General features: G+C 62.8%; 101 protein-coding genes and 1 pseudogene. 50 read left to right on the top strand and 52 right to left on the bottom strand.

Annotation, left to right across the window (positions count from 1 at the left end):
* Both AC54AF_RS13490 and AC54AF_RS13485 read right to left on the bottom strand, forming a co-directional pair.
* The coding region (locus tag AC54AF_RS13490) for a beta/gamma-crystallin (protein WP_496636938.1) at positions 1 to 387 on the bottom strand (387 nt) is incomplete at its 3' end.
* 180 nt (positions 388 to 567) lie between these two features.
* Positions 568 to 1,233 carry a beta/gamma-crystallin gene (locus tag AC54AF_RS13485; RefSeq protein WP_496636937.1) on the bottom strand — a complete coding sequence of 222 codons (666 nt, stop codon included), beginning with the start codon at positions 1,231 to 1,233 and terminating at the stop codon, positions 568 to 570.
* 200 nt (positions 1,234 to 1,433) lie between these two features.
* Here AC54AF_RS13485 and AC54AF_RS13480 point away from each other — a divergent pair, with 200 nt between their 5' ends.
* On the top strand, positions 1,434 to 2,828 hold the full coding sequence (locus AC54AF_RS13480; RefSeq protein WP_496636936.1) for an MATE family efflux transporter: 1,395 nt from the start codon (positions 1,434 to 1,436) through the stop codon (positions 2,826 to 2,828).
* A 216-nt stretch (positions 2,829 to 3,044) separates the two neighbouring features.
* Positions 3,045 to 5,255 (top strand): S9 family peptidase, encoded by a 2,211-nt coding sequence (locus AC54AF_RS13475; RefSeq protein ID WP_496636935.1) that lies wholly within the window; start codon positions 3,045 to 3,047, stop codon positions 5,253 to 5,255.
* A gap of 73 nt (positions 5,256 to 5,328) precedes the next feature.
* Here the strand turns inward: AC54AF_RS13475 and AC54AF_RS13470 are convergent, their stop codons facing one another.
* The 3 genes from AC54AF_RS13470 to AC54AF_RS13460 all read right to left on the bottom strand — a co-directional run bounded on the left by AC54AF_RS13470 (position 5,329) and on the right by AC54AF_RS13460 (position 8,468).
* Positions 5,329 to 5,514 carry a CsbD family protein gene (locus tag AC54AF_RS13470; RefSeq protein ID WP_131689109.1) on the bottom strand — a complete coding sequence of 62 codons (186 nt, stop codon included), beginning with the start codon at positions 5,512 to 5,514 and terminating at the stop codon, positions 5,329 to 5,331.
* Positions 5,515 to 5,678: 164 nt separating this feature from the next.
* Positions 5,679 to 6,329 (bottom strand): class I SAM-dependent methyltransferase, encoded by a 651-nt coding sequence (locus AC54AF_RS13465; protein ID WP_496636934.1) that lies wholly within the window; start codon positions 6,327 to 6,329, stop codon positions 5,679 to 5,681.
* A gap of 69 nt (positions 6,330 to 6,398) precedes the next feature.
* Positions 6,399 to 8,468: a M13 family metallopeptidase gene (locus AC54AF_RS13460; RefSeq protein WP_496636933.1), complete on the bottom strand. Its 2,070-nt coding sequence runs from the start codon at positions 8,466 to 8,468 to the stop codon at positions 6,399 to 6,401.
* A gap of 208 nt (positions 8,469 to 8,676) precedes the next feature.
* Here AC54AF_RS13460 and AC54AF_RS13455 point away from each other — a divergent pair, with 208 nt between their 5' ends.
* Positions 8,677 to 8,973 (top strand): flagellar protein FliT, encoded by a 297-nt coding sequence (locus tag AC54AF_RS13455; protein ID WP_131689111.1) that lies wholly within the window; start codon positions 8,677 to 8,679, stop codon positions 8,971 to 8,973.
* A gap of 419 nt (positions 8,974 to 9,392) precedes the next feature.
* On the opposite strand, the gene AC54AF_RS13450 is transcribed toward AC54AF_RS13455, so the two are convergent.
* Positions 9,393 to 10,511: a type IV pilus assembly protein FimV gene (locus AC54AF_RS13450; RefSeq protein ID WP_496636932.1), complete on the bottom strand. Its 1,119-nt coding sequence runs from the start codon at positions 10,509 to 10,511 to the stop codon at positions 9,393 to 9,395.
* A 172-nt stretch (positions 10,512 to 10,683) separates the two neighbouring features.
* On the opposite strand from AC54AF_RS13450, the gene fumC reads away from it, so the two are divergent.
* From fumC to AC54AF_RS13435, 3 genes are all read left to right on the top strand, one after another.
* Positions 10,684 to 12,078, top strand: coding sequence for a class II fumarate hydratase (fumC, locus tag AC54AF_RS13445; RefSeq protein WP_496636931.1), 1,395 nt, complete (start codon positions 10,684 to 10,686; stop codon positions 12,076 to 12,078).
* Between the two features lie 96 nt (positions 12,079 to 12,174).
* Positions 12,175 to 12,396, top strand: coding sequence for an RNA-binding S4 domain-containing protein (locus tag AC54AF_RS13440; protein WP_071079051.1), 222 nt, complete (start codon positions 12,175 to 12,177; stop codon positions 12,394 to 12,396).
* A 120-nt stretch (positions 12,397 to 12,516) separates the two neighbouring features.
* Positions 12,517 to 12,801, top strand: a complete 285-nt coding sequence (locus tag AC54AF_RS13435) for a hypothetical protein (RefSeq protein ID WP_131690125.1) — start codon at positions 12,517 to 12,519, stop codon at positions 12,799 to 12,801.
* A gap of 4 nt (positions 12,802 to 12,805) precedes the next feature.
* Here the strand turns inward: AC54AF_RS13435 and bufB are convergent, their stop codons facing one another.
* The 8 genes from bufB to AC54AF_RS13395 all read right to left on the bottom strand — a co-directional run bounded on the left by bufB (position 12,806) and on the right by AC54AF_RS13395 (position 20,332).
* On the bottom strand, positions 12,806 to 14,428 hold the full coding sequence (gene bufB, locus AC54AF_RS13430; protein WP_496636930.1) for an MNIO family bufferin maturase: 1,623 nt from the start codon (positions 14,426 to 14,428) through the stop codon (positions 12,806 to 12,808).
* 16 nt (positions 14,429 to 14,444) lie between these two features.
* On the bottom strand, positions 14,445 to 14,747 hold the full coding sequence (locus AC54AF_RS13425) for a BufA1 family periplasmic bufferin-type metallophore (protein ID WP_496636929.1): 303 nt from the start codon (positions 14,745 to 14,747) through the stop codon (positions 14,445 to 14,447).
* Positions 14,748 to 14,991: 244 nt separating this feature from the next.
* A complete protein-coding gene (locus AC54AF_RS13420; RefSeq protein WP_131690122.1) occupies positions 14,992 to 15,192 on the bottom strand; it encodes a YjfB family protein in 201 nt (66 codons plus the stop codon).
* A 57-nt stretch (positions 15,193 to 15,249) separates the two neighbouring features.
* Positions 15,250 to 15,774, bottom strand: a complete 525-nt coding sequence (gene mobB / locus AC54AF_RS13415) for a molybdopterin-guanine dinucleotide biosynthesis protein B (RefSeq protein WP_131690121.1) — start codon at positions 15,772 to 15,774, stop codon at positions 15,250 to 15,252.
* Positions 15,775 to 15,839: 65 nt separating this feature from the next.
* Positions 15,840 to 17,303 (bottom strand): alkaline phosphatase family protein, encoded by a 1,464-nt coding sequence (locus AC54AF_RS13410; protein ID WP_496636928.1) that lies wholly within the window; start codon positions 17,301 to 17,303, stop codon positions 15,840 to 15,842.
* A gap of 130 nt (positions 17,304 to 17,433) precedes the next feature.
* Positions 17,434 to 18,114 (bottom strand): general secretion pathway protein GspB, encoded by a 681-nt coding sequence (locus AC54AF_RS13405; RefSeq protein ID WP_496636927.1) that lies wholly within the window; start codon positions 18,112 to 18,114, stop codon positions 17,434 to 17,436.
* A gap of 1 nt (position 18,115) precedes the next feature.
* On the bottom strand, positions 18,116 to 19,756 hold the full coding sequence (locus AC54AF_RS13400) for an ExeA family protein (protein WP_496636926.1): 1,641 nt from the start codon (positions 19,754 to 19,756) through the stop codon (positions 18,116 to 18,118).
* Between the two features lie 51 nt (positions 19,757 to 19,807).
* Positions 19,808 to 20,332 carry a hypothetical protein gene (locus tag AC54AF_RS13395; protein ID WP_496636925.1) on the bottom strand — a complete coding sequence of 175 codons (525 nt, stop codon included), beginning with the start codon at positions 20,330 to 20,332 and terminating at the stop codon, positions 19,808 to 19,810.
* A 415-nt stretch (positions 20,333 to 20,747) separates the two neighbouring features.
* Between AC54AF_RS13395 and AC54AF_RS13390 the strand changes: the two genes are divergently transcribed.
* Complete coding sequence (locus tag AC54AF_RS13390; protein WP_496636924.1) at positions 20,748 to 21,020, top strand: hypothetical protein; 273 nt, start codon at positions 20,748 to 20,750, stop codon at positions 21,018 to 21,020.
* A 51-nt stretch (positions 21,021 to 21,071) separates the two neighbouring features.
* Here the strand turns inward: AC54AF_RS13390 and AC54AF_RS13385 are convergent, their stop codons facing one another.
* On the bottom strand, positions 21,072 to 21,359 hold the full coding sequence (locus AC54AF_RS13385; RefSeq protein ID WP_131688362.1) for a hypothetical protein: 288 nt from the start codon (positions 21,357 to 21,359) through the stop codon (positions 21,072 to 21,074).
* Between the two features lie 348 nt (positions 21,360 to 21,707).
* Between AC54AF_RS13385 and AC54AF_RS13380 the strand changes: the two genes are divergently transcribed.
* The 11 genes from AC54AF_RS13380 (at position 21,708) to AC54AF_RS13330 (ending at position 33,801) form a co-directional block, all read left to right on the top strand.
* The gene (locus AC54AF_RS13380) at positions 21,708 to 22,580 is read left to right on the top strand and encodes a glucosamine kinase nucleotide-binding domain-containing protein (RefSeq protein WP_496636923.1); all 873 of its coding nucleotides are present in this window, start codon (positions 21,708 to 21,710) and stop codon (positions 22,578 to 22,580) included.
* 2 nt (positions 22,581 to 22,582) lie between these two features.
* Entirely contained in the window at positions 22,583 to 23,317 is a 735-nt protein-coding gene (locus tag AC54AF_RS13375; protein ID WP_131688364.1) for a UTRA domain-containing protein, read from the top strand.
* Positions 23,314 to 24,426, top strand: a complete 1,113-nt coding sequence (nagA, locus tag AC54AF_RS13370) for an N-acetylglucosamine-6-phosphate deacetylase (protein ID WP_496636922.1) — start codon at positions 23,314 to 23,316, stop codon at positions 24,424 to 24,426. Before AC54AF_RS13375 ends, nagA begins: the two co-directional genes overlap by 4 nt.
* Positions 24,416 to 25,429 (top strand): SIS domain-containing protein, encoded by a 1,014-nt coding sequence (locus tag AC54AF_RS13365; protein WP_496636921.1) that lies wholly within the window; start codon positions 24,416 to 24,418, stop codon positions 25,427 to 25,429. Before nagA ends, AC54AF_RS13365 begins: the two co-directional genes overlap by 11 nt.
* A 130-nt stretch (positions 25,430 to 25,559) precedes the next feature.
* Positions 25,560 to 26,819, top strand: a complete 1,260-nt coding sequence (locus AC54AF_RS13360) for an ABC transporter substrate-binding protein (protein WP_496636920.1) — start codon at positions 25,560 to 25,562, stop codon at positions 26,817 to 26,819.
* Between the two features lie 4 nt (positions 26,820 to 26,823).
* Positions 26,824 to 27,696, top strand: coding sequence for a carbohydrate ABC transporter permease (locus tag AC54AF_RS13355; protein ID WP_496636919.1), 873 nt, complete (start codon positions 26,824 to 26,826; stop codon positions 27,694 to 27,696).
* Positions 27,697 to 27,698: 2 nt separating this feature from the next.
* The gene (locus tag AC54AF_RS13350) at positions 27,699 to 28,535 is read left to right on the top strand and encodes a carbohydrate ABC transporter permease (protein ID WP_496636918.1); all 837 of its coding nucleotides are present in this window, start codon (positions 27,699 to 27,701) and stop codon (positions 28,533 to 28,535) included.
* Between the two features lie 26 nt (positions 28,536 to 28,561).
* Positions 28,562 to 29,890, top strand: a complete 1,329-nt coding sequence (locus tag AC54AF_RS13345; protein WP_496636940.1) for an MFS transporter — start codon at positions 28,562 to 28,564, stop codon at positions 29,888 to 29,890.
* A 14-nt stretch (positions 29,891 to 29,904) separates the two neighbouring features.
* Entirely contained in the window at positions 29,905 to 31,050 is a 1,146-nt protein-coding gene (locus AC54AF_RS13340) for an ABC transporter ATP-binding protein (protein ID WP_496636917.1), read from the top strand.
* A gap of 159 nt (positions 31,051 to 31,209) precedes the next feature.
* The gene (locus tag AC54AF_RS13335) at positions 31,210 to 32,517 is read left to right on the top strand and encodes a tetratricopeptide repeat protein (protein WP_496636916.1); all 1,308 of its coding nucleotides are present in this window, start codon (positions 31,210 to 31,212) and stop codon (positions 32,515 to 32,517) included.
* A gap of 81 nt (positions 32,518 to 32,598) precedes the next feature.
* Positions 32,599 to 33,801, top strand: coding sequence for a hypothetical protein (locus tag AC54AF_RS13330; protein ID WP_496636915.1), 1,203 nt, complete (start codon positions 32,599 to 32,601; stop codon positions 33,799 to 33,801).
* Between the two features lie 2 nt (positions 33,802 to 33,803).
* Here AC54AF_RS13330 and AC54AF_RS13325 read toward each other — a convergent pair whose 3' ends face one another.
* Complete coding sequence (locus tag AC54AF_RS13325; RefSeq protein ID WP_496636914.1) at positions 33,804 to 34,925, bottom strand: acyltransferase family protein; 1,122 nt, start codon at positions 34,923 to 34,925, stop codon at positions 33,804 to 33,806.
* Positions 34,926 to 35,112: 187 nt separating this feature from the next.
* Positions 35,113 to 37,797, bottom strand: coding sequence for a TonB-dependent receptor (locus tag AC54AF_RS13320; RefSeq protein WP_496636913.1), 2,685 nt, complete (start codon positions 37,795 to 37,797; stop codon positions 35,113 to 35,115).
* A gap of 387 nt (positions 37,798 to 38,184) precedes the next feature.
* On the opposite strand from AC54AF_RS13320, the gene AC54AF_RS13315 reads away from it, so the two are divergent.
* Positions 38,185 to 38,925, top strand: coding sequence for a GntR family transcriptional regulator (locus AC54AF_RS13315; protein ID WP_035825427.1), 741 nt, complete (start codon positions 38,185 to 38,187; stop codon positions 38,923 to 38,925).
* A 131-nt stretch (positions 38,926 to 39,056) separates the two neighbouring features.
* Here AC54AF_RS13315 and AC54AF_RS13310 read toward each other — a convergent pair whose 3' ends face one another.
* The 8 genes from AC54AF_RS13310 to rpsP all read right to left on the bottom strand — a co-directional run bounded on the left by AC54AF_RS13310 (position 39,057) and on the right by rpsP (position 44,085).
* Complete coding sequence (locus AC54AF_RS13310; protein WP_496636912.1) at positions 39,057 to 39,506, bottom strand: CBS domain-containing protein; 450 nt, start codon at positions 39,504 to 39,506, stop codon at positions 39,057 to 39,059.
* A gap of 83 nt (positions 39,507 to 39,589) precedes the next feature.
* Positions 39,590 to 39,925: a DUF3579 domain-containing protein gene (locus AC54AF_RS13305; protein ID WP_029496213.1), complete on the bottom strand. Its 336-nt coding sequence runs from the start codon at positions 39,923 to 39,925 to the stop codon at positions 39,590 to 39,592.
* 225 nt (positions 39,926 to 40,150) lie between these two features.
* On the bottom strand, positions 40,151 to 41,110 hold the full coding sequence (locus tag AC54AF_RS13300) for a CobD/CbiB family protein (RefSeq protein WP_496636911.1): 960 nt from the start codon (positions 41,108 to 41,110) through the stop codon (positions 40,151 to 40,153).
* A 97-nt stretch (positions 41,111 to 41,207) separates the two neighbouring features.
* Positions 41,208 to 41,867, bottom strand: a complete 660-nt coding sequence (locus AC54AF_RS13295) for a CoA pyrophosphatase (protein ID WP_496636910.1) — start codon at positions 41,865 to 41,867, stop codon at positions 41,208 to 41,210.
* An 80-nt stretch (positions 41,868 to 41,947) separates the two neighbouring features.
* Positions 41,948 to 42,331, bottom strand: coding sequence for a 50S ribosomal protein L19 (rplS, locus tag AC54AF_RS13290; protein WP_010395528.1), 384 nt, complete (start codon positions 42,329 to 42,331; stop codon positions 41,948 to 41,950).
* Between the two features lie 134 nt (positions 42,332 to 42,465).
* Positions 42,466 to 43,212: a tRNA (guanosine(37)-N1)-methyltransferase TrmD gene (gene trmD / locus AC54AF_RS13285; protein WP_496636909.1), complete on the bottom strand. Its 747-nt coding sequence runs from the start codon at positions 43,210 to 43,212 to the stop codon at positions 42,466 to 42,468.
* Positions 43,213 to 43,262: 50 nt separating this feature from the next.
* A complete protein-coding gene (rimM, locus tag AC54AF_RS13280) occupies positions 43,263 to 43,820 on the bottom strand; it encodes a ribosome maturation factor RimM (RefSeq protein WP_058051091.1) in 558 nt (185 codons plus the stop codon).
* A 13-nt stretch (positions 43,821 to 43,833) separates the two neighbouring features.
* A complete protein-coding gene (gene rpsP, locus AC54AF_RS13275) occupies positions 43,834 to 44,085 on the bottom strand; it encodes a 30S ribosomal protein S16 (RefSeq protein WP_010395524.1) in 252 nt (83 codons plus the stop codon).
* 277 nt (positions 44,086 to 44,362) lie between these two features.
* Between rpsP and AC54AF_RS13270 the strand changes: the two genes are divergently transcribed.
* Together AC54AF_RS13270 and AC54AF_RS13265 are read left to right on the top strand one after the other, a co-directional pair.
* Positions 44,363 to 44,797, top strand: a complete 435-nt coding sequence (locus AC54AF_RS13270; protein ID WP_496636908.1) for an NINE protein — start codon at positions 44,363 to 44,365, stop codon at positions 44,795 to 44,797.
* A gap of 136 nt (positions 44,798 to 44,933) precedes the next feature.
* Positions 44,934 to 45,560: a glycine zipper 2TM domain-containing protein gene (locus AC54AF_RS13265; RefSeq protein WP_131688380.1), complete on the top strand. Its 627-nt coding sequence runs from the start codon at positions 44,934 to 44,936 to the stop codon at positions 45,558 to 45,560.
* A gap of 86 nt (positions 45,561 to 45,646) precedes the next feature.
* Here the strand turns inward: AC54AF_RS13265 and AC54AF_RS13260 are convergent, their stop codons facing one another.
* The 6 genes from AC54AF_RS13260 to AC54AF_RS13235 form a co-directional block, all read right to left on the bottom strand.
* Positions 45,647 to 47,437 (bottom strand): acyl-CoA dehydrogenase, encoded by a 1,791-nt coding sequence (locus tag AC54AF_RS13260; protein WP_496636907.1) that lies wholly within the window; start codon positions 47,435 to 47,437, stop codon positions 45,647 to 45,649.
* Positions 47,438 to 47,529: 92 nt separating this feature from the next.
* Positions 47,530 to 48,462, bottom strand: a complete 933-nt coding sequence (locus AC54AF_RS13255) for an electron transfer flavoprotein subunit alpha/FixB family protein (RefSeq protein ID WP_496636906.1) — start codon at positions 48,460 to 48,462, stop codon at positions 47,530 to 47,532.
* 40 nt (positions 48,463 to 48,502) lie between these two features.
* On the bottom strand, positions 48,503 to 49,252 hold the full coding sequence (locus tag AC54AF_RS13250) for an electron transfer flavoprotein subunit beta/FixA family protein (protein ID WP_099379460.1): 750 nt from the start codon (positions 49,250 to 49,252) through the stop codon (positions 48,503 to 48,505).
* Between the two features lie 243 nt (positions 49,253 to 49,495).
* On the bottom strand, positions 49,496 to 49,723 hold the full coding sequence (locus AC54AF_RS13245; RefSeq protein ID WP_010395510.1) for a sulfurtransferase TusA family protein: 228 nt from the start codon (positions 49,721 to 49,723) through the stop codon (positions 49,496 to 49,498).
* 235 nt (positions 49,724 to 49,958) lie between these two features.
* Complete coding sequence (alaS, locus tag AC54AF_RS13240; protein WP_496636905.1) at positions 49,959 to 52,571, bottom strand: alanine--tRNA ligase; 2,613 nt, start codon at positions 52,569 to 52,571, stop codon at positions 49,959 to 49,961.
* Positions 52,572 to 52,690: 119 nt separating this feature from the next.
* On the bottom strand, positions 52,691 to 53,125 hold the full coding sequence (locus tag AC54AF_RS13235) for a Fur family transcriptional regulator (protein WP_496636904.1): 435 nt from the start codon (positions 53,123 to 53,125) through the stop codon (positions 52,691 to 52,693).
* A gap of 157 nt (positions 53,126 to 53,282) precedes the next feature.
* Here AC54AF_RS13235 and AC54AF_RS13230 point away from each other — a divergent pair, with 157 nt between their 5' ends.
* Entirely contained in the window at positions 53,283 to 55,340 is a 2,058-nt protein-coding gene (locus AC54AF_RS13230; RefSeq protein ID WP_496636903.1) for a TonB-dependent receptor domain-containing protein, read from the top strand.
* Between the two features lie 107 nt (positions 55,341 to 55,447).
* Here the strand turns inward: AC54AF_RS13230 and ugpQ are convergent, their stop codons facing one another.
* A complete protein-coding gene (gene ugpQ / locus AC54AF_RS13225; protein ID WP_496636902.1) occupies positions 55,448 to 56,191 on the bottom strand; it encodes a glycerophosphodiester phosphodiesterase in 744 nt (247 codons plus the stop codon).
* Between the two features lie 198 nt (positions 56,192 to 56,389).
* Between ugpQ and AC54AF_RS13220 the strand changes: the two genes are divergently transcribed.
* Both AC54AF_RS13220 and AC54AF_RS13215 read left to right on the top strand, forming a co-directional pair.
* Entirely contained in the window at positions 56,390 to 57,493 is a 1,104-nt protein-coding gene (locus AC54AF_RS13220; protein WP_496636901.1) for a sensor histidine kinase, read from the top strand.
* Positions 57,490 to 58,353, top strand: a complete 864-nt coding sequence (locus AC54AF_RS13215; protein WP_496636900.1) for a LytR/AlgR family response regulator transcription factor — start codon at positions 57,490 to 57,492, stop codon at positions 58,351 to 58,353. Before AC54AF_RS13220 ends, AC54AF_RS13215 begins: the two co-directional genes overlap by 4 nt.
* Positions 58,354 to 58,451: 98 nt before the next feature.
* Here the strand turns inward: AC54AF_RS13215 and AC54AF_RS13210 are convergent, their stop codons facing one another.
* Positions 58,452 to 58,778: a hypothetical protein gene (locus AC54AF_RS13210; RefSeq protein ID WP_496636899.1), complete on the bottom strand. Its 327-nt coding sequence runs from the start codon at positions 58,776 to 58,778 to the stop codon at positions 58,452 to 58,454.
* Between the two features lie 80 nt (positions 58,779 to 58,858).
* Positions 58,859 to 60,121 carry an MFS transporter gene (locus AC54AF_RS13205; RefSeq protein ID WP_496636898.1) on the bottom strand — a complete coding sequence of 421 codons (1,263 nt, stop codon included), beginning with the start codon at positions 60,119 to 60,121 and terminating at the stop codon, positions 58,859 to 58,861.
* A gap of 108 nt (positions 60,122 to 60,229) precedes the next feature.
* On the opposite strand from AC54AF_RS13205, the gene AC54AF_RS13200 reads away from it, so the two are divergent.
* Complete coding sequence (locus AC54AF_RS13200; protein ID WP_496636897.1) at positions 60,230 to 61,132, top strand: LysR family transcriptional regulator; 903 nt, start codon at positions 60,230 to 60,232, stop codon at positions 61,130 to 61,132.
* Positions 61,133 to 61,247: 115 nt separating this feature from the next.
* Here AC54AF_RS13200 and AC54AF_RS13195 read toward each other — a convergent pair whose 3' ends face one another.
* The 4 genes from AC54AF_RS13195 to AC54AF_RS13180 form a co-directional block, all read right to left on the bottom strand.
* Positions 61,248 to 62,120 (bottom strand): hypothetical protein, encoded by an 873-nt coding sequence (locus AC54AF_RS13195; protein WP_496636896.1) that lies wholly within the window; start codon positions 62,118 to 62,120, stop codon positions 61,248 to 61,250.
* Between the two features lie 19 nt (positions 62,121 to 62,139).
* Positions 62,140 to 62,940, bottom strand: coding sequence for a hypothetical protein (locus AC54AF_RS13190; RefSeq protein WP_332860696.1), 801 nt, complete (start codon positions 62,938 to 62,940; stop codon positions 62,140 to 62,142).
* Positions 62,930 to 63,442: a hypothetical protein gene (locus tag AC54AF_RS13185; RefSeq protein WP_101484147.1), complete on the bottom strand. Its 513-nt coding sequence runs from the start codon at positions 63,440 to 63,442 to the stop codon at positions 62,930 to 62,932. Before AC54AF_RS13185 ends, AC54AF_RS13190 begins: the two co-directional genes overlap by 11 nt.
* 105 nt (positions 63,443 to 63,547) lie before the next feature.
* The gene (locus AC54AF_RS13180) at positions 63,548 to 63,841 is read right to left on the bottom strand and encodes a DnaJ domain-containing protein (RefSeq protein WP_096234166.1); all 294 of its coding nucleotides are present in this window, start codon (positions 63,839 to 63,841) and stop codon (positions 63,548 to 63,550) included.
* A 162-nt stretch (positions 63,842 to 64,003) separates the two neighbouring features.
* Between AC54AF_RS13180 and AC54AF_RS13175 the strand changes: the two genes are divergently transcribed.
* From AC54AF_RS13175 to AC54AF_RS13165, 3 genes are all read left to right on the top strand, one after another.
* The gene (locus AC54AF_RS13175) at positions 64,004 to 65,770 is read left to right on the top strand and encodes a glutamine--tRNA ligase/YqeY domain fusion protein (RefSeq protein WP_496636895.1); all 1,767 of its coding nucleotides are present in this window, start codon (positions 64,004 to 64,006) and stop codon (positions 65,768 to 65,770) included.
* A 199-nt stretch (positions 65,771 to 65,969) separates the two neighbouring features.
* Positions 65,970 to 67,829, top strand: a complete 1,860-nt coding sequence (locus AC54AF_RS13170; protein WP_496636894.1) for a CHASE domain-containing protein — start codon at positions 65,970 to 65,972, stop codon at positions 67,827 to 67,829.
* Between the two features lie 190 nt (positions 67,830 to 68,019).
* Complete coding sequence (locus tag AC54AF_RS13165; protein WP_496636893.1) at positions 68,020 to 68,706, top strand: glycine-rich domain-containing protein; 687 nt, start codon at positions 68,020 to 68,022, stop codon at positions 68,704 to 68,706.
* Between the two features lie 87 nt (positions 68,707 to 68,793).
* On the opposite strand, the gene AC54AF_RS13160 is transcribed toward AC54AF_RS13165, so the two are convergent.
* The 3 genes from AC54AF_RS13160 to AC54AF_RS13150 form a co-directional block, all read right to left on the bottom strand.
* On the bottom strand, positions 68,794 to 69,033 hold the full coding sequence (locus AC54AF_RS13160; protein ID WP_029496207.1) for a hypothetical protein: 240 nt from the start codon (positions 69,031 to 69,033) through the stop codon (positions 68,794 to 68,796).
* 729 nt (positions 69,034 to 69,762) lie between these two features.
* Positions 69,763 to 70,023, bottom strand: coding sequence for a hypothetical protein (locus AC54AF_RS13155; protein WP_496636892.1), 261 nt, complete (start codon positions 70,021 to 70,023; stop codon positions 69,763 to 69,765).
* An 83-nt stretch (positions 70,024 to 70,106) separates the two neighbouring features.
* Positions 70,107 to 71,024: an SDR family oxidoreductase gene (locus AC54AF_RS13150; protein ID WP_496636891.1), complete on the bottom strand. Its 918-nt coding sequence runs from the start codon at positions 71,022 to 71,024 to the stop codon at positions 70,107 to 70,109.
* 12 nt (positions 71,025 to 71,036) lie between these two features.
* Here AC54AF_RS13150 and AC54AF_RS13145 point away from each other — a divergent pair, with 12 nt between their 5' ends.
* From AC54AF_RS13145 to AC54AF_RS13125, 5 genes are all read left to right on the top strand, one after another.
* The gene (locus AC54AF_RS13145; RefSeq protein WP_131688397.1) at positions 71,037 to 72,062 is read left to right on the top strand and encodes a 2Fe-2S iron-sulfur cluster-binding protein; all 1,026 of its coding nucleotides are present in this window, start codon (positions 71,037 to 71,039) and stop codon (positions 72,060 to 72,062) included.
* Between the two features lie 83 nt (positions 72,063 to 72,145).
* The gene (locus AC54AF_RS13140; protein WP_131688398.1) at positions 72,146 to 73,417 is read left to right on the top strand and encodes an MFS transporter; all 1,272 of its coding nucleotides are present in this window, start codon (positions 72,146 to 72,148) and stop codon (positions 73,415 to 73,417) included.
* A 38-nt stretch (positions 73,418 to 73,455) separates the two neighbouring features.
* Complete coding sequence (locus tag AC54AF_RS13135) at positions 73,456 to 74,121, top strand: DUF1345 domain-containing protein (RefSeq protein WP_496636890.1); 666 nt, start codon at positions 73,456 to 73,458, stop codon at positions 74,119 to 74,121.
* A 195-nt stretch (positions 74,122 to 74,316) separates the two neighbouring features.
* Positions 74,317 to 74,694, top strand: a complete 378-nt coding sequence (locus tag AC54AF_RS13130) for an HPF/RaiA family ribosome-associated protein (RefSeq protein ID WP_131688400.1) — start codon at positions 74,317 to 74,319, stop codon at positions 74,692 to 74,694.
* Positions 74,695 to 74,955: 261 nt separating this feature from the next.
* Positions 74,956 to 75,921, top strand: a complete 966-nt coding sequence (locus AC54AF_RS13125) for a GGDEF domain-containing protein (RefSeq protein ID WP_496636939.1) — start codon at positions 74,956 to 74,958, stop codon at positions 75,919 to 75,921.
* A gap of 1 nt (position 75,922) precedes the next feature.
* Here AC54AF_RS13125 and AC54AF_RS13120 read toward each other — a convergent pair whose 3' ends face one another.
* Positions 75,923 to 76,552 carry a DUF5610 domain-containing protein gene (locus tag AC54AF_RS13120; RefSeq protein ID WP_496636889.1) on the bottom strand — a complete coding sequence of 210 codons (630 nt, stop codon included), beginning with the start codon at positions 76,550 to 76,552 and terminating at the stop codon, positions 75,923 to 75,925.
* A 147-nt stretch (positions 76,553 to 76,699) separates the two neighbouring features.
* Between AC54AF_RS13120 and sbcB the strand changes: the two genes are divergently transcribed.
* Positions 76,700 to 78,148: an exodeoxyribonuclease I gene (sbcB, locus tag AC54AF_RS13115; protein WP_496636888.1), complete on the top strand. Its 1,449-nt coding sequence runs from the start codon at positions 76,700 to 76,702 to the stop codon at positions 78,146 to 78,148.
* A gap of 105 nt (positions 78,149 to 78,253) precedes the next feature.
* Here sbcB and pyrF read toward each other — a convergent pair whose 3' ends face one another.
* Entirely contained in the window at positions 78,254 to 79,078 is an 825-nt protein-coding gene (gene pyrF, locus AC54AF_RS13110) for an orotidine-5'-phosphate decarboxylase (protein WP_496636887.1), read from the bottom strand.
* Positions 79,079 to 79,245: 167 nt separating this feature from the next.
* Between pyrF and AC54AF_RS13105 the strand changes: the two genes are divergently transcribed.
* The 5 genes from AC54AF_RS13105 to AC54AF_RS13085 all read left to right on the top strand — a co-directional run bounded on the left by AC54AF_RS13105 (position 79,246) and on the right by AC54AF_RS13085 (position 82,979).
* Positions 79,246 to 79,860, top strand: a complete 615-nt coding sequence (locus AC54AF_RS13105) for a LemA family protein (protein ID WP_131688403.1) — start codon at positions 79,246 to 79,248, stop codon at positions 79,858 to 79,860.
* A 1-nt stretch (position 79,861) separates the two neighbouring features.
* Positions 79,862 to 80,695, top strand: coding sequence for a TPM domain-containing protein (locus AC54AF_RS13100; protein ID WP_496636886.1), 834 nt, complete (start codon positions 79,862 to 79,864; stop codon positions 80,693 to 80,695).
* Positions 80,695 to 81,216: a TPM domain-containing protein gene (locus AC54AF_RS13095; protein ID WP_131688405.1), complete on the top strand. Its 522-nt coding sequence runs from the start codon at positions 80,695 to 80,697 to the stop codon at positions 81,214 to 81,216. Before AC54AF_RS13100 ends, AC54AF_RS13095 begins: the two co-directional genes overlap by 1 nt.
* A gap of 23 nt (positions 81,217 to 81,239) precedes the next feature.
* Positions 81,240 to 82,004: a glucose 1-dehydrogenase gene (locus tag AC54AF_RS13090; RefSeq protein WP_131688406.1), complete on the top strand. Its 765-nt coding sequence runs from the start codon at positions 81,240 to 81,242 to the stop codon at positions 82,002 to 82,004.
* 549 nt (positions 82,005 to 82,553) lie between these two features.
* Positions 82,554 to 82,979, top strand: a complete 426-nt coding sequence (locus tag AC54AF_RS13085) for a VanZ family protein (RefSeq protein WP_496636885.1) — start codon at positions 82,554 to 82,556, stop codon at positions 82,977 to 82,979.
* Positions 82,980 to 82,999: 20 nt separating this feature from the next.
* Here AC54AF_RS13085 and AC54AF_RS13080 read toward each other — a convergent pair whose 3' ends face one another.
* Positions 83,000 to 83,287: a hypothetical protein gene (locus tag AC54AF_RS13080; RefSeq protein WP_496636884.1), complete on the bottom strand. Its 288-nt coding sequence runs from the start codon at positions 83,285 to 83,287 to the stop codon at positions 83,000 to 83,002.
* 221 nt (positions 83,288 to 83,508) lie between these two features.
* Here AC54AF_RS13080 and AC54AF_RS13075 point away from each other — a divergent pair, with 221 nt between their 5' ends.
* Entirely contained in the window at positions 83,509 to 83,991 is a 483-nt protein-coding gene (locus AC54AF_RS13075) for a hypothetical protein (protein WP_496636883.1), read from the top strand.
* A 41-nt stretch (positions 83,992 to 84,032) separates the two neighbouring features.
* Here AC54AF_RS13075 and AC54AF_RS13070 read toward each other — a convergent pair whose 3' ends face one another.
* Positions 84,033 to 85,160 (bottom strand): M24 family metallopeptidase, encoded by a 1,128-nt coding sequence (locus tag AC54AF_RS13070; protein ID WP_496636882.1) that lies wholly within the window; start codon positions 85,158 to 85,160, stop codon positions 84,033 to 84,035.
* Positions 85,161 to 85,693: 533 nt separating this feature from the next.
* Here AC54AF_RS13070 and AC54AF_RS13065 point away from each other — a divergent pair.
* Together AC54AF_RS13065 and AC54AF_RS13060 are read left to right on the top strand one after the other, a co-directional pair.
* Entirely contained in the window at positions 85,694 to 86,692 is a 999-nt protein-coding gene (locus AC54AF_RS13065; RefSeq protein ID WP_131688410.1) for an MsnO8 family LLM class oxidoreductase, read from the top strand.
* Positions 86,693 to 86,873: 181 nt separating this feature from the next.
* The gene (locus tag AC54AF_RS13060) at positions 86,874 to 88,097 is read left to right on the top strand and encodes an MFS transporter (RefSeq protein ID WP_496636881.1); all 1,224 of its coding nucleotides are present in this window, start codon (positions 86,874 to 86,876) and stop codon (positions 88,095 to 88,097) included.
* A gap of 43 nt (positions 88,098 to 88,140) precedes the next feature.
* Here the strand turns inward: AC54AF_RS13060 and AC54AF_RS13055 are convergent, their stop codons facing one another.
* The 6 genes from AC54AF_RS13055 to AC54AF_RS13030 form a co-directional block, all read right to left on the bottom strand.
* Complete coding sequence (locus AC54AF_RS13055) at positions 88,141 to 89,763, bottom strand: M28 family peptidase (RefSeq protein ID WP_496636880.1); 1,623 nt, start codon at positions 89,761 to 89,763, stop codon at positions 88,141 to 88,143.
* Positions 89,764 to 89,900: 137 nt separating this feature from the next.
* Positions 89,901 to 90,737 carry an HDOD domain-containing protein gene (locus AC54AF_RS13050; protein WP_131688413.1) on the bottom strand — a complete coding sequence of 279 codons (837 nt, stop codon included), beginning with the start codon at positions 90,735 to 90,737 and terminating at the stop codon, positions 89,901 to 89,903.
* A gap of 115 nt (positions 90,738 to 90,852) precedes the next feature.
* The gene (locus AC54AF_RS13045; protein ID WP_496636879.1) at positions 90,853 to 91,929 is read right to left on the bottom strand and encodes a BMP family ABC transporter substrate-binding protein; all 1,077 of its coding nucleotides are present in this window, start codon (positions 91,927 to 91,929) and stop codon (positions 90,853 to 90,855) included.
* A 21-nt stretch (positions 91,930 to 91,950) separates the two neighbouring features.
* Positions 91,951 to 92,880, bottom strand: coding sequence for an ABC transporter permease (locus tag AC54AF_RS13040; RefSeq protein WP_496636878.1), 930 nt, complete (start codon positions 92,878 to 92,880; stop codon positions 91,951 to 91,953).
* Positions 92,873 to 93,949 carry an ABC transporter permease gene (locus AC54AF_RS13035; protein WP_496636877.1) on the bottom strand — a complete coding sequence of 359 codons (1,077 nt, stop codon included), beginning with the start codon at positions 93,947 to 93,949 and terminating at the stop codon, positions 92,873 to 92,875. The genes AC54AF_RS13040 and AC54AF_RS13035 overlap by 8 nt, the downstream gene beginning before the upstream one ends.
* A 50-nt stretch (positions 93,950 to 93,999) precedes the next feature.
* The gene (locus tag AC54AF_RS13030) at positions 94,000 to 95,514 is read right to left on the bottom strand and encodes an ABC transporter ATP-binding protein (protein WP_496636876.1); all 1,515 of its coding nucleotides are present in this window, start codon (positions 95,512 to 95,514) and stop codon (positions 94,000 to 94,002) included.
* Positions 95,515 to 95,903: 389 nt separating this feature from the next.
* Here AC54AF_RS13030 and AC54AF_RS13025 point away from each other — a divergent pair, with 389 nt between their 5' ends.
* The 8 genes from AC54AF_RS13025 (at position 95,904) to AC54AF_RS12990 (ending at position 108,962) form a co-directional block, all read left to right on the top strand.
* Positions 95,904 to 96,767, top strand: coding sequence for an outer envelope protein (locus tag AC54AF_RS13025; RefSeq protein WP_496636875.1), 864 nt, complete (start codon positions 95,904 to 95,906; stop codon positions 96,765 to 96,767).
* A 78-nt stretch (positions 96,768 to 96,845) separates the two neighbouring features.
* Positions 96,846 to 98,687, top strand: coding sequence for a type VI secretion system baseplate subunit TssF (gene tssF, locus AC54AF_RS13020; RefSeq protein WP_496636874.1), 1,842 nt, complete (start codon positions 96,846 to 96,848; stop codon positions 98,685 to 98,687).
* Positions 98,651 to 99,691, top strand: a complete 1,041-nt coding sequence (tssG, locus tag AC54AF_RS13015; RefSeq protein ID WP_496636873.1) for a type VI secretion system baseplate subunit TssG — start codon at positions 98,651 to 98,653, stop codon at positions 99,689 to 99,691. Before tssF ends, tssG begins: the two co-directional genes overlap by 37 nt.
* 77 nt (positions 99,692 to 99,768) lie before the next feature.
* Positions 99,769 to 101,910, top strand: a complete 2,142-nt coding sequence (locus AC54AF_RS13010) for a type VI secretion system Vgr family protein (protein WP_496636872.1) — start codon at positions 99,769 to 99,771, stop codon at positions 101,908 to 101,910.
* Between the two features lie 2 nt (positions 101,911 to 101,912).
* The gene (locus AC54AF_RS13005; RefSeq protein ID WP_496636871.1) at positions 101,913 to 103,211 is read left to right on the top strand and encodes a DUF2169 family type VI secretion system accessory protein; all 1,299 of its coding nucleotides are present in this window, start codon (positions 101,913 to 101,915) and stop codon (positions 103,209 to 103,211) included.
* A complete protein-coding gene (locus AC54AF_RS13000) occupies positions 103,208 to 108,202 on the top strand; it encodes an RHS repeat-associated core domain-containing protein (protein ID WP_496636870.1) in 4,995 nt (1,664 codons plus the stop codon). The genes AC54AF_RS13005 and AC54AF_RS13000 overlap by 4 nt, the downstream gene beginning before the upstream one ends.
* Positions 108,203 to 108,658 (top strand): hypothetical protein, encoded by a 456-nt coding sequence (locus AC54AF_RS12995; protein ID WP_496636869.1) that lies wholly within the window; start codon positions 108,203 to 108,205, stop codon positions 108,656 to 108,658.
* Complete coding sequence (locus AC54AF_RS12990; protein ID WP_496636868.1) at positions 108,636 to 108,962, top strand: hypothetical protein; 327 nt, start codon at positions 108,636 to 108,638, stop codon at positions 108,960 to 108,962. The genes AC54AF_RS12995 and AC54AF_RS12990 overlap by 23 nt, the downstream gene beginning before the upstream one ends.
* Before the next feature lie 67 nt (positions 108,963 to 109,029).
* On the opposite strand, the pseudogene AC54AF_RS12985 reads toward AC54AF_RS12990, so the two are convergent.
* Positions 109,030 to 109,190 (bottom strand): annotated as a pseudogene (locus AC54AF_RS12985) (IS481 family transposase); the annotation flags it as partial.

The raw sequence follows: 109,190 nt of genomic DNA, 5'->3' as shown, positions 1-109,190 counted from the left end.
CCGGCCCGCGCGGGGCCGGGGCCGCCCAGGTCCATCTTGGCCCCGGGCGGGGGGGCGCCCCCCGCCGCCGCTGCCACCGCCTTCGCGCACGGATGAAATCTTGTCGTTCATGCCCGGCAGCGAGCGGTAGTCGCCCCTTTCCAGCGTCTTGCAATCGCCCTTGAAATCGGCATGCGTGCACACTTCCCAGCTGCCCGACTCGACCTGGATGCTCGACACGGTGTCATTGAAATTGACGCGCGACAGGTCGTCCGTCGTATCGCGCAAGACGACTACACGTCCCTTGAAGTTGTCATCGGTGTACAGGCGGATCTCGCCGGCCTGCGCCGCGAGGTGGACAAACAGCGAACTGGCGCACAGCAGGGCAAGAGCGAACGGGCGATTCATGGGGCGGTCTCCGGTGGCGGCAAAGGCAAGTGATCGACATGACAACTGATGCCAGTGTAGCCATCCGTGGAAAAAACGGTGTAACAAAGTATGCGAAAAGCACAATAAATTGTTACCAAAAGCAATAACAGGCCCCGGCGGGAACCTGTCATTGCCGTTTGGCTTACGCGCTGCCCCGCGTCAGCGCACTTCGCGCACCGACGAGATGCGGTTGCTCAGGCGCTCCAGGCTCGCGTACTCGCCCGGTTCGAGCATGCGGCAGCGGCCACGGAAATCCACGTCCTCGCACACTTCCCAATAACCGGAGCGCACGCGCACGCTTTGCACCGTGTCGTTGAAATCGCGCTCGCGCAGATCGGCTGAAGCGTTGCGCACGCTCAAGCTGCGGCCGGCGAAATCGTCGCGCGTATAGAAGGTCAGCTCACCGCCCAGCGAGCGCCCTGGCAAATGGCCGCGCTCCCGGTCGCGGTCGCGGCGGCCATCCCAGTCGCGCCCACGGTCACGGTCGCGGCCCGGATGACCATCCCAGCCGCCGCGCACTTCGCGCAGCGACGTGATCTTGTTGGCGCGGCCATCGAGCGACGGGTACTCGCCCGGTTCGAGCAGGAAGCAGGCGCCGCGAAAATCGGCATCCTCGCACGCTTCCCAGCGGCCCGAGCGCACGCGGATGCTTTGCGTCGTGTCATTGAAACGGACATCTTCCAGGTCGGCGACGGCATCGCGCACGGTCTGCGAGCGGCCGTGATAATCGTCGCGCGAATACAGGGTCAGTTCGCCGGCGCCGGCCAGTTCGGCCGTCATGGCGGCGCCCAGCAACAGGGCGCAGTTCAGGGTGTGTTTCAGCATGGTCTTGCTCCATAGTCAGGGTACTGCGGTTGACTATTTGGTCATTTTGCCAAATAGAGCGCGCAGTCTATCCGCGACTGGCCCACTTAGCTGTAACAAATGATTACCGCGCGCGCCCCTTCAGGCCGGGCCCCGGGCGGCGCAGCGGACAGGCACGGCGAATGCCGGTAGAATGTTGTGTTTAGTCAAGCTTGCCGCCTATGCCACACACTACCTCGTTCACGCTGCCCGCCGTCCGTACTGAAATTTCCTCGCTGTGGAAGCTGGCCTGGCCCATCCTGATCGGCCAGCTGGCGACCGTCGGCATGGGCGCAGCCGACGTGGCGATGACGGGCCATACGAATCCCGAGGAACTGGCTGCCGTGTCGCTGGGCGCGGCCATCTGGTCCATCGTGCTCGTCACTGTGAGCGGCATCATGATGGCGATCAATACCCTGGTGGCGCATGAAATCGGCGCGGCGCGCCACGACCGGGTGCCGCACATCGTGCGCCAGTCGCTGTGGAAGGCGCTGCTGGTCGGCCTGGTGGCTTGTTTGCTGACGAACATGGCGGCGCTGGTGTTCGACCACCTGATGCTCGAACCTCACGTTGCTGCCAAGGCCAAGCTGTTCGTGCACATCATCAGCTGCGCGCTGCCGCCGTTCGCCGCCTACCGCGCCCTGTACGGCTACAGCACCAGCATCAACCAGACCAAGCCCGTGATGGTCATCGCGCTGGCAGCCCTGGCGCTGAATATTTTCGTCAACTACCTGCTGATCTACGGCCACTGGGGCATGCCGAAGATGGGCGGCGTGGGCTGCGCCGTGGCCACCACCTGCTGTGTGTGGATGATGCTGCTGGCCATGCTTGCCTGGATCAGGATCGCGCCCGCCTACCACGCCACGTATCCGTTCAGCCACTGGGAAGGGCCGCAGCTGTCGTCCATCGGCCCCATGCTGCGCCTGGGCCTGCCCATCGGCGTGACCTACTTTGCCGAAGTGAGCGCCTTTGGCGTCATCAGTCTGCTGGTGGCGCGCTTCGGCGTGATCCAGGTGTCGGCGCACCAGATCGCCCTGAATTTCTCGTCCGTCGTTTTCATGGTGCCGCTCACCTTCGGCATCGCGCTCGTCACGCGCGTGGGCCACGCCGTGGGCGAAGCCAATCTGCGCCGCGCGCGCTTCATTTCGTGGGTGGGCGTGGCCATGTCGCTGACGGCGGCCATCGTCTCGGCCACCCTCATCACCGTCTTCCGCCACCAGATCGCGCAAGCCTACACGTCCGACCCGCAGGTGCAGGCGCTGTGCGCGCAACTGCTGCTGTTCGCCGCCCTGTTCCAGCTGTCCGACGCCACGCAGGTGGCGACTTCCTGCGCCATCCGCGGCTACAAGGTAACGCGCCAGCCGATGCTGATCCAGCTGCTGGCCTTCTGGGGCTTCTCGCTGCCGATCGGCTACGTGCTGGGACTCGCGCCGCAAGGCTTCATCTGGTCGCCGGCCGAGCCGATGGCCGCCGCGGGTTTCTGGATCGGCCTCGTCACGGGCTTGACGGTAGCGGCCGTGCTGCTGACCTGGTACTTGAACCGGCTGTCGCTGCAGCGCCTGCGCATGACGTATTGAAACAATGCATTGAACGCAGGGCGGCGCGCAATTTATGCGTGCCGCCCTTGCTGCTTCGCCATACAAAGCATCACCGCCCCACTCTTTCCGCCAAAGTAAAAAAGGCAATTGCCGGATTATTCCGTGGCTGGCCCTATCGCATTAAATGTCTTGCTCTGGTATCGTTTGCTGTCAAGAATCTTTCTTGACCATCCTTTTACCATCACCGAGACATCCATGCGTTTTATTCTTTGTTTTCTGGCCGCGATGGCCAGCGTTCCCGCATCGGCTGAAAAGCTGACCCTGGAACGCATTCACGCCGATCCGGCGCTGGCCGGCCCCGGCGTGCGCAACCTGAAGGTCTCGCCCGATGGCGAGCGCGTCACGTTCCTGCGCGGCCGCGCCGACAACCAGTTCCAGCTCGACCTGTGGGAATTCAAGCTGAAGGACAAGAGCACGCACCGCCTGGTCGACTCGAAGGCGCTGGTGCCGAATGAAACGATTTCGCCCGAAGAGCAGGCGCGCCGCGAACGCGAGCGCACCGCCAGCCTGAACGGCATTCTCAGCTACAGCTGGTCGCCCGATGGCAAGCAGCTGCTGGTGCCGCTGGCCGGCAATCTGTACCTGGTCGACGCGGCCCACCCGGACAAGGCGCGCCTGGTCGCCAAGGGCAATGTGCTGGACCCGAAAATCTCGCCGAAAGGCCGCTACGTGTCGTTCGTGCGCGACCAGAATATCTACGTGATCGACCTGAAATCGGGTCAGGAACGCCAGCTCACGACCGACGGCAAGGGCACCATCCGCAACGGCGAAGCCGAATTCGTGGCGCAGGAAGAAATGGGCCAGCGCACCGGCTACTACTGGGCCCCCGACGATTCCGCCATCGCCTACAAACGCTATGACGAAGCGCCCGTGCCCGTCGTGCGCCGCTTCGAAATCTTCGCCGACCGCACCGACGTCGTCGAGCAGCGCTACCCGGCCGCCGGCGACCCGAACGTGCTGGTGCAGCTGCTGATCGTCTCGCCGGAAACGGGCGCGCAGCGCCAGGTGGATCTGGGCACGAACCCGGACATCTACCTGGTGCGCGCCGACTGGAGCGCGGACAGCAAGTCGCTCGTGTACCAGCGCCAGTCGCGCGACCAGAAGACCCTCGATCTGGTCGCCGTCGATGCCGGTACTTTGGCGCAGCGCACCCTGCTGACGGAAACGTCGACAACCTGGGTCAGCATCCATGACGACCTGCGCTTCCTGTCGAACGGCACCTTCCTCTGGTCGTCCGAGCGCACGGGCCGCAACCATCTGTATTTGTACGACATGAGCGGCAAGCTGCTGCATCCGGTCACTTCCGGCACATGGGGCATCGACAGCGTGCTGGCCGTGAACCAGAAGACGGGCAAAGTGTTCGTCTCGTCAAACCGCGACGCGGTGATCGACAAGCAGACCTACGCCCTGGCCCTCGACGGCAGCACGGCCGACAAGCCGCAGCGCGTGACGAAAGCCGATGGCTGGCACGACACGACGTTCTCGCGCAATGGCGAAGTCTTCGTCGACACGTATTCCGACCCGGCCACGCCGCCGCAAGTGAGCATCCGCCGCCCGGACGGCGCCATGGTGGGCTGGCTGGAAGAGAACGCGCTGAACGCCAGCCACCCATACGCGAAATACAAGGCGGACCACCTGCCGACGGAGTACGGCACCCTGAAGGCCAACGATGGCCAGACGCTGTATTACTCCATCGTCAAGCCGTCGGACTTCGACCCTGCCAAACGCTATCCCGTCTACCTGTCGACGTATGGCGGTCCGCACTCGCAGCACGTGGCGCGCCGCTGGGGCAACAACTTCGACCAGTATATGGCGCAGCAGGGCTTTGTCGTCTTCCGCCTCGACAACCGCGGTTCGTCGCGCCGCGAGCGCGCGTTCACGGACGCCATCTACCATAACCTCGGCGCCGCCGAAGTGGCCGATCAACTGGTCGGCATCGACTGGCTGGGCAAGCAAAGCTTCGTCGATCCGAAGCGCATCGGCGTGTTCGGCTGGAGCTATGGCGGCTTCATGACCCTGCGCCTGCTGTCGGCCGCGTCCGACAAGATCGCCATGGGCGTCTCCGTGGCGCCCGTGACCGACTGGTCGCTGTACGACACCCACTACACGGAGCAATTCCTCGGCATGCCGAAGGAAAACGTGGATGGCTACAAGGCCAGCACCGTGTTCGCCCACCTCGACGGCTTGAAGTCGCCGCTGCTGCTGGTGCACGGCATGGCCGACGATAACGTCCTGTTCAGCAACAGCACGCGCCTGATCGACGCGCTGGTGAACCGCGGCGTGCAATTCGACCTGATGACGTACCCGGGCGCCAAGCACGGCATCTCGTCACGCGCGGGCCAGCGCCACGTGTACAAGAAAATCGAGATGTTCTTCAAGCAGAACCTGATGAAGCCAGCACAGTAAGCTTGCGCTGCATCCAATAAAAAACCGCCGCCTGTCTTGCGACAGGCGGCGGTTTTTTATGCTGGAGCAGAAATTATGGCTTGCGCGTGATGGTTTCCACCGCATCTTTCACATCGCCAACCTTCTTCTGCACTTTGCCTTCGACCTGGTTTGCCAGGCCCTTGGCTTGCTGCTCTTCGCTGCCGACGACTTTGCCAGCGGTTTCCTGGATTTTACCGCCGACTTCCTTCAGTTTACCTTCGACTTGATCTTTGTTCATGATGGATCCTCACTGTAGTTGGTACATCTGTTGTCCAGCCCGCAAAGGCCGGTACTGCGGCTCACACGCTGTTGCACACTGCTTGCTGCGTGTCGATGTGTCCATGGTACGCAGCGAGGATCACAGCCTCTGTACGGTTCCTAACACTACGCCGATATCGCCGATCACGCCGCCGCGCCCTTGCGCCAGACGGTCGCCAGCCACGGCTGCTGGTCGCGCGGCAAGCCCGGCGGGCGGTAGTACTGCTCGATCAAGGTAAAACCGGCTGCCTGCACATACGCGGCCCATGTCGCTTCGTCGTGGTAGCTGCCGTAGCGCGCGCCATTCCAGCCTTCCTGATTCTGCCCGCGCGGGTTCGAGCTGAACAGTACGCCGCCGTCCTTCAGGCAAGCGTGCAGGGCGCCCAGCACGCCGGGCAAGGCGGCGCTGGGCACGTGGAACAGCACGGCATTGGCGAACACGCCGTCGAAGTGCCCTGCGGGCAAGTCGAGGTCGACGAAATCCTGCTGCCACACGGTGCAGCCGCTGTAGGCGCGCGCCATCTCGACGAAGCGGGGGCAGCCATCGACGCCCGTGGCGTGATGCCCCATGGCGGTGAACGTTTTCAGATCGCGGCCAGGACCGCAACCGAGGTCGAGTATCTCCAATGGCCCGGGCCTGCCGATAGCGCTCAGCAGCGCGGCGATGTTCTGGCTGACGTCGTGGTCGCGCGTGCCTTCGAAAAACTGCTCGGCGCTGGCGTCGTAATGGGCCAGGGTGCGGCCGGTGATGGCGTGGATGGGGTCTTGCGGATCTTGCGGTGGGGTAGGCTTCATGGCGGTCCTGTCATCGATGGGCGCATTTTACGCTGCCGGTCGGCTCAGCGGCCGGCAGCGCCAACTCTGCTACCAGACGCGCACGCGCTGTTCCGGCGCCAGGTACAGCTGCTGCCCCGGCTTGACGTCGAAGGCCGGGTACCAGGCGTCGAGGTTGCGCACGGTGGCGGCGCGATATTGCGCCGGCGCATGGCCGTCCGTGAGGATTTGCTGGCGCGCCGCCGCTTCGCGCGCCTTGCTGCGCCAGCTGACGCCGTAGCCGATGAAGAAATCGCGGTCCGCGCCCGGCTGCGCCGGCTTGCCCTGTTGCGACAGGGTGAACGCATCATGCGCGGCCGCCACGCCGGCCAGGTCGGCCAGATTTTCGCTGAGGGTCAGCTGGCCATTCACGGCCAGGTCGGGAAACGGCTTGTAGGCCGCGAACTGCGCCACCAATTGTTTTGACGCGGCCTGGAAATGCGCCAGGTCGGCCGGCGTCCACCAGTCGCGCAGCTTGCCCTGGGCATCGAACTGTGCGCCCTGATCATCGAAGCTGTGGCTGATCTCGTGGCCGATGGTGGCGCCGATGCCGCCATAGTTGGCCGCGTCGGAAGCCTGCGGGTCGAAAAATGGCGGCTGCAAGATGGCGGCGGGGAAGTTCAGCGCATTTTGCAGCGGCAAGTTGACGGCGTTGACCAGCTGCGCCGGCATGGCCCAGGCCTTGCGGTCGGGAGACTGGCTCAGCTTGGCCAACGCCTGCCGGTAATGAAACTGTTCCGCTCGCTGCACATTGCCCAGCGCATCGCCGCGCACCACGCGCAGACCCGCATAGCTGTCCCAGCGTTCCGGATAGCCCACGCCCACGTAAAGGGTCTTGAGTTTTTCCTGCGCCTGCGCCTTGGTGGCCGGCGCCATCCAGTCCAGCTTGTCGATGCGGCGCGAGAAGGCGGCGACGATATTCGTCACCATGTCCTGCACGCGGGCTTTCGATTCAGGCGGGAAATAGCGTTCCACGTACAGCTTGCCGACGGCGTCGCTCAGGGCCGCGTTGGTCGCCGCCAGCGCGCGCTTGCTGCGCGGCGACTGCTGCGGCGTGCCACTGAGGGTGCTGCCGTAGAAAGCAAAGCGCTGCTCGGCGGCCGCCTTCGGCAAAGTGGTGCTGAAATGGTTGATGGCGTGGAAGGCAAGAAAATCTTTCCACGTGGCCAGCGGCACGCTCGCCACCAGCGCGGCGCTGCCCGTCATGGCCGTCGGATGCCAGACGATGAAATCCGTCTGCGTGCCCAGGCCGGCCGCCTGGAAGAAGGCTTTCCAGTCCAGGCCCGGCGCCTTGCTGGCAAAGTCGGCAGCGCGCCACGCGTTATTGCCCTTGGCGACATCGGCCGAATCCTCGCGGCTGGCGTGACTCGCAGCAATTTGCTGCTCCAAGGCAAACACACGCGCGGCGCGGGCCGGTGCGTCGCTGTAGCCGGCCTGCTTGAGCATGGCCGCGATATGCGCCTGGTAGTCCGCGCGCAAGCCCTGCATGCGGGCGCTGTCGCCCTGATAGAAGGCGCGGTCGGGCAAGCCCAGTCCGCCCTGCAGCAGATAGGCCACATTGCGCGTGGTGTCGTTCAAGTCTTGCGCCACCCACAGGCCGAACAGGTTTTCCGTGTAAAAATTGGTGGCGTTGAGCGGGTCGACATCGGCGCGCATGCTCTCGCCCAGCGCGCGGGCCAGTCCTGCCTGGTCGCGTATGCCATTGATCTTTGTCAACAAGGGCTTGATCGGCGCCCAGCCTTTCGCTTCGATGGCCGATTCATCCATCCAGGCACGGTAGAAATCGCTGACCTGGCGCGCCTCCGTGCTGCCGCCCTCGCGTGCCTGCAAGCCTTCGATGAGGCCGATGATGCGCTCGTTGGTAGAGTTGGCGAGGATGGCGAACGAGCCCCAGCTGCTGCGGTCGGCGGGAATGGCCGTGCCGCGCAGCCAGTCGCCGTTGACGTAGTCATAGAAGTTGTCGCCAGGCAAGACCGTGGCGGCAGCGGGGGCAGCGGCGCTGGCGGACGCTGGCTGGCCATGGGCCTGGAGCGGCAAACCGGTCAGCGAGACGCCGGCCAGGGCGAGGACGATGGCAGCCTGGACTGGCGTCCGGTGCCAGGGGAAACGCAAACCGTGCATGGCGATCCTTTCGATGAAAGAAGCAAAATCATAGCCTGAAACCATACCTTTTTCGCATGCGGACAAACGGCGTGGCGGGCAATTCCCGCAGCCAGCCGAAACCATCCACATTATTTTCACTTTTTTTTCAAAAAAACCCTCAAGTTCCCGTTAAACCTGCCGTTAATTTGGACAAGCGGTAATCCATTCACTAGTTACGGGTGTGCTCATGACCTCCAACGACGTTCTCTCGATGTATGAAAATATTGCAGGAATGACCAATAAAATGGTTGTGGCCGCACGTTCGAGCAACTGGAATGACTTGGATACCCTGGAAAACCAGTGCGCCAGCGCCGCCAGCGCGACCATGACGGGCAAGGTGCCTGCCCTGGCTGGCGCCTCGCGCCAGCGCAAGATCGACTTGCTCAAGCAAATCCTGGCAAACGACCGCGAAATCCGCGCCATCACGGAACCGTGGATGACGCAGTTGCCGAACGCCATGCAGGGCGCGCGCGCGCGCATGTAAGCAAGCTTGGCACGCCAGAAACGACAAAAGCACCCGCGGGTGCTTTTTTTACGTCTGCCGCCGTGCCGGGGAGCGCGCCATTCGCGGCGCTCGAGAACAAGGAGGGGGAATTTGGAAGGCGAGCCCCAGGTATCTCCTGGCGTCGCCTCGCTGCCGGTTGCATCCGGCGTTCGCGAGCACATCGTCGGCATCGCGAACCGCTTCCAGACCCAGGCGTTTATGCAACGCTACACCTGTTTGCCGCGCCACACTATCGTTGGTGACTGCGACAGGCTGGGGCTGTTTTGTCGTAGAGCAAGTCCACTGAGTTAATCATATCACCATCTTTTAAAAATAGGCAACACGATAGACAAGCATTTTTCTGTCTTTTTTGAATATCTTTTTTTATATCAAATTTTTAGCGCGGCCTTGCAGCAGCATTAACGCGAGAATGGCTCCGCTTCCGGCGCGGCCTGCGCCCCGTCCTCCACCGCTTCCGTCAGCACGGGCACATCCCTCTTCTTGCGGCTGAACGGCTTGCGCAGCAAGACCCAGTATTTCGACGGCGCGCCCGGCCCGGCCGCCTGCCTGCGCTTGCGTACGACATACACGACGATCGCCGTCAGCAACAAGAACACCAGGGTGCCGATACCGAGCCACAGCATGCCACCCGATTTCTTTTCCTTGTCGGCGGCAGGCGCCGCGTGCAGGGGTTTGGGTTTGGCATGGGGCGCTTCCGCCACGCCTGGCGCGGCAGCGGGCGGCACGGCGGCGGCAGGCTGAGCCAGCGCCTGTTGCAAGGCGCCGATCTTGCCCTCCAATTCACCGAGCTTGTCATTCAGGGCCGCGTTTTTCTCATCCAGCGCCACGCACGCTTGCGCCTGCCCAGCATCCGCCTGCGGTGCGCAGGCAGCCACGGGCATCGTAGCGCGGCGCAACGGCGGCGAACGCAGCGCGGGTGCAGCCGGCGCGGGTGCGGCGGGCGGCGGCACGAACACGCGGGCCGGACGCACGAGCCCCTCGGCGCGCGCGCGGGCCGCCAGCGCGGCAGCGTCGGGTGGCGGCGCGCCGGCTGCAGCGCGTGGCAGCGGTGCAGGTACGGGCGCGGGCACCGGAATCGCGGGCCGAACCGGCGCACTGACGGCAGCGGCAGCGGGCGGGGCCGGCGTCAGCCACAAGGTACCCAGGCGCACGACGGCGCCATTCCCACTGCCCAGCAATAAATACAAATGCACGTGGCCCGCCTGGATCGCTTGCCGGGTGCTCACCCGCACATAGTGGCGTCCACCCCGCTCCAGCGGGCTGATCGTCAAAGTCTGCAGGGCCGGATCCATGCCGATGCCGCCACCGCGGTACACATCGGGAGAGGCCAGGCGCACGGCCACGCCGTTGGCTTCCTCGGGCGCCAGAGCCGTCAGTTCGATCTCGGCCAGCAGGGGCTGACCCACGTGCGACAGCACGACCATGTCACCAAGTTCGGCCGCCATGACGGGCGGCAAGGCCAGGCTGGCGGCGGCGCACGCGATCAGGGACCAACGGGGAAAGATGCTGCTCTGCATGGACTGATCGCTTTGATAACAATATAAATAAGGGGGACTCGCCTGTCTTTAACGGCAGGAAATCGCAAAAATATAGATGGCCCAGGGCAAAAATGATGCAATACAGCATCATCCTGTGCCTTTTTGACGCCTGGAGTACACTCGATCCACCTCCATCGATGAAAGGGATGCCATGAGTAGCAGAATCGAACGCGACAGTTTCGGCCCGATCGACGTACCCGCCGACCGGCTGTGGGGAGCGCAAACGCAGCGCTCGCTTGAGCACTTCCATATCTCCACGGAAAAGATGCCGCCCGAACTGATCGCCGCCCTGGCCACTGTCAAGCGCGCGGCCGCCCACGTCAACCTGGACCTGGGATTACTGGATGGCAAGAAAGCCGTGGCCATCACGCAGGCCGCCGACGAAGTGCTGTCTGGCAAGCATGACGCGGAATTCCCGCTGGCCGTCTGGCAGACGGGCTCCGGCACGCAAAGCAATATGAACATGAACGAAGTGCTGGCCAACCGCGGTTCCGAACTGATCGGCGGCTTGCGGGGAGAAGAGCGCCTGCTGCACCCGAACGACGACGTCAACCTGGGCCAGTCCTCGAACGACATCTTTCCGACCGCCATCCATGTGGCGGCCGCGCTGGCCGTCGCCAACACGGTCTTGCCGCCGCTGCGCCAGCTGCGCGCCACGCTCGACGCGAAAGCGACGGAGTTCGCCGACATCGTCAAGATCGGCCGCACCCATTTGCAGGATGCCACGCCGTTGACCCTGGGCCAGGAATTTTCCGGCTATGTGGCGCAACTGGACTTTGCCGAGCACATCATCACGGCATCGTTGCCGCCGCTGCTGCAACTGGCCGCCGGCGGCACGGCCGTGGGCACAGGCTTGAATGCCCATGTGGAATTTGCCGGCCGCATCGCGCTGGAACTGGCGCGCCTGACGGGCCAGCCGTTCGAGACGGCCAGCAACAAGTTTGCCGCCCTGGCCGCCCACGATGCCCTGGTCGCCGCCCATGGCGCGCTGAAAACCCTGGCCACGGCCCTGATGAAAATCGCCAACGACGTGCGCTGGATGGCCTCCGGCCCCCGCTCCGGCCTCGGTGAAATCACGATCCCCGAAAACGAGCCGGGCAGCTCCATCATGCCGGGCAAGGTCAATCCTACCCAGTGCGAAGCGCTGACCATGCTGTGCTGCCAGGTATTCGGCAACGATGTCGCCATCACGGTAGGCGGCGCCTCGGGCAATTTCGAGCTGAACGTCTTCAAGCCCTTGATTGCGCACAACTTCCTGCAAAGCGCGCGCCTGCTGGGCGACGGCATGCGCAGCTTCGACGCGCATTGCGCACACGGCATCGCGCCGAACCGTGACCGCATCGCTGAACTGATGGAGCGCTCATTGATGCTGGTCACGGCGCTGGCGCCGCACATCGGCTACGACAAGGCGGCGCAAATCGCCAAGCAGGCCCAGCATGAAGGCACGACCCTGAAGGAAGCGGCGCTGGCCCTGGGCTTTGTGACGGAAGAGCAATTCAGTGCGTGGATCGTGCCACTGCAGATGACGCGGCCCAACAAAAGTTAAGGCTCAGCCTGCAATATCCCTCGCTTCATGTAAACTATGACTTTAGTTGATGCCGTCATCAAGTGTTGAAAACACATCATTGCAATAAGGGATACAATGCAAAAAGTAAGCTTTGATTTAACATCCGAGTTCGTCGAGCTGAACCAGCTATTGAAGCTGGTCGGCTTGTGCGACAGCGGTGGCGCAGGCAAGGTCATGGTCGATAGTGGCGTGGTGAAGGTCGATGGCAAGAAGGAATTGCGCAAGACCGCCAAGATCCGTGCCGGTCAGGTCGTCAGCGTGGGCGATATCCGTATCACGGTCGTCGCCCCCGCCTGATGCCGGCATGGGGCGCGCAAGCGGCCCCATGCGTCGAGCCAGCTGCCAGCCGGCTGCCTGGATCAGGCTGCAAACACGTCGTTATTGCCAGATAAATATCGATTGCAGAGGGGAAGCGCCATGGACCAGCCCGAACAAGGTACGCGCAGCCAGGAGCGCCTGATCGGCGACTTGCGCCAGGTAATAGAAAACGCAGAAGCATTGCTGCGTAACACAGACAAATACACCAGCAGCCTGTACCAGAGCGCGCGCGCCAGGCTGGAACTGGCCCTCGTCGCGGCCACTGCCGAGCTGGCCCGCTTTGAAGAAGAGCAAGTCACGCGCATGATGGACGCCACCCTGGCCGCGAATGCCCTGTACCGCGATCAGACGGGCGAAGCGCGCGTGCTGCGGGCCTTCGAATAAGCAATCACGCCGTCAAGAGAGCATGCGCCAGCCACTGGCGCAAGTGTGCCGCCAGGTCAAATGCCGGGTCCAGCCCGAACGCCGCATCGAGCGCGGCGCCAAACGTCTGACCCTGCTGCAAGGCCAGCAATGCTGCATGCGCAGCCGCATCCAGTACCAGCACCTGCGCCTTCCAGCGCGTCCGGCATACCAGCGCGTAGCTGGCCACCTGCAACTCCTGCGGAAACATCCCCTGCCCTTCGCCTTCCTGATGTGCCTGCCACAGGGCCGCCACTTGCCAGCGCGACGCCAGCAAGACGCAAGCGGGATGCAAGACAAAACGCCGCGCTTCCAGTTGATCGGGATGCAAGGCGGCCAGCGACTCCGGCGCCAGGCCCTGCGCATCGGCCGCGTAGTGGGCCAGGTGCAAGGCCCACTCCAGGCGCGCCATGTCCGGCAGATAGGGCAACTCGGCCACGGGCGGGAACGCAGCCAGAAAATCGGCGAAACAGGCGCCAAACTGGTTCAAATCAGCGCTATCGGATGGCATCTGCCGGCCATACGCACGCGCCAGGCCGCCAAAGAATTGCTCGCCCACCAACACCAGCACGACGGGATAGACCTGGCCCAGGGTGCGGCGCCAGGTGGCGCTCAAGCTGCCACGGTACAGTGAAAAACGCTGCGGCACCACCGTTCCGGCGAACGACGGTAAAGGTGCCACAGTATCCAGCAAAGCCGTGGCAAACGCTTGCTGGCCGGCCGCCAGCGCGTCAAGCGACGCGGGCGGTGGCGGGTACGGCAGCAGCGCCCCCTGCCATGGCACTTGCGAAGCATGGCGCGCCAGCATGGCCTGCGCCTTGTCCGCTTCACCCAGCAGGATATCGAGCGGCGGGACATCCGTGTCCCATTCGACCAGGGTAGGCACGGCGCCAAAGCGCAGCAAGGCGGCCGCATACAAGTCCCAGACGGGATCGGCCACGGCGGCGCCATGGTGGTCGATCACGGCGTGCGGCGTCAGCAGGTGGCCGCCCAGGTGCAGTTCGCCCACGCTGCCCGGCGCGATGGACTGCATGGCTGCCAGCGCGTCTTCGCCGTGGTTGCACTGGTTCACATACAGGTTATTGATATCGAGCAGCAGCCCACAACCGCTACGGCGCGCCAGTTCCGCCAGGAATTGCGCCTCGCTCATGGCATCGTCGGCAAAACGCAGGTAAGTGGAGACATTCTCCAGCAAGATCGGCCTTTTCAGCACATCCTGCACGCGCCCTACTCTGGCGCACAGCAAGTCGAGGGCGGCGCCATTCAAGGCCAGCGGCAACAGATCATTGAGTTGCTGCTGCGCCACGGCGCCCCAGCACAGGTGCTCCGACACGAGGGCCGGCTCGATGCGCTCGACCACGGCGCGCACGCGCTGCAGGTGCGCCTCGGAAAAGCCGCGCGCGGAACCCAGGCCCAGTCCCACGCCATGCAGGCTGATGGGGTAATCCTGGCGCAGGGTCTGCAGTACATGGCTATCCCAGCCCGACGGCTGCAGATAATTTTCAGTGTGCACTTCCAGCCAGCCCACCTTGGGCCGGCGCGCCAGGAAATCACGGTAGTGCGCGGCACGCAGGCCGACGCCGGCAAGCACCTCGATGGGCGGCGGCATGGTCAGACGGTGACGCTTACGGCTGCGTGGCCGGTTTGGCAGCCTTGCCTGCCTTGATGGGCTTGACGGAACCGCCCGCCTGTTCGCACGTGCCCTTGGCCACATAAGTCCATTCCGTGGGCAGATTGTCCGCCTCCGCCTGGCCCGCGCAGGAATGCGCCCCATCGGACGAAGCGCAATCGTTCTGCCCTGCCTTGGCGACGCCGTAGCATTTTTCCTTGTCGCCAGGGGCGGGGCCATCGTGCGCGGCCGCGTTGACGGTGGCGCCGGCGCAGATGCCGGCGAGGGCGGCGGCGATGAGAGCTTGACGTTTGTTCATGGGGATTCCTCTTGCATGGGTCAAAGTAATGGCACGCCCCGGGCTACGCCATGGGCAACGCGTGGTGATGGGCATCATTCTACTGAATCGGCCGTGCCATGGCGAACCATGGCCAATTAATCAACTTGACAGAGGCGGGAAGGAAGGCGGAAGGCACCAGACAAAAACGCCCACTCGCCACCGTCGATGACGGTGGTGTGGGCGTAAATATCGCGAGCGCCAGGTTGGCGCTGCGGGACTGCGCTCAGGCGGTCGTGTTGATGCGGTTACCGAGGTGAGCAGGCAGGCTCGGCGCCGACTGTACCGGCGGCAGGGCTGCCAGCAAGGCGGTGGCAGTCGAGCTTTGAATATCCTGGGCTTTTTTCAGGACAGCCAAACCGACGGCTTGCCGCGTGCCTGTCTCCGCCATCGTGGTTGACAGTTGAGCAATGCTTCCGACGTCCATACATTTCTCCAATGAGGTTCTACCAGTATTAACGGATGGCGGCGGCAAACCTTTAGCTTATTTTTCCAGTCTGTGCAGCAACCAGGCCAGCACCTGCTCGCGCGCATTCAAGTCCAGCCATTGCACACCCTCGCGCAAGCCGGCCGGCGCCGGGCTGTCCGAGGCGACGGCGATCACATGCGGGTCATGCGGATACAGGGGCGCCTGCCCCACTTCCGGGCGGAACACTTCCAGCTTGGGAATCGGGTCCGTCTTGAAACCTTCGACCAGGGTCAGGTCCGCCGGCCCCATGCGGGCCAATTGCTGCGCCAGGCTCGGTTCCGGCGCGCCGCGCAACTCATGCACGATGGCAAAGCGGTATGGCGACGCCACCAGCACTTCCGCCGCACCGGCCAGACGCAGGCGGGCGCTGTCCTTTTGCGGCGGTTCCAGCGCCAGGTCATGGTGGCTGTGCTTGACCAGGTTGACGCGCAGGCCGCGCGCCGCCAATTCCTTCACCACAAATTCCAGCAGGGTCGTCTTGCCGCTACCGGAACGGCCGATCACACCGAGTACCGGGTGTGCGGGCATCGCATCGTGCATGGTCACTCCTTGATTGAGAAGCAGTGATTATACGCAGCGCCCACGGCGCCAGCGCATTGCCCGGATCAAGCGATGCCAGGCTTTCCGCCATTCCCGGTACCGGCCGGCACCGGCTTGCCGCCCTGCCGCCGGCGTCGGCGCCGGCCCACTGCCTTCGGCGCTGTCGTGCCCGCCGTCTTGAGCGCCGTCTTGACCGCCGTCTTGACATTAGCCGCCTGCGCATTCCTGGCCGTGCGCGCCAATTGCCGGTGGGCGGCGATCGCGCCCGCCTCGGCGTCGGACTGGAAGGGCACGGCAGCAGCAGCGGCCAGCTCGCCATCGGGCGGGCAGGCGGGCGCCAGCGGGCCGAAATCCTGTGCCCGCACATCCGCTTCCCATGCGGCGCGCTGCGCCAGCACGGCAAAGGGCACGGCGGGCGCTGCGCGCGCTTGCGCCAGGGTCAGCACGGCGCCCAGGCCGCTGGCGGCCCCCACGCGCGCGCCCATCTGGGGCAAGACGCCGTCGGCGGCGCGGCAAAAGCGCTGCAAGATGGTCTTGATGATCGACGTGTGATCGACCACCTGGTGGCTGACGCTGCCTGGCGCGATCAGCGGCGACACCAGCAGCATGGGCACGCGCACGCCGTACCGGCGAAACGCGGGATCGTCGTCGATGGCGGCGGGCGGCGGCACATGGTCGAAAAAGCCGCCGTGTTCGTCGTAACTGAGGATCAGCAAGGTGCGCGCCCAGGCGGGACCGCGCGACAGGGCCTGGTAGACCTGCGCCACGAGCGCCTGGCCGGCGCGGATATCGGCTGGCGGATGGTCGTCATTCTCGAAGAAATGCGGGTCGATCCAGCTGACCGAGGGCAAGCTGCCCGCCAGCGCATCGCCGATGAAGCCATAGCGGCGGGCGCTCGATCCCAACGGTTCATACCACTCGGACGAGCGGTAGTGATCGTCCGTCAGCGCCAGGCTCCAGGGCTTCCAGGCGGAGTAAAATTTCCAGCTGACCTGAGCCCGCTCAAGGTGGCGCACGAACGATTTGTTCGCATACAGGGGCACGCGCTTGCTGTCGCGGCTGCCGGCCGCCCTGCCGCTGACCGCATACAGGCGGTTGGGCCAGGTGGCGCCCGGCACGGAACTGTAGCAGCGGTCGCAGACGCAGAACTGCTGCGCCAGGAAATCGTACATGGGCAAGTCGGCCCCATTATAGTAACCCATCACCAGGTCGATGTCGGGGTCGTCCGGATGCGTTTGCGCATAGTCGTCGACAAAGCCGCCGTTATTGTTTTGCAATTGCTGCGCCACCGACAGGCCCGTATGCGACGGGTCTTGCCGCGGGCCGAAGGCCGTGCGCCGCAAATGGTGCACGGGGTAGCTCACGCCCGCATGCACGTTGGCATGGGCGGCCTGCAAACCGTCGATGTCGGCGCGCCCGCCTTCCAGGCTCAGGTAACCGAGCATGTGGTCAAACGAGCGGTTTTCCATCATCAGCACGACGATATGGTCGATACGCGCCAGGTTTCCCAAGTCATGCGCATCAGGCATACCCTCGCCAGCGGTTGCAGCAGCAATCATCGGACCTCCCCGGCCGCGCACACGGACGCAGCGACCCTGGTTCGACCAGGCCAGGCCAGGTTGGTTCAGCTATGGCGGCCCGGCCTTGATGCGCAACAACTCAATACGGCACGCGGTAGCGGTAACCCTTGAAACTGAAGATGGCCGCCTTCGGCTGCAACTTTTCCAGCACCAGTCCCGGCGCCAGTTCCTCGCCTTCGTGGCGCAAGACCTTATCGATCAGCAACAGGCGGTCGGCCGGATTCTTCGAATAGAGATAGCCGCCGATGGCGATAGGGGGAATTTGCCGCTGTATCGGCTCGGGCAAGTCGCGCATGCCGGGCACCATCTCTTCGGCTGCAGGCGCCGACGTGGGCGCGGCCGGCGCCGGGACGTGGACGGGCGGCGCGGCCGGGCCTGGCGACTCCTGCTTCGGTTCCGGCACGGGTCTGGCATGCCGCACGGGCACTGCGGTGGCCGCCGGCGGCACGGGCACGGCCACAGGCGACGGCATAGGAACTGCGGGCGGGACGACTACCGGTTCAGGCGCTGGCACGGCCTGGGCCAGCACGGCAGGCGTCACTGCAGGCGCCGTGGCTGCGGCCTGCCAGGGCTGCCACAGCAGCAGCGCGGCAGCCACGGCCACCGTCACGCCGCCCAGCGCCAGCCAGACGGGAGCGCGCCGTGCCACGCCGGACGCGGACGCATCGTGCAGCTGCACTTGCGGTGCGTGAATCGACGGCAACTCGCCCAGTTGGCGCTCGGCTTGCGATTTTTTCAGTGCTTCAAGTATGTAGGACATCTTATTTCCCCGCCACCATCGCCGTCGCAGCGGGTGCTGCCACGACAGGAGCTGCGCTGCTCAGGCGCGGTTCCGCGTTGTCACCCAGCTGCATCAGGCGTATGAATGTTTTCGGGCCCGCCAGGCCATCGGCCCGCAAGTTCTGGCTTTGCTGAAACGCGCGCAGCTGGCCTTGCATCTCGGCGTCGAGCGGCAGATTGGCGGCCGGCGCCGGCAAGCCCCGCTGTTGCGCCAGGCGCTGCGCCAGCCAGTCCACGTCGGCGCCGCGCGCCCCCAGCGGCACTTCGTCGCGCCAGCTGCGCGGGGCGCGCCAGAAGGTGGTGAAACTGCCATCGCTGCGCTGCGCCAGCTGGGCCAGCGGCAGGCTTTGTTGCTTACCGTCGAGCATCAGGATGGCGCTCTCGCCCTGCAAGCCCGTCAGCAACGCCAGCTGTTCCGCACCACCCGCATCGCGCAAGACCAGCAAGGCGGGACGGTCCAGCACACGCAGCTCGGCGATGCCGCCCCGGCTGTGCAGGCAGCGCAAGCCAGTGCGGGCGCCCGCCTGGCAAGCGTCGCCGGCCGGCAACTGCTCGCCCCACAGGGCGGCCAGCTGGCGCAGCTCGGCATTGCGGTCCGGCACGCTGGCCGGCGCGGGCGCGGGCCCGGATGCGGCCACCGCCACCACGGCGGATACGGCCGGCACAGAGGCGGCCACGGCAGGTGCGGCGGGCACGGCGGACGAGCGCGGCATGAAATGCCAGGCCAGCGCGGCCGTGACCACGGCGCCGGCCAGCACGCCGCCGGCCACGTGCGGCCAGCGCAGGCCCCGTCCGGCAGCCGGCTTGCCCTCTTCGGCAAACACTTCCTCGGCGGCGCGGCGCAGTATCTGGCGCGTCACCTGCGGCTGGTTTTCCACGTAGGCGCCCAGCAGCGCGCGGTCGCACAGCAGGTTGATGCGGCGCGGCACGCCGTGGCTCATGGCGTAAATTTGCGCCATCAGACGGGGCCCGAACGGCGTCTGCGCCGTACTTCCCGCCACGGCCAGGCGGTGCCGGATATAGCTGGCCGTCTCGTCCGCCGTCAGCGACCCCAGGTGATAGCGGGCAATCACGCGCTGCGCCAGCTGCTCGAGTTCCGGCCGGGCCAGCATGGCGCGCAATTCCGGCTGGCCGATCAGGATGATCTGCAGCAGCTTGCGCTCGCTCGTTTCCAGGTTGGTCAGCAAACGCAGCTGCTCCAGCACGGCGGCGGACAGGTTTTGCGCTTCGTCGATGATCAGCACATTGTTCTTGCCTTGCGCATGGCTGGCCAGCAGGTGCGCATTGATGGCGTCGACATAGCCTTTCACGCTGGCCACGCCGGGCGCCACGGCGATGCGGAATTCCTCGCAGATCGACAGCAGCAATTCCTCGACAGACAGTTTCGGATTGAAGATATAGGCGAGCTGGCAATTTTCCGGAATCTGCTCCATGAAGCAGCGGCACACGGTGGTCTTGCCGGCGCCGATTTCTCCCGTCAGCAGCACGAAGCCGCCGCCACTGCCCACGCCATACAGCAGGTGCGCCAGCGCTTCGCGGTGGCGTTCGCTCATGAACAGGTAGCGCGGATCGGGGGCGATCGAGAACGGCGATTGCTTGAGCTGAAAATAATGCGTGTACATGGAGACCCTGCGGATGAAACAATCAAAATGCGCTACGGCAAGCCGAACCCCTCAGCGGGTGCGGGCGGGCGGCAACGGCTTGTATTTGGCGCAATACACTTTCGCCTTGCTGCGGAAGTAGACGATTTTACTGCCAGGCTCGGAACCACGGACAGGAAAGGCGGAACTGTCGAGTTTATTGAAACGCAGGCCCGAGGCGCTACGGATGGCCGGCTCCAGCTTTTCCGGCGTCGCATCCGCCACCACGCCCATGAAGACGAGGGGGCTGGTGTCGTCGCTGACGATCACGTCGGTAATCGGCGCGCCCCACAAGGTGGCATCCGTGCGGAACCAGTAGGCGCCCCCTTCATGCTTGTAGGCCGGGCCGAAGGCCGTCAGCAAATAGGCATAGAAGGCCTTGTTGTCGATCTGGTCGATGCACAGCACGGCATTGCCCACCACTTGCCCGAACGTGGAAGGCGGCGGCTTTTGCTGCGCCAGCACGCCGGACACGGGCACGCCACAGGCGAGCAGGGCGAACGCCGCCAGCAGGGCCGGCGCACGCCACGGGCGCGTCAATGCACGGCGCAAGTGCATGATCAGCGCTTGCGCTCTTCTTTCTTGACCTTCTTGGCTTCCTTCTTTTCCTTCATGCTCTTGGCCGGTTCCTTCTTGGCTTCCTTCTTGCTGTCCTGTGCCTTGCTCATCATCTACTCCATACCTGGGCGGAAATGCCTGGGCCATTATGACACTCCCCCATGAAAATGCCACGTCATTTCCCCCATGCAATAGATCCCGCCCGGCTAGCACAGGCAGTGCATGCACTTATTTGCAAAAAGACGTTTGCATTTTCATTTTATTATGTTTAAATACACGCAATTTATAAAAAGATATCATTTCAGTGCGGCATGACCAGCACTGAAGCAAGCATACACACTGGGGACAGGACATGGGCCGGCATACGGCAGGGCCATGTGTCATCGACGTACAGCCCTCGGCGGAAATAGACAATATGATGAGAAAGATGATCTTGCTGGGCGCGGCCCTGTCGCTCTGGGCCGCTGGCAACACGCATGCGGCGGGAACGCCACCGATGCACGCGGCCACCTACCAGGCGGTGCCCCCCACCCTGGCCATGCGACTGGCCAGCTTCCAGTCACCGGACGCCACCCAGCGCGCGCCCGGTCCGGATGAACCGAGCACGCAATCGCTGCTGCTGGTCGCCATCGTGCTGCTGAGCCTGCGCATGCGCGTGCGCGCCAGCAGCGAAAAGTTCAGTACCTGACATGAAAACGGCCGCACAAGGCGGCCGTTCCAGTCACACGTCAGCGCACTATCAGTGCAGGCACAGGCGGCGGCGCGTCTTTTCGATCAGCTCCGCATCGTAGGGATACAGGTTCTCGATAAAGAACAATTCCGTTTCGGCCTCGTCTTCCAGGCACATTTCGATCATGACCGGGCCATCGCTTTCGCGGCCCAGGAAATCCTTCGGCCAGCGGTTCTTGCGGTGCGTGCGCATCATTTCCATGCCCAGCGCGGCCAGCGGCGCCGACACGCCAGCGGCCAGCGCCTCCTGCTGCCAGTCGTCCCAGTACTCGCTCTTTGCTGCCTTGTCGTTCATCATGCTCTTCCAACTCAGGTGTAAAAGGCGGACTTTACTCTTCATGGCGTCCCTTGCCAAGCATGCTTACAAGCAATAACGCAACACCAGGCATAGACCAGTCCGAAAAAATTGGCATTAAACAAGGCCAATTTCAATACCATTCACGCGACACATAAATTCCTTTATTAACAAGCACTTGCAAGCTCACCCTCGGGCAAGCCGCGGCATCGCGCATCGCATTTATTAATACCACTTAAATACCTGTTGACAAGCCATCCGGGCGACAATATAGTGCCTTCAGCTTTTTCGCCGCCCGACAAATAAAAGAACCGAGACAGGCGCACTCAACCAAACGCGGGACTGCACAACATGATCGAATACATAATCGGCGTCGACGGCGGGGGAAGCGGTACCCGCGTACGCCTGGCGCGCCTCGATGGCTTGGAACTGGCACAGGGACAAAGCGGTCCTTCCGGCCTGGGACTGGGCATCGAGCGTGCCTGGACGTCCGTGGCGCACGCCGTCACCCTGGCCTTCCGCGCCGCCGGCCTGGAACAGCCGCCGCTGCAGCGCATGGCCATCGGCCTGGGCCTGGCCGGCGTGCACAACAAGCAGTGGGCCGCCAGCTTCGTCGAACACAATCCCGGCTATGCCTTGGTGGCACTCGAATCCGATGCCCTGACCACCCTGCTGGGCGCGCATGCGGGCCAGCCGGGCGCCATCGTTGCCATCGGCACGGGCAGCGTGGGCGAAGTGCTGAACGCGGACGGCAGCCGCCATGAAGTGGGCGGCTGGGGCTTCCCCTCGGGCGACGAGGCGGGCGGCGCCTGGATCGGCATGCGCGCCATCAACCATGCGCAGCAGGTGGTCGACGGACGCGTGCCCGGCAGCGCCTTCGCCACGGCCATCGTCGACGCCTGCGGCGGCCAGCGCGACGCCATGCAAGTGTGGCTGGCCGCCGCCAGCCAGACCAATTTCGCGCAACTGGCGCGGCTGGTGCTCGAACACGCGGCCAGCAATGCGGTGGCGCGCACCATCCTGATGGATGCGGGCCAGCAGATCGCCCTCATCGCCAAGGCGCTCGACCCGGCCGGCACCCTGCCAGTGGCCCTGTGCGGCGGCCTGGCGGCGCCCTTGTCGAGCTACCTGCCGGCGGCACTGTTGCAACGGGTCGTGCCGGCACAGGGCGACTCGGCCGCAGGCGGCCTGCGCCTGATACGCAAGCACTTGCAGGAGCAATGACCATGCTGGCCAAACTGTCCGCCTTCAAACCCAATCCGGCCAGCGACACGCCGCTCTACATGCAGCTGGCGAACACGCTGTCGGACGGTATCGCCAGCGGCGACTGGCGCGCCAACCAGGCCTTGCCCTCCGAGCGCGTGCTGTCGGACATCCTCGAGATTTCGCGCGTGACGGCGCGCAAGGCCATCGACATGCTGTGCGACCGGGGCATGCTGACGCGCAAGCGCGGCTCGGGCACCTATATCACGCCCAAGCTGGAGCAGCCGCTGTCGCGCCTGACAAGCTTTTCGGAAGAATTGCGCCAGCGGGGCTTCACGGCCGGCTCGCGCTGGCTGCAGCGCGATATCGGCTCGGCCGCGCCGCTGGAACTGCTGTCGCTGGGCCTGTCGCCGCACATGCCGGTGGCGCGTTTGCGCCGCCTGCGCACGGCCGACGAAGTGGTGATGGCGATCGAAACGACCACCATCCCCGCCCTGTACATGCCGGACCCGCAGCAGGTGACCGATTCGCTGTACGGCTACCTGGAGTCGCGCGGCACCATCCCGATGCGCGCGCTGCAGCATATCCGCGCCGTCAACGCCACGGCGGAACAGGCCAAGCTGGCCAATATCAAGACGGGTGAAGCCATGCTGCACATCACCCGTGTCAGTTATCTCGACAACGGCGCAGCGGTGGAACTGACCCACTCGTATTGCCGCAGTGATTATTATGAATTCGTAGCGGAGTCGCGCAGATGAGCAGCACTATCAAAGGCAATATCCTTACCCCCGGCGGCTGGATCCACGGCGCCATCGCCTTCGGCGAAAAAGTCGACAGCATCACGGGCGAGTCCCTCCACCCGTCGAGCAACAGCGACGACTATATCTTGCCGGGCTTTATCGACCTGCATGTGCACGGCGGCGCCGGCAAGGACATCATGGAAGGCGGCGACGCCGTCTACACCATCGCGGCCATCCACGCGCGCCACGGCACCACCAGCCTGCTGGCCACCACCATGACGGCGCCGCCGGAAGATATCGACATGGCCTTGACGGCCATCGGCATCGCCGCCAACAACCGCCGCCCGAACACGGCGCGCGTGCTGGGCGCCCACCTGGAAGGCCCGTACATCAATTCCGGCAAGCTCGGGGCGCAGCCGAACTACGCGCGCGCCGCCACCCTGGCCGAAATCGAGCGCCTGCAAACCCTGGCCAGGCTGCGCGTCATCACCGTGGCGCCGGAAATCGCCGGCCACCTGGACCTGGTGCGCGCCCTGGCCGACGCCGGCGTGCGCGTGCAGATCGGCCATACCCTCGGTTCCTATGAAGACGGCGTGGCCGCACTGGAACACGGCGCCATGGGTTTTACCCACCTGTTCAACGCCATGAGCGGCCTGCATCACCGCGAGCCGGGCATGGTCGGCGCCGCCCTGGCGCACGCCGAATACGCCGAACTGATACCCGACCTGCTGCACGTGCATCCGGGCGCCATCAAGGTGGCCCTGCGCGCCATCCCGCGCCTGTACTGCGTCACCGATTCCACCGCCGCCACCGGCATGCCGGACGGCGAATACATGCTGGGCCGCCACGCCGTGCAGAAATGCATGGGCGGCGTGCGCCTGCCAGACGGCACCCTGGCAGGCAGCACCCTGACCCTGGACCAGGCGCTGCGCAACCTGGTGGGACTGGGACTGGACCTGGCCGACGCGTCCAGGCGCGTGTCGACCAATGCCGCCGATTACCTGGGCCTGGAAGAACGCGGCCGGCTGGCCCCCGGTACTTACGCCGATCTGGTGGTACTCGATCGCGATCTCAAACTCAAAGCTGTGTATATAGAAGGAGAAATCTGTGACCTCAATGATGCTTAAAGAAGCCATTTCCGCCGCCGAATGCGTCGCCCTGCAACTGGCCAGCGACACGGAACGCTACGCGGAACTGGGCCGCAAATTGAGGAGCACCTCGTTCTCGACCGCGCTGACCATCGCGCGCGGCAGCTCGGACCACGCCTGCAACTACGTCGCCTACCTGATCATGGCGCGCCTGGGCCGTGTCGTCGCCTCGCTGCCGATGTCGCTGGTGACCCTGAACAAGTCGCCGCTGGTGACGCGCGACACCCTTGCCATCTCGATCTCGCAATCGGGCCAGAGCCCTGACGTGGTCGAACCGATCCGCTACTTCCGCGACGGCGGCGCCACCACCGTGGCCCTCGTCAACGACATCGATTCGCCGCTGGCGCACGCCGCCGAGTGGGCCATGCCCCTGCGCGCCGGCAAGGAACAAAGCGTCGCCGCCACGAAAAGCTTCATTACCAGCCTGGTCGCCGGCGCGCGCATGGTGGCCCAGTGGCAGAACGATCCCGAGCTGCAGGCGGGCCTGGAAGCGCTGCCCGAAGCGCTGCTCGAAGCGACCCGCGTCGACTGGTCGCCGGCCATCGACGTGCTGGCCCCGGCCCGCAACATCATGGTCGTGGGACGCGGCATCAGCTTCCCCGTGGCGCTGGAAGCGGCGCTGAAATTCAAGGAAACCTCGGCCCTGCAGGCGGAAGCCTTCAGCGGCGCCGAGATCAAGCACGGCCCGATGGCCCTGATCGAAGACGGCTACCCGTTGCTCATTTTCGCCACGCGCGGCCCGACCCAGGCCGGCCTGCTGCAACTGGCCACGGAAATGCGCGGCCGCGGCGCCAAGGTCTTGCTGGCAGCCCCCGCCGACGTGGCCGAGCGCGACCTGACCCTGCCCGTGGCGTCCACGCCGGACCTCGATCCGATCGTCGCCATCCAGTCCTTCTACGTGATGGCGGCAAAACTGTCGGCCGCGCGCGGCATGGACCCGGATGCGCCGCGTCACCTGAGCAAGGTAACAAAAACAAACTAGGCACTCTTCGGCAGCTGCGCCCCCGGCACGGGGCGCGGCTGCCGTCAGCAGCACGCATATAAGCGACGGCAAGGGCATGTACCCGCGCCGCGGACTCATGGACATTGGAGCCTCGCGCTCCAGGATAAAAATGACGATCAAGAGACTGTTGGCGGTTGTTGCCTGCGCGGGCCTGCTCGCGCCACAGGCATGGGCTGCCGAGAAAATCGAATTCTGGACCTTCAGCATGAAGCCCAAGTTCACGCCGTATTTCAATGCGGTGGTGGCGCGCTATGAGGCGCAGAATCCCGGTGTCAGGATCGAATGGATCGATTTCCCGTGGGACGTCATCCAGACCAAGCTGGTCACGCGCATCGTGGCCGGCACGCCGCCCGCGCTGGTCAGCCTGAACGTGCCCTGGGCCGACGAATTCGCGCGCGACGGCTTGCTCACGCCCGTCGATGGCTTGATCGCGCAGGCGCGCGCCAGCTACATTCCCAGCGCCCTGGACGACCTGCGCTTCAAGGGCCGCACCTATGGTTTTCCCATGTACAGCAATGTCGCGGTGATCGCCTTCAATACCGCCATCCTCAAACAGGCGGGCCTGTCGCGCGGCCCCGCCAGCCTCGATGAACAGCTGGCGTACGCGCGCCAGATCGCGCAACGCACGGGCAAGGCCGGCATCGCCCCCGCCCTGTCGAAAATCGACGGCCTGTTCATGCAGCAGGGCCTGGCCGTGATTACCGACAACCGCGCCGTCTTCAATTCGCCGCAGCACGTGGCGCTGGTGCAGAAGCTGGCCGACACCTACAAGGTCGGTGGCCTGCTGAAGGAAAGCCTGTTCGCGGAAGACAATTTTCCCGCCGTGATCGACGCCTACAAGGGCGGCCGCCTGGGCATGCTGCTGGCGCCGCCGACGGCCATGCAGCGCATCCGCGGCGACGCGAAGGATATCTACGCCATCACCGACGTGGCGCCCGCGCCGCTGGGCCCCACCGGCATCGCCGACGGCGGCTGGCTGGTGCACTTCGCCATTCCGAAAGGCGTGCCGGCGCGCCAGCTGCCATCGGTGGGCAAGTTCGCGCGCTTCCTGACAAACGACGAAAACCAGCTGGCGTTCGCCAAACAGGCCAGCGTCTTCCCCACCACTGTGAAAGCGGCGGCCGATCCGTTCTTCCTCGCCACGCCGAAAAACGCGGGCGCGGCCGAAAAGGCGGTGGCCGCCGGCGCCCTGTCGATGCATCACTCGCGCACCCTGTACGTGGCCGGCATCGACGATTACGATGAATTGCGCCGCTCGCTGGTGAAGGCCGTCGAGGCGGGCGTGACGGGCAAGCAGGATGTGAAACAGGCGCTGGACCAGGCTGTCGCCATCTGGAACCGCAAGCTGGCCACCCTCCCGCGCCACTGAGGACATGATGAAACTCGCCCACCGCCATACCGTGCAAGCCTGGCTGTTCCTCGCCCCGGCCCTGCTGCTGCTGGCCGCCTTTTCCTTCTGGCCCGTCGGCTACGGCTCCGTGCTGGCCTTCACCGACTACAGCCTGATACGCGAGACGCGCTTCGTCGGCCTCGATAACTTCCGCTACATCTTCAACAACGAGATGTTCGTCTCGGGTTTGAAGAATTCGCTGATGTTCCTGCTGATGGTGCCCTTCGTGCAGGTGGGCGCCATCGTGCTGGCCGTACTGGTGAACAACCGCCTGCCCGGCATCCGCCTGTTCCGCGCAGCCTTCTACGTGCCGGTGGTGACCACCGTGTCCGTGGTCGGCATCATGTGGGGCTTCATGTTCCATGAACAGGGCGCGCTCAATTACGTGATGCTGACCCTGAAACTCGTGAACGCGCCCGTGGGCTGGCTGTCGGACGACAGCCTGGCCCTGTTCGCCGTGATGTTCGTCACCCTGTGGCGCGGCCTGGGCTGGTACATGGTGATGTACCTGGCGGCCCTGCAAGCTATCCCGTCCGACATGCAGGAAGCGGCCATGCTCGATGGCGCCAACCGCTGGCAGCGCTTCTGGAAGATCACCGTGCCGATGCTGCGCCCCACCATCATGCTGTGCTCCATCCTGTCCGTGCTGGCGGCCCTGAAGGCTTACCAGGAAGTGGACGTGCTGACGCAGGGCGGCCCGATGAATTCCACCTTCACGGCGCTGTACTACGCCTACGACCAGGGCCTCAAGCACTTGAAACTGCCGCGCGCGCTGGCGGCCAGCTTCGTCGTCTCGCTGTTCTGCATAGCCATCGCCCTGCTGTGCCTGCGCTACCTCAAACCGAAGCATCGCTGACCATGACAATCCGCTCCCGTCCCCTGAAAACGCGCCTGCACATACTGGGCCACTATGCCGTGCTGTGCGCGATCGCCGTCGTCTGCGTCTTCCCGTTCTGGTGGACCCTGGTGACGGCCATTTCCACGGAGGGCAATATCTTCGCCTTCCCGCCCACCTTCTGGCCGAAGGCGCCGTCTTTTGAGAACTTCATCGAAGTGTTCAACGCGATTCCGATCTGGTCGTTCTTCAAGAACTCGGTGCTGATCGCCGTGTTCACCGTCTTCTGGAAACTGCTGCTGTGCTCACTGGCCGCGTATCCGCTGGCGCGCCTGAAATTCCGCGGCCGCAAACTCGTGTTCGGCCTGATCCTGGCCACCCTGGTGCTGCCGTCCGAGGTGAACTTCCTCGTCAACTTCATCACCATCACGCAAATGAGCCTGGTCGACACCTACACGGGCGTGATCCTGCCCAACGTGGTGACGGCCGTGGCCATCTTGCTGCTCAAGCAGGCGTTCGAGGAAGTGCCGCAAGACCTGATCGACGCGGCGCGTGTCGATGGCGCCTCCGAGTGGGTCATCTTCAGCCGCATCATGCTGCCTTTGATCACGCCATGGCTGGCCACCGTCGGCATCCTGACGGCCGTCGAATCGTGGAATGAATACATCTGGCCCTCCATCGTCATGAGCAAACCCGATGAATTTCCCCTGTCGGTGGGCGTGCTGTACTTGCGCGGCACCTTCGGCAGCAGCACGCGCGTGATTGCGGCCGGTACCCTGATCACCATCGTGCCGACCCTGCTCGCCTTCTTGTTTACCCAACGCTTCTTCATGCGCGGCATGGACGGCGCAGTCAAATGAAAACGTCTCTCGATAAGGAAGCCTCCATGCACGACCAGCGCATCAGCATCAGCAAGAAAGTCCGCAGCCCGATTTCCTGGGTGCCGACCTTGTACTTCGCCCAGGGCTTGCCGTTTTACGCCGTGGCCCTGGTGGCCGGCCTGATGTTCAAGAGCATGGGCGTACCGAACGACCAGATCGCCCGCTGGACGGGCCTGATCGGCTTTGCCTGGGTCTTCAAGTCGCTGTGGAGCCCCTTCCTGGAGCTGGCCTCGAGCAAGAAGACGATGGTGGTGCTGTTCCAGTTCCTTGGCGGCCTGAGCCTGGGCCTGATCGCGCTGGCCCTGCAAACGCCGCTGTGGTTCGCCGCCTGCATCGCCGTGCTGTTCGTCGCAGCGCTGGCGTCGTCCACGCACGACATCGTCTGCGACGGCCTGTATATCGCCAGCCTGTCCGACAAGCAGCAGGCCGCCTACGCCGGCTGGCAAGGCGCCTTCTTCAACGCGGGCAAATTCATCTCGCTGGGCGGCCTGGTGATCCTGGCCGGCTACCTGGAGAAAAAAATCGGCATCAAGCCCGCATGGTCGGTGATCTTCCTGATCATCGGCGCCATGATGCTGTCGCTGGCCGCGTACCACCTGTGGGCGCTGCCGCAGGTGCGCAATGCCACCGTGGCCGACAAGAGCGTGGCTGGCATCAGCCGCACCCTGTGGGACGTGCTGGCGGACTTCCTGAAAAAGCCCGGCATCTGGGGCATGATCGCCTTCATCATCCTGTTCCGCGCCGGCGAGGCGCAAGTGCAGACCATCGGACCGCTGTTCCTGCGCGAAGCGCGCGAGCTGGGCGGCCTGGGCCTGTCGACGACGGAAGTGGGCGCCGTGTACGGCACGGCCGGCACCGTGGCCTTTTTGCTGGGCAGCATCGGCGGCGGCTATTTCACATCCTGGCTGGGCCTCAAGCGCGCCATGCTGTTCCTGATCCTGGCCATGAACCTGCCGAACCTGGTGTTCTACTACCTGAGCCACAGCATGCCGACCGACCTGACCCTGATCACGGCCGCGCTCAGCGTGGAAATGTTCGGCTATGGCTTCGGCTTCGTCGGCCTGATCCTGTTCATGATGCAGGTGGTCTCCGTCGGCAAATACCAGACGGCCCACTATGCGTTCGCCACCGGCGTGATGCAGCTGGGTTTCGTGCTGTTCAAGATGATCAGCGGCGACATCCAGACGGCGCTCGGCTACAAGACCTTTTTCCTGTGGGTGCTGGTGTCGGCCGTGCCCGTATTGATCCTGTCGCGCTTCATGCGCATCGGCCCGAAGGATACCTCCGACCCATCTGACGCCGGCGCCACGTCCGCGCCGGCCAGCGCAAGCTAGGAATCGCACAGCCCATGGCACACATCGCATTAAAGAGTATCGTCAAGCGGTATGACGACAAGCACCCGGTCATCCACGGCATCGACCTCGATATCGGCGACGGCGAATTCGTCGTCTTCGTGGGACCGTCCGGCTGCGGCAAATCGACCCTGCTGCGCATGATCGCCGGGCTGGAAGACATCACGGACGGCGAGCTGCATATCGGCGGCAAGCTGGCCAACGATATCGCGCCGGCCGAGCGGGGCCTGGCCATGGTCTTCCAGAGCTACGCCCTGTACCCGCACATGACGGTGTTCGAGAACATGGCCTTCGCCCTTTCCCTGGCCGGGCATAAGAAGGCCGAGGTGCGCGCCGCCGTCGAGCGCGCGGCCGATATCCTGCAGATCACGCCACTGTTGCAACGCAAGCCGAAGGACCTGTCGGGCGGCCAGCGCCAGCGCGTGGCCATCGGCCGCGCCATCGTGCGCAAGCCGCAGGTGTTCCTGTTCGACGAACCGCTGTCGAACCTCGATGCCTCCTTGCGCGTGCAGATGCGCGTGGAAATCTCGCGCCTGCACCAGGAATTGAAGACCACCATGATCTACGTTACGCACGACCAGGTCGAAGCGATGACCCTGGGCGAGCGCATCGTCGTGTTCAACGGCGGGCGCATCGAGCAGGTGGGCAGTCCGCATGAGCTGTACAACCATCCCGGCAACCTGTTCGTGGCCGGCTTCCTCGGCGCGCCGAAGATGAACTTCATCGCTTGCGAGGCTGTGGCGACAGGCCCCGGCAACGTCAGCGTGCGCCTGCCCGGCGGCATTGTGATCGACGTCGAAGCGCAAGGCGGAAGCGTGGCGCCAGGCGACCAGCTGACCCTGGGCGTGCGGGCCGAGCATGTCAGCCTGCAGGACAGCGAGACGGGCGGCGACAACGTGATCGACGCGGCCGTCAGCCATGTCGAATACCTGGGCGACGTGGCCATCGTTTACGCCAGCATGCCAGGTGTAGACGGGATGCTGGCCGAGATGCTGGCCGTCAAGCTGCCGGCCGAGGATGGCTTGCGCCAGGCGGGCGACGCCATGCGCCTGCACCTGCCAGCGCAGCGCTGCCTGCTGTTCGATGGCAAAGGGCAAGCCCTGGCGCGCACGTTTGCCGCACCAGCCCAGCAGTTTATGTGACAATAGCCGCTCTGTATCATGCCGCTTCTGTTTGACTCATGCAGGCAGACCGGCAGAGTGTGTTTTTTCGAGCTTCCTTGCCCCGCTGGCTATGCTACTACCCGATGTTGCGGCTGCCAGTGCCGGTGCGTATTTTTGTTATTGATTGAAGGATAACCCATGTCCCAATTCCGTCTTGCCCGTCTTAGCCTGCTCCTGGCCGCCATCGGCCTGAATGTCCTGCCATCCCTGTCGCACGCGCAGGATGCCAAGCCAGCCGCCGCTGCCGCTGCCGCTCCGGCCGACTCGGTGCGCCCTGAAGTGTTCAAGCTGCTCGATCCAACCGCCGTGAAGGCATCGATGGATGCCAAGAACTACGCCGACGTGCAAAGCCGCATCGACCAGGCTGCCGCCATTCCGGCCCTGACGCCCTACGAATTGTTCGTGCTGAACCGCCTGCGCGTGGCCCTGGCCTCGACCACCAACAATGCACCGATGGCCATGACGGCGCTGGAAGCGGTGATCGAATCGGGCAAGCTGGACAAAAAATCGGAAGGAGACTTCATCCAGGCGCTGGCAAACTATCACTACAACGCCAAGGATTACCCGAACGCCATCAAATGGTTCACCCGCTACCAGACGGCAACGGGCGACGTGGCCACCGTGCGTCCCTACATCATCCGCGCCTATTACTTCAGCAACGATTTCGCGCGCGCCAAGCAGGAACTGATGGCCGACGTGATGGCCAAACAGCAAGCGGGCAAGACGCCGAGCATCGAAGAACTGCAATTGCTGGCCAACACGGGCTCGAAAAGCAAGGATCCGGCCACCTACCTGATCGCCATGGAAAACCTGGTGCGCTACTACCCGTCGGACGACTACTGGAGCGATCTGCTGGGCCGTTTGCAAGGCAAGGCCGGCTATTCCGACCGCTTCGCGCTGGACGTGCTGCGCCTGCAATTCCAGGCCGTCGGCACCATGTCGCCGCAAGATTACAGCGACATGGCTGAAATCGCATTGCAAAACGCCTTCCCGACGGAAGCGAAAAAAGTCCTCGACGCCGGCTTTGCCAAAGGCGTGCTGGGCACGGGCGCGAATGCTGCCAAGCACAAGAAACTGCGCGACCAGGCCAGCAAGGCTGCCGCCGACGATGCAAAAAATATCGCCAGCGGCGAAGCATCGGCCATGAAGAGCAAGGATGGCACGGGCTTGATCAACCTGGGCTACGCCTTCGTGACGATGGACCAGTTCGATAAAGGTATCGACCTGATACAGAAAGGTATCGCCAAGGGCGGCCTGAAGCGTGCTGAAGACGCCAAGCTGCGCCTCGGCTATTCCTACGCCATGGCGGGCAAGAAAGACGACGCCATCAAGGTCCTGGAAACGGTCAAGGGTGGCGACGGCGTGGGCGACCTGGCCCGCTACTGGATCCTGTGGCTGAACCGTCCTGCCACGGCAGCGGCGCCGCCGGCAGCAGCGGCACAGTAATTCCTGCTTCCTCAAGCAGGCGCAAGGCAGTTCCCGGCTCAGGCCGGGGCTGCTTTTTTTTTCGACCTTCCTCATCCTTCCATGCCGCCAGCCACTGTCGCCCCTGCCACTGCCGCCGAACGATTGACCAGCCTGGACGCCTTTCGCGGCTGCGTCATCGTCACCATGATCTGGGTCAACTACCTGGCAGGCATGCCAGGTATTGCCTGGTGGCTCGAACATGCGGGGCCGCGCGCCGACGGCATCACCGTGCCCGACCTGGTCTTTCCCGGCTTTCTGTTCATGGTCGGCATGGCCATTCCGCTGGCTTTGCATCGCCATTGCGGCCGCGTCACGCCAGCCTTGCTGGGCCGCCTGCTGTGGCGCTCCGCCAGCCTGATGCTGGCCGGCGTGGTGCTGGTGAATGCCTACCGCTACGATGCGCAGACAGCGCTGCTGCCACAGGCCGTGTACTTGCTTCTGTTTTATATGGCCATGATCCTGCTGTGGCGCCAGGGCGCAGGCAAGCTTGAACTGGCCGCAGGCAGCGCCTTGATGCTGTTCCTGCTGGCGACGTTCCGCGGCGAACTGAATGCGGAATTTTCCAGCACCTGGCTGCAACCGTCGTGGTGGGGCATCCTCGGCATGATCGGCTGGTCTTACCTGCTGTGCAGCCTGCTGTACCTGGCGTGCCAGGGCAGCGGCACGGCGCTGATGGGCGTGTTTTCCCTGCTGATCGCGCTGTACATGGGCGGCACGGCAGGCAGCCTGGATTTCCTGCCAGCGGGTATCAACGGGTTCGTCAACGTGCCGCAAGTGCTCGGTTCGACGGCGGCCAATGTGCTGGCCGGCACCCTGGTAGGCCAGCTATTTCTGCGCGGCGCCGCCCTGAACCATGCCCAGAGAATACGTTTCATGGCGTGGTTCGCGCTCGGCCTGCTGGCGGCCGGGCTGCTGCTGCGGCCGTATCACCACATCAACAAGATCGCGGCAACGGAATCCTATACGCTCGTGTGCAGCGCCCTTATCCTGGCCATGTTCCTCGTATTCTATGTCGTCATCGACGTGTGGCGCTGGCGCGCCTGGACAGTGGTGCTGTTGCCTGCCGGTACCAATGCCCTGTTCGCCTACATCGTGCCCGACCTGTGGCAGCAACTGGCAACCGTGCTGCACCTGCCGCGCTTCTGGTGGCCCTGGCTGGAGACGGGCGGCACGGCCGGCCTGTGGAATGCCGCCGCCGTCACCGCCCTGATGCTGCTCTTCACCGCCCTGGCCACGCGTTACGGCCTGAAGCTGAAGTTCTAGCGCTAGACCTTGATATAGATCTTGCGCTTGTCCATGCCGTAGGCGATCAGCCAGCACAGCAGCATGAAGCTGACGGCAAACAGCAGGGACCCCACGCGCGCCGGCGCCCAGCCCGTAAACCACTGCTGGTACAGCCACTGGTACAGATTGCCGCCGCCGATGCGCACGGTAAAGGCGATGATCACCAGCACTTCCGATACCAGGTAGATGAACAGGGTGTTCTTGCCGAACACTTCAAAGAAGTAGGTCCAGCCCGTCATTTGACGCACGTCAATGATGAACATCAGCAATGCCAGCAGCAGCAAGTCCAGGCCGATACCCAGCATCACGTAAGAGCTGGTCCACAGCTTCTTATTGATCGGAAACACTTCATTCCAGCACAGGGCCACGGCCACGCAGAGGGCGCCGGCCACGGCCAGCTGATACAGGCTTGAACGCAATTGCGCCGGTCCCGCCTGGCGCAGGAAACTGCCCGCCAGATAGCCGGCGATCACATTGACGATAGCCGGCAAGGTGCCGAGGATGCCTTCCGGATCGAAGGCGATGCCTTCGCCGTGGTACAAATGGCTGTCGCCCAGCAGGATCAGGTCCAGCCTGGCTGGCGCGTTGCCATGCAAGCTGTAGTCGCCAAAGCATGCCAGGATGGCCCAGTAGCCGAGCAAGGTGCAGGCGCAAAAGACCAGCGCGCCCCGTGTCTTCCAGTAGTGCAGGATCAGGGCGGCGGCCAGGTAGCACACGGCGATGCGCTGCAGCACGCCGGGAATGCGCGTATGCGACAGCGGTGACCAGGCGAACTGGCCCGCATCGTCGAGCTTGAAGAAAGGGAACCAGTACAGCAGGAATCCCAATAAGAAGATCAGCGCGCTGCGCTTGCACAGCTTGACCAGCACGGCGCCATGGCCCAGGTGTTCATATTTCCCCAGCGCAAAAGCCAGCGCATTGCCGACGACAAACAAAAAGCTGGGGAAGACCAGGTCCGTCACGGTAAAACCGTGCCAGTCGGCATGCAGGAACGGCGCATACACGCTGCCCCAGTCGCCGGGCGTATTGACGACGATCATCAGGGCCACGGTCAGGCCGCGCAGGACGTCGAGGGCGAGGTAGCGCTGAGGTGCAATAGTCATAATAATGCCATGTAAAAAGATAAAACCTGCCCGCTACTGGCAGAAGGGCGGTATTGCTGTTGGGGAGCAATGACGGAAACAGCTCACCCACTCAGCAAAAAAGGCAAGGCCCTGATGCAGGGACTTGCCTTGAAAAGACCGAGGAAAGCCAGGCCCGGTGCATGTGCGCCAGGCCTGATCGTCTTGCTTACAGCTTGGCGCGCAGGCCCAGGTAGAAGGTACGGCCGTTGCTATAGAACGCGCGTGGCTGATCCTTGTTTTCCGCGTACATCTTGATGGTCGTGTTCGTCAAGTTAAGCGCATCGAACGTGATCGTGAAATGTTCGTTGATCTTGTAGTTGATCGAACCGGCCAAGCCGCCTGCACCAGCGACGTGCTGGCTGGCGCCACGATCCACTCCCGCCTTGTAGGACGAACGGTAGTTGTAGGCCAGGCGCGCGCTGAGAGCATTGGCTTCGTAGAAGGCCGTCAGGTTGTACGTGCTGCGTGAGGCATTGACCAGCTCATCACCATTGTCCAGCTTGCCATCAGCATAGGTGTAGTTGGCCAGGATGCCGAAGTCGCTGAACAGCGGTTGCTGGTAGCTGAATTCCGCGCCCTTGTTCTTGCCGCTGGTATTGAATGGCGACGTGATCTGGTACACGGCATTGGCATTGCGCTTGCTGTTGAAGTACGTAGCATTGACGGTACCGTTCGACACCACCGATTTCAGGTCCATGTAGAACAGACCCACCGAGAAGGCCGACTTCGGTGCGAAATACCATTCGGCGCTGACTTCGGCATTGTCCGACTTGACCGGGTTCAGGTTAACGTTGCCGCCGCTGCCGCTCAAAGCGTCGTCGTTCAGCGATACCGAACCACCCAGCGCGCTGTAGTCGGGACGAGCAATAGTGCGGGCCAAGGCAGCGCGGACAACCAGGTCGCTGCGCACATCGAACTTGATGTTCGCGCTAGGCAGATAGTCGTTGTAGCTACGCTCATACAGATGCTGCGAGTACGCACCCCAGTCGGAACCGGTGATCGGGCCACCGGCCTGGTTCACCAGGGTCGACTGCTTGGTGTGGACAGCGCGCAGGCCGAAGTTACCGCTCCAGTTGTCGCCCGTCAGGTTGGCCATGGCATAGATAGCCGAAGTTTTTTCCTTCAGCTTGAATTCGTCGGTCCAGTTATGGCGACGCACGTAATCGAACAGACGGTTGCCAGGTGCAGCACCCCACGCGCCCAGTGCAGAACCATCGTATTTGAAGTAATTGCTCGACAGGTTGCCGCCCAGGTTGTTGGCGAAGTCGCTCGGATACATCGTGCCATTCCACACGGGCCCCGGATTGGAGAAGCCCAGGTCGCCCGGACGGGTTTCAAACGGATGCTCTGCATCACGCTTATGATCGGTCAAACGACCACCGAACTTGACCGAATCCCAGATACCGGAAGACAGACGCAGCTCCGCATCAATCTGGGCATATTTTTCCTGGTCGACGGAACGCGATTCGCCGCCGCCAGCCCATGCCGTCGAGCCTGGCTTGGTGGTGGTGCCACCCGGATAGGAAACGCTTGCCGGGCTCATGCCATTCAATTGATACACCATGCCGCCATCGACGTTGTTCTGGTAGTACACATCATCGCGGTCATAGCCTACGCCGTGGGTCTTGCCCAACTTGCCGGTCAGGGTCAGGTCCTTGGTGGCACGGTATTTGAAGTTGAAATCGAGGTAGTACGATTCACCGCCGGCGTCAGGACGGTAGATATTGTCCACTTCGCCCGAGTTCCTGGCGAAAGTGGCGCCTGTCAGCGTGCCATTCTTGACCGTGTAGTTGGTCGGCACCTGGCCGGTCGACACGCCCTTGTCGTCCGTGCTGTTAATCGAGTTGGCAGGAGCGGCCAGCCAGTTGGTGTTCTGATGCGGCGCCTTCAGTTGCGAGTAGAAGCCGTTCACGTCCAGGGTCAGATCCTTGCTGGGCTTGAATTCGATGTCAAATGCGCCGCCTTCGCGGGTTTTCTTTTGCTCGAACAGGCTCGCGCCGATAAAGGTCGGTACTTTCACGCCGGCCAGTTCAGGATGGGCCTTGGCCGCGTTGCTGCCAGCAGCGATGGGCGTGTAGCCGAGGATCTCCTGGCCATCGCGGCGCACAGTGGATTTTTGCGAAAAGCCCTGCACCATGATGCCCAGAGTATTCGTGTCATTCTTCCAGTTCACCAGGCCGGAGAACTGCGGATCGGTCTTGCCAGCCAGGTCGTTGTGGAAAGCCTGGATAGAACCTTCGGCCGTGATCCGGTTCTTGAATTCAAGCGGACGGCGGGTAATCACGTCGATCACGCCCGAAACGCCGCCTTCAGGCAGGTCCGCCGTGGCGCTCTTGTGCACGACAACGGAGCTCACCAGTTCCGATGGCAGCAGGGAGAAGCTGCTACTGCGGCCGACGTTGCCGCCGAACTGATTCAGCACGAACCAGTCACCCGTGCTGATGGCGTGGCCATTGAACAAGGTTTGCTGGAAACTTGGGCTGGTGCCGCGCAGGCTGACGCGGTCGTTTTCGCCGAAGCCGCCTTCGCCACCGGCAGACGATTGGGTATTCACACCTGGCAGGCGCTGGATCGCGTCCGCCACGTTACGGTCTGGCATCTTGCCAATATCTTCGGCGGTGACCACTTCCACCACGGAATCCGCATTACGTTTTTGCTTCAGCGATTTTTCCAGCGAGGCACGCACGCCGGTCACCGTCACCACGGTAGCCACGTCGTCGGCGGGTGCTTCCTGCGCCTGCGCCGAAAAAGACAGACCGGCGACCATCACGGCAACGGCCGCAGCGATCGGCGTACGGCTCCGCGAACCGGATTTCACGACGGCAGCTGCAGGTGTCAAATTGCGTTTCATGTACTCCCCCTTGATTTAGGCTCCAGGATTGGAACCTTTTCATTTTTAACGTAGGTCTTCTTTCCAGCCGCCCACTCTCACCGGCATGCTGCAGACCCTTCGGCACAACCACTTACAAAACCAATTCAACGCCAATATACTACTATCCAATACCAGAACACTACCAGTTACGACTTTTTTTTTATAACGTTGTTTGAATCACACAGACCACTTTATCCAAATCAATCCGTAGCCCGTATGCGCGGCTTAAATGGGGGAGAGGCCGGGCATAAATTGCTGGCTTGATAATTCAAATTGGTTTTATAACGGCCTTTTTTGGTATTATCCAGCGACACAAAACAGATACCGAGCGCGTCTGCAACGCGCCGTAACGGAGACCCTCAGCGTATGACAACCCTCGCTCACATCATGCAAGGCCTGGGGCAGACGAGTAGCCTGCCCCTGTACCAGCAACTGCAGCGCGCGCTGCGCGAAGCGATCGACAAGCGCATCCTCGGACCCGAGGAAGCCTTGCCGGCCGAGCGCCAACTGGCCAGCGACCTGTCCGTCTCGCGCATCACCGTGCGCAAGGCCATTGATGGCCTCGTCAACGAAGGCTTGCTGGTGCGGCGCCCCGGCTCGGGCAATTTCATCAATACGCGCATCGAGAAAAATTTCGCCAAGCTGACCTCGTTTTCCGAGGACATGCGGGCGCGCGGACGCACGCCACGCAGCGTGTGGCTCAAGCGCGCAGAAGGCACCGTCACGCCGGAAGAGGCCTTGCGCCTGCGGCTGTCGCCGGGCGCGCCCGTGTACCGCTTTCACCGTATCCGCTATGCGGACGAGATACCGATGTGCCTGGAGTACGCGACCATCGTCGCCAGCTGCCTGCCGGCGCTCGACGCCGTCGACGTGTCCATGTATGACGCGCTGGAACAGGCGGGCAACCGGCCCGTGCGCGCCTTGCAGCGCCTCAGCGCCCTTTTACTGACGGGGGAGCAGGCCAGCCTGTTGCAGGCGGAGGAAGGCGACGCGGGCTTGTCGGTGGAAAGACTGGGCTTTTTGCGCGATGGCCGCGCCGTGGAATTTTGCCGCTCCTACTTCCGCGGCGATATGTATGACTTCGTGGCCGAATTAAGTACCAATTAATGGCATTCGCCCGAATTTCTCAATACCAGATAACACCACTTATTGCAGTGCAATATATATGCCGGCGGCGCGCCGATATAGGCACGGCAGTATTGCCATCAATGATTTGACTGGCATTGCGCAATGCGGGTTTATTTTTTAGTGCGCTTTTCATGCACCAGCTGACCGCCGCTGATGCGCGCCAGCTCGGCCATTTCTTGCGCCAGGAAGGCCAGCAGGTCGTCGATGCTGACGACGCCGGAGAGCGCGCCCAGGCTGTTGACCACGGGCAGGCGGCGGATGCCGTTGACGCGCATGCGTTCGATGATGTCGTAGACGTCTTCGTCTTCGCTGGCCGTGAGCAGCTGCGCGCTCATGATGTCGCCCGCCAGCAGGCTGGCGGGGTCGAGGCCCAGGGCGATGACGGAAATGACGATGTCGCGGTCGGTGAGGATGCCGATCGGGACGCGCTCGCCGTTCGGCTGTTCGGCCACGATCAGGTCGCCCACGTGATGCTGGCGCATCAGCAGCGCCGCGTCCTGCACGCTGGTGTCACGCTGGCAATGAATGGTGTGCAGGGTACAGATGTCGCCGATACGCATGTCGCCACTCCGTTTGAGACAGAGTGCCCACGCTACGCTTCCCCGCCGTGGCGGGCTTTGCGCCAGATCAAATGAAACGGGTGTTACTTTTCTTCGGGGGGCGGCAGGAAACAGGCTTCGACGATCTGCAGGTCGTTATCCTTGGCAAATTCGCGCACGAAGTGGAACGCCATCGGCTCGATCTCGCGCAGCTTGGTATTGACCACCACCGACTTGACGCCATTGACGACGGTCGGGCGCACGTAGGGCGAATACTGGAGGTGCGCATTGCGCCCGCCACCTTCGGGATTGAAACAGGACATCACTCCACAAAGGCGCTCGGCCCAATCGCTGGGTCGGAATTGCTTGCCATTGCTGGTGAGACCAAGGATGAAGAACTCGTCTGAGAGTTCCCCTGTTTTTTGAGATAACTCGGCCATGTGGCTTGTCGGGACTGGATTGCGTGAATGGCCCCGGCGGGTAAGCCGGGCTGGTAATTCAACTACGTTTGCTGCGGTAAGCCAGTATTATATCTTATAGAAGACTTGGGTTCTACCTCGATCTGCCCTGACGATGCAAACAGGGGCCGGCACGCCTTGCGCGCCAGCCCCTATTTTAACCTTGTTCCACGCGCAAGGCGCATGGTTGGCGCGTGTGCGCCCGCGTCAGCCGAGGAAAACGGCGCCCGACATCAACAGCAGCAGCAGCATCCACAGCAGCAAGGCGCGCCACACGAGGCCTACCGTGCTCTGCATGGCGCGCGCGCCCGGCTCTTCGCCGGGCAGGATATCGCTTTCGCTGTCGCTGTCATCGACGGCCATGTCGGGGGTCACCAGCACACGGGCCGCCGTTTCCGCTGGCGTGCCCAGGCGTACGCCCATGGCGCCGCCGCCGGCCGTCAGGATGATGCCGATGGCTTCGTCCTGCCAGCGCTGGGCGAAATTGCGCCAGGCGTAGATGGCATCCTCGAAATTGCCGACTACGGCAAACGCCACGGCCGTCAGGCGCACGGGGATCCAGTCGATCCAGTAGAAAGCGCGGGCGGCGAACTGGCCGAACGCTTCATTGCGCATGTGCTCGGGCTCGTTCCAGGCGCGCGCCAGATATTCGGCCACGCGGTACATCACGGCGCAGGCAGGGCCCAGCGGCATCAGGAACCAGAAGAACACGCCAAACACATTGCGATGCGTGGTGATCAGGGCTTTTTCCACGGCGATGCGGGCGATTTCACTCGCTTCCATGCCCACCGTGTCGAGCTTGGTCCAGTCGGCCAGCAAGGTGCGGGCGGTCGCTTCGTCGCCGGCGCTCAGGGCCAGCTGGATGGAGGTGAAGTAATGGCTGTAATGGCGGAAGCCCAGGGTCAGGTAGACGATGAGGACGTTCCAGGCAAAGGCCAGCAGGGTCAACTGATAATGCTGCAAGATCCAGTGCACGCCTGCCGCTGGCACCATCAGCACGCCGATCATGAGGAACCAGCCCATGCGGCCATGGCTGGCGTGGCCGGCATTGAACCAGGTCTCCATGCGCATTGCCAGGCTCTTGATTTCGGCGTAGATCGGATTGTCCGCGCGCAAAGGTTTGAGCTGCTCGATCAGCAATGCGCAAAGTATGGAGAGAAATGTCATCAATGATCCTTTTTGTCTTTTTCAGCAATACCGCAATGCCCGCTACGATAGCGCAGTGCAGTGCTGGAATCAAACTTATTACGTGCACGGCGCCATTTTACGCGCGCAAGAGGTGAAACAGATTGCGCAGCATGCCGGCGGTGGCGCCCCAAATGTAGAAGCGCTCGTAGGGCATGGCGTAGAACGAACGCCGTCCGCCGGGCAATTCCACCGACAGGCGCTGGTGGTTGAGGCCATCCATGAGGAAGGCCAGCGGCACTTCGAAGATTTCCGCCACTTCGGACGGATCGGCGCGCAGCTCGAACGGCGGCGTCACCAGGCCCACCACGGGCGTGACCTGGTAGCCGGTGCCCGTCAGGTAATCGGGCAGGCCGCCCAGCACTTCGATGTGTTCGCGCGCCAGGCCCACCTCTTCTTCCGTTTCGCGCAGGGCCGTGGCGATGGGCGATGCATCGAAGGCTTCGCTGCGCCCGCCGGGAAAGCTGACCTGGCCCGCATGGCTGCTCAAGTGGTCCGTGCGCATGGTCAGCAAGATGGTCAAGCCCTGCGGCCGTTGCACAAGGGGAATGAGCACGGCGGCGCGCACGGGCACGGCGCGGGCGGAAAGAAAATCCTGGGTAATCTCGGGCTGCCAGTCAGGCTGTTCGCCCAGGCGCTGGCGCAGCCAGCCGGGCGTCAGGCGCACGGCGTCCAGCGCCGCCTCGCCGGCGATACTATCGATGGCAAGTTGTTGTGGATCAAATGCGATGGTGGCCATGGCAGCTTGTCCCATTAACAATTCAGAATAAAAAAAGGGGCACCAATACGGCACCCCTTTTCCCAACGCAGACGCTGATATTACGCGCTTGCTTTCGCCACAACGCGGCGATTTGGCAATTTTTCTTTGATACGCGCCGATTTGCCCGAACGCTCACGCAGATAGTACAGCTTGGCGCGGCGAACGTCACCACGGCGTTTCACTTCGATCGAAGCGATCAGCGGCGAGTACAGTTGGAACGTACGCTCGACGCCTTCGCCGGACGAGATCTTGCGAACGATGAAGTTCGAGTTCAGGCCACGGTTACGACGGGAGATAACGACGCCTTCGTAAGCCTGGGCGCGCTTGCGCGTACCTTCGACTACGTTGACGCTGACGATAACGGTATCGCCTGGTGCGAATTCAGGAATGGTTTTACCCAGACGAGCAATTTCTTCCTGCTCTAATTGTTGAATCAAGTCCATTTTTATAACTCCGAAAACCATCATGCCGGCGCACTGTGGATAGCGTACTATCCGCCCGGTAGAGGATGGGTATTACCAATTTGGGCAACATGCCCGGCACTGCAAAGCCACCCTGCTTGCCGTCCGAAAACGGCTTACAGGCTGGCCAGGAATTTTTCGTCGGCCTTGCTGAGCAAGCCGGCGGCGCGCGCACTGACCAAGAGGTCAGGCCGCTTGGTCGCGGTCGCTTCCAGCATGCGCTGGCGGCGCCACTTGACGATCTCGGCATGATTGCCACCCATCAAGACGGGCGGCACGGCCATGCCTTCATATGTTTCCGGCCGCGTGTAGTGCGGCGAATCGAGCAAGCCATTGACGAAGCTGTCTTCGATGGCCGATGCCTCGGTGTTCAAGACACCCGGCAACAGGCGGATCATCGCATCCATCAGCGCCATGGCAGGCAACTCACCGCCCGACAGAACAAAGTCGCCGACGCTGATTTCTTCGTCGACGCAACGGTCCAGCAAACGCTGGTCCACGGCTTCATAGCGGCCACACAGGATCACCAAACCGGGTTCGGCTTTCAGCTGCGTGACGCGCTCGTGCGTCAGCGGACGGCCTTGCGGCGACATGAACACCACGCGGGGCGCCGCCAGGCCGAGATCGGTCTGGCGTTGCTTAGCGGCATGAATTGTCGCTTCGAGGGGCCGCGCCATCATCACCATGCCGGGGCCGCCGCCATACGGGCGGTCATCCACGGTACGGTGATTGTCGGTCGTGAAATCACGGGGATTCCACAGCGACAAGCCACACTTCCCCTGCTCGAAGGCGCGCCGGGTCACTCCCGACTGCGTCAGCGCGGCAAACATTTCAGGGAACAGGGTCACGACATCAAATTGCATCGCTCACCATCCTGCAACGTTTGCCCGGCGCATTCTTAAGCGCAAGCGGTTTAATAATCGAGGCCCCAGTCGACCGTGATCTTGTTGGCGGCCTTGTCAACGTTAATGACAAACTGGCCAACAAACGGGATCAGGCGCTCAGGCGCCTTTTCAACGGTCTCATCGGCAGTGGCGACAGGCGTAACGCGCAAGATCGACTGCGGACCATTGCTCATCATGTCGTGCACTGTGCCGAGGCACTCGCCTTGCAAATTCTCGACTGTCAGTCCGATCAGATCGGACCAATAAAATTCATCGGCCGTCAGCGTCGGGAAATGGCTACGCGGAATTTGCACAGAGACGCCTTTCAGCGCTTCTGCGGCATCCCGCCCGACCACACCCACCAGCTGGGCCACGACGTCGCCGCCGTGTAACTTTGCTTGCCTGACTTGAACATCATGCAAGGTCGGTTTATCAAACCACCAGGTTTTGACGCTTAATAATGCATCCGCGTCGTCGGAGAAAGGAGTGATCCTGACCCCGCCAGCAATGCCATAAGCACCGGAGACATAGCCTACCTGTACCAGGTCATCGGGGACTTTCACCCCGGATGCAGTCTTGACCGTCAAACCAGTGATCTAATTAAGCTGCTGCTTTGTTGTTGCTGGCTACCAGGCGAGCAACGGTTGGCGACAATTGTGCGCCAACGCCTTGCCAGTAGGCCAGACGGTCTGCGGTGATACGCAGTGGAACTTCGCCACCTTGCGCCATCGGGTTGTAAAAACCGATACGCTCAATGAAGCGACCATCGCGGCGATTGCGCGAGTCAGTAGCGACGATGTTGAAGAACGGGCGCTTCTTGGCGCCTCCACGAGCTAAACGAATAACGACCATAATATTTCCAAAAAGTGTGCTGAGGCGGAAAAAGCCGCAAATTATAGCGCGCTTTACCGCCAGGCAGCAAGCGTTATGATGACGGGCGTGTAATTTGGGCTAATCAAACATTATGACCAGTCATGACCGAAGACGCAATAGGCGCGTGCGTCTATCGTGCCGGCCATGGCTTGGAATCAGGCGAAATCATTACATAAACGCCACAGGAAAGTGCTATCGTTGTGCGAGACAATGGCCGATACTGGCAATCTTTACCGATGAGCAACTCTGGAGTCCCATGACCACCACTACCATTTTGCAACAGTCGCACAAGAACAAGGCCTTCACGACGCTGCTGGCCTTCCTGCTGGGCATGCTGGGCGCCCACCGCTTCTACCTGCACGGCGCCAAAGACCGCTGGGGATGGCTACACCTGGCCGCCCTGCCCGCCAGTTTGCTGCTGTGCCAATTGTTTCCCGAGGCCGACTGGTTTTACCAGATATTGCCGCTGACCCTGTCCGCCCTGGGCGGCTTCCTGGAAGCGCTGGTGCTGGGCCTGATGCCGGACGACAAGTGGGATGCCCGCTACAATGCCGCATCAAGCCGCCTGTCGGACACGGGCTGGCCCCTGGCCGTGGTGCTGGTCGCTACCTTGATGCTAGGCGCAGGCGTGCTGATCGCCACCATGGCGCGCCTGTTCGACCTGCTGTACACAGGCGGCGCCTACGGTTAATTTCCGTATGATAATTACATCACTTCTCGCGTCCCCGCACGCATATGTAAGTGTTGGTAAGCAATCATGATTTTCCTCTATACTGCATTCACAATGCCGACATTACTGGCACATCCAACACCCCTAGGAGAAGATCATGATTCGTCGCCCACTCATCCTCGCAGTCGCCATCACGGCCCTGTTCAGCACCTCCGCCTTCGCGCAAAACCTGTCGCCGAAGGCGCAATACGCCTACGACACGAAGCAAGCGAACACGCGCTATGCGGACGACAAAAAACTGTGCGCAGAAGAAACCAGCTCGAAAGCCCGCATGCAATGCCTGCGCGACGCCAAGAGCGAATACGACCAGGCCATCATCAACGCCAAGGCCGCGCAAAAAGCGGGCAATTCCTACGCCAGCCAGCCGTCCAAGCAGCCGCAGCACCAGATCTGCGCCGATTGCGGCAAGGTGCTGGCAGTCAACGTCACTGAAAAAGCGGGCGAAGGCGGCGCGCTGGGCATGATCGGCGGCGGCGTGGCCGGCGCCCTGCTGGGCCGTCAGGTGGGCGGCGGACGCGGCAAGGACCTGGCCACCCTGGCCGGCGCCGCTGGCGGCGCGTATGCCGGCAAGCAAGTCGAAGGCCACATGAAGAACGCCAAGACGTGGACCGTCACCGTGCAGTATGAAACGGGCGCCAAGGCCGACTTCGCGTTTGACCAGGATCCGGGATTGGCCGCTGGCGACCTGGTACGCAATTCCGGCAACGGCATCGCCAGAAGATAAGCGTTTGAAAGAGTAAAAAAAAGCGCTGGAGAGCGATCTCCAGCGCTTTTTTTCGTTCAGCCGGCTTTCACCGGCAAGGATGCAACTTAAAACTGCTCTTCCGACAGCGCCATCACGCCGGCGCTGCCATCGATGATGGTGGCGCGCAGTCCAGGCGCTTGCGACAGGATGTGGTCGGCAAAGAAGCGCGCCGTGGCGATCTTCGCCTTGTAGAATGAGGCGTCGCCGCTGCCCTCTCCCAGCCTCTGCTGCGCCACCACGGCCGCGCGCGCCATTTGCCAGCCGCCCAGCACGATGCCGGCCAGTTTCAGGTACGGCACGCTGCCCGCGAACACGGCCTTGATGTCCGTCTTCATGTTCGCCACCACGTATTCCACGACGGCTTCCAGCGCGGCGCTGCCTTCTGCCAGGTGGCGCTGCATGGCCTGGAAGTCGGCGCCGGAGAGCTCGCCCAACTGGGCTTCCGTGGCGCGCACCTGGGCGATGATGGCTCTCGCGACGGCGCCGCCGTCGCGCACCGTCTTGCGGCCCACGAGGTCGTTGGCCTGGATGGCCGTCGTGCCTTCGTAGATGGTGAGAATCTTGGCGTCGCGGTAATGCTGGGCGGCACCTGTTTCCTCAATGAAACCCATGCCGCCGTGCACTTGCACGCCATCGCGCGTGACGTCCTGCGACATTTCCGTGGCCCAGCCCTTGATGACGGGCACCAGGTACTCATACGTGGCCAGGCTTTCCGCGCGCACGTCCGCCTCCGCATGGTGGTGCGCCACGTCGCTGATGGCCGCGCCCACGTAGGCCAGCGCGCGCGCCGCCTCCGTTTGCGAGCGCATCGACATCAGCATGCGGCGCACGTCCGGGTGGTGGATGATGGAGACCGGGCCCGGCGAACCGGCCAGGTCGCGCGACTGCACGCGGTCCTTGGCAAACGCCACCGCCTGCTGATAGGCGCGCTCGGCCAGGCCGATGCCTTGCAAGCCGACGCCGAAGCGGGCCGCGTTCATCATGATGAACATGTATTCGAGGCCGCGGTTTTCCTCGCCCACCAGGGTGCCGATGGCGCCGCCATGGTCGCCAAATTGCAATACCGCCGTCGGACTGGCCTTGATGCCCAGCTTGTGCTCGATGGAAACACAGTGCGCGTCGTTGCGCTCACCGAGGCTGCCATCCGCATTGACGAGGAATTTCGGCACGATGAACAGCGAGATGCCTTTCACGCCAGCGGGCGCGTCCGGCGTGCGGGCCAGCACCAGGTGGACGATGTTTTCCGCCATGTCGTGCTCGCCATACGTGATGAAAATCTTCGTGCCGAAGACTTTATAGCTGCCGTCTTCCTGCGGCACGGCGCGCGTGCGCACGGCGGCCAGGTCGGACCCCGCCTGCGGCTCCGTCAGGTTCATGGTGCCCGTCCACTTGCCCGACACCAGGTTTTCCAGATACGTGGCCTTCTGCTCGTCGCTGCCGGCCGTCAGCAGCGCCTCGATGGCGCCATCCGACAGCAGGGCGACCAAAGCGAACGAGATGCTGGCCGAGTTGAGCATTTCGATGCACGGCGTGGCCAGGAGCTTGGGCAAACCCTGGCCGCCAAACTGCGTCGGATGCTGCACGCCCTGCCAGCCCGCTTCGCCGTAGGCCTTGAACGCTTCCTTGAAGCCTTTTGACGTCGTGACCTGGCCGTCGTGCCAGAAGCTCGGCTCCTTGTCGCTGGGCCAGTTCAGGGGGGCCACCACGCCGCCGCAGAACTTGGCGTTTTCTTCCAGTACGGCCTCGGCGGTGTCGGGCGTGGCGTCTTCGCAGCCTGGCAAGGTATGGATTTCGGCCAGGCCGGCCAGTTCATTCATCACGAACAACATGTCTTTCAGCGGGGCTTGATAGCTCATCTTCTTTTCTCCAAGAAAAAAGCCACGCGCGGCTCGCCGTGTGGGGCGGGCCGGCGTGGCTCTGTCAGTAACAAAACCGGAAGGGGGGCGACTTAACCCAGTTCTTTGACCAGTTGCGGCACGATCTCGAACAGATCGCCCACGATGCCGTAGTCGGCCACGGCAAAGATCGGTGCTTCCGGATCCTTGTTGATGGCGACGATGGTTTTCGAGTCTTTCATGCCGGCCAGATGCTGGATCGCGCCCGAGATACCGACGGCGATGTACAGCGATGGGGCGACGATCTTGCCCGTCTGGCCCACTTGCCAGTCGTTCGGCACGAAGCCGGCGTCGACGGCGGCGCGCGACGCACCCATGGCGGCGCCCAGCTTGTCGGCCAGCGGTTCCAGGATGTGGAAGTTCTCGGCCGAACCCATGCCACGGCCGCCCGACACGATGATTTTCGCGGCGGTCAGTTCAGGACGGTCGGATTTGGCCAGTTCGCGGCCCACGAAAGTGGACTTGCCATTGTCGCCAACGGCGGCGACAGTTTCCGTGGCAGCCGAACCGCCGGTGGCGGCAGCGGCGTCGAAACCGGTGGTGCGCACGGTGATGACCTTGACCTTGTCGCCAGATTGCACGGTGGCAATCGCATTACCGGCGTAGATCGGACGCTCGAAGATGTCGGGCGAGTCGACCTTGGTGATTTCCGAGATTTGCGCCACGTCCAGCTTGGCGGCCACGCGCGGCAGGATGTTCTTGCCGTAGGCGGTGGCTGGCGCCAGGATGTGGCTGTAGTTGCCGGCGATGGCCAGCACCTGCTCGGCCACGTTTTCGGCCAGGCCGTCGGCAAAGTATGGCGCGTCGGCCACGATGACTTTCGTCACGCCGGCGATTTGCGCGGCGGCAGCGGCAGCGGCCGATGCGTTCGAGCCAGCGACGAGCACGTGCACGTCGCCGCCGCACTGGGCAGCCGCGGTCACGGTATGGTGGGTGCTGCCCTTTAAGGTAGCGTTGTCGTGTTCAGCAATAACTAATGCGACCATGATATGTCCTGTAATTGTTCTGGAGTGACGGCAAAGCCGCTTAGATGACTTTGGCTTCGGTACGCAGCTTGGCGACCAGGGTGGCGACGTCCGGGACCTTGATGCCGGCCGAGCGCTTGGCTGGCTCGACGACTTTCAGGGTCTTCAGGCGTGGCGCGACATCAACGCCCAGGTCTTCCGGCTTGACGGTCTCGAGCGGCTTTTTCTTCGCCTTCATGATGTTCGGCAAGGTCACATAGCGTGGCTCGTTCAGGCGCAGGTCGGTGGTGATGATTGCTGGCAAGGTCAGCGCCAGGGTTTCCAGGCCGCCATCGACTTCGCGGGTGACGGTGACTTTGCCGTCTTCCAGCACGACTTTCGAAGCGAACGTGGCTTGCGGCCAACCCAGCAGGGCTGCCAGCATCTGGCCGGTCTGGTTGCTGTCGTCATCGATGGCTTGCTTGCCCAGGATGATCAGTTGCGGCTGCTCTTTCTCGGCCAGGGCTTTCACCAGCTTGGCCACGGCCAGCGGTTCCAGTTCGGTCGTCGTTTCCACCAGGATACCGCGGTCGGCGCCGATGGCCATGGCCGTGCGCAGGGTTTCCTGGCACTGCGTCACGCCGCAGGAAATGGCGACCACTTCAGTGACCTTGCCGGCTTCTTTCAGGCGCATCGCTTCTTCCAGCGCGATCTCATCGAAAGGGTTCATCGACATTTTGACGTTGGCGGTATCGACGCCAGTGCCGTCACTCTTGACGCGGACTTTGACGTTATAGTCGACCACGCGTTTGACGGGTACCAAGACTTTCATAGCTATGCCTTTGGGAAATTATAAAAATGACGGATCAAGTGCTGATTGTGCGTTCGATTATAAGAGAAATTTGAATCCTGAACCGAATTTAAGCACGATCGTGCGATTTTTTGTTAGAGCAATCCATCTAAACTGTCCAGCTTTGAGGATTTCAGGGGAGTTCGCCGCTACGCTGCAGGGCAGCAAAAGGGCCGGCATGGATAGGAAAACCAGGCCGCGCCATGGCGGCCCCGGCTGGCAGAATTATTTGCGTTGCATCAGGAAGACGAATTCGGTGCCCGTCTGCACGTGCGACAGCAGGGCATTGCCCGTTTGCTTGGCGAAAGCCTGGAAATCGCGCACGGAACCGGGATCGGTTGCCATGATGCGCAGCACTTCCCCGCTTTGCAGCTCTGACAAAGCCTTTTTCGCCTTCAGAATCGGCAGGGGGCAATTCAAGCCCCGCGCGTCGAGTTCTTTATGAAATTCCATAATCTCGGTATCAAGTAGTGTGTCGCTCATCATCAATATCCCGCCATTTTTGTTGTACTGATTTTCGACATACTACTCTAAATCAGGGGCATTGACGCGCTGCACCAAAATAGTTCATCGGCTGTTGTGGTGTCACAACGAGATTCCACACGGCAAAACGGCCCGCAAACACCGTCTGCGGGCCGTTTTCAAGGGGCTGTGGGGCGAAAACCCCGCATGTCCTCTAGCTTACGTCTTATTTCGCGCGTTCGCCGACCCAGGCCGGCACGCCAGCCAGGGCGTTCGCCAGACCACTCGGATCGGTGCCGCCCGCCTGCGCCATATCGGGGCGTCCGCCACCTTTTCCGCCCACTTGCTGTGCAACGAAGTTCACCAGTTCGCCCGCCTTGACCTTGGAAGTCGCGTCCGCCGTCACGCCGGCGATCAGGCTGACCTTGCCGTCAGCCACGCTGGCCAGCACGATGGCGGCCGTTTTCAGCTTGTCCTTCAGCTTGTCCATGGTTTCGCGCAAACGGGCCACATCGGCGCCGTCCAGCACGGCTGCCAGCACCTTGATGCCGTTGACATCGACGGCTTGCGTGACCAGCTCATCGCCCTGGCCCGAGGCCAGTTTCGATTTCAGCGCGGCCAGTTCCTTCTCCAGCGCCTTCACGTGGTCCTGCACCTGGACGATGCGGGCAGTCAGCTCTTCCGGCTGCGCCTTCAGGGCATGGGCCGCTTCGACCAGACGGCGGTTGATGGTTTGCACCAGCGCCAGCGCGCCCTCGCCCGTCACCGCTTCCACGCGCCGGATGCCGGCGGCCACGCCGCTTTCGCCGATGATCTTGAACAGGCCGATGTCCCCCGTGCGCTGCACGTGGACGCCGCCGCACAGCTCTTTCGAGCTGCCGATGTCGAGCACGCGTACTTCGTCGCCGTATTTCTCGCCGAACAGCGCCATCGCGCCATGCTTGACGGCATCGTCAAACGACATCAGGTGCGCTTGCGTGGCGCGGTTTTCCAGGATCTCTTTGTTGACGATGGTTTCCACGGCGGCGATTTGCTCGGCCGTCATCGGCGCATGGTGGCTGAAGTCGAAACGGGTTTTATCGGGATCGACCAGCGACCCCTTTTGCGCCACGTGGCTGCCCAGCACTTCGCGCAAGGCCTTGTGCATCAGGTGCGTGGCCGAGTGGTTGCGGATGGTGCGCGCGCGCTTGGCCGTATCGACTTGCGCCGAGACGGCGTCACCCACCTTCAGCACGCCCGAATCGAGCACGCCGTGGTGGCCGAACACGTCAGCCTGGATTTTCAGGGTGTCGCTGACGGCAAAGCTGCCCGCGCCGGAGGCGATCACGCCCTGGTCGCCCACCTGGCCGCCCGATTCCGCGTAGAACGGCGTGGTGTCGAGCACGACGATGCCATCCTGGCCCGCCTTCAATTCCGTTACCGGCGTGCCGGCCGCGTACAGCGCCACGACCTTGCTGCTGAACGTCAATTGATCGTAGCCGACGAAGGTGTTTTTCTCGCCCGTGTACTCGACCTTGCTATCCTTGTGCGTCTTGCCGCCCTTGCGCGACAGTTCCTGGCTTTCCCTCAAGGCCGCGTCGTAGCCCACCTGGTCGAAACTGATATTGCGTTCGCGGCAGATGTCGGCCGTCAGGTCTGGCGGGAAGCCGTAGGTTTCGTACAGGGTGAAGGCAGTGGCGCCGTCGATGCCGGTGGCATCCTTGGCCAGCTGCGCTTCCAGCACTTTCATGCCCGTTTCCAGGGTTTCGCCGAAACGCTCTTCCTCGGCTTTCAGCATGTTGGCGACGTTGTCTTTCGCTTCTTCCAGCTCCGGATAGGCGCCGCCCATCTCGATGGCGAGATCCGCCACCAGCTTGTAGAAGAACGGTTTCGTCTGGCCCAGCTTGTGGCCATGGCGCAAGGCGCGGCGGATGATGCGGCGCAACACATACGCGCGGCCTTCGCTGCCCGGAATGATGCCGTCGACGATCATGAACGCGGCGGCGCGGATGTGGTCGGCGATCACGCGCAGCGACTTGTTTTCCAGGTCGGTGGCGCCCGTTTCGCGCGCGGCAGCCTTGATCAAATGCTGGAACAGGTCGATCTCGTAGTTCGAATGCACGTGCTGCAGCACGGCGGCCAGGCGCTCCATGCCCATGCCCGTGTCGACGCACGGCTTCGGCAGCTTGTGCATGACGCCCGCTTCGTCGCGGTTGAACTGCATGAACACCAGGTTCCAGATCTCGATGAAACGGTCGCCGTCTTCGTCAGGCGAGCCCGGCGGACCGCCGGGAATGTCGGCGCCGTGGTCGTAGAAGATTTCCGTGCACGGACCGCATGGGCCCGTGTCCGCCATCTGCCAGAAATTGTCGGACGCGTAGCGCGAGCCCTTGTTGTCGCCGATGCGGATGATGCGCTCGACAGGCACGCCGATTTCCTTGGCCCAGATATCGTACGCTTCGTCATCTTCGATATACACGGTGACGGTCAACTTGTCAGCCGGCAAGCCGTACACCTTGGTCAACAGTTCCCACGCGTATTGAATCGCATCGCGCTTGAAATAGTCGCCGAAGCTGAAGTTGCCCAGCATTTCAAAGAAAGTATGGTGGCGCGCCGTGTAGCCGACGTTTTCCAGGTCATTGTGCTTGCCGCCGGCGCGCACGCAGCGCTGCACCGAGGTGGCACGCGTGTACGGACGGCTGTCCGTGCCCGTAAACACATCCTTGAATTGCACCATGCCGCTGTTCGTCAACAGCAAGGTCGGATCGTTGCCTGGCACCAGGGAACTGGAACGGACGATGGAATGGCCCTTGGACTCGAAAAATTTGAGGAACTTGTCGCGGATTTCAGTTGATTTCATGTTTTTTTGACAAAGAGTGGCGGCAGCTTTAAAGGGAAGATTATACGTGATATGGGGTGCGGCAATGAGGGCTGGCCAGGGCATTGTTGCGCCCGTGCCAACATCGACAGCCTGCCCGCTCAGGCCGGGTCGTGGTGGCCGGCGCAGGCGTGCACGGTGGTGGCAACGACGGCGCCAGCGGCATTGCAGTCGGCGCAGCGGCCATACAGGGTCAGTTCGTGGCGCTCGACGACAAAGCCTTGCGGCGCCATGCGCTTCAAGTCGCCCGGGCAATCATGCACGTCGAACACGCGCTGGCAGGTGGTGCACTGGAAATGGTGGTGGTGGTGATTGGCGGCCGTGTTCGACTCATAGCGCGGGTTTTCACCCGGCAAGGTCACCACGTGCACCTTTTCTTCCAGCACCAGGGACTTCAAGTTGCGGTAAACGGTGGCGATGCCCAGTTGCGTCACTTGCAAGCTGGCCTGTTCGAGGATTTCCTGCGCCGACAAGGGGCGCTGAGCCGACTCGATGGCGGCTTGAATAGCGGTTTTTTGACGTGTTGTGCGTTCCATAGCCGACAGAATACACCATCCGACTATATCTACCGTCCGGAAAAACTGTCACACAGTAATGATAATGGGTTATCATTATCATCTTAGGGCAGGCAATTTGACTATCACGCGCTGCCCCAACCCTGCCAACACCGATAGCCGATAAGGAACCTTGCCCATGTCCGTCCGTCCTCACCAACCCACTCCCCTCGCGCTGGCCATCATGCTGGCCTTTGCCGCGCCCGCCAGCGCCCTGGCGCAGCAGGCGACAACCTTGCCTGCAGTCACCGTCTCGGCCAGCGCGCTGGCCCTGGGCAGCGACGACATGAGCACGCCCGTGACCGTACTCGAAGGCGAGGCACTGGTGCGCGCCCGCGAGGCGACCCTGGGCGAAACCCTGGCCGGGCAGCCCGGCATCACGTCCAGCCATTTTGGCGCCGGCGCCAGCCGTCCCATCATCCGCGGCATGGATGGCCCGCGCGTCAAGGTGCTGTCCGATGGCGCCGAAGTGCAAGATGCCTCGACCATCAGCCCCGACCATGCTGTCGCGGCCGAACCGATGCTGTCGGAACAGATTGAAGTCTTGCGCGGCCCGTCCGCGCTCGCATATGGCGGCGGCGCCGTCGGCGGCGTCGTCAATGTGATCGACAAGAAAATCCCCACGCGCGTGCCGGCCAAAGGCGTTGAAGGCAGCGCGGAAGTGCGCGCCAACTCGGCGGCGCGCGAAAAGGCGGGCGCCTTTGAAGTGACTGGCGGCTCCGGCAACATCGCCTTCCACGCGGAAGGCGTCAAGCGCGACGCCAAGGAATACAAGGTCGGCAGCGGCTGGGAAGGCGGCTCGAAAGTGGCCGGCAGCTACAACGAGACGGACACGGGCAGCGTAGGCGTGTCGTGGGTGGGGTCACGCGGCTTCCTGGGCCTGGCCTTCACCAGCCAGCATGCGGAATACGGCTTGCCTGGCCACAACCACGAATTCGCGAGCTGCCATCCGCATGGCACGCACCTGCATTGCGGCGGCCACGAAGGCCACGACCACGGCGATGAAGAAGAACATGACCACGACCACGAACATGGCGCCGTGCCGTACGTGAAACTGAAGAGCGAACGCTGGGACGTGCGCGGCGAATTGCGCGATCCCGTGCCAGGCTTCGCCAAGCTGCGCCTGCGCGCCGCGTTCACCGATTACAAGCACGATGAAATCGAAGGCACGGAAATCGCCACCACGTTTAAAAACAAGGGCCACGACGCGCGCCTGGAAATGGAACACCATCCCGTCTTCGGCTGGCGCGGCGTGGTCGGCCTGCAAACGTCGAAGCGCGACTTCTCCGCCCTGGGCGAGGAAGCCTACGTGGCGCCGACGGTAACGAAAAAACACGCGGCCTTCCTGGTGGAAGAATACAAGCTCGATCAATGGCGCTTCGAGGCAGGCTTGCGCCACGAATGGCAAGACATCACGGTCGACAGCGCCACCTTGCAAGACCGCAGCGCCAAGGGCACCTCGATCTCCCTGGGCGCCGTGTGGAAATTCGCGCCGCAGTACTCGCTCGGTTCGACCATTTCCCGCACGCACCGCCTGCCCAGCGCCGAGGAACTGTATGCGCACGGCGTGCACATGGCCACGGCCACGTATGAGCTGGGCAATCAAAACCTGGGCAAGGAGACGTCGAACAATATCGACTTGACCTTGCGCAAATATGCGGGCGCCACGACCTTCTCGGCCAGCGCCTACCGCAACAAGGTGGACAACTATATCTTCGGCTCCACGCTGGACAGCCACGAAGGCTTCCAGCTGATCCAGTACGCCCAGCGCGATGCCACGTTCACGGGCGTCGAAGGCCAGATCCGCCAGCAATTGAACCCCATGTTCGGCGCCAGCGTGTTCGGCGACTATGTGCGGGCCAAGCTGGCCGATGGTGGTGGCAACTTGCCGCGCATCCCCGCCCAGCGCGTTGGCGTGAAATTCGATGCCAACTGGCAGGCGTGGAGCGGCGTGGCCGAGTTCTACCGCGTGGGCAAGCAGGACAAGGTGGCAGCGTTCGAGACGGCAACCCCTGGCTACAACATGCTCAACCTCTCAGCCAACTACGACACGCGCATCGGCACGACGCCGGCCCAGTTCTATATCAAGGCCAACAACCTGACGAATGAACTGGCGTACAGCCATACCTCGTTCATCAAGAATGCGGCGCCGTTGATGGGGCGCAATGTCACCGTAGGAATGCGCGTGACTTTCTAAGCTGTTTGAAACGTAGGTCGGCTTAGCGCGCAAGCGCGTAAGCCGACAACACCAATAACGTCAACAATGTTGTCGGATTACGCGGGGCTTTGCCCCGCTAATCCGACCTACGCCATGGATGGAATAATATCTATCCTGTCCGTACAAAACCCATCCACGCCCCAGGCCAGCAGTTCGCTGGCCCGTTCCGGGGTGTTGACGGTGTAGCAAAACAATCCCAATCCCTCCCCTTTGACTTCCTGCGCCAGCGCGCGCGTCAGCTGCCGGTGGTCGCAATGGAGCGCCACCACGTCCAGTTCCTTTGCCTCTTGCGCCCAATCGGAAGGTATCGCTTCGACCAGCCAGCCGCGCGCCAGTTCCGGCGCCGCCTGGCGCGCCGCCTGCAAGGCTGCGATGCTGAACGATGACAGCAGCGGCAGCAATTCCCCGGCGGCGATTTCCACTGCAAAATAGCCTAGGGTGGCGCGCGCCACCACCGTGCCGGTCTGCACGTCGCAGCCGGGCGCCGGCTTGATTTCGATATTCATCCAGATGCGCTGCGCCTTGCAATACGCCACCACGGCGTCGAACGTGGGCACGCCTTCGCCGGCAAACTGCGGGCCGAACCAGGCGCCCGCTTCCATCGCTCCCAGCTGCGCGGCCGTGTAATCGCTGATATGGCCGCTGCCGGCCACGGTGCGCCCCAGCTCGGGATCGTGCACGACGACGGGCACGCCGTCGGCCGCCAGCATGACGTCAAATTCCACGGCGCGGTAGCCGTAGGCCAGGCCGCAGCGCAGGGCAGCCAGGGTGTTTTCAGGCGCCAGGGTGCCGCCGCCGCGGTGCGCCAGGGTGCGTGGATAAGGCCACATGGTATTCCTTTATCATGATGAGGTTGTCGACCAAGACGTCCTGCCATCATCGCGTGCAAGCGCCACCCTGTAAAGGACGCGATCAGGCGATTGGCGCCGCGTCCGCCCGGTTTCGTCGCAACGCCGTTGCGCCTGCATGCAGAGCCGCCCATAATTGCCGCATTACCAACCCGAGTGCCCATCCGAAAGCGGTCCCGCATGCACACCACCGACACCGCCCCCCGCAAGAAGGGCTTTCCCTACCGGCGCCTGCTGGCCGATGCGCGCTATGCGCTGCTGCTCAACGTCCTGTGTGCCCTCTTCATCACCTACGTGCTGAGCGGTGGACAAAGCTTCTGGCTCAACTTGCTTGCGTCCATGTGTATCGGCGGCATTGCCTTCCTGCTCATCGACGGCATCCGCCTGGCGTGGTGGGGAGAGGGACGCCGCCCGCAAAGGCTGCCCTTCACTGCCCTCATCATCGTCAGCGCCGCCGTGGCGCAAGTAGGCGGCACCATGCTGTTCGGCTGGCTGGCCAATATCGACGTTCCCGCGCCCATTGCCATGTCGCCCCGCAACGTCAGCATGACGGTGTTCACACTGGCGGCGGCCAGTGCGGCCATCCTGTTCTTCAGCAGCCGCGAAAAAATCGCCCGCCTGCAAATGGAAGCGGCCCAGGAAAAGGCCCGCGCCGAATCCGTGGCGCGCCAGGCCATGCAGGCCCAGCTGCAGCTGCTGCAGGCGCAGATCGAACCGCACATGCTGTTCAACACCCTGGCCAACCTGCAAGGCCTGATCAGCTTTGACCCTGAGCGCGCCCAGCTGCTGCTCGACCAGCTGATCCAGTATTTGCGCGCGACCTTGAGTTCCTCGCGCGCCGAGTCCACCACCTTGGAGCAGGAGTTTTCGCTGATGCAAGCCTACCTGGGCCTGATGTCGATCCGCATGGGCGCGCGCCTGCGCTTTACGCTGGACTTGCCCGAGGCTATGCGCCAGATCAAGGTACCGCCCATGCTGCTGCAGCCGCTGGTGGAAAACGCCATCCAGCACGGCCTGGAACCGAAGATCGAAGGCGGCCACGTCCACGTGCAAGCCTCCACGGACAGCGGCGTGCTGATGCTGACCGTCAGCGACGATGGCCTGGGCCTCGACCATCCGGGCCAGACCAAGGGCACGCACCTGGGCGTGGCGAATATCCGCGAACGCCTGCGCGCCATGCATGGCGATTGCGCCAGCCTGTCGCTGGCCGCCAACCATCCGGCAGGCGCGACCGCCCGCCTGACACTTCCCCTTCCACCCACCATCATGAGTCCCCTCGCATGAGCCAACACAGCCCACACGCGCCACGCGCCCTGATCGCCGAAGACGAACCCATCCTTGCCGCCGCCCTCGCGCACGCCTTGCAGCGGCTGTGGCCGGAACTCGACATCGTCGCCACGTGCCCCAATGGCGTGGACGCCTTGCGGCAAGGCCTGGCGCTGCGGCCCGACATACTATTTCTCGACATCAAAATGCCAGGCAAGACGGGGCTGGAGGCGGCCGAGGAGCTGGCCGAGCAGTGGCCCGCCGACACGCCCTTCCCGCACATCGTGTTCGTCACCGCCTACGACGACTATGCGCTGGCCGCCTTCGAGCACGCGGCCGCCGATTACGTTCTCAAACCCGTCAACGATGCGCGCCTGGGCAAGACGGTGGAACGCCTGCGGCAGCGCTTGCGCGACAGCGCTGTAGTCACGGCAACTGCAGCTCCGGCGACAGCTGCCACAGCGCCTCCAGCAGCGCCGCCAGCCGGAACCGCCGGCGACGACAACATGGCCCGCCTGTTGAGACAACTGCAAGCCATGCTGCCCCCCGCGCCGCGCCTGCAAATGATACGGGCGGCCGTCGGCAACAGCGTGCGCATGATCGCCCTGGCCGACGTCGTGTATTTCGAGGCGCTGGACAAATACATCAACGTCGTGTGCCAGGACAGCGAAGCGCTGATACGCACGAGCCTGAAGGAGTTGCTGCCCCAGCTGGACCCGCAACAATTCTGGCAAATCCACCGGGGCACCATCGTCAACGCCAGCGCCATCGCCACGGCCGTGCGCGACGAGGCCGGCAAGCTGTCGCTGACCCTGCGCCAGCATCCGGCGCAACTGCGCGTCAGCCCGCTATATGCCCATCTGTTCCGCCAGATGTAAAACGGTTACAACACCTACCAAGAACTTTGACAGCGGTCGATGCCGTTTGCAACATCACAAACGGCATGAGGGGAGCAATACAAGGTTTTGATAGGTGTTCAATGCAACTGGTGCTTCAGGTCCGATAGTTCATCGTGCACCTTGAGCACCGCGCTCTTCATTTCCGGCGTGACGCTGGCCGCCGTGCCGCAGGCCCGCTTGGCGCGGTCGCCCAGCGATTCCATCTGGTCAACGGCTTGCCGGATGCGCGCATCGTCCTGCGCGTCAATGGCTTGCCGCACGGCGCTCTTTTGCAGGTCCAGCTGATGGATGCAATCCTTCAATTCCATCGGCATGCCCTGCTGCTTGCCACACAGCTGGGCGGCCTGGCCGATCGCGTGTTCGATGGCGCCAAAGCGCCTTGCCACTTCCTTTACTTGCATCATGATGTTCCCCTGTTCGCGTGGTATCCGGGTTGGATCGCCAAGCTGGCACTGGGTTCCCCGCCGCGCCCACATAGCAGGACTCAGCCCACCGCTTCGCGCGCCCCCAGCGGCTGCAAATGGCGCAGGCGCAAGGCAATCAGCACGCCGCCACCCAGGCACAGGCCCAGCATGATGATGACGCCCGTCCAGCCGTCGAAGCCCCACATCATGCCCGAGGCGGACCCGATCAGGCTCGAGCCCAGGTAGTAGAACAGCAGGTAGAAGGCCGAAGCCAGCGCCTGCGGCGCGCGGGCGCGGCGGCTGACCCAGCTGCTGGCGATCGAATGCGAAGCAAAGAAGCCGAAGGTGGCCAGCGCCATGCCGATGACGATCAGTGGCAGGGAATCGAACAGGGTCAATAAAATGCCGGACAGCATCAGCGACAGCATGATCCACAGCACGCCCCGGCGCCCCAGGCGGTCCACCAGGCGGCCCGCCCAGACGGAACTGAAGATGCCGATCAGGTACAAAAAGGCCAGCAAGCCGACCGTGCTCTGGCGCAAGCCGAAGGGCGCGGCCAGCAGGCGGTAGCCGATGTAGTTGTACAGGCTGACGAAACAGCCCATCAGCACGAACGCCAGGCAGAACAGCCACGGCAAGCCTTGGTCGGAAAAGTGCTGTTTTATCGCGTGCGGCAAGGCGTTCCAGCCTTTTGTACTGGGCACGAAATTTTTCGACGCCGGCAGGCTGCGAAAGAATTCCGCCGCCGCCAGCACCCCGGCCACGCCCAGCACGCCCAAGGCCCAGCGCCACGAGAGGAAATCGCTGAGCATGGAAGCGACCAGCCGCCCCGACATGCCGCCAAACGCGCTGCCGGCGATGTACAAGCCCATCGACAGGCCCAAGGACGGACCCTCGATTTCCTCGCCCAGGTACGCCATGGCCACGGCCGGCATGCCGCCCAGGGCAATGCCCAGCGCGGCGCGGATGGCCAGCAGTTGCGCATAATCCTGCGCGAAGGCGGACAAAATGGTGAGTATTGCGGCGGAAAACATCGACGCCACCATCAGCGGTTTGCGCCCGACCCTGTCCGAGACGGCACTCAGCAGTACCAGCGAGATGGCCAGCAGGCCGCTGGACACGGACAGGGACCAGCTGCTTTGCGCCGGCGTCAGATGAAACTGCTGCGACAGCAGCGGGAACAGGGGCTGGATGCAATACAGCAAGCTGAAGGTGGAAAAGCCGCCGAAGAACAGCGCGCGGTTGCTGCGCTTGAATTCGATGGAACCCTTGGCGATGGCTGTGCGCGGAGCGGGAACGGGCGTGGCGGAGTGGGCAGCAAAGGCGAGCGATGAATCAGACATGGCCGTGTTTCGGAAAGGAAGCGAGTCTTCATGTTAGGATTGCCAACTCATATCGTCCAATATATATTCAAGGCCCAACTCATACTTTAAAACGATTACTGGACAAACATGGAACTGCGCCACCTGCGTTACTTTGTCGCCGTCGCCGAGGAATTGCACTTCACGCGCGCGGCCGAGCGCCTGCACATCGGCCAGCCGCCGCTGAGCCAGCAGATCCAGGCACTGGAAGGAGAATTGGGGGCGCAGTTGTTCGAGCGCAACAAGCGCTCCGTGCGGCTGACGCAGGCTGGTGCGCTGTTCCTCGATGATGCGCGGCGCATCCTGGCCTTGGCGGAACAGGCGGCCGTGACGGCGCGCCGGGCGCAGCGGGGGGAAGCGGGCGAGTTGCGCATCGGCTTTACCTTTTCCACGCCATTTACGCCGTATTTCGCCACCGTCATCAACCGCTACCGCCAGCAATTCCCGCACGTCACATTGACCCTGCATGAAATGGCGACCCTGCATCAACTGGAAGCGATCTCGGGCCGGACGATGGACCTGGGTTTCGTGCGCCCGCCGGAAACGACGTATCCATCCGATATCAAGCTGACGCAACTGCGGCAAGACCCGCTGTTCCTCGTGCTGCCCGTCGCCCATGCGCTGGCGGCAAAACAGGCCATCGCGATTGCCGACATGGCGGGCGAAGGGTTTGTGATGTATCCGAAGGATGCGGGCACGGGGATTTATCCGCAGATCTTCCGCCTGTGCAAGGCAGCAGGCTTCGTGCCCCAGGTGGCGCAGGAAGCGGGCGAAGCGTCGACCATCATCGGCCTGGTGGCGGCCGGCTGCGGCATTTCCGTGCTGCCCGCCTCGTTCGACCGCATCCGCATGGATGGCGTGTGCTACCGCCCGATCGCCGACCCGCAGGCGACCACCAGCTTATTACTTGCACAACGAGAAGAAGAGACGTCGCCGCTGGTGGCGGCATTCGTGAAACTGGCCGAGGAAGCGGCCATGGAAGGGGGAGCGTAGGCTGCAATGTCGGCTTACGCTGCGGCGATGCCGCAGCTAAGCCGACCTACGGGACGCGCGCCGGCGTAGGTCAGATTAGCGGTGGCGCAGCCGCCGCGTAATCCGACACGCAGAATCAGGAATAATCCGCATCCAGCTCCGAACCCGCGTAGTTTTCCAGGTCCTCGAACAGGCTCTTCATGCTGGCCCGCGTGAGGATTTTATGCACGACGGTGCAGCTGCGGCGGTACGAGGCGATGCGGTCGAGCAACACGGGATGGTGCTGCACGGGCACCTTGGCCACCAGGGCGGCCCAGCCTTCCTCGAAGTCGGGCTTGTTCTTGCGCACGGAACGCACGAAACGCTCGAACTCCTTTTGGCCCGTGCGCGCGACGATGCGCCCGCCCCCTTCGATGGCGAAGATGATGGCCAGGGCGATGACGCCCTCGGCATTCAAGTCGCTGTCGCTGACGGGGCCGTTGTCATGGTGGCGGCGCAGCCAGCTGGCCAGGCGCACGACGGCTTGCACTTCCTTGCGCTGTTGCAACTGCAGCGCATACTTTTCGTAGCCGGCCCAGTTCTGATTCGGGTCGGCCTGGCAAATATCGATGAACAGCTCGCGCAGGCGCCGCTGCAGGTAGACGGGGTCCTGGTCGTATTCGCCGACGAGGGCGTCTTCCGGCAGCTGCGACAGTTCCTTGATCAGGCGAAAGCCCACCTGGAACGCGTGCTCGGCGCCGTGCTCGACGAGGAAATCGAGGGCCGCCTGGTCGCCTTCATGCGTGACGGCCTGCTCCAGGCCCAAGGACACGCCGCCCACCGTCAGGTACAGCGCTTTCTGGATGCCGTCGGCCGTGCGCTCATTCGTGAACTTTTCGGCCACCATGGCCGTGATGCCCGTCAATTCATCGGCCAGGTCCAGCGCCGCGTCCTCGCGCGGGTCGCCCGGCAACAGTTTGATGGCGCGCACGAGGCGCGGAAGATTCTCTACAACAATTGCTGGCAGCATTAGACGTTCCCTGCTTTCATTACGAGAAAATGCCCGTGCCCAGGCTGCGGCGCGTGCTGGAGCGCGGCGCGCTGCGCGTGCTCGGCACTTGCTTGCGCAGGCGGTACAGCAATTCCTTGGTACTGCGCTGCAACATGGTCGGCTCTTCGTCCGGGTCGTCCGAATATTCGGCATCGGCCAGGTCGGCGCTGTGGCGGAAGTCGGGGAACAGTTCGAACAGCGAGCGGTCCCAGCCGTCTTCATTCGCTTGCGCCAGCTCGATGGCCAGCGGCACGACGTCATTGTCGGACGAAGTCACGCCCGTCACATACGGGCCCTTGATGACGATTTCGCCCGCCACTTCGAGGATTTCCTTCGGCGCCATCGAGAACAAAATGGCGAACGCCGTGGCGCCCCAGTCGGTGGCGGACGCTTCGAGCAGCAGCTCGCGGCGGCGCTCGGCATCGTCGGTGGAAAACACCACGCCGTGGATGTGCGCGAACAGGGACTCGGCGATGCGTTCCGGATCATCCTCGATCTGGTCATCGCTCCAGGTAGCGGCGATGAAGGCCAGGCTGTCAGCCCAGGCTTTCGGCGGCACCAGCAAGGTGGCCAGCGACATCTTGCCGCCGTCGAAGCCGGCCAGGTGCAGGGCCGTCACTTGCGGCGGGATGGCATTGAGCACTTCCACCACGGCAAGATCGCCGTACTGGTCGGCCGCGTCGGCAAACGCCTGCTCGGCGTGGCCCAGCGAACCGGACAGCACCAATTCCATGACCTGCTTGGTCAGCGCGGGCAGGTTGCTTTTTTGTTCGGCATTTTGATCCTTGTTATCGGCCATGGTCATCTCCATCCTGGTCAAACATCTGGGCGAAATCGTCGGTGGCTTCGTCTTCGTCGTGATCGTCGTCGCCGTCGTCATTGGCGGCCAGCTGGTCGAGCGACTGGTCGTCGTCGTCCCACAGGCGCGGATTCTTGTGCAAAAAGGCCGTGATGATGGCCTGGCGCGCCAGGTCGGGGAAGCTCTCTTCGATGGCGGCGTACATCTTCGCCGCTTCCGGCGCGGCGCACGCAGCCATGGAAAACACGCGGGCCGGGTCGCCGAACTCGTAGTCTTCGCTTTCGGCCAGCAAGCCTTTCGGGTCGCTGAAGGTGATGTGGTCGACCAGCGCGAAGGCCAGCATGTTCACGTCTTCGATGCCGCCGCCGCTGGCGTACTCGCTGACCAGCGCGTCGACCATGCTTTTATAGTTCTTGCGGTTTGGCGGATCGCCGAGGATGCCATCGATCTGGCCTTCCAGCTCGCGCGACTGATACGCGAATTCAGGGTGTACTCTTCTCATGCTGTGCTTTCCAATGTGATGCGCGGTACTTTTACATAAAAGCAAAAGCACCATTGTTTGTTGTTTTTCAAATCATTCAGGCTGGCCGGGCAGCCGCCTGCAGGCTTAGTCTGCCGGCAGGACGGTGCCATGCAGGCGAAACACGCCGCACCACAGGGCATACGCTTCCGCTTCCGGATCGATGATGATGCGGTGGTTCACGCTCTGGTCGTATTCGGCGCGCTTGACCGGGTCGGCCAGGATTTCATACGCCTTGGTGACGCTCTTGAAGCGCGCCTCGGCGCCGGGGGCCTGGTTGCGGTCGGGGTGGAAACGCATGGCCAGCGAACGGTAAACCTTCTTGATTTCATCGTCGCTGGCATTGGGCGCGACACCGAGGACGTTATACAAATTTTCCATCAATGGCTCCGGGGTCACGTTTTGTTTGCTAATGAAAGGCAGATTATCCTATAGAACGGCGCCCGCGTCGCTTGCATGCTGGGATATGGGGGCAAATACGTGCTTATAAAGCGCTTGCGGTACGGTAAAATGCTTTTTACTGTCACTCTTCCGCATTGATCAATGAGCAACGATAAACCGAATACCGCCGCGCCAGCGCTGGCGCCCAATTTCTTGCGTAACATCATCGAAGCCGACCTGGCTGCCGGCGCCCACGTGCGCCCCGGCCTGCCTCAGGTGATCACGCGTTTCCCGCCGGAGCCGAACGGCTACCTGCACGTGGGCCACGCCAAGTCGATCTGCGTCAACTTCGGCCTGGCACGCGATTACGCCGGCCAGTGCAACCTGCGCTTCGACGATACCAATCCGGCGAAGGAAGAGCAAGAATACGTCGACACCATCATGGACAGCGTGAAATGGCTGGGCTTTGACTGGGAACCGAAGCATGCCGATGGCCAGAGCCACCTGCACTACGCGAGCGACTATTTTGACCAGCTGTACGCGATGGCCGAATACCTGATCACGGCCGGCTTTGCCTATGTGGACAGCCAGAGCGCCGAAGACATGGCCGCCAACCGGGGCAATTTCGGCCAGGCCGGCAAGAATTCGCCATTCCGCGACCGTCCGCGCGATGAATCGCTGGCCCTGTTCCGCGCCATGAAGGCGGGCCAGTTCAAGGATGGCGAGCACATCCTGCGCGCGAAGATGAGCGAAGATGCCATGAGTTCGCCGAACATGAATTTGCGCGATCCGGCCATCTACCGCATCCGCCATGCGCACCACCACCGCACGGGCGACGCCTGGTGCATCTATCCGATGTACGACTACACGCACCCGATCTCGGACGCGCTGGAAAACATCACGCATTCGATCTGCACGCTGGAATTCCAGGACCACCGCCCGTTCTACGACTGGCTGCTGGAAACCCTGGCCGCCGGCGGCTTCTTCCAGCAACCGGTGCCGCACCAGTTCGAATTCTCGCGCCTGAACCTGACGTATATCGTCACCAGCAAGCGCAAGCTGCGCCAGCTGGTGGAAGAGCAGATCGTCGACGGCTGGGACGACCCGCGCATGCCGACCCTGGTAGGCATGCGCCGCCGCGGCTACACGCCGGAAGCGATCCAGCTGATGTGCGAACGCACGGGCGTGACGAAATCGGACGGCTGGATCGACTACAGCGTGCTCGAAGGCTGCCTGCGCGAAGACCTGGACCCGAAGGCGCCGCGCACGGTGGCCGTGCTGCGTCCGCTGAAACTGATCATCGACAATTTCCCCGAAGGCGAAAGCGTGGAATGCACGGCGCCCGTGCACCCGCACTTCCCGGAACGGGGCGTGCGCACCTTCCCCATCTCGCGCGAGCTGTGGATCGAGGAAGACGACTTCATGGAAGTGCCGAACAAAGGCTATTTCCGTCTGTATCCGCCCATCGACGACAAGCCCGGCAGCAAGGTTCGCCTGCGCTACGGCTACGTGATCGAGTGCACGGGCTTTGACAAGGATGAAAACGGCAAGGTCATCGCCGTGCATTGCACCTACTTCCCGGACAGCAAGTCGGGCACGGAAGGCAGTTCCAATTACAAGGTCAAGGGCAATATGCACTGGGTCAGCGCGCCGACGGCCATTCCCGCCGAAGTACGCCTGTACGACCGCCTGTTTACGGACCCGCAGCCGGACGCGGGCGGCAAGGACTTCAAGCTGGCCCTGAACCCGCTGGCCAAGGAAGTGGTGCAAGCGTGGCTGGAGCCGGGCGCGGAACTGGCCCAGCCGGAACAGCGCTTCCAGTTCGAGCGCCATGGCTATTTCGCGGCCGACAGGGTCGACAGCCAGCCTGGCAAGCCCGTCTTCAACCGCATCGTCACCCTGAAAGACAGCTGGCAGCCCGCCAAATAAGGCGCCGGACGAGCCACGAAAAAAACCGCTGCGGCGGTTTTTTCGTTTCAGAGAGAAATATTGCGTGTTGACTATAATAACGATAATTTTGTATATTAGGCAGCTATTGAGCAATTTGCAATGTTAATGGTGCTTGTACAACGCAGCCTAGCCACCGCCACCAGGCGGCACCCGATTCCTCTTCCTGATGCGGATGGCGATGTCTTCTACTGCCGGCGAATACCCTTTATCTGCTGAAAAAAGACCGCTGTGGCTGCTCGGCTTTGCGATGTCGCTGATGGTCGGCCTGCTGTTCTACATGGCCGCTTCGCTGTCGATCGAATACGATGCCAGCGAACTGTTCAACAATCTGGCGCGCAATACCCAGAAAAACATCGAATCACGCGCCAGGTCGTATGCCAACCTGCTGCGCGGCACAGCCAGCCTGTTCCACGCCAACGAACACGTGAGCCGCGAGCAATTCCACCGCTACGTGGCAAACCTCGGCTTGCAACAAAACTACCCGGGCGTGATGAACCTCAATTACAGCCAGGAACTCGACGAGACGCAGCGCGCCGCCTTCGAAGCGGCCATGCAGCGCGACTATCCAGCCGGGCGCGACGGCTATCCGGCATTTGCCATCCATCCGCCCCCACCGCGCGCCCATTATTCCGTGCTGCTCTATATCGAGCCGATCGCCAGCGCGCCCGAAAAATTCGGCAATGACATCGCCTCGCGCCCCCTGATCGCCGAAGCGCTGGCGCAGTCGCGCGATTCCGGACAGATCAGCAATTCCGGCGTGCCCGTGCCGATGGAAGGCCGGCCACAATTGACGGGCATGGCCATGCGCCTGCCCGTGTACCGCTTCGGCATGCCGACCGGCACGCTGGAGCAGAGGCGCAAGGCGTACCAGGGGTCCGTCGGCATGGGCTATGACCTGGTGTCGATGATGCGCAGCGCGCTGGCCGACATGCCGGTACGCAACGTCCGCCTGACCCTGTTCGACATCGGTCCGCAGGCGCTTGAACAGCCGGACTTGCCGCTGCAGCTGCCGCACGACATGCGCCCCATCTTCGACAGCACGGCGGCGGGCATGCATGCGCCATGGTGGCAGCCCGGCAGTTCGGGCCGTTACCTGAGCAGCACGCTGCTGATCAAGCACAATGGCCGCGTGTGGCAAGCGCTGTTCAGCGTGCGCAAGAGCGACCTGTATACGCGCTTCGAAGCCTTCCTGCCGTGGCTGGCCCTGCTGATCGGCTTTGCCAGCAGCCTGCTGCTGTATGTGCTGTTTCATACCCTGGCGTCGTCGCGCCGGCGCGCCATCCAGATGGCGACGGGCATGACGGAGGAACTGCGCGCCAGCCAGATCCGCCTGCAACTGTCGCACCAGAAACTGCGCCGCCTGGCGGCCCACGCCGACCAGATCAAGGAAGAAGAGCGCAAGCGCATCGCGCGTGAAATCCACGACGACCTGGGACAGAACCTGCTGGTGTTGCGCATCGACGCCGACATGCTGGCCTCGCGCACGCAGCGCCGCCACCCGCGCCTGAACGCCCGCGCCCGCTCGACCCTGGAGCAGATCGACGCTACCATCAAGAGCGTGCGGCAGATCATCAACGACTTGCGCCCTACCGTGCTGGACCTGGGCGTGAATGCGGCCGTCGAATGGCAAGTGGCGCAATTTCGCCAGCGCACGGGCATCGCCTGCGAAGTGAGCGAAAGCCATGACGACATTTGCCTCAGCGATCAATGCGCGACGGCGCTGTTCCGCATCCTGCAAGAGTCGCTCAGCAATATTTCCCAGCATGCGAATGCCAGCCGCGTACAGGTCAAGCTGGAAAAGTGCCGCGATACGGTGTCGATGAGCATCAGCGACAACGGCGTGGGTGCGGCCATCGACGGGCGCAACAAGCTGGGCTCGTTTGGCCTGGTGGGCATCGAGGAACGCATCAAGTTGCTGGGCGGCACTTTTTACATTGAAAGCAGCCCCGGCGCAGGCATGAGCGTGCACGTCAGCGTGCCGCTGGGCGCGGACGCCACCGCGTTTCCCTACCAGGAAGAAAGCCGGGCCAGCGGCTGACAGGCGCGCACCCGCTTCAATCAAGCTCAGCTTGCATATTTCGTAATTAGATGCAATATTGATGTGGAACAACTTAGCGCCTGTCCGCCAAGGGCAAGGCATTCCTCGACTACTTGCCAGGAGTACACACCCGCCCCTTTCCCCCCTGTTTCACCGTATTTCCCACAACGCTCTTTACTAAAGGACATTCATGGATACGAACGACAGTTTCAAGGCAATTGCCGATTTGAATTTGGACGCGATCAAGGTCAAGCTGATGCACCGGGAGTCAGGCGAAGGATGGAGCCTGGAGAAGGCGAATGCGGTGGAATTCGAATACCGCCGCTTCCTGATCCTGATGAAACAGTTTCCGGAAGAGGAAACGGCGCCTTTGATGGACGTCGATACCTTCTGGCACTACCACATCCTCGACACGCTGAAATACGCGGCGGACTGCGAACAGGTGTTCGGCTACTTCCTGCATCACTTCCCGTACATCGGCTTGCGCGGCGAAGACGACGAAGCGGCGCACCATCGCGTGGGCGAGCGCATGAAGCAGCTGTATGAACAAACGTTCGGGGAAGATTACATCCGTGCAGAAACGGCGTATTCGGGGCGCGCCGTGCAGGCGGCGTATTCGGGGCGTGCGGTACAGGCCGCGTATTCGGGACGGGCGGTGCAGGCCACGGCGTACTCGGGCCGGGCGGTGAAGACGGCGTTTTCCAGTGCGGCGGTGCAGGCGACGGCGTATTCGGGCCGCGCGACCGGGGCTGCCAGCACCGCATTTTCCAGCGCGCCTGCCTCACTGGCTGCGGCGGTGGTCAAGTCGTCCACGACTGGCCTGGAAATGGGGCGTTTCTATGTCGATCGTCCGGTACTGAACCGCGACCCGCAATAGAAAAGCGGAAAACAGCTGTGGCTGCCGCACGCGGCAAGCCTGACTTACCCAGACGGCACCTCTCAGTTTGCCGTCTGTCAGGCGCTCTTAGGCAGCCATCAACTCGCGCAATTCACGAATGCTGAAATCGCTGATTTCATGCATGCGGATGAGGATCGTGGCGCCGATCGGCAAGGTGTTGTGACGAATCTTGCTGATAACAGGCGGCGCCACTTCCAGAGCTCGCGACAGGGCGGCATCATTTTTCAGTTGCAGCTTGTCGATGATCGCGTCGAGGACGCGATTCGGGTTGTAGGTAGGCAAAGAGGTAATTTGTTTGAGAGACATGATCGAAAATCCGTACTTGTTGTATTAGAGCAATAAGAAACCAGATGTCTCTTCTGCAATAATTCAGGGTAAACACACTAAAAAGCGCCATCACTTATGCGGCTTTTACGCCACAAACAATATAATACACGCTATTGTTGATTTTTGCGTAACTTAAAGCGAAATTGTGATAATTGAAGAGAATTGACGCACTTGGAATGTGCTAGAGGATAACTCAAATCGGGAAAATTTGCTGCACGTCATCAATTTTTACGATGAGCAACACCGCTATGCATGAGCCAGGCTATGGCCATGAGGGTGCTCAGGCGGGCCATATCCGCAGACAAATGCCAACCTTGCGCGGCCACGCCGGCAGGGGCGGCAAGCAGGCAAGTGCCTGAACATGTATCCACGCGGCACCAGGCCAGCTGCCGGCGAATTTCTTCAGGCGGTGGCGGTGGCTGCAGCGCATGTTCGCGGCCGCGCATATAGGCGCGCACCTGTTCCTTGCTGGGGTGACTCGCAGTTCGCATGGATCGCTCCTGCTGACGGAAAACAGCGTCACGCTAATTAGATGCAGAGCCTAGATGCAGAGCCCGCCACAAAGAACCAAGACGCGTGACGACATTGCTCAGCATATCGCCAGTTCGCCATGCTGCCCATGCGTTGCATCAAATGGCCAAGCCCCGGCATTGCGCCGAAGCCCATGCTGCCCCACGGCCTGGCGGCCGGCGGCCCGGCGCCCCGTCCTTATTTCTTTTGCTGGCGCACGCGTTGCTGCTGTTTTTCCTGCGTTTGCTGGCGATTCTGCTTGCGCTCGAACAGGGTGACCGCGTCTTTCTTGGCTTGCTCCATGGTACGCATTTCCTCATGCGCATCGTGCGGGACAAAAAATTCGGCGTCCTGCGCCGCCACGACCAGCTTGATGGCGGCCTCGTCGTCGAGGTCGTACAGTTCCGTCAGGACAGTGGTGACCTCGTCCAGGTATTCTTCGTAAGTGAGGGTGCTCATGCGGTATTCCTTAAGTGAATGGCGCACCGCCGAAACGGCGCGCTGCGCGCCGGCCCAGGAAAGTGCGCAGATAACCGGCCATTTTACCCGATGCCGGCGCCATCGGCGGACAGCGACCGCAAGGCATCGGCCACGCGCGCGTAGCGCAGGCGCACGCCCAGCTCGCGCTTGAGGCGCGTGTTGTGCAGGCGGCGCGATTCTGACATGAACGACAGCAGCATCGGCGTGACCACTTGCCGCAGCTCGGCACGCGGCAGGCGCGGCGGGCGCGGCAAGCCGAACGTATCGGCCACGGCATCGAAGTAGTCGGCCATTTTGAGTTCGCTGTCATCGCTGGCGTGATACACGCGTCCCGGCTTGCCGCGCCACAAGGCCCGTTCGATGATGCGCGCCAGGTCATCGGCATGGATATGGTTGGTGTACACATCGTCGCTTGCCGCCAGGGCCGGCGTGCCTTCGCGCAAGCGCTTCAGCGGCAGGCGGTCCTGCGCATAGATGCCGGGCACGCGCAGGATGGCCACGCTGGCGCCACGGCGCGCGCCCCAGCCCCGCAAGACCTGTTCGGCATCCACGCGCCGCTTCGCGCGCGCATTCACCGGCGCAAGCTGCCGCGTTTCATCGACCCAGGCGCCAGCGCAATCGCCATATACGCCGCTGGTGCTCACATACACCATGCGCGCATGCTCGGGTAAAATGGCGGCCAGATTGCGCGTGCGCTGGTCCAGCAAGCCAGACGACCGGGGCGGCGCCAGGTGCACGACCATGGTTGCCAGTCGCGCCAGCCGTTTCAGGCTGGCGCGGTCGTCGAGGTTGGCCACGATGGGCACGGCGCCGGCCGCCCGCAGCTGTGCGCAGCGCGCCGGCTGGCTGGTGACGGCAAAGACGCGAAAACGCGTACGCAGCAGGGGCAGCAGCCGCATGCCGACGTCGCCGCAGCCCAGGATCAGCAGGCGCGGCAAGCCCACCGGCTTGCGCAAAGAGTGCATTAACATATTTTTCATCTCAAGGATTGTATGACTTTTCAAATTACTGTTCAGCCCAGCGGCCACCAATTCAGCTGTGAAGCGGACGAAACCGTCCTGTCGGCGGCGATACGCGCCGGCGTCGGCCTGCCGTACAGCTGCAAGAGCGGCGCCTGCAGTTCCTGCAAGGGCAAGATCGTGTCCGGCAGCGTACAGCATAAGCCATACCAGGCCCGCTCCCTGACGGAAGATGAAGCGGCCGCCGGCTACTCGCTGCTGTGCTGCGCCGTGCCCCAGGGCGACCTGGTGGTGCAGGCGCGCGAAGTGGCGGGCAGCAGCGATTACCCGATCAAGAAAATGCCGTCGCGCGTGACCACCATCGAGAAAGTCGCGCCCGACGTCGTCGTGCTGACCCTGCAGCTGCCAGCCAGCGAGCGCCTGCACTACCGCGCCGGACAGTATATCGAAATCATGCTGCGCGACAACAAGCGCCGCAGCTACAGCATGGCCAGCGCGCCCGTCGAAGGCGGCCCCGTGAGCCTGCACATCCGCCACATGCCGGGTGGCCTGTTCACCGACCAGGTCTTTGGCAGCATGAAGGAGCGCGATATCCTGCGCTTCGAAGGCCCGATGGGCACCTTCTTCCTGCGCGAAGATTCCGACAAGCCCGTCGTGCTGCTGGCCTCGGGCACGGGCTTTGCCCCGCTGAAAGCCATCGTCGAGCACATGATCAACGAGCAATCCCCGCGCCCGATCACCCTGTACTGGGGCGCGCGCCGTCCGCACGATCTGTACATGGACGCGCTGTGCCGCCAGTGGGCTGCCGACTTGCCGCAGTTCACCTATGTGCCCGTCGTCTCGGACGCCTTGCCGGAAGACGCGTGGGAAGGCCGCACGGGCTTCGTGCACCAGGCCGTCATGGCCGACTTGCCCGACATGTCCGCGTATCAGGTGTATGCCTGCGGCGCGCCGATCGTCGTCGAGTCGGCCAACCGCGATTTCGTGCAACTGTGCCAGCTGCCAGCCGACGAGTTCTACGCCGACGCCTTCACCACGGAAGCCGACCTGGCCAAGTAAGCGTCACCTTCCAGACAGCGGGGCGCTGCTGGCGCGGCGCCCGCTGCCGCCACCGCCCTACCCCGCTGTTCCCTGGAAATGTCATGTCTCTCGCCTCTGCCGGCAACGGTTTCAGTATCCTGCGTCACCGCAACTTCGCCTGCTATCTTTCCGCCCGCGTGCTGGGCACGGTGGCCGTGCAGATGCAAAGCGTGGCCATCGGCTGGCAGGTGTACCAGATCACGGGCAGCCTGTTCGACCTGGGCTTGATCGGCCTGGCGCAATTCGCGCCCTTCCTCGTGCTGATTCTGCCCGCCGGCCACGTGGCCGACCGCTACAACCGCCGCAACATCATCGCCTGGTGCCTGGCCGCGCAACTGGCTTGCGCGCTGGCCCTGCTGGCGTTTACGTTAAGCAATATTTCCATCGTCTGGCCCGTGTTTGCCGTGCTGGTGCTGTTCGGCAGCGCGCGCGCCTTCATGATGCCGGCCACGCAAGCCGTGCTGGTGAACATGGTGCCCACGCAACACTTCAGCCGCGCCGTCGCGCTCAGCTCGTCGAGCTCGCACGTGGCCATCATCCTGGGCCCGACCCTGGGCGGCTTGCTGTATTACTTCGGCCCCAAGGTGGTGTATTTGATCTCGTCCGCGCTGCTGGTGGCGTCCGTCTTGCTGATGCGCGCCACCACGCCCGCGCCGCAAGTGGTGAAACGCGAACCCGTCAGCTGGCATACCCTGCTCGAAGGCTTGCGCTTCGTCTGGTCGAAACCCATCGTGCTGGGCGCCATTTCGCTCGACCTGTTTGCCGTGCTGTTCGGCGGCGCCACGGCCCTGCTGCCGGCGCTCGCGCATGACGTGCTGCATATCGGCCCCGGCGGCCTGGGCTTGCTGCGCACGGCACCGGGCGCCGGCGCCGCCCTGTGCTCGATCGCGCTGGCCATCTTCCCCATCACGCGCCGCGTGGGCGCCTGGATGTTCGGCGGCGTGGCCGTCTTCGGCCTGGGCACCCTGGTGCTAGGCAGCACCAGCTATTTCCCGCTGGCCCTGGCGGCGCTATTCCTGATGGGCGCCGGCGACATGGTCAGCGTCTACATCCGCCACCTGCTGGTGCAGTTCGAGACGCCGGACGAGATCCGTGGCCGCGTCAGCGCCGTGAATGCCGTCTTCATCGGCGCCTCGAACGAACTGGGCGAATTCGAATCGGGCTTGACGGCCGGCTGGTTCGGCCTGGTGCGCGCCGTGCTCTTCGGCGGCGCCGCCACCCTGGCCGTGACGGGCATCTGGGCCGTGCTGTTTCCCGTGCTGTCACGCATGGACCGCTTCCCCCACCACGAGAAGGAAGCGGCCGCCAGGACGGCCACTGCGGCAAGCGCATAAGGACTAAGATGCACTATCGCCACTGACGACACGGCACCATGAAAATCACGCTTCCCTTGCACAGCTTCATCCGCAGCCGTCCCCACCTGAGCATGGCCACGGCCATCGGCGTGGCGGCCGGCCTGCTGCTGCCCGCATCCTGGCAAGAGATGACGCGTCTGCTGACGGCATGGAATGTCGCCGTCTGGTTCTACCTGGCGACGATGGCCTGGATGATGATGCGCGCCAACCATCACAAGGTCAAAGCCATGGCGGCGCGCCAGGATGAGCGGGCGACGACGGTGCTGTCGGCCCTGTCCGTCGCATCCGTGATGAGCCTGGTGGCCATCGTCTCGCAGCTATCCTCGATGAAAGACATGGCGCCGGACGAGCGCGCGCTGCACTACGGCCTGACGATCCTCACCCTGGTCGGCTCCTGGTTCCTCGTCGGCACCCTGTTCTGCTTCCACTATGCCCACCTGTATTACCAGGCCGATCCCGCAGTGCGCCCCCTGAAGTTTCCCGACGACGAGCAAAACCCCGATTACTGGGATTTTCTGTATTTCTCCTTCACCATCGCCGTGGCCGTGCAAACGTCGGACGTGGCCGTGCAGACGCGCGTAATGCGGCAGATCGTGCTGGGGCAATCCGTGCTGAGCTTTTTCTTCAACCTGGTCGTGCTGGGCCTGTCGATCAATATCGCCGCCGGCCTGATCAATGGGTAAGCCACAGGGAAAAAGAATTCCGCAGGGAAACTTGACCTGGCTGAAGGGTTAAGCTCATCTTAATCGTGCGCCCCCTCTTGAAATACTGCAAAGAGGAGTAAGATAAGTTCCATGCACGAGGTAATGTGCATAAGGAAGCAACCAGGCCGCAGCACGCCTGAGATGGGTTTTTTTTGAATTGACAGGAGTAAGCATATGCAAATCAATATTCATACCGACAGCACCATCGCCAACACCGCTGGACTGAACGAACATGTGCAATCCGTACTTGAAAGCGCACTGAACCGCTTCCGCGATAACCTGACCCGCATCGAAGTCCACATCAGCGACACGAATGGCCCAAAAGGCGGCGCCGACGATATCCGCTGCGTCATGGAAGCACGCGTTGCTGGCTATCAACCGATTGCCGTGACCGAACAGAACGCCACCGTGCATCAAGCCGTTGCCGGCGCCACGGACAAACTGAAACGCGCCATCGATAGCGCCCTGGGCCGCCTGCAAGACAGCAAGCGCCACGCCACCGGCAAGAATGCCGTGATCGATACGGCCGAAGCGGAAGAAACCGCCGAGTAATTCCCCACCCGCAGGATTTCCAGAGACTGAGGCAGCCGTTCAAGGCTGCCTTTGCACATCCGGCCCGCCTTTCGCGCGCGGCAACAACAATAGTAAAACCACAAACATTTCAGCTGATTGACACGCCAATGAAATAATTGTCGTATTTCTCACAGTAAGTGACCTCAAGCAAGCCTTTGCCGTTACGGCCAAGGCCGCTTTACGCTATCATGAAGCTACCGGCCCTCTGCTCGCGCGCGCCGGCTTTTTGAAAGTATGATTGTGGAACAGATCGGCAACTTCGGCGCTTCAGGCTGCAACATCGGCGATTTACAGCTATTTCGCGATGGGGCGGATAGCCAGACGGCCGCCATGCTGGCGCCCTGCCCCGTCATTCGCCTCGAAGCGGGCGAAGCCATTGCCGACACACAAGGTGCCAGCCTGTACATCGTCTTGCGCGGTTCGCTGGCCGTGGCCGCCGACATCCACACGGGCATGGATGACGGCACCGTCAGCAAGGTCTTGCCCGGCGAAAGCGTGGGCGAACAATCGGTACTCGATGAAGCGAGCAACCTGGCCGCCATTTCCGCCCTGGAAGAAACCGACTTGCTGGTGATCGACGCGGCCATCGTCTGGGAATTGATCGAGCAATCGAACGGCTTGGCGCGCAACCTGCTGCGGCTGCTGTCCTTCCGTATCCGCGCCGCCAATGCCCTGCTGCGCCGCCGCCAGAAACTGGGCGAGTTCTACCGCCAGTTGTCGATGGTCGACAGCCTGACGGGCTTGTACAACCGCGCCTGGCTGACCGACTTGCTGCCAAACATGATCGTCACGGCCCACGCCAGCGCCTCGCCGCTGTCGCTGGTGATGATAGACCTCGACCATTTCAAGCGTTTCAACGACACGCACGGCCATCAGGCGGGCGACCAGGCGCTGCGCATCGCCGCGCAAGTGCTGGGCGCAGCCCTGCGGCCGACGGATTTTGCCGTGCGCTATGGTGGCGAGGAAATGATGGTGATCTTGCCCGATACCAACGAACACGTGGCCCTGCGGGTCGCCGAGCGCCTGTGCGAGCGCATGCAGCAAGCCGTCATCTTCGCCGACATGCGCAGCGCGTTGCCGCACATCACGGGTTCCTTCGGCGTGGCCAGCCTGGCGGCAGAACAGGACGACGAGGCGCTGATCGCCGCGGCCGACGCGGCGCTCTACCGGGCAAAAGCCTCGGGTCGCAACCGGGTCATGCTGTAGCTCAGGCAGCCTTGCTGTCGGCCGGCTTGTTTGCCTCCGGCTTGGCGGCGTCACCCTTCTTGCTGCTGTGCGCGGCGATGAAGTCCGCATAGCCCTTCTGCACCAGTTCATACGTCTTGTCGATATTGCCGGCGATATCGCCACCCAGCACTTTCAAGCCCTCCAGGATATCGCGCGCTTCCTTGAAGCCTTTTTCCATGCCGCCGCTGATGGTGTCCATGAACTTGGTCAGGGCCGTATCATCGTCCAGGCCGGGATTCTGTTTCTTGAAGGCATCAAAAAATCCCGTCGACAGCGATACAATGCGGTTCGCCGTCGCTTCGGCGCTGTTATCCTGCGAGGCCGCATTCTGGATCGCGTCCTCGCCGTACTGGCCCTTCAACGCTTCATTGATGTTGGTGATGGCTGTCTTGTACAGCAGCGCCAGCGGCTCGTTCTCGGAACCGATCGACACGCTCAGCGAGGCTTGCATGATGGATGCGTTCAATTGCAGCTTGCTGCGGTCGTTAACGCTCATTTCAGCGTTGATGCCATCCTTTTGCTGGACTTTATCGTCCTTGCCGGCAACGCCCGTACTGACGGAAGTCACGGAAGGGGTGGAATTGCCGCTTGCGGCGATGGGAATTGACACGATAGACCTCCTTGAACGGGCAATGTATGCCACCATGCGGGAAACGCGATGATGACCATCCTCTCGTGTAGTATCGGCAGGTTTTCAGAAAACTGTAGCAGCGGCCATTTTTACGGGCCCGGATAACCAATCAAGTAACGACCATCAATGACTAACCAGACCTTTCTTTGGCACGACTACGAAACCTTTGGCGCCCAGCCGCGCCGCGACCGCCCGGCCCAGTTCGCCGCCATCCGCACGGATGCCGACCTCAACGAGATCGGCGAACCGGTCATGCTGTATTGCCAGCCTGCCAATGATTTCCTGCCCGACCCGCAATCGTGCCTGATCACGGGCATCACGCCGCAGCAATGCCTGCAGCGGGGTGTGCCCGAGCACCAGTTTGCCGCCGCCATCGAAGCAGCCTTTTCGGAGCCGGGCACCATCGGCGTAGGCTACAACACCATCCGTTTCGACGATGAAGTCACGCGTTTCCTGTTCTGGCGCAACCTGATCGACCCGTATGCGCGCGAATGGAAAAACCATTGCGGCCGCTGGGACATCCTCGACGTGGTGCGCATGACGCACGCGCTGCGCCCGGAAGGCATCGCATGGCCGAAGCGCGACGATGGCCAGACCAGTTTCAAGCTGGAACACTTGAGCAAGGCCAATGGCCTGGTGCACGAAGCGGCGCACGATGCGCTGTCCGACGTGCGCGCTACCATCGCCCTGGCCCGCCTGATCAGGCAGAAACAGCCGAAACTGTTCGAATTCTGCCTGGCACTGCACAAGAAGGACAGGGTCGCCAGCGAAATGGGCATGCACCTGGCCGCCAGCGAGCGCCAGCCCTTCCTGCACGTGTCGGGCATGTTCCCCGCCGAACGGGGCTGCCTGGGCGTCGTCTGGCCGCTGGCCACGCACCCGAGCAATAAAAATGAAATCCTCGTCTGGGATTGCGCCTACGACCCGCGCGAACTGTTTACCCTGGATGCCGACACGATCCGCACGCGTTTGTTTACGCGCAAGGAAGCCATGCCGGAAGGCATGACGCGCCTGCCCGTGAAAAGCGTGCACCTGAACAAGTCGCCCATGCTGGTCGGCAATTTGAAAACCCTGTCGCCGGCCATGGCCGCGCAATGGGGCATCGATGTGGACGCGGCGAAAGTCAACGCCCAGCTGGCCGCCACGGCGCCGAACATGGATGCCATCTGGGCCGAAGTGTTCCAGCGCCCGGGCGCGCATGTCGCGCTGGACGTGGATGAGGATTTGTACAACGGTTTCGTCAGCAACGACGACCGCCGCCTGCTCGAGTCGCTGCGCCGCGAAACACCGGCCAAGCTGGCCACGACCCGTCCGTCGTTTGCCGACGAGCGCCTGCAGGAATTGCTGTTCCGCTACCGCGCCCGCAATTTCCCGCACACCTTGAGCGAAGCGGAAAGCCTGCGCTGGGAGCAACATCGCGCCGCCCGCCTGTTCGATGGCGACGGCGGCGCCCGCACCATCGAAATGCTGTTTACGGAAATCGACGTGCTGTCGGAATCCGTCGATGAGCGGGGGGAAGAGATATTGGGAGAGCTGTACGATTACGTGGAGATGGTAGCGCCCATGCGCGACTGAAAGTCGGGTAGGTCGGATTAGCGGGGCAAAGCCCCGCGTAATCCGACAACATTGTTGGCACGAGCGTGGTAGTGTCGGATTACGCGGCTACGCCGCTAATCCGACCTACGCTGCGCGGTGTTGATTGATCGCATCGCGCGTTTCAATGGCCACGCGGCGCGCCGCGTCGGCCCAGTCTTCGCCAGCCTGCGGCGTAGCGTAGATGATGGCGCGCGACGAGCTGATCATCATGCCCATGCCGTTCGCCGTCTGGCCCGCGCCGACGGTGGCGGCAATATCGCCGCCCTGGGCGCCGATGCCGGGCACCAGCAGCGGCATGTCGCCGACGATGGCGCGCACTTGCGCCAGCTCTTCAGGGAAGGTGGCGCCGACGACGAGCGCGCACTGGCCATTCTTGTTCCATTTCCCGGCCACCAGGCGTGCCACGCGCTGGTACAGCGGTTCGCCATCCGTATCGAGGAATTGCAGGTCCGAGCCGCCCGGATTCGAGGTGCGGCACAGGATGATCACGCCGCGGCCTTTCCACGCCAGATAGGGATCGAGCGAATCCTCGCCCATGTACGGGTTCACGGTGACGGCGTCGGCGCCGTAGCGCTCGAACGCTTCGCGCGCGTACTGCGTGGCCGTCGCGCCGATATCGCCCCGTTTCGCATCGAGGATCAATGGGATGTGCGGATAGTTCTCGCGCACGTAGCGGCAGATGTCTTCCAGCTGCTTTTCCGCGCCCAGCGCGGCAAAATACGCGATCTGCGGCTTGAAGGCGCAGGCCAGGTCGGCCGTGGCGTCGATGATGCGCGTGCAAAAGGTGGTGATTCCATCAGGCAGATCGCGCAGTTCGGCCGGCAGTTTCGCCAGGTCGGGGTCCAGGCCCACGCACAGCAGGGAATTATTGGCCGTCCATGCGGCGGATAATTTATTGATGAAATTCACGGCACACCTTCTCTATATTCAGTTGCAAACCCCGTATTGTAACGCGGCGCGGGGTTGCCACAGCGTGGCAACTCTGCCAGAGGCGGCGGCCAGCGCTTATTAAACCGACATTGCGGGCCGTTTCAGGTATATTTGCCGCACCTCCCCCATTACGCACGGAACCCATCATGCAAATCACCAATCAATTCACCAAATGGCTGCGCCTGGCGCTAAGCATCACCGTCCTGACCGGCATCCTGACGGGCTGCGGCTACAACGACTTCCAGAGCAAGGATGAAGCCACCAAGGCCGCCTGGGGCGAAGTGGTCAACCAGTACCAGCGCCGCGCCGACCTGATTCCCAACCTGGTCAATACCGTCAAGGGCTATGCCACGCACGAGCGCGAAACCCTGGAAGCGGTGACCAAGGCGCGCGCCGCCGCCACCAGTTTCCAGATCACGCCCGAAGTGCTGAACGACCCGGCCGCCTTCGAAAAATTCCAGCAAGTGCAAGGCCAGCTGTCGTCGGCCCTGTCGCGCCTGATGGTGGTGTCCGAGAAATACCCGGACTTGAAAGCCGACACGAGCTTCCGCGACTTGCAGTCGCAGCTGGAAGGCACGGAAAACCGCATCACCGTGGCGCGCCAGCGTTACATCGTTGCCGTGCAGGATTACAACGTGCATGCGCGCAGCTTCCCGAACAACCTGACGGCCATGGTCTTCGGCTACAAGGTCAAGCCATCGTTCACGGTGGAAAATGAAAAAGCCATCTCGACCGCACCGACCGTCAACTTTGGCAAATAAGATGAAAGCCTGCTCTTCTCTGGCGGCGCTGGCGACGGCGCTGCTGCTGTGGGCGATGCCGCCGGCAAGCGCGCAGGGCTTGCAGCCCGTGCCGCCGCTGGCCGCGCGCGTGACGGACAACGCCGGCATGCTCGACGCCAAGCAAAAGGCGGCGCTGGAAGGCGTGCTGGCCGATTACGAAGCCAAGACGGGCAGCCAGATCGCCGTGCTGCTGGTCAAGAGCACGGAACCGGAAGCCATCGAGCAATACAGCATCCGCGTGACGGATGCCTGGAAGCTGGGCCGCAAGGGCGTCGATGACGGCGTGCTGCTGATGGTGGCGAAGGAAAATCCATCATCCTTGCGCCGCCTGCGCATCGAAGCGGGCCGCGGCGTCCAGGGCGTGCTGACGGATGCGCAATCGAAACGCATCCTGCAAGACGTGATCGCGCCCCATTTCAAGCAAAACGACTATTACGGCGGCCTGGTCGCCGGCGTGGGATCGATTGCCACCCTGCTGAACCAGGAGCAATTCCCCGCGCCCGCACAGCAGAAAGCGCCGGCCACGGTGGAAGCGGGCGGCATGACCTTCTGGCTGCCGCTGCTATTCTTCGGCTTCCTCGTCGTGCTGACCCTGTTCCGCTCGCGCGGCGGGCCGACGCGGCTGCAGCGCGGCAGCAGCTGGTCGAGCGGCGCCACCGGTGTCGTGCTGGGCAGCATTTTGAGCCAGGCGCTGAACAACCGCAGTGGCGGCGGCTTCGGCGGCGGCGGTGGTTTTGGCGGTGGCGGTGGCGGCGGTGGTTTCGGTGGCGGCGGCGGCGGTTTTGACGGCGGCGGCGCCTCGGGAGATTGGTAATGACGAAACAACTGACATTCGGACAGCGCTGCGGACGCGCCTTGAAGCATTTGCGGGGCACCCCGGCGACGGCGCGCCAGGCATTTCCTGAACGCACCCTCAAAGCCATCGAGACGGCGATCGCCGACGGTGAAGCGATGCACCAGGCGGAAGTGCGCCTGATCGTCGAAGCGGCCCTGGCGCCGGGTATGGCTTACCAGGGCGTGAGCAACCGCGAACGGGCACGCGAACTGTTCGCCCAGTATGGCGTGTGGGATACGGAAGACAACGTTGGCGTGCTGATCTATATCAACCTGGCAGAGCACCAGGTCGATATCGTGGCCGACCGCAACGTGGGCCGGCGCGTCACGCCGGAACAGTGGCAAGCCGTGTGCCGCACCATGACGCAGGGTTTTAAGGATGGCAATTACCACGACAGCACGCTGGATGCCTTGCAGCAGCTGAATACCTTGCTGCAAGGCCACTTCCCCGCCGATGGCACGCGCGGCAACCAGTTGCCGAACGAACCCATCCTCCTCTGACTCCTTCCCGCTTAGGCGATTACATGAAACTAGTCAATAAAACCGCCATCGTCACGGGCGCCACGCAAGGCATCGGCCTGGCCTGCGCCACCCGCCTGATTGCCGAAGGGGCGCAGGTGATGCTGGTCGACATCAAGGAAGAAGGCGCGCAGGCGGCCGCCGCCCTCGGCCCGCAGGCGCGCTTCTTTTGCGCCGACGTCAGCCAGAAGGCGGACGTCGATGCCATGCTGAAGGAAACCCTGGCCCAGTTCGGCCACATCGATATCCTCGTCAACAATGCGGGCGTGACGCACGCGGCCGATTTCCTCGACGTCTGCGAAGACGATTTCGACCGGGTCATGCGCATCAACCTGAAATCGATGTTCCTGTGCGGCCAGGCCGTGGCGCGCGACATGGTCAAGCGCAACAGCGGCTGCATCATCAATATGTCCAGCGTGAATGCGGAACTGGCCATTCCGAACCAGGTGCCGTACGTGGTGTCGAAGGGCGCCATCAACCAGCTGACCAAGGTCATGGCCCTGAACCTGGCGCCGCATGGGGTGCGCGTGAACGGCATCGGGCCGGGCACCATCCTGACGGAACTGGCCAAGCAGGCGGTGCTGTCGAGCCCGGAAGCGCGCCACACGATCCTGTCGCGCACGCCGCTGGGCCGCTGCGGCGAGCCGGAAGAGGTGGCCGGCATCGCCGCCTTCCTGGCCAGCGACGACGCCACCTACATGACAGGCCAGACCATCTATGTCGATGGCGGGCGCATGGCGCTCAACTACACGGTGGCCGTGAAGGAGTGAGAGCAAAACAAGGCAGTTATACAAAAAAAGAATAACGCATATCTAAAAAGATCATTAGACACATATCGTGCGACGCAGCATAATGCACCTGTCTCCACTATTCTCCTCCAAGAAAATAGTTTTAAGCCCGCTTTCACCAGCGGGCTTTTTTTTCGCTGTCACTGCTGAAACATGGCCATTCTTGCCATATCCCAAAATCTTCCCGGTCATGCTGCCTGCAGCAAAAAAAATGTTGCGGCGTGTCATCAGCCCGTCATCTTCGCCCCCTATACTTGCTTCATCTGCTGTACAGGCAACCGATATGCCTGACTACAGACAGGTGTGCCGCCATGGCACACCACTCCCCTTTCATGACCGTGGCGGGCGCCGGCAAGGCGCGCGACATGGTGAGTACCGAGCAACTCTCAACTCTTGACCCATTTCATTTGGGTTTTTGGCCCGCCTCCCCGCGGGCCTTTTTTTGCCTGCACGCCAGGCTCTTGCGCAAAAACACGGCGTCCCGCCATGCGCATGATATTGTGACTGCCTTTCCACCTGTCCTGACGCACCATGCCTGCACCATTGCTCGAACTCTGTTTTGCTGACCGTTATGAACGCCTGCGCTACCGCACGGCCCTGCTGCTGTATGTGCTGGTGATCCTGGTCGGCGACATTCCCGGCGTGCGCGCGGACGTGGGCCAATATGCGTCAGGTGGCGTGCTGCATTCCTTCGGCTATGGCGTGCTGGCCCTGATCCTGTTCAGCGGCACGCGCGGCAGCATGGCGCGCAGGGCGCTGCTGTCGGTACTGATGGTGGCAGCCATGGGCGCGCTGGACGAATTCATCCAGAGCTTCCTGCCATACCGCCATGGCGCCGTCAGCGACTGGGTGGTCGATATCACGGCCGCCGCAGCGGTCTGCCTGCCGCTGTATTTCCTCTGGCCGAAAATGGTCGCCGCCGCCCTGGGCAAAGGCGCGCCGCAGCCCGAAGCCTGACCGGGGGCAATGCCCGCCCGTCAGGCGCGGTCCGCTTCGCCATCCTGTAATGCCAGCCGCAACTGGCCCTGGCCGCGCGCGCTGCGCGTGCCCAGGCGCCGCATCAGGGCGCGCGCCTCGCGCCGGCTGCCGGCCCCCATGGCACGTGCCGCATCGCGCTGCATGTCCAGCAACTGTTCCGAGCGCGCCAGCCGCACCAGGCCATGCAAGGCCTGGACCAGGACATGCCGCGCGCGGACATCATGCGCAGTGCCGACTACGGCCAGCACCAACTCATCGATCAGTTTTGCGGTAGGGCCAGATGACATTTTTTCTCCCGATTCAACAGTGAGGAAACGTGCAGGCGCACGAAGTGCTGATTGCCAGCATCGTTTATACCAAGCTCGGCAATTAGACGCTTGATCTAGCTCAATCGGCAATGCCGGCCGTCGAACATCGCTGTCCCGCCATGCTCTTACATGCAGCAATCGCTGCTATCCGCCATTACCGCGGCTGCCGATCCCGAATGTGCGACCATGAGGAGACCAAGATGAGATCGAAAACAACCCTGCTGCTGACCGGCCTGACATGCGCCTTGCTGGCGGCCTGCCAATCCACGGACAAAACCAGCCTGGCACGCGGCAACAGTGGCGACACCTACGCCGCACCGGCTGGCACGATGCCGCAAACCAGCATGCCGGCCAGCAGCACGGCCAGCACCGCCACCGATACCGGCAATGCCCAGAGCAGCGACATGAGTAGCGACATGAGCCAGTCCGCCATGAACATCGGTTCAGCGACGGTGCAGTCGATAGTCACCGTGCCGCGCGGCATGGGCCAAGGCAGTGCCGACATGCAGGCGGGCACATCTGGCACCGCCGGCAGCACCTCGGGGGAGGCGGGCAACATGCTGTACCGCGTCACCTTGCGCCTGGACGACGGCACGACGCGCACCCTTGTGCAACATACCCAGCCAGCCTTCCAGATCGGCGAGCGGGTCAGCGTGCAAAAAGGCGTGATGCAGCGCTACTGATATTTACCGATGCTGGCCGACACGGGCAGCAGTTGGCAGCCTCAGGCCAGCGCCAGGGTCAACGGTCGGCTGCGCCCCTGCACCACGGCCGAAGGCCAGGCCGGGTCGTGCGTCAGGTTGTGCAATTGGCTGCCGTCGAGCAAAAACGTGTCTTCCACCGTGCTGCCCGGCAGGCTGGGATGGAAGGCCAGCGCCATGCCCCGCTTGAGGATGATTTCCGTGTGCGCACCGGCCGCCACTTCGGGCGCCAGGTAGCCATGGATGCCGCCCTGGCGGCTGGTACGCACCGTGTCGGGCTGGCCTGCATATGCGTAGGCACTGTCGAGCGCGTGATACACCATGCTCAGCGCATGGCCCGTTTCGCAAGCGTCGAGCGCCACCGCTTCCAGCGCCAGCATGGCCGCATCGGCATCGTCCATGACCACGGCCGCGCCGTCGGCGCGATGCTGCGCCGGACCGAAGCGCCGTTGACGGCTGAGGCTGGCGCACAAGCCGAAACGCCGCGCGCACAAGGCCAGCACGGCTCGCGTGCCCAGCACCGCCTGCGCTGGCGGCGCGCGCCGGTAACGCTGCTGGCGATCCTCGCCGCTGACCAGCACGTGCACGGCTTGCAAGCCCCGCAGCCACAGCGCGCGCACGCACGCGGCAGCCAGTTCCTGCTCGCTCCAGTCGGGGCGGGCCTGGCGCAGCGCATCCGCAGCCGCTCCAGCTGCCAGCTGCCCCACTTGCCGGTAGCGCCACTGCTCCGACTCCAGCAGCACCAGCCGCTCTTCGCGCAGGGCCACGGGCAGGCTGCGTTCGTGCAAGCCTGGCCGATCGGACAGGACAGGCGCACCGCCGGCCACATGCTGCACGAAATGCTCGCGCAATTCATACAGCTGCGGCTGCATCCAGGGCGATACTTGCCACGTCCATGGCCCGCGCACTTCTTCCTCGCGCATGCGCATGGCTTCGGCTTCGTCCGTCAGGATGTAGGCGGCGTCGCGCGTCACCAGCACTTCCGCGCAGCCGCACTCGGCCGTATGGCAATGGCTGTTCGACGCGCCCGCCGTGGCCCACGCAAACCAGTCCACGCCGCGCAGGCGCACGGCACCGGCCCGCTCCTGTTCCAGCCAGCCCCGCATCTGCGCCAGCTTGTGCGCCACTTCCAGTTCCAGCGGCCAGTTCATGGCCGCCCCTCGTGCGGGATCCGGCGCGGCACTACCCCGCCTGCCCTGCCTGGCGCCAGCCGGGCGTCCTGTTGTTCATGCATAGCTGCTCCCTTCCTATATGGAAACGTCAGACCCGCATGCGCATAAAAAGTTCGGCGCCCGGACTGCTTTAGGCTTGCAGTCTATGACTTCCCTCTATTTTTGCAAGCGCCTATTTCGCCAGAGCGAGCAAGACAGCCGTGTACATCGGCAGGGTCAGCCGCAGCTGCTTTTCCAAAGTGAACACATGTTCGGAGTGCCCCGCGTAGTGCTCGCAGACGGACAATCGCGGCAGGCGGGCTGGCCGAAGCGCTTGCTCAGCGGCACCTGCTTATCCTGGATCGCGTTTATCGCATATCGAGTTTTTTACCGATCAGTACGCAAATTCCCGATTCGCATTATGATGTGTCCAGCCTGTCTTCCCCGCCACGCCGTCATGGGTGACCCTGCCAGCGTCAGGGGATAGACAAATCGTCCATTGTGATTTTCCACCACGTCCCGATATCGCTACCATGATTCCATTTTCCATACTCGACCTGGCCCCCATCGCCGAAGGCAGTGACGCCGGCCAGTCGTTCAAGAACACGCTCGACCTGGCGCAGCACGGCGAACGCTGGGGCTACCACCGCTACTGGCTGGCCGAACACCACGGTATGCCTGGCATCGCCAGCGCCGCCACGGCCGTCGTCATCGCCCATGTGGCGGCCGGCACGAAAACCATCCGTGTGGGTGCCGGCGGCGTGATGCTGCCGAACCACTCTCCGCTCGTCATCGCGGAACAGTTCGGCACCCTGGAAGCGCTGCATCCGGGCCGTATCGACCTGGGCCTGGGCCGCGCGCCCGGTTCCGACCAGACGACGGCGCGCGCCCTGCGCCGCGACCTGCAGTCCGACGCGGAACAGTTCCCGCAAGACGTGCTGGAATTGATCGACTACATGTCCGACGAGCCGCGCCAGCGCGTGCTGGCCGTGCCGGGCAAAGGCGCGAAAGTGCCCGTGTGGATACTGGGTTCGAGCCTGTTCGGCGCCCAGCTGGCCGCCCACCTGGGCTTGCCGTACGCGTTCGCCTCGCACTTCGCGCCGCAGATGATGCTGCAAGCCGTGGCCTACTACCGCGAACATTTCAAGCCATCGAAACAACTGGCGAAACCGTACGTGATGCTGGGCTTTAACGTCTTTGCCGCCGACACGGATGCGGAGGCGCACTTGCGCGCCACCTCGATGCAGCAGGCGTTCGTCAACCTGCGCACGGGCCGCCCGTCGCGCCTGCAGCCACCCGTGCCCGGCTATCTGGAACAGCTGGGCCCACAGGAACGCGCCATGCTCGACGCCGTCCTGTCCTGCACGGCCATCGGCGCGCCGGACACCGTCAAGGCGAAGATGGCCGCCTTCATTGCCGAAACGGGCGCCGACGAGCTGATGATCACCTCGCAGATCTTCGAGCACCAGCACCGGCTGCGCTCGTATGAAATCACGGCGCAGGTGCATGCGGAACTGGCACAGCAGCAGTAAATTCCTCCCTCGGTATATATCCCCATATACCCTTTTCCCGGCCGTCGGCAACGATCGCCGGGATTTTTTTGCCTGGCGTTTTTCCTTTCCTCCAGCCGCAAAACCGGCCGCGCCCGGCAAGAAATGCGCAGCCCCGCTATCATGCGGATCCCAAAGCATCACTCCAAGAAAGTCGTATCGCATGAAATCAGCACCATCCGCCGTCGATGCCAGCGCCCTGCTGACGTCGACCCGCATCCTGTTATTCGCCCTGTCCGCCGGCGTGCTCGTCGCCAGCCTCTACTATGTGCAGCCGCTCACTTCCATGCTGGCCGCCTCGTTTGGCGTGAGCGTGCCGCAAGCGGGCTATCTGGTCACGGCCACGCAGATCGGCTATGTGCTGGGCATCGTGTTTCTGGTCCCCCTCAGCGACGTGCTGAACCGCCGCCAGTTGCTGACGTGGATGCTGATCGCCAAGATCGGCGCCCTGCTGCTGGCCGCCACCAGCCAGAACATCATCGTCTTTGCCATCGCCAGCGTCTTGATGGGGATCACGTCCAGCGCCTTGATGGTGGTCACGGCCATGGTGGCGTCGTATGCACCCGATCACAGCCGGGGCCGCATGGTGGGCACCGTCATGACAGGCTTGTTGTTGGGAATCTTGCTGGCGCGTACCGTGTCCGGCACGGTGTCGCAGATCAGCGGCGGCTGGCGCACCGTCTACGTGCTGGCCGCCATCGTCGTCGCGGCACTGCTCGTCATGCTGCGCCGTATCCTGCCAAACGAAGCGCCGCGTGGCAAGCTGCAGTACGGGAAATTGCTGGCCTCGCTCGCCGAGATCATCCGCCAGGAACCGTTGCTGCGCCAGCGCGCCCTGTTCTCGGGCCTGGGCCTGGGCACCTTCAGCGTGTTCTGGACGGGCCTGACGTTCTTGCTCAGCGGCGCACCGTATCACTACTCGGAAATGCAGATCGGCCTGTTCGGCCTGGCCGGCGCCACGGGCGCCTTTGCCGCCAACACGGCGGGCCGCATGGCCGACCGCGGCTATGCGCGCCAGGCCACCTGGCTGCTGGCCGTCGCCTCGATCGCGGGCTGGGCCCTGATCGGCTTTGGCGCCCATTCGCTGGTGCTGCTGCTGATCGGCATCGTCCTGCTGGACATGGGCGTGATGGGCTTGCAAGTAACGCACCAGTCCATCATCTATAAACTGGCGCCGCATGCGCGCGCGCGCGTGACGACCGTGTTCATCGCGGGCGGCTTCATCGGCGCGTCGGCAGGCTCGGCGCTGGCCAGCGCCAGCTTCGCCGCTGGCGGCTGGCCCGCCCTGTGCATGGTGGGCGGCGCCATGCCGCTGCTGATGCTGCTGGTGTGGAGCAAGTACCGATTCGAGCAGCGAAGGCTGGGGTCAGCCCCCCAGGGGAGTTAACGCTAATCTTGCTGTTGGCGGTGTTGAGGGTCTGACCCCGGGTTTACTTCGCTGGCGCGCGCGCCTTGCCAAACGCATCGCCTGCCTTCCAGGCTGGCATCTTCGCGGCATTCGCCACGGCCTGCCCCAGGTTCAAGGTGAACTGCGCCTGCTGCGTCATGCCCGACAAATCCCAGCTGGCATCGTACTCATCGGTGACTTGATGATAGCGGGGACCGTAGGCGGCCGCCTTGGCTTTCGATGCCGCCACGTCCTTGACGTACTCGCGTCCGCCATTGATGGAAAACGCGGGCACGCCCGCCTTGGCAAAACTGAAATGGTCGCTGCGGAAATAACCGCCAGCCAGGTCGGGACGCGCTGGCGCGATATGCATGCCCATGGCTTTGGCCACCGTGGCGGCCATGGCACCCAGTTCCGTGCGCTCGCTGCCCTGCGCGCCGATGTCGTGCGTGGCGCCGACGAAATTCAGGCTGTCCAGGTTCAGCGCAGCCGCCGTCGTGCTCAAAGGCCACAGCGGATCGGCCGCGTAGGCGGCGCTGCCCAGCAAGCCCTGCTCTTCGGCCGCCACCCACAGGAAGATCTGCGTGCGCTTCGCCGGCTGTTTCACGGCTTCCTGCGCCATGGCCAGCAAGCCGGCCATGCCCGAGGCATTGTCGACGGCGCCGTTGTAGATGGTGTCGCCAGCTTTTCCGTCATCCTTACCCCGCTTGCCCAGATGATCCCAGTGGCCGCTGTAGATGACGGCTTCATCCTTCAATGCCGGGTCGGTGCCCGGCACCATGCCGGCGATATTGAACTGCTCCACCTTGCGCACGGCCGATTTCATTTCGCCCGACAGTTTGGCATGCAATGCAACGGCCTTGAAGTCCTTGTTTTCCGCTTGCGCGCGCAAGGCGTCCAGATCCTGCCCACCAGCCGCGAACAGACGGCGCGCTGCGTCTTCCGCGATCCAGCCCTGCAGCGGCGTGCCGGCCGTGCGATCAGCCAACTGGAAGCGCTCGCTGCCGCTCCAGCTGTTCTGCACCACGCTCCAGTCGTACGAGGCGGACGGTTTCGTGTGGATCAGCAACACGCCGGCCGCGCCCTGGCGTTTGGCTTCCTCAAATTTGTAGGTCCAGCGGCCGTAATAGGTCAGCGCCTTGCCGGCGAAGCGGTTCGGATCAAGAGCGGTCGGCTGCGGGTCGTTGACCATCATGACGACGATCTTGTCTTTGACATCGACACCCTTGAAATCGTTCCAGCCCTCTTCCGGCGCCGTGATGCCGTAGCCGACGAACACGAGTGGCGCGTCAAACGTGTGCGCGGCAACGGAGTCGCCCGTGGCCCACACCCAGTCCGGGCCGAACGCCAGCGGCACGGCCTTGCCACCGGCCAACGCCTGCAGGCTGCTCTCGGCTGGCAAGGATTTCACGCCGGCGATCTGCACGCTCTGGCGGTAGCTGTTGCCGCGCGCGGGTTTCAAGCCAGCCATCTGCGCCTGGGTTTCCAGATAGGCCACCGTCAGGTCGGCGCCGCGCTGGCCCGTGCCCCGGCCTTCCAGCAAATCGTTGGACAGGAAGGCCAGGTGGGCGCGCAGCGGCGCTTCCTGCACCATGGGCAAACCGGTCGCGGCGTGGGCGGAAAACGCCAGCGCAGTCAAGGCGAGGGAAGAAAACAGCTTCTGCATAAGATCCTTTGGGTAAGAGGAGTAAGTCAGTCCGGCGGATGGCCGGGCCGGCGATTGTATGCCATGGGGAAAGATGGATCAAAATGCGGACGAAAAAAATCCCCGCGGCAAAGGCGGGGATAGACGATGGGGAAGCGTCAGACCAGCAAGGCCGCCGCCAGCGATTCGATCTCTTCGGCAGATTCCTCGAGGATGGTGTGCAGGGTGCTGCCGCCGATGCCGAAGTCGATCTTCGCCGCCGCCTGGCGCCGCGCGGCGCTTTCCGGTGGGTGCAGGGGCGAACCCACAGGCGACAGATCGTTGGCCAGCACCAGGGTCGCGCCCAGGGTGCGGGGCGGGAACGTGCTGCCGCCATGCCACATCCCTTCCACGGCTTGCAAGACCATATCCGGCACTTGCAACTGGCGCAGCACGCCGCGGCCGATCAGCTTTTCGCCGTATTCGATCCAGTCTTCCGTATTGTCGTCGAGCAAACCCGGATATTCCTCGGCGCGCGACAGCAGATAAAAGCCGCCCACTTCATGCACGATGGCGGCAAACATGGCCGTTTCCACATCCACGTGCGTGACCTTTTTGGCGATGACCTGGCTCAGTGCGGCAACGTGGGCCGTGTGTTCCCACAGCCTGGCCCCCTTGGCGCGCAATTGCGGGTCCGTGATCTGGCTGCCCAGCTGGCGCACGATGACGGACGCCACCATCGACTTTAATGTGGCAAAGCCCAGGCGCGAGACGGCCGCGCGCACGTTGGCGATTTCATTGCCGGAGCGGTTGTAGGCGGCCGAATTGGCCAGGGCCACGACCCGCGCCGACAGCAGCGGCTCGGCCATGACCATGCGGGCGGCCGCTTCGATATGGCAATCGGGGTCGTCCAGCGCTTCCTGCAGCTTCAAGGTAGCCTTGACGTTGGCGGGGAACGTCAGCTCGCCCTTGCTCGCTTGCAGCGCGATAATCTTGAATACTTCCAGTCTGTCCATGGGTCAATCTCCGGTACGGGCCTGTTCAGGCTCTGCTGTGTGGGTGGGCCGGGAATGCGCTCCCGGCCCGGCTCCCGTTTCCGGCAATATTACAGCAAGTTCAAATTCAAACCTATTACTTTCCGGAAACTTTCCCTGCCACGCCTTCGACAAAATAATCCATCTTCGTCAGTGCTGCATCGTCCAGCACGCCTTTATCCAGGCGCACCTTGCCATCGTTATCCTTGATCGGCGCGCTGAAAGGATTGAGCTTGCCAGCTACTAACTCTTTCTCACGTGCCAATACAAACTGTTTCACGTCGGCCGGCACGGCAGCGTTAATGCCTTCCAGCCTGACCATGCCATTCTTGATGCCGCCCCAGGTGCTGCTGGACTTCCACGTGCCGTCCAGCACCGCTTGCGCCTGCTTCGTATAATAATCGCCCCAATGGTGGGTGACGGCGGCCAGCTGTGCCTTCGGACCATACTTTTTCATGTCCGAGTGATAGGCGATCGCATACTTGCCCTTCTCTTCGGCCGCCTGCACCACGGCGGTCGAGTCCGTGTGGTGGGTGACCACGTCCGCGCCCTGGCCGATCAGGGTGATGGCCGCGTCGCGCTCCTTGCCCGGGTCGAACCAGCTATTCACCCACACCACTTTCACTTCCGCCTTCGGGTCGACGCTGCGCATGCCGCGCGTGAAGGCGTTGACTCCTTGCAGCACTTCAGGGATGGGGAATGCCGCCACATAGCCGGCCACATGGGTCTTGCTCATCTTGCCCGCCAACACGCCGGCCAGGTAGCGGCCCTCGTAGAAACGGGCATTCGTGTTGGCCACGTTGACGGCCGTCTTGTAGCCCGTCAAATGAATGAACTTCACATTAGGAAATTGCTTCGCCACTTTCAAGGTGGGATTCATGTAGCCGAACGAAGTCGTGATGACCAGCTTGCTGCCCGTTTGCGCCAGGTCGCGGATCACCCGTTCAGCATCGGCGCTCTCCGGCACGTTTTCCACATACTTGGTGGTGATCTTGTTGCCCAGTGCCTTTTCCATTTCCTTGCGGGCCAGATCATGCTGCGTGGTCCAGCCAGCGTCGCCGATGGGGCTGATGTAAACAAAACCAACATTCAGCGGCGCGGCAATGGGCGCGGCGGCCATGGCGGGCATCAAAATCGCACTGCAAACGGCGGCGCACAACAGTTTCTTGGACATGGTTTTCCTTGTGGTGAGTGATTAATTTCCGGGATTGAAATTTTTCCCCAGCGAAGCGGGCATGTTGAGCTTGATGTAATTGGCATTGCTGGAGATCAAAACCAGCACGACGATGGCCGCCACATAGGGCAGCATCGACAGCAGTTGCGAGGCGATGGGCACACCCAGCGCCTGCGCGTGAAAGGTCAATATCGTGATGCCGCCGAACAGGTAGGCGCCCCCCACCACGCGCGCCGGGCGCCAGGTGGCAAACGTGGTCAGCGCCAGCGCGATCCAGCCCCGTCCCGCCACCATGCCCTCGACCCACAGCGGCGTGTACACGAGCGACAGAAAGGCGCCGGCCAGGCCGCAGCAGGCGCCGCCGAACAGCACGGCCGCCAGGCGGATGCGGCGCACGGGATAGCCGAGCGCATGCGCGGAAGACGGCGACTCGCCCACGGCGCGCAGCACCAATCCGGCCCGCGTGCGGTACAAGAACCAGGCGATGGCCAGGCATAGCAGCAAGGACAGATACACCATCGCATGCTGGCGGAACAGGGTCGGCCCCAGCACGGGAATGTCTTCCAGGTAAGGGATGCCGAACCTGCCATTCTGCAAGCTGTTGCCCACATACTTCAGGCCGATATACGTGGATGCGCCCGCGCCGAACAGCGATAAAGCCAGGCCCGTCGCGTACTGGTTCGTGCCCAGCCACACGGTCAGCCAGGCAAAGAAGCCGGACAGCACCATGCTGGCGCCCGCGCCCGCGAGAAAGCCCAAGGTGGGGCTGCCCGTGTTGACGGCCACGGCAAAGCCCGTGATGGCCGAGACCAGCATCATGCCTTCCGCGCCCAGATTCACCACGCCCGCCTTTTCATTCACCAATAAACCGAGGGCGGCCAGCATCAGCGGCGTGCCCGCGTTGATGCTGGCGGCGATCAATGGCGCGATGGTGAGCAGCAAATTATCCATGTTTTCTCCAGCGCAGTTTGTATTGGATCAGCACGTCGCAAGCGAGCAAGGCGAACAGCAAGATGCCCTGGAACACGCCCGTGATCGCGCTGGGCAGCCCCAGGCGCGATTGCGCCAGTTCGCCGCCGATATAGAACAGGGCCATGACGAAGCTGGAAAAGAGCACGCCGACAGGATGCAGGCGCCCCACGAAGGCGACGATGATGGCGGCAAAGCCGTAGCCGGGCGAGACCGTGGGCGTCAACTGCCCCATCGGCCCCAGCACTTCGCAGGCGCCCGCCAGGCCGGACAGGGCGCCGCAGATCAGCAGGGACGACCACAAGGTCTTGCGCGAAGAAAAGCCCGCATAACGGGCGGCGGCCGGCGCCATGCCGCCCACGCGCAGGCGGAATCCGGCAATACTGCGTGACAAATACAGCCAGCCGCCCAGCGAGGCCAGCAAGGCAAACACGATGCCCACGTGCAAGCGCGTATCGCTGATCAGCATCGGCAACAGCAAGCCGTCCGACAGCAGTTTCGATTGGGGAAAATTAAACCCTTCCGGGTCGCGCAGCACGCCATATACGAGATAGCTGAGCAGCAATTGCGCGATGTAGACCAGCATCAGCGAGACGAGGATTTCGCTGGCGTTGTAGCGGTCGCGCAGCCACGCCACCAAGCCCGCCCACACCATGCCGCCCGCCATGCCGGCCAGCAAGGACACGCCGATGATGGCCGCGCCGCCGACGCCGTCATCGAGATACAAGGCCGCCGCGCCGCCGCAGATGGCGCCCAGGGTCAGCTGCCCTTCCGCGCCGATGTTATAGATGTTGGCGCGAAAGCAGATGGCCAGGCCCACGGCGATCAAGAGCAGCGGCGCCACCTTGATACCCAGCTCGGACCAGCCATGCGCGTCGCGCAAGGGTTCGACAAAAAAGACGGCCAGTCCCGCCAGCGGATCGTGTCCCAGCGCAATAAAGAGCAGCGCGCCGCACAGCACCGTCAGCAGCACGGCCAGCACGGGCGACAGCCACGACATCAGGCGCGACGGGGTCGGGCGGGCTTCCAGGCGCAAGGCGAACTTAGTCATGGGCCGCCCCCTTCGGGTATACCTGACGCTTTTCCAGCTGCAAGGTAAACTTAGCCATGGATGGCCTCCTGCGGCCACAGCCCGCTCATCCATTGCCCCACCTGCGCCACGCTGGCATCAGCCACGTCCAGCGACGGCGAAATTTTTCCCTTCGCCATTACCAGCAAGCGGTCGCTGATGTCGAACAATTCATCGAGTTCCTCCGACACGACCAGCAGCGCGCAGCCAGCGTCGCGCAAGGCCAGCAATTCGGCGCGGATTTGCGCGGCCGCGCCCACGTCCACGCCCCAGGTCGGCTGCGCCACCACCAGCACGGTGGGCTCGCGCATAACTTCGCGTCCGACTATGTATTTCTGCAAGTTGCCGCCCGACAGGCTGCGCGCCAGCGCCTGCGGCCCGCCCGCCTTCACCTGGAAGCGGGCGATGATGGCGGCCGCCCGCTGCACGATCGCGTCACGGCGCAGGAAGCCGTGGCGGATGGTGGCCGGGGTCTGCAAGCTGAGCAGAACATTGTCGGCCAGACCCATGTCGGGCACGGCGCCCCGCCCCAGCCTTTCCTCCGGCACGAAGCCGAAGCCCAGGGCGCGTCGGCGTCCCGGCGGCAAGCGTCCCGCCGGGACGCCGTTCAGCACGATGCTGGCGGGGGCTGCGCGCATGTCTTCGCCCGACAGGGCAGCGAGCAATTCCTGCTGGCCATTGCCGGACACACCCGCGATGCCGACGATCTCTCCCGCGCGCACGTCGAAGCTGATGTCCGTCAACTGCGTGGCGAACGGATGGCTCTTCGGCAAGTCCAAATTCTTGACGCTCAGCATGGCCGCGCCCGGCGTGCGCGCCACGCGCGTGACGGCGGGCGGCTCGGCGCCGATCATCATGCGCGACAGGCTGGCCGCCGACTCTTGCGAGGGGTCGCACACGCCTGCGTTCTTGCCGGCGCGCACCACAGTGCATGTATGGCACAGGGCGCGGATCTCGTCGAGCTTGTGGCTGATGTACAGGATGCTGCAGCCTTCGGCGGCCAGCTGGCGCAAGGTAGTAAACAGTTTTTCCACGGCGCCCGGCGTCAGCACCGAGGTCGGCTCATCGAGGATCAGCAGTTGCGGCTTGGCCAGCAGGGCGCGCACGATTTCCACGCGCTGGCATTCGCCCACGGAAAGCGTGTGCACGTGGCGCTGCGGTTCCAGGTCCAGGCCATACTGGCGCGCTGTGTCTTCGATGCGCTGCGCCAGCTCCGTCATGTTGGTGCCGGCGGGCAAACCGAGGGCGATATTTTCCGTGACCGTCAAGGTATCGAACAGGGAAAAATGCTGGAACACCATGGCGATACCCAGCGCGCGCGCGGCCGACGGGTTGGCGATCTCGACCTCGCGGCCATTCCACACGATGCGGCCGCCATCGGGCTGCACGGCGCCGTATATGATTTTCATCAAGGTCGATTTGCCGGCGCCGTTTTCACCGAGCACGGCGTGGATCTGTCCGGGCGCGACGGTCAGATGGATGCCGTCATTGGCCACCACGGCCGGATAGCGCTTGCTGATATCGAGTAATTCCAGGCGTGCCGTCATTGTTTTTTTCGTGCCTCGCTGCAGGGTCGCCGGCGTCGGCGCCGGTGGAGAAATTCAAGCTGTTGTCTCTATCGTATCGGCATCCGCGGCGCTTGGGGGATGGCGTGGCGGCGCGCATTTCTATTTCCGCAAAAAAACAACACCTGTATACAATTTTGAAAAAAATTATCAGCTTTACAGCAGCCGCCTTGCCCCTCAAGGGTGAGAAGGTGCGATGATTATATGCAAGAACTGATAGTAAGTATGCAGATAAGACATATCGCCCAGCGCGCTGCTTCTCGCATCATGGATTGAACGGCGCGCAATGGCCCCCATCGCAGCGCATCGTGCGGGCTACGCCCCCTGCTATTCCATTTCCCGTTTTCCCCCACCGCCATCAGGAGCCGAAAGTGCCAAAAACCATACCGTGTCTGTTGCTCTGCCTCACTACCACCCTCGGCGTGGGCGCGACCGCCCAGGCTGCCGAATGGAGCGATACCGCGCTGAGCTGGCGCGCCGGCAATGATTACCGCGAACCGTTCAATCCGGACGACATCAAGAAAAACATCTTTGCCATCACGCACGCCAGCGGCTACAAATACGGCAGCAATTTCGTCAACCTCGATTTCCTGCTGTCCGACAGCAAGGACCCTGGCGCGCTCGGTAAGACTTCCGGTGCGCAAGAGGCGTATCTGGTGTACCGCAACACCATCGACATCGGCAAGGTGCGCGGCAGCGACATCAAGTTCGGTCCCGTGCGCGGCGTCGGCGTCACCCTCGGCTTCGACGTCAACACGAAAAATGACGTCGGCTACAACTCGCGCAAGCGCATGCTGGTGGCCGGCCCCACCCTGATGTGGGACGTGCCCGGCTTCTTCAACACCAGCCTGCTGTTGCTGCGCGAAAGCAACGCCCCCAGCGGCGCCTTCCCGCCCATCTCGCAAGTGACGGGCCGCTACACGTATAAGACGCACGCCATGCTGACGGGCGCCTGGGCCATTCCCCTGTCGCCGCTGTTCTCGTTCGAAGGCTTCTTTAACCTCATCGATTCAAAAGGCAACGATGAAGTGGGACGCAAGACGGCGGTGGAAACGAATATCGACATGCAGGTGATGTTCGACGTGGGCGCGGCCCTGGGCAGCCCGAAAAACACCTTCCGCGTGGGCCTCGAATACCAGTACTGGAAGAACAAGTTCGGCAACTCGGCCGCCACCACGGGCAACGTGGGCCAGACGGCGAAGACGCCGATGATACGCGCGGAGTATCATTTCTAGGAATCATTGTCACGCATCAACACCCACGAACGCGCCTGATGCCAGCATGAAGCTTTCCTGCTGGCGGAGAGCGCGACCGTGGAACAACTATTGCCGTATTACGAGCGCGAGCTGGGCCTCTTCCGCCAGTACACGCGCGAGTTTTCCAGCCGCTACCCGAAGGCGGCCGGGCGCCTGCTGATCGCCGGCGAGACGTGCGAAGACCCGCATGTCGAGCGCCTGATCCAGTCCGTTGCCCTGCTCACGGCCAGGGTCGCCAAGCGCCTCGACGACGCCTATCCGCAATTTACCCATTCCCTGCTCGACACCCTGTACCCGCACTACCTGCGCCCCTTTCCCTCGTGCTCCATCGTGCGCATCGCCGCCGACGCAGCGCCCGGTGCCGGCCAGCTGACCCAGGTGGCGCACGTTGCGCGCGGCACGGTGCTGCGCTCGCAGCCGGTGCAGGGCGTGGCATGCAAGTTCACCAGCGCATATGACGTGACCCTGGCGCCGCTGGCCATTACGCGCCTGCATTTTTCACCGCTCATCGACGCGCCGCCCGGCCTGCGCCTGCCCGCTGGCGCCAGCGCCCTGCTCAGCATTCAATTCACCAGCAGCAGCGACAACTATCATCTGGATCAGCCGGGTTTTGCCAGTCTGCGCCTGTTTGCCGATGGCGAACCGTCCGTGCGCGCGGCCCTGCTCGACGCCCTGTTCCTGCGCGGCGCGGGCGCGTACGTGGCGCTGGACGAACACGGCCCGTGGCTGGCCGTCGATGGCACGCCGCTGGCGCCGGCCGGTTACGAAGAAAACGACGCGCTGATCCCGTTCTCGTCCCGTTCGCACCCGGCCTTGCGCCTGCTGACCGAATACTTCGCCTTTCCGGAAAAATTTCATTTCATCGATATCGCCTGGTCGCTGCTGGCGGCCCTGCTGCCGAAACAGTGCCGCCAGTTCACCTTGCACCTGCCGCTACAGGGCGTGCGCAGCGACAGCCACGAAGCGCGGCTCTTGTCCGGCGCCAGCCGCGACAACCTGCTGCTCGGCTGCACACCCGTCGTCAACCTGTTTGCCAAGTCCGGCGTGCCGATCCGTCTCACGCATACCGAGCCCGACTACGCCCTGCTGGCCGATGCCACGCATGCGTTTGCCTACGACATCCACAGCATCGATACCGTCACCCTGGTGCGCAAGGACGAGGCCGGCGAGCGCCTGAGCACCTTCCTGCCGCTGTATGCCTCGCTGCAAGGCGCCCAGCCCGGACATGGACAGTATTGGCTGGCGCGCCGCGATGAAACCGTGGCGGCCATCAGCCCCGGCCATGAAATGCGCCTGAGTCTGATCGACCCGCAGTTTTCACCGGGCAGCGCCGCCTGCGCCACCGTCTCGACGCAGCTGCTGTGCAGCAACCGCGACTTGCCCACGCAATTGCATTACGGCCTGCCCGGCGGCGACCTGCTGGCCGAAGACGTGCCCGACGGCATCCCCGCGCGCTTCCTGCGCAAACCGTCACCGAGCATGCGTTTCCTGGCGGACACGCACTGGCGCCTGATTGCGCACCTGTCGCTCAATTACTCGAGCCTGACGCAAGCGGGCCTGGGCGAATTCCAGAAAATGCTCAGCCTGTACGACCTGCCCCGCTCGCCCGCCACGCAGCGCCTGATCCAGGGCATCGTCACGCTCGACCACGGCAGCACGCGCGCGTGGATGGCCACCGTGCCGTTTCCCACCTTGATGCCCGGCATCGCCATCCGCCTGGGCATCGACGAACAAGCCTTCGTCGGCTGCAGCCTGTACATTTTTGCCCAGGTGCTGCAGCGCTATTTCGCCCTGAACAGCCAGCTCAACTGCTTTAGCCAACTGACGCTGCTGTCGCATCGCAGCGGCGAGGAAATCCTGCGATGCCCAGAACGCAGCGCCGACGCCACGCCAGCGTAATCCAGCAATTGCTCGACGCGCCGCAGCGCTTCGAGTGCTTCCAGGCGCTGTGCCTGCTGCTGGCGTGGCTGGCCGAACACGGCATCGATGAACACACGGCACTGGCGACGATCCTGCGCTTCGACAATAGCGTCTCGCTGCGCTTTCCCGCCAGCCAGGTCGAGGCGCTGGCGACCAACGGCATCACCGATGCTGATGCCCTGCTGCAAGCGCTGCTGTCCGGTCACGGCCAGCACCTCCACCTGACGCCCACCTTCATGGGCCTGCTGGGCTGCCAGGGCAGCTTGCCCAGCCACTATTCGGAGCGCATTGCCGCGCACCAGCATAGCGAACGCGACACCAGCCCGCGCGCCTTTCTCGACCTGTTTTCCAGCCGCGCCGTGGCCCTGTTTTACCAGGCCTGGCAAAAATACCGCATCGAGCAGGCCGGCCATGGCTGGGACTTCCTGTCGCGCCTGCTTGCCCTGGCCGCGTGCCCTCCATGCCAGGACCAGGCGGCAATCGGCCTGTACGGCGGCTTGCTCCAGCAGCGCAACATCTCGTCCATCGTCATGGCGCGCATCCTCGCCGACCACTTTGGCGTGCCCTGCCATATCGACGAGGCGACAGGGGACATGGACGTCTTGGCGCCGCGCGAACAAACGGCGCTGGGCAAGGCCAATGCCGTGCTGGGCCAGCACGCCACCGTCGGCGCGCGCTGCCGCCGCCCCGACCTGGCCGTGCGCCTGCGCCTCGGCCCCCTCACGGCGCAGCAGCATGCCAGTTTCCTGCCGCGCGCGCCTGCTAGCCAAGCGCTGCGGCACATGCTGATGCTGTTCGGCCAGCCGCTCGTGCGCTACGAGATCGTGCTCGTGCTGCGCGCCAGCGAGGTGCATGGCCTGTCCCTGAGTATCGGCGTTCAGGACGGCCTCGGCTGCAACAGCTTTCTCGGCAACAACGCCGCGCCGCGCCACCGCGACGACATGCATTACGAAATGCAATTGATGCCCTCGTTCAATGATTGATCCTTGCGGCCGCGCAAAACGCCAGTGTTCGCTATTGCTACAGTCCGTCAACGATTCCTACCGTGAAGCGATGCGCGATGAGCCAGTTCCCCGATACGACGGCGGCATGGACGGCATTACTGGGCGACATGCAGGGCCAGCGCCTGCTGCGCCTGCACTTTCCGCATGGCGATGGCCCGGCCCACATCCAGTTCCTGGCCAACAGCCTGGCCGCCAGCGAAAGCCTGTCGCGCGATTTTTCCTATGTGGTGGAAGTGCTGTCCGACGATGCCGCCATCGCGCTCGACAAAGTGATGGGCAAGATGGTGACCATCGAACTGGTGCGAGAAGACGGCACCCTGCGCTACTTCAATGGTTACGTGTTCGAGTTCCGCTTCCTGCGCACGGACGGCGGTTTCGCATTTTATGAAATGGTGCTGGAACCGTGGCTATCGCACCTGCACTTGCGGCAAAACAATGTCGCCTTCCACGGCTTGACGGTGGCGGCGCTGACGGACAAGGTCTTCGATGACTACCTGATGCGCGACTACAAGCTGGCCGCCAGCGGCCCGGATCCCGCCATCACCTACACGTGCCAGCACAACGAGAGCGACCACAACCTGCTGCATCGCCACTGGGAACAGCTGGGCTGGCACTACCGCTACGAACACAGATCCGACGGCCATACCTTGTGGTTGTCCGACGACAGCACCACCGGCAAGCCCATCGACGGTGATCTGAGTGAAATACCCTTCCAGCACCAGGCCGGTTCCCTGGAAGATGATGGCGTGCATCAATGGAGCACGGTGCGGCGCATGGCGCCAAGCCAGATGACGGTGGCCAGCTTCAATTTCAAGAACCCGCGCAGCGCACGCGCCAGCCGCGACTCGCTGAACCGGCAAGGCGCCGTGCCGGCGCTGGAAGTGTATGAAAACACGGGCAGCTACGGTTTCAAGAACCTCGACGATGGCGAGGCGCTGGCGCAGCGCCGCATGGAAGAGCGTGACGCCCAGGGCCAGCTGTTCGAGGCGCAGGGCAATGACCGCACGGCGCAGCCGGGACGCTGGTTCACCCTGGACGGGCATTTCGACAGCGCAGCTGGCGAATACCTGATCCTGTCCGTGCACCACTACGCCAGCAACAACTACCAGCAAGGCCACGGCGCCACATCTCACTACAGCAACACGTTTAGGTGCATCCCCCGCGCCATTCCCTGGCGCCCGGGACGCAATTTCCACAGCCGCGAACCGAAGATCTACGGCGTGCAGACGGCCACCGTCGTCGGGCCGCCCGGCGAGGAAATCCATACGGACGGTTATGGACGGGTGAAGGTGCAATTCCACTGGGACCGCCTGGGCACCTTCGACGACAAGAGTTCGCCGTGGATACGCGTGATATCGAACTGGGCCGGCCCGAATTTCGGCCACATCAGCCTGCCCCGGGTGGGCATGGAAGTGGCCGTCCAATTTCTCGACGGTAACGTCGCCATGCCCATCATCATCGGCTGCGTCTACAACGCGCGCAACATGCCGCCATGGGACTTACCGGCCAACAAGACGCAGAGCGGCATGCTGAGCCGCTCGTCAAAAAAGGGTTCCGCCGCGCACGCCAACGCCCTGCGCTTCGAAGACCGCAAGGACGCGGAAGAGCTGTGGCTGCATGCGGAAAAAGACCAGCGCATCGAAGTCGAGCATGACGAATCGCACTGGGTGGGCAATGACCGCAGGAAAACCATCGACCGCGATGAAACGGTGCACGTCAAGCGCGACCGCACGGAAACGGTGGACCACGATGAAGACATCACCGTGCACAACAACCGCCGTGAGCGCGTCGACCATGACGAACACATCGACATCGGCGACAACCGCCGTGAACACGTGGGCGGCAACGAGCAGGTGCAGATCGACGGCCACCGTTCAGAACGGGTGACCCTCGCCAAGGAAGAAACGATCGGCCTGGCCAAGGTGCTGACCATCGGCGCCGCCTACCAGACCACCGTCATCGGCGCCATGAACACCACCGTGGTGCTGGCGCAGGCGGAGCAGATCGGCCTGGCGAAAAGCGTCATCGTCGGCGCCGACAGCACGCTCACGGCCACCGATTCGCACACGATGACGGTGGGCACCTCCAGCATCACCATCACGCCGGGACGCATCGAACTGGTTGCCGATGAAATCATCATCCGCGGCAGATCGAAGGTGCAGATCCATGGCGACGACATCGACAACAACCCGGGCTGACGATGAACGCCCCCGGCACCGCCCATTTCAACATCCCCAACCTGCTGTTTGACAACCGCACGCCGCATGCGGCCAGCCAGTTCGACATGGTCGATCAATTCGGCGAGGCCTTCCATGTGGTGGTGGCGCGCATGGGCTACACCCTGGGTCCCTGCGGCGCGGACGGCCTGGCCAGCCTGCTGCCCATGGCGCGCCAGTCGCCGCTGGCCACGCAAGACCGGCACCTGGGTGACGACACGCAGGCAGGCGCCGTGCAGGAGAGCGATTTCGCGCCATACAAGCCGGGTTGCGACGTGATCATCAATGGCGTGGCGCACGCGCCGCGCGGCCAGGCGATGCCGCAATTTCTCGTCAACCTGAAGGTGCAGTCGGAAAAGAAGACCCTGATCGACAAGACCCTGCAAGTGTGTGGCGAACGCGCCTTCCGCAAGAAAGCCACCCTGACGCGCCTGGCGCAGGGTTGCGCCCGCGTCGCCACCGTGGGCTTGCTGCGGCCCAATCCGTGGCAGCTATCCGCGCCAGAAGCGTTCCTGCAACTGCCGCTGCACTACGCCTACGCGTATGGCGGGCAATGCCGCATCGAGGCCGATGACTGCAATGCGGCGGCGCACGATTCCTGCCAGGCCAATCCCCTGGGACGGGGCTTTGCGCGGCACTGGTACCTGGATGCGAAACATATCGACGAGGTGCCCGCGCCCCGTATCACGTATCCGTCGCTGCCGTGCACGGCCGCCCAATTCTGGCAAGGCGCGGGCGGCAAGGAGTTGCCCGCACCGGCGGGGCTGGCCGTTATCGGCCGTGGCTGGCTGCCGCGCCGCGCGCTGGCAGGCAGCATCGTCGTCAAGGATCAATGGGATGCCGACGACATCCCCGCCCTGCCAGAGGACTTCGATTTCGCGTACTGGAACAGCACGCCGCCCGACCAGCAATGTCCGTACCTGGCGGGACGGGAACAATTCACGCTGACCAATCTGTGCCGCCACGACCATCGCTCGGCCCGCATCGACCCGCGCGGCAACACCGTGCTGCGCTTCGCCCTGCCACGGCAGATGCTGTGCCTGCTGCTGGCAGACAAGAACGACCAGTTGCTCGTCTGGCGCCTGGCCATCGATACGGTGCTGGTCGACCCCGAGGCGGCCACTGTGGAGCTGGTGTGGCGCGCCATCGTGCCGGCCGACGCGGGCCAGGTCGCGTCGCGCCTGCTGCACCTGATGGAGCCGGCGCAGATCGCCCGCATCGAACTGCTGGAACAGGCGCAGGAAGCACTAAGCGAAGCCGCCGGGCAGGGCAAGAAACCATGACGAATGAAACCGTCACCAAGTCGGAGCGCTTCTATTGCGTCAGCCTCAGCCCCGACATATGCAAGACGCCCGTCGGCTCCAGCACGCCCCCTATTCCCTACAGCATCATCGGTGAGTTTGCGGAAGCGCAGAACGCCTCGCCCAACGTCAAGTCGCACAGCGAGCCCGTCATCCTGCACCAGCGCAGCATCATTCCCACCGTCAAGGGCGACGCGGCCGGCAAGGCGGGCGGCGTCAAGAGCGGCACCGTCGGCAAGCAGGTCGACACCAAGGTCGCCAGCCCCATCCACCGCGCCAACGGCGCCAATCTGGTGCAGATGGGACGCGAAGTGTGGATGAATTCGCGCAATACCTTGGGCAAGATTTATGAGCGGGGTGGGGAGGCGGCCAAGCCCGTGCTCAAGGAACTGAAGGCGGCGATACGGGAAGCGGCACAGGATTACAAGGATCATGGCTCCAAGAAAATGCATGGCGCCGCCGAAGATCTGGTAGACGTGGGCGGCGCCGTTCTGACAGGCAGCGCCGTGCTGGGTGTCGCCGGACTGGGCGCTGCGGCAACCGGCGTTGGCCTGCCGGCAGCTGCCGCGATGGAAACAGCGGCAGCAACCGGCGCGGTTACCGGCACGGCGACCCTTGCGACAGGCACGGCAATGGAAGCGTCGGCCACGGTGCTCGACCAGGCGGCCGACTACCTATTGACAGGCAAGACCCCTGATTTACTCAATACGGTCTCGGACATCGTCACGAATGCGGCAGGCACAGTACTGCAGGCGGCGGTCTTCAGCAAGGTTCCAGGCGGAAAAATACTGAGCAAGTTCCTCGGCAAAAAAGCGGCGCCGAGCATCAACAAGGTCAAGGACAAGCTGGTCGGCAAAAAGCCGGACAAGCCGCCCCCGAAACTCGACAAACCTCCCCCCAAAAACGGCGGCGACGACGGCAAGAGCCGCGGCAAGAAAGAACCGAAATCGGAGCCGCCATCCGACTGCTGCCCCAAGGATAGCGGCCCCGCAAAAAAACCCGTCAAGGGCCGCAAGCCCGTGCATTTCGGCACGGGGCAGGAAATCCTGTACCAGACGGATTTCGCGCTCGAACGCAGCATCCCCATCGCCTGGACGCGCTGCTACCGTTCCGGCGCCGAATGCGAGGACTGGGGCTTGCTGGGCGCGCGCTGGTCCACGCCCTACACCACCAGCTTGTCGCTGTGCGAAGCAGGCATCGTGTTGCACGACGACAGCGGCCGCGCCCTGGGCCTGCCGGGCCTGGAACCGGGCCAGCAGTACGACAGCCGCAAGGAAGGTTTTACGCTGACGCGCGACGGCGCCAACACCTTTACCGTGCTGTGGCGCGACGGCAGCGTCGACCGCTACGCGCATGCTGAAGGCGGCTGGCTGCCGCACGGCTACGACGGCGTCAACGCCATGCTGGCCCCGTCCGCTCCCGTCGCCACGCAACGCTTTGCGCTCGTGCGCAGCGAAGGGCGCGATGGACGCGGCATCAGCATCGACCGGTTGATCGATGCAAAACCGGGCGAAGTGCTGCTGCGCTTGCGCAGCGACGATGGCGGCGTGCTCGAAGCCATGCGCGGAGCTGAGGAAACGGCCATCCACATCGGCAGCATCGACGAGGTATTGCCCGACGGCAGCCGCCTCTGCCACGTCCGCTACGCGTATGCCCTCGAGACGAACGATACCCTGGCGCCCTTCCCGCCGCGCCACAACCTGGCCAGCCAGTCGAATGCGCTGGGCGATACGCGCCGCTATGCCTATCGTCACCATTTGCTCACCTCATGCAGCAGCTACACGGGCTTTGCCTACGAGCTGGAATGGATCAGCCTGGACGCGCTGCGCGCCCGCTGGAGCGGTTCCCCCTTGAGCGAGCAGGAGCTGACGCAGCACCATCCCATTAGCTTGGCCAACAGTTACCAGGCGCGCGCCATCGTCACGCGCGCCCAAGATTGCAGCGAGCACACGCGCATCGACTACGTGGACAACGACACCAGCCGCGTCACGGAAAACGGCGGCGTCCTCGAATACACCTTCGACGCCAACTGGCTGGTCACCGAGGTACGCCGCGTCATCGACGGCAAGGCCGTCTCGCTGGGCCGGCGCGAGTGGGACCGCGACGGCATGCTGCTGGCCGATATCGACGCCCACGGCGCCGCCACCCGCTACACCTACGATGCAGCCGGCAACGTGACCCGCAGCACCGATGCCAAGGGACACAGCAACAACATCGCATACGATGGCCAGAACCAGCCCGTCGCCTTCACGGATGCGCTGGGCAACACCACCCTGCGCAAATACGATGCGGCAGGCCGTCCCGTCAGCATCACGGACGCCCTGGGCCACGTCACACGCTACCGCTACGACCAGCGCGGCCAGTTGGTGGAACTGATCGACGCCAGGGGCGGCAGCAAGCATTTCCAGTACAACCGCCAGGGCTTGCTTACCAGCTACACGGACTGTTCCGACCACAGCAGCGAATACAGCTACGACAAGCAGGGAAGATTGACGGCTGCACGCGATGCCATGGGCCACGTCAGCAGCTATGAGTACGATGGCCTCGGCCGCCTGACGGGGCTCATCGCACCAGACAAAACACGGGAACACTACGCCTACGATGCAGACGGCAATCTGGTCTTGCACGTGGATGGCGCCGGCCAGCAGACGCGCTACCGCTACAACGGCCAGGGCTTGCCGGTGGAACGCACGGACGCCATTGGCCAGTCTTTACAGTATCGCTACGATAGCGCGCTGCAACTGACGGAATTGATCAACGCCAAGGGCGAAAGTTATCAACTCGCGTATCACGCGGAAGGCTGGCTGACGTCGGAAACGGGGTTCGACGGCAAGCGCACGCAATACAGCTATGACCGGGCCGGCAACCTGACCGCCAGCGAGTGCGGCACCCAGCGCACGCAGCTGCTGCGCGACGCACTCGGCTTGTTGCAAGCCAAGACCACGGCGGACGGCGTGGTGCGCTACGCCTACGATGCACTGGGCCGCCTGACGGCCGTATCCGCACCGCAAGCGGAACAGCGCTTTGTCCACGATGCGCTGGGCCAGCTGATCGAAGAGCGCAGCGCCTGCTTTTTGCAAACGCTGCCCGAGATGGCCAGGTTGCCGAATGCCCCGCGCGCGCCAGACGCCAGCTTTGTCATAACGCACTCTTACGACGAGCTGGGCAACCGCATCCAGACGGTCTTGCCGAACGGACGCCGCATCGATACCTTGCGCTATGGTTCCGGCCACTGGCATGGCGTGCTATGGCAAGGCAAGGCCGTGGTCGATGTCGAGCGCGACAAGCTGCACCGCGAAAAGCAGCGGCAGCTGGGCAGCAGCGGCTTGCTCGCCACGCGCCAGTACGACCCGCAATCGCGGCTCACGCAGCTGACCCTGGCGCGTGGCGCCGATGCGCCCGTCCCCGTGCGCGAACGCCGCTTCGACTACGATGCGCAGGGCAACCTGACCACCATTTTCCAAACGGGTTCCACGGCTGCCGGCCCGCTCGGCAAACTCAGCTATACCTACGACCCCGTCGGCCAGTTGCTGTCCGCCGTGCAACCGGGCCTGGCCGAACACTTCGCCTTCGATCCGGCAGGCAATCTGGTCGACACGGCTCCCGCCACCGGCAACGTACTGACACGCTACGGCGATACCGAATACGCTTACGACGAGCAAGGCAATGCCACCGGCAAGCGCTTCCATCCGCCGGGCAGGGAGTCGACGTGGAGCGATCTGGCGCTCGAATACGACGCCGAAAACCGCCTCAGCCACGCCACCAGGACGGAACGCCAATCGCGCCACCGCGCCCGTTATTTTTATGACGCCTTCAGCCGCCGCATCGCCAAGCGGGTAGAAGAAGCACGCTGGAGCAATCAGCAAGACATCACCAAAGACCAGCCCGCACGCACGAGCGCCGCTACCACCTTCTTCGTCTGGGATGGCGACACGCTGGCACAGGAACTTGGGCACGAGGAGACGGTCACATATTTGTACGAGCCGGACAGCTTCGTGCCGCTGGCCAGGATCGCTTCGCAAGCCTGTCGCCAGGCCAGCGCGGTCCACCTGCCGCGCGTCGCACAATGGGATTTGCCTGCCACCCGGCACGACGCCGAACTGCAGGCCGCGATTGCGCAAGAACAAGCGGACACCGAAACGCTGCAGGTATCGGCATGGCAAGGTATCCAGGCGGCAGCCGATGACGCGGCGCCACACGACCGCATCACCCACTACCACTGCGATCACCTGGGCACGCCGCGCGAGTTGACGAATGCGCAAGGGAACGTGGTCTGGAGCGGGCGTTACAAAGCGTGGGGGCGTTTGCTGCACGTCGAGGGTGAAATCGAGCAGCCGCTGCGGTTTCAGGGGCAGTATGAGGATCAAGAGACTGGACTGTTTTATAACCGGTATCGCTACTATGATCCGGATGTAGCTAGGTATGTGACGCAAGATCCGATTGGCTTGCTTGGTGGATTAAATACATATACATATGCACCAAATCCCACTGGCTGGAATGATCCATTAGGATTAGCAAAAAAATGTGCAAAAAATACACCATGCAATCCTTGTATTGGTAAAAATCCATCAGCTTCAGCAACCAAATGGCAAGGTAAGCCCCCCTACCCAGGAGTCGATGCATATACAAATATTGTTTTAAAAAAAGGGACTATCTTATATGCCCTTTATCCATATGGCCCCAAACCCGGAAATTATTACAGCGATAGAATTACACTTACTTCCGCAAATGGAAGCGCATTGGCATACAATAATTTAACGCAAATTTCACATTCCGGAAACACTCCAGGGGCGCGACCGATGAGAGATCAGGTTCAAGCCTTCAAACTGTCGGAAGATATCTGTGCAGGCACGGGAAAAGCATTGGCAAATACATTACTAGGCGCAGGAGGAGGAAATCAATACTTTCTTGATGATTCAGATATATCAAAACTCAAAGCTAACGCAAAAATATTTAAATTTCCGAGGCCGTAAATGAATATAAATAAAAATACTGGAGATATCGAAATAAATGAGAACTTTCACTTAAACAAAAATACATCAACTGAAGAAATAAAAAATATAGAATCTCTTGAGATCTTTGGAAAAATTAATGAATTTGATACATATAGCATGCAAAATATTCAATTTCTTAATTTAAAAACAAGAGTGAATCTCAGATTTAAAAATGGAATTCTTTGCATTATTGAAATAATCTGGACAGATGGAATCACAAACAGACTTGGCTATGACTCCAGTCACTCAGACATGATCAATGAAAAAAAATATCTAAGTAAGCTAATTTCAAAGTCACTAGGTCAATCAGCTGAAACATCGACAAAGTACGAGGATTTTTTTTCTTTCTCGTGGGGATACATACTAATCAAGGCAGATCAAAAATCATCACTTTGCTCAACAATGATAATATATGGAAAAAACACAAATATATAATAAAGAAAAAATATTAATTAGTAGAGTACGCCAACAAACCTTTCCCATTCCGATAGCGATATGGAAAAACATACACCCAACATGGAAAACTTGGAAGAGAAAAATTTCCGGAAAAAATCTTGAAAAATTGCTCGTGGTTTTGGATGAATTCAAAAAAGAGCAAAGAAATATTTCAGATTTTGAAATATATATTCAAGACAACAACGAAGATATTAAAATAACTTTCGTACCAAATTTTGCACCCGGTGAAAAAATACTAGGTGGAAAAACATCACTGGGAAGATCCATCACTTATACCATTTAAAAAAAGACGAGAAAAATCATCAGTTCAAACTATCATAGATAAAACCAGACCATAAATGAAATAGAGTTCACTTGTCCAGTCCCGTTTGATCATAAACGCGCTTGACGAATAGTTCCGGTTTCTTTTGCTGCCATTCTTTGAGCGCCTGGATGGGTGTTTTGGTACCGATGGCCCGTTGTGGAATGTGGTGGTTGTAAAGCTTTAAATAGTTGAGCAAGGTAGTCTCCA

The sequence above is a fragment of the Janthinobacterium sp. JF4 genome, from assembly GCF_059617925.1.
The sequence above is the reverse complement of the archived record's forward strand: the minus strand, read 5'-3'. Positions and strand labels throughout refer to the sequence as shown.

What these genes read in the sequence shown, in the direction of transcription:
- AC54AF_RS13135 (WP_496636890.1), top strand. Translation starts at nt 73,456, where the DNA reads ATGAAAATCACGCTTCCCTTGCACAGCTTCATCCGCAGCCGTCCCCAC.
- AC54AF_RS13140 (WP_131688398.1), top strand. Translation starts at nt 72,146, where the DNA reads ATGTCTCTCGCCTCTGCCGGCAACGGTTTCAGTATCCTGCGTCACCGC.
- AC54AF_RS13260 (WP_496636907.1), bottom strand. Translation starts at nt 47,437, where the DNA reads ATGAGCTATCAAGCCCCGCTGAAAGACATGTTGTTCGTGATGAATGAA.
- AC54AF_RS13335 (WP_496636916.1), top strand. Translation starts at nt 31,210, where the DNA reads ATGTCCCAATTCCGTCTTGCCCGTCTTAGCCTGCTCCTGGCCGCCATC.
- AC54AF_RS13325 (WP_496636914.1), bottom strand. Translation starts at nt 34,925, where the DNA reads ATGACTATTGCACCTCAGCGCTACCTCGCCCTCGACGTCCTGCGCGGC.
- AC54AF_RS13320 (WP_496636913.1), bottom strand. Translation starts at nt 37,797, where the DNA reads ATGAAACGCAATTTGACACCTGCAGCTGCCGTCGTGAAATCCGGTTCG.
- AC54AF_RS13145 (WP_131688397.1), top strand. Translation starts at nt 71,037, where the DNA reads ATGACTTTTCAAATTACTGTTCAGCCCAGCGGCCACCAATTCAGCTGT.
- AC54AF_RS13185 (WP_101484147.1), bottom strand. Translation starts at nt 63,442, where the DNA reads ATGAGAAGAGTACACCCTGAATTCGCGTATCAGTCGCGCGAGCTGGAA.
- tssG (WP_496636873.1), top strand. Translation starts at nt 98,651, where the DNA reads ATGCCCAGAACGCAGCGCCGACGCCACGCCAGCGTAATCCAGCAATTG.
- AC54AF_RS13465 (WP_496636934.1), bottom strand. Translation starts at nt 6,329, where the DNA reads ATGAAGCCTACCCCACCGCAAGATCCGCAAGACCCCATCCACGCCATC.
- AC54AF_RS13245 (WP_010395510.1), bottom strand. Translation starts at nt 49,723, where the DNA reads ATGGAATTTCATAAAGAACTCGACGCGCGGGGCTTGAATTGCCCCCTG.
- AC54AF_RS13405 (WP_496636927.1), bottom strand. Translation starts at nt 18,114, where the DNA reads ATGTCCTACATACTTGAAGCACTGAAAAAATCGCAAGCCGAGCGCCAA.
- AC54AF_RS13095 (WP_131688405.1), top strand. Translation starts at nt 80,695, where the DNA reads ATGACGAAACAACTGACATTCGGACAGCGCTGCGGACGCGCCTTGAAG.
- AC54AF_RS13230 (WP_496636903.1), top strand. Translation starts at nt 53,283, where the DNA reads ATGTCCGTCCGTCCTCACCAACCCACTCCCCTCGCGCTGGCCATCATG.
- AC54AF_RS13000 (WP_496636870.1), top strand. Translation starts at nt 103,208, where the DNA reads ATGACGAATGAAACCGTCACCAAGTCGGAGCGCTTCTATTGCGTCAGC.
- AC54AF_RS13105 (WP_131688403.1), top strand. Translation starts at nt 79,246, where the DNA reads ATGCAAATCACCAATCAATTCACCAAATGGCTGCGCCTGGCGCTAAGC.
- alaS (WP_496636905.1), bottom strand. Translation starts at nt 52,571, where the DNA reads ATGAAATCAACTGAAATCCGCGACAAGTTCCTCAAATTTTTCGAGTCC.
- AC54AF_RS13375 (WP_131688364.1), top strand. Translation starts at nt 22,583, where the DNA reads ATGCTGGCCAAACTGTCCGCCTTCAAACCCAATCCGGCCAGCGACACG.
- AC54AF_RS13295 (WP_496636910.1), bottom strand. Translation starts at nt 41,867, where the DNA reads ATGGCCACCATCGCATTTGATCCACAACAACTTGCCATCGATAGTATC.
- AC54AF_RS13315 (WP_035825427.1), top strand. Translation starts at nt 38,185, where the DNA reads ATGACAACCCTCGCTCACATCATGCAAGGCCTGGGGCAGACGAGTAGC.
- AC54AF_RS13065 (WP_131688410.1), top strand. Translation starts at nt 85,694, where the DNA reads ATGATTCCATTTTCCATACTCGACCTGGCCCCCATCGCCGAAGGCAGT.
- AC54AF_RS13055 (WP_496636880.1), bottom strand. Translation starts at nt 89,763, where the DNA reads ATGCAGAAGCTGTTTTCTTCCCTCGCCTTGACTGCGCTGGCGTTTTCC.
- AC54AF_RS12990 (WP_496636868.1), top strand. Translation starts at nt 108,636, where the DNA reads ATGGAAAAAACACAAATATATAATAAAGAAAAAATATTAATTAGTAGA.
- AC54AF_RS13180 (WP_096234166.1), bottom strand. Translation starts at nt 63,841, where the DNA reads ATGGAAAATTTGTATAACGTCCTCGGTGTCGCGCCCAATGCCAGCGAC.
- AC54AF_RS13200 (WP_496636897.1), top strand. Translation starts at nt 60,230, where the DNA reads ATGGAACTGCGCCACCTGCGTTACTTTGTCGCCGTCGCCGAGGAATTG.
- trmD (WP_496636909.1), bottom strand. Translation starts at nt 43,212, where the DNA reads ATGCAATTTGATGTCGTGACCCTGTTCCCTGAAATGTTTGCCGCGCTG.
- AC54AF_RS13060 (WP_496636881.1), top strand. Translation starts at nt 86,874, where the DNA reads ATGAAATCAGCACCATCCGCCGTCGATGCCAGCGCCCTGCTGACGTCG.
- AC54AF_RS13165 (WP_496636893.1), top strand. Translation starts at nt 68,020, where the DNA reads ATGGATACGAACGACAGTTTCAAGGCAATTGCCGATTTGAATTTGGAC.
- rplS (WP_010395528.1), bottom strand. Translation starts at nt 42,331, where the DNA reads ATGGACTTGATTCAACAATTAGAGCAGGAAGAAATTGCTCGTCTGGGT.
- AC54AF_RS13395 (WP_496636925.1), bottom strand. Translation starts at nt 20,332, where the DNA reads ATGCACTTGCGCCGTGCATTGACGCGCCCGTGGCGTGCGCCGGCCCTG.
- AC54AF_RS13190 (WP_332860696.1), bottom strand. Translation starts at nt 62,940, where the DNA reads ATGGCCGATAACAAGGATCAAAATGCCGAACAAAAAAGCAACCTGCCC.
- AC54AF_RS13475 (WP_496636935.1), top strand. Translation starts at nt 3,045, where the DNA reads ATGCGTTTTATTCTTTGTTTTCTGGCCGCGATGGCCAGCGTTCCCGCA.
- AC54AF_RS13365 (WP_496636921.1), top strand. Translation starts at nt 24,416, where the DNA reads ATGATGCTTAAAGAAGCCATTTCCGCCGCCGAATGCGTCGCCCTGCAA.
- fumC (WP_496636931.1), top strand. Translation starts at nt 10,684, where the DNA reads ATGAGTAGCAGAATCGAACGCGACAGTTTCGGCCCGATCGACGTACCC.
- bufB (WP_496636930.1), bottom strand. Translation starts at nt 14,428, where the DNA reads ATGCCGCCGCCCATCGAGGTGCTTGCCGGCGTCGGCCTGCGTGCCGCG.
- AC54AF_RS13150 (WP_496636891.1), bottom strand. Translation starts at nt 71,024, where the DNA reads ATGAAAAATATGTTAATGCACTCTTTGCGCAAGCCGGTGGGCTTGCCG.
- AC54AF_RS13215 (WP_496636900.1), top strand. Translation starts at nt 57,490, where the DNA reads ATGAGCCAACACAGCCCACACGCGCCACGCGCCCTGATCGCCGAAGAC.
- AC54AF_RS13350 (WP_496636918.1), top strand. Translation starts at nt 27,699, where the DNA reads ATGACAATCCGCTCCCGTCCCCTGAAAACGCGCCTGCACATACTGGGC.
- AC54AF_RS13220 (WP_496636901.1), top strand. Translation starts at nt 56,390, where the DNA reads ATGCACACCACCGACACCGCCCCCCGCAAGAAGGGCTTTCCCTACCGG.
- AC54AF_RS13480 (WP_496636936.1), top strand. Translation starts at nt 1,434, where the DNA reads ATGCCACACACTACCTCGTTCACGCTGCCCGCCGTCCGTACTGAAATT.
- AC54AF_RS13195 (WP_496636896.1), bottom strand. Translation starts at nt 62,120, where the DNA reads ATGCTGCCAGCAATTGTTGTAGAGAATCTTCCGCGCCTCGTGCGCGCC.
- AC54AF_RS13205 (WP_496636898.1), bottom strand. Translation starts at nt 60,121, where the DNA reads ATGTCTGATTCATCGCTCGCCTTTGCTGCCCACTCCGCCACGCCCGTT.
- AC54AF_RS13330 (WP_496636915.1), top strand. Translation starts at nt 32,599, where the DNA reads ATGCCGCCAGCCACTGTCGCCCCTGCCACTGCCGCCGAACGATTGACC.
- AC54AF_RS13300 (WP_496636911.1), bottom strand. Translation starts at nt 41,110, where the DNA reads ATGACATTTCTCTCCATACTTTGCGCATTGCTGATCGAGCAGCTCAAA.
- AC54AF_RS13010 (WP_496636872.1), top strand. Translation starts at nt 99,769, where the DNA reads ATGAGCCAGTTCCCCGATACGACGGCGGCATGGACGGCATTACTGGGC.
- AC54AF_RS13175 (WP_496636895.1), top strand. Translation starts at nt 64,004, where the DNA reads ATGAGCAACGATAAACCGAATACCGCCGCGCCAGCGCTGGCGCCCAAT.
- AC54AF_RS13080 (WP_496636884.1), bottom strand. Translation starts at nt 83,287, where the DNA reads ATGTCATCTGGCCCTACCGCAAAACTGATCGATGAGTTGGTGCTGGCC.
- AC54AF_RS13155 (WP_496636892.1), bottom strand. Translation starts at nt 70,023, where the DNA reads ATGAGCACCCTCACTTACGAAGAATACCTGGACGAGGTCACCACTGTC.
- AC54AF_RS13265 (WP_131688380.1), top strand. Translation starts at nt 44,934, where the DNA reads ATGATTCGTCGCCCACTCATCCTCGCAGTCGCCATCACGGCCCTGTTC.
- sbcB (WP_496636888.1), top strand. Translation starts at nt 76,700, where the DNA reads ATGACTAACCAGACCTTTCTTTGGCACGACTACGAAACCTTTGGCGCC.
- AC54AF_RS13380 (WP_496636923.1), top strand. Translation starts at nt 21,708, where the DNA reads ATGATCGAATACATAATCGGCGTCGACGGCGGGGGAAGCGGTACCCGC.
- AC54AF_RS13440 (WP_071079051.1), top strand. Translation starts at nt 12,175, where the DNA reads ATGCAAAAAGTAAGCTTTGATTTAACATCCGAGTTCGTCGAGCTGAAC.
- AC54AF_RS13235 (WP_496636904.1), bottom strand. Translation starts at nt 53,125, where the DNA reads ATGGAACGCACAACACGTCAAAAAACCGCTATTCAAGCCGCCATCGAG.
- AC54AF_RS13250 (WP_099379460.1), bottom strand. Translation starts at nt 49,252, where the DNA reads ATGAAAGTCTTGGTACCCGTCAAACGCGTGGTCGACTATAACGTCAAA.
- mobB (WP_131690121.1), bottom strand. Translation starts at nt 15,774, where the DNA reads ATGCACGATGCGATGCCCGCACACCCGGTACTCGGTGTGATCGGCCGT.
- nagA (WP_496636922.1), top strand. Translation starts at nt 23,314, where the DNA reads ATGAGCAGCACTATCAAAGGCAATATCCTTACCCCCGGCGGCTGGATC.
- AC54AF_RS13040 (WP_496636878.1), bottom strand. Translation starts at nt 92,880, where the DNA reads ATGGATAATTTGCTGCTCACCATCGCGCCATTGATCGCCGCCAGCATC.
- AC54AF_RS13420 (WP_131690122.1), bottom strand. Translation starts at nt 15,192, where the DNA reads ATGGACGTCGGAAGCATTGCTCAACTGTCAACCACGATGGCGGAGACA.
- AC54AF_RS13355 (WP_496636919.1), top strand. Translation starts at nt 26,824, where the DNA reads ATGATGAAACTCGCCCACCGCCATACCGTGCAAGCCTGGCTGTTCCTC.
- AC54AF_RS13340 (WP_496636917.1), top strand. Translation starts at nt 29,905, where the DNA reads ATGGCACACATCGCATTAAAGAGTATCGTCAAGCGGTATGACGACAAG.
- AC54AF_RS13460 (WP_496636933.1), bottom strand. Translation starts at nt 8,468, where the DNA reads ATGCACGGTTTGCGTTTCCCCTGGCACCGGACGCCAGTCCAGGCTGCC.
- AC54AF_RS13270 (WP_496636908.1), top strand. Translation starts at nt 44,363, where the DNA reads ATGACCACCACTACCATTTTGCAACAGTCGCACAAGAACAAGGCCTTC.
- AC54AF_RS13310 (WP_496636912.1), bottom strand. Translation starts at nt 39,506, where the DNA reads ATGCGTATCGGCGACATCTGTACCCTGCACACCATTCATTGCCAGCGT.
- AC54AF_RS13030 (WP_496636876.1), bottom strand. Translation starts at nt 95,514, where the DNA reads ATGACGGCACGCCTGGAATTACTCGATATCAGCAAGCGCTATCCGGCC.
- AC54AF_RS13160 (WP_029496207.1), bottom strand. Translation starts at nt 69,033, where the DNA reads ATGTCTCTCAAACAAATTACCTCTTTGCCTACCTACAACCCGAATCGC.
- AC54AF_RS13170 (WP_496636894.1), top strand. Translation starts at nt 65,970, where the DNA reads ATGTCTTCTACTGCCGGCGAATACCCTTTATCTGCTGAAAAAAGACCG.
- AC54AF_RS13005 (WP_496636871.1), top strand. Translation starts at nt 101,913, where the DNA reads ATGAACGCCCCCGGCACCGCCCATTTCAACATCCCCAACCTGCTGTTT.
- AC54AF_RS13045 (WP_496636879.1), bottom strand. Translation starts at nt 91,929, where the DNA reads ATGTCCAAGAAACTGTTGTGCGCCGCCGTTTGCAGTGCGATTTTGATG.
- AC54AF_RS13090 (WP_131688406.1), top strand. Translation starts at nt 81,240, where the DNA reads ATGAAACTAGTCAATAAAACCGCCATCGTCACGGGCGCCACGCAAGGC.
- AC54AF_RS13485 (WP_496636937.1), bottom strand. Translation starts at nt 1,233, where the DNA reads ATGCTGAAACACACCCTGAACTGCGCCCTGTTGCTGGGCGCCGCCATG.
- AC54AF_RS13345 (WP_496636940.1), top strand. Translation starts at nt 28,562, where the DNA reads ATGCACGACCAGCGCATCAGCATCAGCAAGAAAGTCCGCAGCCCGATT.
- AC54AF_RS13400 (WP_496636926.1), bottom strand. Translation starts at nt 19,756, where the DNA reads ATGTACACGCATTATTTTCAGCTCAAGCAATCGCCGTTCTCGATCGCC.
- AC54AF_RS13455 (WP_131689111.1), top strand. Translation starts at nt 8,677, where the DNA reads ATGACCTCCAACGACGTTCTCTCGATGTATGAAAATATTGCAGGAATG.
- AC54AF_RS13100 (WP_496636886.1), top strand. Translation starts at nt 79,862, where the DNA reads ATGAAAGCCTGCTCTTCTCTGGCGGCGCTGGCGACGGCGCTGCTGCTG.
- AC54AF_RS13070 (WP_496636882.1), bottom strand. Translation starts at nt 85,160, where the DNA reads ATGAACTGGCCGCTGGAACTGGAAGTGGCGCACAAGCTGGCGCAGATG.
- AC54AF_RS13470 (WP_131689109.1), bottom strand. Translation starts at nt 5,514, where the DNA reads ATGAACAAAGATCAAGTCGAAGGTAAACTGAAGGAAGTCGGCGGTAAA.
- AC54AF_RS13435 (WP_131690125.1), top strand. Translation starts at nt 12,517, where the DNA reads ATGGACCAGCCCGAACAAGGTACGCGCAGCCAGGAGCGCCTGATCGGC.
- AC54AF_RS13050 (WP_131688413.1), bottom strand. Translation starts at nt 90,737, where the DNA reads ATGGACAGACTGGAAGTATTCAAGATTATCGCGCTGCAAGCGAGCAAG.
- AC54AF_RS12995 (WP_496636869.1), top strand. Translation starts at nt 108,203, where the DNA reads ATGAATATAAATAAAAATACTGGAGATATCGAAATAAATGAGAACTTT.
- ugpQ (WP_496636902.1), bottom strand. Translation starts at nt 56,191, where the DNA reads ATGTGGCCTTATCCACGCACCCTGGCGCACCGCGGCGGCGGCACCCTG.
- AC54AF_RS13085 (WP_496636885.1), top strand. Translation starts at nt 82,554, where the DNA reads ATGCCTGCACCATTGCTCGAACTCTGTTTTGCTGACCGTTATGAACGC.
- rpsP (WP_010395524.1), bottom strand. Translation starts at nt 44,085, where the DNA reads ATGGTCGTTATTCGTTTAGCTCGTGGAGGCGCCAAGAAGCGCCCGTTC.
- AC54AF_RS13450 (WP_496636932.1), bottom strand. Translation starts at nt 10,511, where the DNA reads ATGCAGAGCAGCATCTTTCCCCGTTGGTCCCTGATCGCGTGCGCCGCC.
- AC54AF_RS13130 (WP_131688400.1), top strand. Translation starts at nt 74,317, where the DNA reads ATGCAAATCAATATTCATACCGACAGCACCATCGCCAACACCGCTGGA.
- AC54AF_RS13425 (WP_496636929.1), bottom strand. Translation starts at nt 14,747, where the DNA reads ATGAACAAACGTCAAGCTCTCATCGCCGCCGCCCTCGCCGGCATCTGC.
- AC54AF_RS13210 (WP_496636899.1), bottom strand. Translation starts at nt 58,778, where the DNA reads ATGATGCAAGTAAAGGAAGTGGCAAGGCGCTTTGGCGCCATCGAACAC.
- AC54AF_RS13390 (WP_496636924.1), top strand. Translation starts at nt 20,748, where the DNA reads ATGATGAGAAAGATGATCTTGCTGGGCGCGGCCCTGTCGCTCTGGGCC.
- AC54AF_RS13305 (WP_029496213.1), bottom strand. Translation starts at nt 39,925, where the DNA reads ATGGCCGAGTTATCTCAAAAAACAGGGGAACTCTCAGACGAGTTCTTC.
- AC54AF_RS13410 (WP_496636928.1), bottom strand. Translation starts at nt 17,303, where the DNA reads ATGCCTGATGCGCATGACTTGGGAAACCTGGCGCGTATCGACCATATC.
- AC54AF_RS13255 (WP_496636906.1), bottom strand. Translation starts at nt 48,462, where the DNA reads ATGGTCGCATTAGTTATTGCTGAACACGACAACGCTACCTTAAAGGGC.
- AC54AF_RS13385 (WP_131688362.1), bottom strand. Translation starts at nt 21,359, where the DNA reads ATGATGAACGACAAGGCAGCAAAGAGCGAGTACTGGGACGACTGGCAG.
- AC54AF_RS13075 (WP_496636883.1), top strand. Translation starts at nt 83,509, where the DNA reads ATGAGATCGAAAACAACCCTGCTGCTGACCGGCCTGACATGCGCCTTG.
- AC54AF_RS13035 (WP_496636877.1), bottom strand. Translation starts at nt 93,949, where the DNA reads ATGACTAAGTTCGCCTTGCGCCTGGAAGCCCGCCCGACCCCGTCGCGC.
- AC54AF_RS13360 (WP_496636920.1), top strand. Translation starts at nt 25,560, where the DNA reads ATGACGATCAAGAGACTGTTGGCGGTTGTTGCCTGCGCGGGCCTGCTC.